103 protein-coding genes, 1 tRNA gene and 2 riboswitches (2 of these 106 only partly in view) are annotated in these 115,343 nt (G+C 62.6%); of the genes, 35 read left to right on the forward strand and 69 right to left on the reverse strand.

Annotated elements, in window-relative coordinates:
• Both HAV21_RS09635 and HAV21_RS09640 read right to left on the reverse strand, forming a co-directional pair.
• A protein-coding gene (locus HAV21_RS09635) for a transcriptional regulator (protein ID WP_166841532.1) crosses the window boundary here: on the reverse strand, positions 1-129 show its beginning. The gene continues 177 nt to the left of window position 1, outside the view; 129 of the gene's 306 nt are visible here — the first part of the coding sequence; its start codon is at positions 127-129; the stop codon falls past the left edge of the window.
• The gene (locus HAV21_RS09640) at positions 126-569 is read right to left on the reverse strand and encodes a hypothetical protein (protein WP_142939998.1); all 444 of its coding nucleotides are present in this window, start codon (positions 567-569) and stop codon (positions 126-128) included. The genes HAV21_RS09635 and HAV21_RS09640 overlap by 4 nt, the downstream gene beginning before the upstream one ends.
• Positions 570-750: 181 nt before the next feature.
• On the opposite strand from HAV21_RS09640, the gene HAV21_RS09645 reads away from it, so the two are divergent.
• A complete protein-coding gene (locus HAV21_RS09645; protein WP_142939999.1) occupies positions 751-1,938 on the forward strand; it encodes a TerC/Alx family metal homeostasis membrane protein in 1,188 nt (395 codons plus the stop codon).
• A gap of 31 nt (positions 1,939-1,969) precedes the next feature.
• On the opposite strand, the gene HAV21_RS09650 is transcribed toward HAV21_RS09645, so the two are convergent.
• From HAV21_RS09650 to HAV21_RS09660, 3 genes are read right to left on the reverse strand one after another with little or no spacing between them, the layout of a single operon-like run.
• Positions 1,970-2,572, reverse strand: a complete 603-nt coding sequence (locus HAV21_RS09650) for a TetR/AcrR family transcriptional regulator (protein WP_166841533.1) — start codon at positions 2,570-2,572, stop codon at positions 1,970-1,972.
• Positions 2,573-2,618: 46 nt separating this feature from the next.
• Positions 2,619-3,464, reverse strand: a complete 846-nt coding sequence (locus tag HAV21_RS09655) for an alpha/beta hydrolase (protein WP_166841534.1) — start codon at positions 3,462-3,464, stop codon at positions 2,619-2,621.
• Positions 3,465-3,491: 27 nt separating this feature from the next.
• Positions 3,492-4,487 carry an NADP-dependent oxidoreductase gene (locus tag HAV21_RS09660; protein WP_166841535.1) on the reverse strand — a complete coding sequence of 332 codons (996 nt, stop codon included), beginning with the start codon at positions 4,485-4,487 and terminating at the stop codon, positions 3,492-3,494.
• 90 nt (positions 4,488-4,577) lie between these two features.
• Here HAV21_RS09660 and HAV21_RS09665 point away from each other — a divergent pair, with 90 nt between their 5' ends.
• Positions 4,578-5,780 carry a hypothetical protein gene (locus HAV21_RS09665; RefSeq protein WP_166841536.1) on the forward strand — a complete coding sequence of 401 codons (1,203 nt, stop codon included), beginning with the start codon at positions 4,578-4,580 and terminating at the stop codon, positions 5,778-5,780.
• 38 nt (positions 5,781-5,818) lie between these two features.
• Here the strand turns inward: HAV21_RS09665 and HAV21_RS09670 are convergent, their stop codons facing one another.
• The 3 genes from HAV21_RS09670 to HAV21_RS09680 all read right to left on the reverse strand — a co-directional run bounded on the left by HAV21_RS09670 (position 5,819) and on the right by HAV21_RS09680 (position 8,414).
• Positions 5,819-7,183 (reverse strand): MFS transporter, encoded by a 1,365-nt coding sequence (locus tag HAV21_RS09670; RefSeq protein WP_166841537.1) that lies wholly within the window; start codon positions 7,181-7,183, stop codon positions 5,819-5,821.
• Between the two features lie 121 nt (positions 7,184-7,304).
• A complete protein-coding gene (locus HAV21_RS09675) occupies positions 7,305-7,565 on the reverse strand; it encodes an SHOCT domain-containing protein (protein ID WP_142940005.1) in 261 nt (86 codons plus the stop codon).
• Between the two features lie 114 nt (positions 7,566-7,679).
• Positions 7,680-8,414, reverse strand: coding sequence for a GAF and ANTAR domain-containing protein (locus HAV21_RS09680; protein ID WP_166841538.1), 735 nt, complete (start codon positions 8,412-8,414; stop codon positions 7,680-7,682).
• A 267-nt stretch (positions 8,415-8,681) separates the two neighbouring features.
• Here HAV21_RS09680 and HAV21_RS22240 point away from each other — a divergent pair, with 267 nt between their 5' ends.
• The gene (locus HAV21_RS22240) at positions 8,682-9,092 is read left to right on the forward strand and encodes a hypothetical protein (protein WP_243753202.1); all 411 of its coding nucleotides are present in this window, start codon (positions 8,682-8,684) and stop codon (positions 9,090-9,092) included.
• Between the two features lie 140 nt (positions 9,093-9,232).
• The gene (locus HAV21_RS09690; protein WP_166841539.1) at positions 9,233-9,733 is read left to right on the forward strand and encodes a GNAT family N-acetyltransferase; all 501 of its coding nucleotides are present in this window, start codon (positions 9,233-9,235) and stop codon (positions 9,731-9,733) included.
• A 144-nt stretch (positions 9,734-9,877) separates the two neighbouring features.
• Here the strand turns inward: HAV21_RS09690 and HAV21_RS22025 are convergent, their stop codons facing one another.
• Entirely contained in the window at positions 9,878-10,084 is a 207-nt protein-coding gene (locus HAV21_RS22025) for an SDR family oxidoreductase (RefSeq protein WP_208096528.1), read from the reverse strand.
• Positions 10,081-10,770 (reverse strand): hypothetical protein, encoded by a 690-nt coding sequence (locus HAV21_RS09700; RefSeq protein ID WP_166841540.1) that lies wholly within the window; start codon positions 10,768-10,770, stop codon positions 10,081-10,083. The genes HAV21_RS22025 and HAV21_RS09700 overlap by 4 nt, the downstream gene beginning before the upstream one ends.
• Positions 10,771-10,851: 81 nt before the next feature.
• Between HAV21_RS09700 and HAV21_RS09705 the strand changes: the two genes are divergently transcribed.
• Positions 10,852-11,283 carry a VOC family protein gene (locus HAV21_RS09705; RefSeq protein WP_166841541.1) on the forward strand — a complete coding sequence of 144 codons (432 nt, stop codon included), beginning with the start codon at positions 10,852-10,854 and terminating at the stop codon, positions 11,281-11,283.
• Positions 11,280-11,795, forward strand: coding sequence for a DinB family protein (locus HAV21_RS09710; protein WP_166841542.1), 516 nt, complete (start codon positions 11,280-11,282; stop codon positions 11,793-11,795). Before HAV21_RS09705 ends, HAV21_RS09710 begins: the two co-directional genes overlap by 4 nt.
• Positions 11,796-12,051: 256 nt before the next feature.
• Here HAV21_RS09710 and HAV21_RS09715 read toward each other — a convergent pair whose 3' ends face one another.
• The 3 genes from HAV21_RS09715 to HAV21_RS09725 all read right to left on the reverse strand — a co-directional run bounded on the left by HAV21_RS09715 (position 12,052) and on the right by HAV21_RS09725 (position 14,518).
• Entirely contained in the window at positions 12,052-12,336 is a 285-nt protein-coding gene (locus HAV21_RS09715; RefSeq protein ID WP_166841543.1) for an acylphosphatase, read from the reverse strand.
• Between the two features lie 93 nt (positions 12,337-12,429).
• Positions 12,430-13,341 carry a glycosidase gene (locus tag HAV21_RS09720; protein WP_166841544.1) on the reverse strand — a complete coding sequence of 304 codons (912 nt, stop codon included), beginning with the start codon at positions 13,339-13,341 and terminating at the stop codon, positions 12,430-12,432.
• A 145-nt stretch (positions 13,342-13,486) separates the two neighbouring features.
• Positions 13,487-14,518, reverse strand: coding sequence for an adenosine deaminase (locus tag HAV21_RS09725; RefSeq protein WP_166841545.1), 1,032 nt, complete (start codon positions 14,516-14,518; stop codon positions 13,487-13,489).
• A gap of 83 nt (positions 14,519-14,601) precedes the next feature.
• Between HAV21_RS09725 and HAV21_RS09730 the strand changes: the two genes are divergently transcribed.
• From HAV21_RS09730 to HAV21_RS09740, 3 genes are all read left to right on the forward strand, one after another.
• Positions 14,602-15,522 (forward strand): MSMEG_6728 family protein, encoded by a 921-nt coding sequence (locus HAV21_RS09730; RefSeq protein WP_142940014.1) that lies wholly within the window; start codon positions 14,602-14,604, stop codon positions 15,520-15,522.
• Positions 15,523-15,658: 136 nt separating this feature from the next.
• Positions 15,659-16,021 carry a DUF1622 domain-containing protein gene (locus HAV21_RS09735; RefSeq protein WP_142940015.1) on the forward strand — a complete coding sequence of 121 codons (363 nt, stop codon included), beginning with the start codon at positions 15,659-15,661 and terminating at the stop codon, positions 16,019-16,021.
• On the forward strand, positions 16,018-17,049 hold the full coding sequence (locus HAV21_RS09740) for an alpha/beta hydrolase (RefSeq protein ID WP_166841546.1): 1,032 nt from the start codon (positions 16,018-16,020) through the stop codon (positions 17,047-17,049). Before HAV21_RS09735 ends, HAV21_RS09740 begins: the two co-directional genes overlap by 4 nt.
• 3 nt (positions 17,050-17,052) lie before the next feature.
• Here HAV21_RS09740 and HAV21_RS09745 read toward each other — a convergent pair whose 3' ends face one another.
• The 3 genes from HAV21_RS09745 to HAV21_RS09755 form a co-directional block, all read right to left on the reverse strand.
• The gene (locus HAV21_RS09745) at positions 17,053-19,512 is read right to left on the reverse strand and encodes a Tex family protein (protein WP_166841547.1); all 2,460 of its coding nucleotides are present in this window, start codon (positions 19,510-19,512) and stop codon (positions 17,053-17,055) included.
• Between the two features lie 164 nt (positions 19,513-19,676).
• Positions 19,677-20,111, reverse strand: a complete 435-nt coding sequence (locus HAV21_RS09750; RefSeq protein WP_142940018.1) for a CBS domain-containing protein — start codon at positions 20,109-20,111, stop codon at positions 19,677-19,679.
• A gap of 130 nt (positions 20,112-20,241) precedes the next feature.
• A complete protein-coding gene (locus tag HAV21_RS09755; protein WP_166841548.1) occupies positions 20,242-20,694 on the reverse strand; it encodes a nucleoside deaminase in 453 nt (150 codons plus the stop codon).
• Between the two features lie 143 nt (positions 20,695-20,837).
• On the opposite strand from HAV21_RS09755, the gene HAV21_RS09760 reads away from it, so the two are divergent.
• Positions 20,838-24,434, forward strand: coding sequence for a bifunctional RecB family nuclease/DEAD/DEAH box helicase (locus HAV21_RS09760; protein WP_166841549.1), 3,597 nt, complete (start codon positions 20,838-20,840; stop codon positions 24,432-24,434).
• Here HAV21_RS09760 and HAV21_RS09765 read toward each other — a convergent pair.
• The 12 genes from HAV21_RS09765 to HAV21_RS09820 form a co-directional block, all read right to left on the reverse strand.
• Positions 24,431-25,228 (reverse strand): triose-phosphate isomerase family protein, encoded by a 798-nt coding sequence (locus tag HAV21_RS09765; protein ID WP_166841550.1) that lies wholly within the window; start codon positions 25,226-25,228, stop codon positions 24,431-24,433. The genes HAV21_RS09760 and HAV21_RS09765 overlap by 4 nt on opposite strands.
• Before the next feature lie 6 nt (positions 25,229-25,234).
• A complete protein-coding gene (locus HAV21_RS09770; protein WP_166841551.1) occupies positions 25,235-26,584 on the reverse strand; it encodes an MFS transporter in 1,350 nt (449 codons plus the stop codon).
• Between the two features lie 156 nt (positions 26,585-26,740).
• On the reverse strand, positions 26,741-27,505 hold the full coding sequence (locus tag HAV21_RS09775; RefSeq protein WP_017197721.1) for an SDR family oxidoreductase: 765 nt from the start codon (positions 27,503-27,505) through the stop codon (positions 26,741-26,743).
• A gap of 20 nt (positions 27,506-27,525) precedes the next feature.
• Positions 27,526-28,515 carry a 3-hydroxyacyl-CoA dehydrogenase family protein gene (locus HAV21_RS09780; RefSeq protein ID WP_166841552.1) on the reverse strand — a complete coding sequence of 330 codons (990 nt, stop codon included), beginning with the start codon at positions 28,513-28,515 and terminating at the stop codon, positions 27,526-27,528.
• Positions 28,516-28,517: 2 nt separating this feature from the next.
• The gene (locus HAV21_RS09785; protein WP_166841553.1) at positions 28,518-29,000 is read right to left on the reverse strand and encodes a ribose-5-phosphate isomerase; all 483 of its coding nucleotides are present in this window, start codon (positions 28,998-29,000) and stop codon (positions 28,518-28,520) included.
• Positions 28,997-30,751, reverse strand: coding sequence for a dihydroxyacetone kinase subunit DhaL (gene dhaL, locus HAV21_RS09790; RefSeq protein WP_166841554.1), 1,755 nt, complete (start codon positions 30,749-30,751; stop codon positions 28,997-28,999). Before dhaL ends, HAV21_RS09785 begins: the two co-directional genes overlap by 4 nt.
• A gap of 3 nt (positions 30,752-30,754) precedes the next feature.
• Positions 30,755-31,756, reverse strand: a complete 1,002-nt coding sequence (locus tag HAV21_RS09795; protein WP_166841555.1) for a sugar phosphate isomerase/epimerase family protein — start codon at positions 31,754-31,756, stop codon at positions 30,755-30,757.
• A gap of 333 nt (positions 31,757-32,089) precedes the next feature.
• Entirely contained in the window at positions 32,090-32,788 is a 699-nt protein-coding gene (locus tag HAV21_RS09800; protein ID WP_142940027.1) for a GntR family transcriptional regulator, read from the reverse strand.
• Positions 32,789-32,941: 153 nt separating this feature from the next.
• Positions 32,942-34,012, reverse strand: a complete 1,071-nt coding sequence (locus HAV21_RS09805; protein ID WP_166841556.1) for an alkene reductase — start codon at positions 34,010-34,012, stop codon at positions 32,942-32,944.
• Between the two features lie 108 nt (positions 34,013-34,120).
• Positions 34,121-34,741 (reverse strand): SIS domain-containing protein, encoded by a 621-nt coding sequence (locus HAV21_RS09810; RefSeq protein ID WP_187697265.1) that lies wholly within the window; start codon positions 34,739-34,741, stop codon positions 34,121-34,123.
• Positions 34,742-34,764: 23 nt separating this feature from the next.
• The gene (locus HAV21_RS09815; RefSeq protein WP_166841557.1) at positions 34,765-35,280 is read right to left on the reverse strand and encodes a hypothetical protein; all 516 of its coding nucleotides are present in this window, start codon (positions 35,278-35,280) and stop codon (positions 34,765-34,767) included.
• Between the two features lie 137 nt (positions 35,281-35,417).
• Entirely contained in the window at positions 35,418-35,666 is a 249-nt protein-coding gene (locus HAV21_RS09820) for a hypothetical protein (protein ID WP_208096646.1), read from the reverse strand.
• A 245-nt stretch (positions 35,667-35,911) separates the two neighbouring features.
• Here HAV21_RS09820 and HAV21_RS09825 point away from each other — a divergent pair, with 245 nt between their 5' ends.
• Both HAV21_RS09825 and HAV21_RS09830 read left to right on the forward strand, forming a co-directional pair.
• The gene (locus HAV21_RS09825) at positions 35,912-37,087 is read left to right on the forward strand and encodes a zinc-dependent alcohol dehydrogenase (RefSeq protein ID WP_142940031.1); all 1,176 of its coding nucleotides are present in this window, start codon (positions 35,912-35,914) and stop codon (positions 37,085-37,087) included.
• Positions 37,088-37,200: 113 nt separating this feature from the next.
• Positions 37,201-37,386 carry a CsbD family protein gene (locus tag HAV21_RS09830; protein WP_142940032.1) on the forward strand — a complete coding sequence of 62 codons (186 nt, stop codon included), beginning with the start codon at positions 37,201-37,203 and terminating at the stop codon, positions 37,384-37,386.
• 160 nt (positions 37,387-37,546) lie between these two features.
• Here the strand turns inward: HAV21_RS09830 and HAV21_RS09835 are convergent, their stop codons facing one another.
• Positions 37,547-39,274 carry a hypothetical protein gene (locus HAV21_RS09835; RefSeq protein ID WP_166841558.1) on the reverse strand — a complete coding sequence of 576 codons (1,728 nt, stop codon included), beginning with the start codon at positions 39,272-39,274 and terminating at the stop codon, positions 37,547-37,549.
• A 195-nt stretch (positions 39,275-39,469) separates the two neighbouring features.
• Here HAV21_RS09835 and bioB point away from each other — a divergent pair, with 195 nt between their 5' ends.
• Together bioB and HAV21_RS09845 are read left to right on the forward strand one after the other, a co-directional pair.
• Entirely contained in the window at positions 39,470-40,495 is a 1,026-nt protein-coding gene (bioB, locus tag HAV21_RS09840; RefSeq protein ID WP_166841559.1) for a biotin synthase BioB, read from the forward strand.
• A 289-nt stretch (positions 40,496-40,784) separates the two neighbouring features.
• Positions 40,785-41,225 (forward strand): very short patch repair endonuclease, encoded by a 441-nt coding sequence (locus HAV21_RS09845; protein ID WP_166841560.1) that lies wholly within the window; start codon positions 40,785-40,787, stop codon positions 41,223-41,225.
• A gap of 69 nt (positions 41,226-41,294) precedes the next feature.
• Here the strand turns inward: HAV21_RS09845 and HAV21_RS09850 are convergent, their stop codons facing one another.
• A complete protein-coding gene (locus tag HAV21_RS09850) occupies positions 41,295-41,471 on the reverse strand; it encodes a hypothetical protein (protein ID WP_165450215.1) in 177 nt (58 codons plus the stop codon).
• Positions 41,472-41,659: 188 nt separating this feature from the next.
• On the opposite strand from HAV21_RS09850, the gene HAV21_RS09855 reads away from it, so the two are divergent.
• Entirely contained in the window at positions 41,660-42,046 is a 387-nt protein-coding gene (locus tag HAV21_RS09855; protein ID WP_166841561.1) for an Hpt domain-containing protein, read from the forward strand.
• A 67-nt stretch (positions 42,047-42,113) separates the two neighbouring features.
• Here the strand turns inward: HAV21_RS09855 and HAV21_RS09860 are convergent, their stop codons facing one another.
• Entirely contained in the window at positions 42,114-42,857 is a 744-nt protein-coding gene (locus HAV21_RS09860) for a response regulator transcription factor (RefSeq protein WP_142940038.1), read from the reverse strand.
• 99 nt (positions 42,858-42,956) lie between these two features.
• Between HAV21_RS09860 and HAV21_RS09865 the strand changes: the two genes are divergently transcribed.
• A complete protein-coding gene (locus HAV21_RS09865; RefSeq protein WP_166841562.1) occupies positions 42,957-44,627 on the forward strand; it encodes an ATP-binding protein in 1,671 nt (556 codons plus the stop codon).
• A gap of 3 nt (positions 44,628-44,630) precedes the next feature.
• Here HAV21_RS09865 and HAV21_RS09870 read toward each other — a convergent pair whose 3' ends face one another.
• From HAV21_RS09870 to speB, 14 genes are all read right to left on the reverse strand, one after another.
• Positions 44,631-44,882, reverse strand: coding sequence for a PLD nuclease N-terminal domain-containing protein (locus HAV21_RS09870; protein WP_166841563.1), 252 nt, complete (start codon positions 44,880-44,882; stop codon positions 44,631-44,633).
• A 33-nt stretch (positions 44,883-44,915) separates the two neighbouring features.
• On the reverse strand, positions 44,916-46,124 hold the full coding sequence (locus HAV21_RS09875; protein ID WP_166841564.1) for a restriction endonuclease: 1,209 nt from the start codon (positions 46,122-46,124) through the stop codon (positions 44,916-44,918).
• Between the two features lie 115 nt (positions 46,125-46,239).
• Positions 46,240-48,474 (reverse strand): AAA family ATPase, encoded by a 2,235-nt coding sequence (locus tag HAV21_RS09880; RefSeq protein ID WP_166841565.1) that lies wholly within the window; start codon positions 48,472-48,474, stop codon positions 46,240-46,242.
• A gap of 96 nt (positions 48,475-48,570) precedes the next feature.
• Positions 48,571-49,173 (reverse strand): DUF1349 domain-containing protein, encoded by a 603-nt coding sequence (locus HAV21_RS09885; protein ID WP_166841566.1) that lies wholly within the window; start codon positions 49,171-49,173, stop codon positions 48,571-48,573.
• Between the two features lie 87 nt (positions 49,174-49,260).
• Positions 49,261-51,198 carry a DUF5107 domain-containing protein gene (locus tag HAV21_RS09890; RefSeq protein WP_347877635.1) on the reverse strand — a complete coding sequence of 646 codons (1,938 nt, stop codon included), beginning with the start codon at positions 51,196-51,198 and terminating at the stop codon, positions 49,261-49,263.
• Position 51,199: 1 nt separating this feature from the next.
• Positions 51,200-54,247, reverse strand: coding sequence for a glycoside hydrolase domain-containing protein (locus tag HAV21_RS09895; RefSeq protein WP_347877636.1), 3,048 nt, complete (start codon positions 54,245-54,247; stop codon positions 51,200-51,202).
• A 251-nt stretch (positions 54,248-54,498) separates the two neighbouring features.
• Positions 54,499-55,263: a copper homeostasis protein CutC gene (locus HAV21_RS09900; RefSeq protein ID WP_142940045.1), complete on the reverse strand. Its 765-nt coding sequence runs from the start codon at positions 55,261-55,263 to the stop codon at positions 54,499-54,501.
• A gap of 80 nt (positions 55,264-55,343) precedes the next feature.
• A complete protein-coding gene (locus HAV21_RS09905; RefSeq protein WP_166841664.1) occupies positions 55,344-55,760 on the reverse strand; it encodes a thioesterase family protein in 417 nt (138 codons plus the stop codon).
• Positions 55,761-55,816: 56 nt separating this feature from the next.
• Positions 55,817-57,895, reverse strand: coding sequence for an ABC transporter ATP-binding protein (locus tag HAV21_RS09910; protein ID WP_166841568.1), 2,079 nt, complete (start codon positions 57,893-57,895; stop codon positions 55,817-55,819).
• On the reverse strand, positions 57,892-59,625 hold the full coding sequence (locus HAV21_RS09915) for an ABC transporter ATP-binding protein (RefSeq protein WP_142940047.1): 1,734 nt from the start codon (positions 59,623-59,625) through the stop codon (positions 57,892-57,894). The genes HAV21_RS09910 and HAV21_RS09915 overlap by 4 nt, the downstream gene beginning before the upstream one ends.
• A 311-nt stretch (positions 59,626-59,936) precedes the next feature.
• On the reverse strand, positions 59,937-62,036 hold the full coding sequence (locus HAV21_RS09920; protein WP_142940048.1) for an MDR family MFS transporter: 2,100 nt from the start codon (positions 62,034-62,036) through the stop codon (positions 59,937-59,939).
• 8 nt (positions 62,037-62,044) lie between these two features.
• The gene (locus HAV21_RS09925) at positions 62,045-62,527 is read right to left on the reverse strand and encodes a MarR family transcriptional regulator (protein WP_142940049.1); all 483 of its coding nucleotides are present in this window, start codon (positions 62,525-62,527) and stop codon (positions 62,045-62,047) included.
• 202 nt (positions 62,528-62,729) lie between these two features.
• A complete protein-coding gene (locus HAV21_RS09930; protein WP_166841569.1) occupies positions 62,730-64,433 on the reverse strand; it encodes a thiamine pyrophosphate-binding protein in 1,704 nt (567 codons plus the stop codon).
• Positions 64,430-65,500, reverse strand: a complete 1,071-nt coding sequence (gene speB, locus HAV21_RS09935; RefSeq protein WP_166841570.1) for an agmatinase — start codon at positions 65,498-65,500, stop codon at positions 64,430-64,432. Before speB ends, HAV21_RS09930 begins: the two co-directional genes overlap by 4 nt.
• A gap of 217 nt (positions 65,501-65,717) precedes the next feature.
• On the opposite strand from speB, the gene HAV21_RS09940 reads away from it, so the two are divergent.
• Entirely contained in the window at positions 65,718-67,691 is a 1,974-nt protein-coding gene (locus tag HAV21_RS09940; RefSeq protein WP_142940052.1) for an APC family permease, read from the forward strand.
• 174 nt (positions 67,692-67,865) lie between these two features.
• Positions 67,866-68,681, forward strand: a complete 816-nt coding sequence (locus tag HAV21_RS09945) for a DUF559 domain-containing protein (RefSeq protein WP_347877637.1) — start codon at positions 67,866-67,868, stop codon at positions 68,679-68,681.
• 83 nt (positions 68,682-68,764) lie between these two features.
• Here HAV21_RS09945 and HAV21_RS09950 read toward each other — a convergent pair whose 3' ends face one another.
• Positions 68,765-69,340 (reverse strand): cupin domain-containing protein, encoded by a 576-nt coding sequence (locus tag HAV21_RS09950; RefSeq protein ID WP_024819844.1) that lies wholly within the window; start codon positions 69,338-69,340, stop codon positions 68,765-68,767.
• A gap of 266 nt (positions 69,341-69,606) precedes the next feature.
• On the opposite strand from HAV21_RS09950, the gene HAV21_RS09955 reads away from it, so the two are divergent.
• Positions 69,607-71,124, forward strand: coding sequence for a sodium:solute symporter (locus tag HAV21_RS09955; RefSeq protein WP_208096533.1), 1,518 nt, complete (start codon positions 69,607-69,609; stop codon positions 71,122-71,124).
• Positions 71,125-71,541: 417 nt separating this feature from the next.
• Here the strand turns inward: HAV21_RS09955 and HAV21_RS09960 are convergent, their stop codons facing one another.
• Positions 71,542-71,733 (reverse strand): hypothetical protein, encoded by a 192-nt coding sequence (locus HAV21_RS09960; RefSeq protein WP_142940054.1) that lies wholly within the window; start codon positions 71,731-71,733, stop codon positions 71,542-71,544.
• Positions 71,734-71,959: 226 nt separating this feature from the next.
• Here HAV21_RS09960 and HAV21_RS09965 point away from each other — a divergent pair, with 226 nt between their 5' ends.
• From HAV21_RS09965 to HAV21_RS09975, 3 genes are all read left to right on the forward strand, one after another.
• A complete protein-coding gene (locus HAV21_RS09965) occupies positions 71,960-73,117 on the forward strand; it encodes a VIT1/CCC1 transporter family protein (RefSeq protein WP_142940069.1) in 1,158 nt (385 codons plus the stop codon).
• Between the two features lie 143 nt (positions 73,118-73,260).
• Positions 73,261-74,097 carry a matrixin family metalloprotease gene (locus HAV21_RS09970; RefSeq protein ID WP_166841666.1) on the forward strand — a complete coding sequence of 279 codons (837 nt, stop codon included), beginning with the start codon at positions 73,261-73,263 and terminating at the stop codon, positions 74,095-74,097.
• Positions 74,098-74,163: 66 nt separating this feature from the next.
• The gene (locus HAV21_RS09975; RefSeq protein WP_166841572.1) at positions 74,164-75,165 is read left to right on the forward strand and encodes a matrixin family metalloprotease; all 1,002 of its coding nucleotides are present in this window, start codon (positions 74,164-74,166) and stop codon (positions 75,163-75,165) included.
• A 4-nt stretch (positions 75,166-75,169) separates the two neighbouring features.
• Here the strand turns inward: HAV21_RS09975 and HAV21_RS09980 are convergent, their stop codons facing one another.
• Positions 75,170-76,303 (reverse strand): LOG family protein, encoded by a 1,134-nt coding sequence (locus HAV21_RS09980; protein ID WP_166841573.1) that lies wholly within the window; start codon positions 76,301-76,303, stop codon positions 75,170-75,172.
• 191 nt (positions 76,304-76,494) lie between these two features.
• Here HAV21_RS09980 and HAV21_RS09985 point away from each other — a divergent pair, with 191 nt between their 5' ends.
• A complete protein-coding gene (locus tag HAV21_RS09985) occupies positions 76,495-79,413 on the forward strand; it encodes a chitobiase/beta-hexosaminidase C-terminal domain-containing protein (protein ID WP_166841574.1) in 2,919 nt (972 codons plus the stop codon).
• A 138-nt stretch (positions 79,414-79,551) separates the two neighbouring features.
• Here HAV21_RS09985 and sucD read toward each other — a convergent pair whose 3' ends face one another.
• The 5 genes from sucD to HAV21_RS10010 all read right to left on the reverse strand — a co-directional run bounded on the left by sucD (position 79,552) and on the right by HAV21_RS10010 (position 86,084).
• Positions 79,552-80,454: a succinate--CoA ligase subunit alpha gene (gene sucD, locus HAV21_RS09990; RefSeq protein ID WP_062070672.1), complete on the reverse strand. Its 903-nt coding sequence runs from the start codon at positions 80,452-80,454 to the stop codon at positions 79,552-79,554.
• Positions 80,455-80,466: 12 nt separating this feature from the next.
• Positions 80,467-81,636, reverse strand: coding sequence for an ADP-forming succinate--CoA ligase subunit beta (gene sucC, locus HAV21_RS09995; RefSeq protein WP_011773779.1), 1,170 nt, complete (start codon positions 81,634-81,636; stop codon positions 80,467-80,469).
• A 264-nt stretch (positions 81,637-81,900) separates the two neighbouring features.
• Entirely contained in the window at positions 81,901-82,599 is a 699-nt protein-coding gene (locus HAV21_RS10000; RefSeq protein ID WP_166841575.1) for a hypothetical protein, read from the reverse strand.
• A 14-nt stretch (positions 82,600-82,613) separates the two neighbouring features.
• Positions 82,614-85,160: a DNA helicase PcrA gene (pcrA, locus tag HAV21_RS10005; protein WP_166841576.1), complete on the reverse strand. Its 2,547-nt coding sequence runs from the start codon at positions 85,158-85,160 to the stop codon at positions 82,614-82,616.
• A 78-nt stretch (positions 85,161-85,238) separates the two neighbouring features.
• Positions 85,239-86,084 (reverse strand): inositol monophosphatase family protein, encoded by an 846-nt coding sequence (locus HAV21_RS10010; RefSeq protein ID WP_166841577.1) that lies wholly within the window; start codon positions 86,082-86,084, stop codon positions 85,239-85,241.
• 33 nt (positions 86,085-86,117) lie between these two features.
• Between HAV21_RS10010 and HAV21_RS10015 the strand changes: the two genes are divergently transcribed.
• Entirely contained in the window at positions 86,118-86,744 is a 627-nt protein-coding gene (locus HAV21_RS10015) for a hypothetical protein (protein WP_166841578.1), read from the forward strand.
• A 73-nt stretch (positions 86,745-86,817) separates the two neighbouring features.
• Here the strand turns inward: HAV21_RS10015 and HAV21_RS10020 are convergent, their stop codons facing one another.
• A complete protein-coding gene (locus HAV21_RS10020; RefSeq protein ID WP_208096535.1) occupies positions 86,818-87,555 on the reverse strand; it encodes a hypothetical protein in 738 nt (245 codons plus the stop codon).
• Positions 87,556-87,723: 168 nt separating this feature from the next.
• Between HAV21_RS10020 and HAV21_RS10025 the strand changes: the two genes are divergently transcribed.
• The 3 genes from HAV21_RS10025 (at position 87,724) to HAV21_RS10035 (ending at position 88,666) form a co-directional block, all read left to right on the forward strand.
• A tRNA-Arg gene (locus HAV21_RS10025) sits at positions 87,724-87,796 on the forward strand.
• 1 nt (position 87,797) lies between these two features.
• On the forward strand, positions 87,798-88,256 hold the full coding sequence (locus HAV21_RS10030; protein ID WP_166841580.1) for a DUF6314 family protein: 459 nt from the start codon (positions 87,798-87,800) through the stop codon (positions 88,254-88,256).
• Positions 88,253-88,666, forward strand: a complete 414-nt coding sequence (locus HAV21_RS10035; RefSeq protein ID WP_166841581.1) for an NUDIX domain-containing protein — start codon at positions 88,253-88,255, stop codon at positions 88,664-88,666. The genes HAV21_RS10030 and HAV21_RS10035 overlap by 4 nt, the downstream gene beginning before the upstream one ends.
• A 9-nt stretch (positions 88,667-88,675) precedes the next feature.
• On the opposite strand, the gene HAV21_RS10040 is transcribed toward HAV21_RS10035, so the two are convergent.
• Positions 88,676-90,589, reverse strand: a complete 1,914-nt coding sequence (locus HAV21_RS10040) for an ABC transporter ATP-binding protein (RefSeq protein WP_166841582.1) — start codon at positions 90,587-90,589, stop codon at positions 88,676-88,678.
• Between the two features lie 3 nt (positions 90,590-90,592).
• Positions 90,593-92,254 (reverse strand): ABC-F family ATP-binding cassette domain-containing protein, encoded by a 1,662-nt coding sequence (locus tag HAV21_RS10045; RefSeq protein ID WP_166841583.1) that lies wholly within the window; start codon positions 92,252-92,254, stop codon positions 90,593-90,595.
• Positions 92,255-92,463: 209 nt separating this feature from the next.
• Here HAV21_RS10045 and HAV21_RS10050 point away from each other — a divergent pair, with 209 nt between their 5' ends.
• The 7 genes from HAV21_RS10050 (at position 92,464) to HAV21_RS10080 (ending at position 98,360) form a co-directional block, all read left to right on the forward strand.
• Complete coding sequence (locus HAV21_RS10050) at positions 92,464-93,186, forward strand: hypothetical protein (protein ID WP_166841584.1); 723 nt, start codon at positions 92,464-92,466, stop codon at positions 93,184-93,186.
• Entirely contained in the window at positions 93,183-93,890 is a 708-nt protein-coding gene (locus tag HAV21_RS10055; protein ID WP_166841585.1) for a hypothetical protein, read from the forward strand. Before HAV21_RS10050 ends, HAV21_RS10055 begins: the two co-directional genes overlap by 4 nt.
• A gap of 228 nt (positions 93,891-94,118) precedes the next feature.
• The gene (locus HAV21_RS10060) at positions 94,119-94,934 is read left to right on the forward strand and encodes an amino acid ABC transporter substrate-binding protein (protein WP_166841586.1); all 816 of its coding nucleotides are present in this window, start codon (positions 94,119-94,121) and stop codon (positions 94,932-94,934) included.
• Entirely contained in the window at positions 94,935-95,594 is a 660-nt protein-coding gene (locus tag HAV21_RS10065) for an amino acid ABC transporter permease (protein ID WP_166841587.1), read from the forward strand.
• Positions 95,581-96,387 carry an amino acid ABC transporter ATP-binding protein gene (locus tag HAV21_RS10070; protein WP_142940075.1) on the forward strand — a complete coding sequence of 269 codons (807 nt, stop codon included), beginning with the start codon at positions 95,581-95,583 and terminating at the stop codon, positions 96,385-96,387. Before HAV21_RS10065 ends, HAV21_RS10070 begins: the two co-directional genes overlap by 14 nt.
• Positions 96,388-96,438: 51 nt before the next feature.
• Positions 96,439-97,350 (forward strand): hypothetical protein, encoded by a 912-nt coding sequence (locus tag HAV21_RS10075; RefSeq protein ID WP_166841588.1) that lies wholly within the window; start codon positions 96,439-96,441, stop codon positions 97,348-97,350.
• A 2-nt stretch (positions 97,351-97,352) separates the two neighbouring features.
• Positions 97,353-98,360, forward strand: coding sequence for a hypothetical protein (locus HAV21_RS10080; RefSeq protein WP_166841589.1), 1,008 nt, complete (start codon positions 97,353-97,355; stop codon positions 98,358-98,360).
• 31 nt (positions 98,361-98,391) lie between these two features.
• On the opposite strand, the gene HAV21_RS10085 is transcribed toward HAV21_RS10080, so the two are convergent.
• The 10 genes from HAV21_RS10085 to HAV21_RS10130 form a co-directional block, all read right to left on the reverse strand.
• Positions 98,392-101,421: a glycoside hydrolase family 38 C-terminal domain-containing protein gene (locus HAV21_RS10085; RefSeq protein WP_166841590.1), complete on the reverse strand. Its 3,030-nt coding sequence runs from the start codon at positions 101,419-101,421 to the stop codon at positions 98,392-98,394.
• 127 nt (positions 101,422-101,548) lie between these two features.
• A complete protein-coding gene (fdhD, locus tag HAV21_RS10090; protein WP_166841591.1) occupies positions 101,549-102,460 on the reverse strand; it encodes a formate dehydrogenase accessory sulfurtransferase FdhD in 912 nt (303 codons plus the stop codon).
• A 1-nt stretch (position 102,461) separates the two neighbouring features.
• Positions 102,462-104,768 (reverse strand): FdhF/YdeP family oxidoreductase, encoded by a 2,307-nt coding sequence (locus tag HAV21_RS10095; RefSeq protein WP_208096537.1) that lies wholly within the window; start codon positions 104,766-104,768, stop codon positions 102,462-102,464.
• Between the two features lie 51 nt (positions 104,769-104,819).
• Positions 104,820-106,178 carry a molybdopterin molybdotransferase MoeA gene (locus HAV21_RS10100; RefSeq protein WP_166841592.1) on the reverse strand — a complete coding sequence of 453 codons (1,359 nt, stop codon included), beginning with the start codon at positions 106,176-106,178 and terminating at the stop codon, positions 104,820-104,822.
• The gene (locus HAV21_RS10105; protein ID WP_166841593.1) at positions 106,175-107,098 is read right to left on the reverse strand and encodes a DUF6457 domain-containing protein; all 924 of its coding nucleotides are present in this window, start codon (positions 107,096-107,098) and stop codon (positions 106,175-106,177) included. The genes HAV21_RS10100 and HAV21_RS10105 overlap by 4 nt, the downstream gene beginning before the upstream one ends.
• A gap of 42 nt (positions 107,099-107,140) precedes the next feature.
• Positions 107,141-107,641 (reverse strand): HNH endonuclease, encoded by a 501-nt coding sequence (locus tag HAV21_RS10110; RefSeq protein ID WP_166841594.1) that lies wholly within the window; start codon positions 107,639-107,641, stop codon positions 107,141-107,143.
• A gap of 216 nt (positions 107,642-107,857) precedes the next feature.
• Positions 107,858-108,655: an NlpC/P60 family protein gene (locus HAV21_RS10115; RefSeq protein WP_166841595.1), complete on the reverse strand. Its 798-nt coding sequence runs from the start codon at positions 108,653-108,655 to the stop codon at positions 107,858-107,860.
• A 98-nt stretch (positions 108,656-108,753) separates the two neighbouring features.
• On the reverse strand, positions 108,754-109,497 hold the full coding sequence (locus HAV21_RS10120) for a C40 family peptidase (RefSeq protein WP_238703480.1): 744 nt from the start codon (positions 109,495-109,497) through the stop codon (positions 108,754-108,756).
• Between the two features lie 4 nt (positions 109,498-109,501).
• Positions 109,502-109,670: riboswitch (cyclic di-AMP (ydaO/yuaA leader) on the reverse strand.
• A 138-nt stretch (positions 109,671-109,808) separates the two neighbouring features.
• Positions 109,809-110,645, reverse strand: a complete 837-nt coding sequence (locus HAV21_RS10125) for a M23 family metallopeptidase (protein ID WP_166841596.1) — start codon at positions 110,643-110,645, stop codon at positions 109,809-109,811.
• 4 nt (positions 110,646-110,649) lie between these two features.
• Positions 110,650-110,891, reverse strand: a riboswitch (cyclic di-AMP (ydaO/yuaA leader).
• 181 nt (positions 110,892-111,072) lie between these two features.
• Entirely contained in the window at positions 111,073-111,768 is a 696-nt protein-coding gene (locus HAV21_RS10130) for a metal-dependent transcriptional regulator (RefSeq protein ID WP_142940086.1), read from the reverse strand.
• Positions 111,769-112,061: 293 nt separating this feature from the next.
• On the opposite strand from HAV21_RS10130, the gene serC reads away from it, so the two are divergent.
• Positions 112,062-113,192 carry a phosphoserine transaminase gene (gene serC / locus HAV21_RS10135; protein ID WP_166841597.1) on the forward strand — a complete coding sequence of 377 codons (1,131 nt, stop codon included), beginning with the start codon at positions 112,062-112,064 and terminating at the stop codon, positions 113,190-113,192.
• An 81-nt stretch (positions 113,193-113,273) separates the two neighbouring features.
• On the opposite strand, the gene HAV21_RS10140 is transcribed toward serC, so the two are convergent.
• The 3 genes in view from HAV21_RS10140 to HAV21_RS10150 are tightly spaced (at most 43 nt apart) and all read right to left on the reverse strand, a layout consistent with a single transcriptional unit that may run on beyond the window.
• The gene (locus HAV21_RS10140) at positions 113,274-114,581 is read right to left on the reverse strand and encodes an MFS transporter (RefSeq protein ID WP_166841598.1); all 1,308 of its coding nucleotides are present in this window, start codon (positions 114,579-114,581) and stop codon (positions 113,274-113,276) included.
• A gap of 43 nt (positions 114,582-114,624) precedes the next feature.
• Entirely contained in the window at positions 114,625-115,185 is a 561-nt protein-coding gene (locus HAV21_RS10145) for a DUF3027 domain-containing protein (protein WP_142940089.1), read from the reverse strand.
• Between the two features lie 7 nt (positions 115,186-115,192).
• On the reverse strand, positions 115,193-115,343 hold the end of the coding sequence (locus HAV21_RS10150) for a cold shock domain-containing protein (protein WP_026543217.1). 233 nt of this gene lie beyond the right edge of the window; 151 of the gene's 384 nt are visible here — the last part of the coding sequence; the start codon falls outside the window, past its right edge; its stop codon occupies positions 115,193-115,195.

Raw genomic sequence — 115,343 nt, forward strand, 5'->3', positions numbered from 1 at the left:
AATGGCGTCCCTCAGGTCCTTGAAGTCCAACGACTCAGCCTTCGCGAGCGCAGCCATGATGGAGAACCGGACCGGTGAGTGGACGAGCTCGTTGAGCTTGTGACGCGGGTGTTCCGCCGGGGCGCTCATGCGCGCAGCTCACGGAAGGCAGCAGCAAGGCCAATGGCTGCCAGGGCAATGGCCGCGGGGATGTAGAACCAGAGGTTGCCGTCCCGGAAGAAGTAGGCGCCAACCACGAGCGCCACGACGTACAGCGCGAAGTACCCCAGAAGAGACGTCAGGAACCGTTTGGTGAAGCCGACCTTGGTGGACCGTTGGAACATTGGCCAGATGCTCGCGGTAATTGCGCCCCAGGCTCCCACAGAACAGGCCAACAATGCCGCGCCGTAGCCGCCGACCAGAACGATGTGCATCCCGATCATCAGCAGCGAACCCATAATCGCGAGGCTGGTGAACATTACAGCCACCGGCCAAGCTGCCGCGTTGATGGAGGAGGCGCCCAGTGAATCGGCCCGTGCAAGGAGTTCCCGTGCTTCGGCTGCTGACATATTGCCGGTGGTCTCGTTCATGGTGTCCCCCAAGTTTGTGCGGATCGATACCCCCACCCTAAGAAAGTGCTTTCCAAGTTGTCAACTACTTTCCCATGGCAGTCGAGTTACCAACAACCCCGCCAACCCCGGTAAATTTAAACCCAAGAGTTTGACCCTCGGTGAGCAACACCACTCGCGCGCCTCACGAAAGCAGGATCATATGACCGTCTCTCCCCTCATCTGGGGTATCACCATCGTCGTCATTTTGGCGCTCTTGGCCTTTGACTACTTCTTCCACATCCGCAAGGCCCACGTCCCATCGCTCAAGGAAGCGGCCGTCTGGTCCTCCATTTACGTTGGACTCGCAATAGTTTTCGGCGTCCTGGTCCTGATTTTCGGCGGCGCCCAAATGGGGTCCGAGTACTTCGCCGGCTACATTACGGAGAAGGCCCTCTCGGTAGATAACCTGTTCGTGTTCCTCATCATCATGGCGAGCTTCAGGGTGCCACGTGAGGATCAGCAGAAGGTCCTCCTGTTCGGCATCGTGTTCTCCTTGATCGCCCGTACAGGTTTTATCTTCCTTGGCGCAGCACTCATCAACTCGTTCGCGTGGGTGTTCTACATCTTCGGACTGATCCTGCTCCTCACGGCTGGCAACCTGCTCAAGCCGGGCGACCACGGTGACGGCCAGGCAAACAACTTCATCATCCGGCTCGCCAAAAAGCTCTTCCACACCACGGACAAGTACGACGGAGACAAGCTCTTCACTGTGGTGAACGGCAAGCGCGCCCTGACTCCCATGCTCCTTGTAATGGTGGCCATTGGCGGCACGGATATCCTCTTTGCGCTGGACTCCATTCCGGCAATTTTCGGCCTGACCCAAAATGTCTTCATCGTCTTTACAGCCACCGCGTTCTCACTAATGGGCTTGCGCCAGCTGTACTTCCTGATCGACGGACTGCTGGACCGCCTCATTTACCTCTCCTACGGTTTGGCGGCCATTCTCGCTTTCATCGGCGTCAAGCTGATCCTGCACGCCCTGCATGAGAACAACCTTCCATTCATCAACGACGGCGAGCACGTCAACGTCATTGAAATCACCACGGGCCTCTCGCTCAGCGTCATCATCGGCGTCCTGATCATCACCGTGGTGCTCTCCCTGATCAGCCCTGCGGGCAAGGCCCAGACGGCCATCAACAACGCCCGCCGTCACGCCGTCGATTATCTGGACCTCGACTACACCGCCGACGCCAACGAGCGCGAGCGTATCTACCGTGCCCTCACGGCTGAGGAAGCGCAGATTGTGCAGATGCCACTGAAGTACCGGAACAAGGCCAAGGACGTGGAGACCATCCGCGAGCAAGTGGCCGAGGCACACCGTCAGCACGAGGAATTCCTCAAACGGTAAGTCTCACCAAACGCTAAGGCTCACTACCAAGTCAGGCGCCCAGGAGCACGCTGATCTGATCCCGGATCTCGTCGCCAACCTGGGCGTCTGTCATGTCAATAGTCGCTGAGGACGCCATGCTGACGAACATGATGGCGGAGACGATCCGAGCCAGTTTCGCCGGGTCGCGGGCCAACAACTGACCGTCGCGGCCCAGCACTCCGGCAATGGCCTCTTCCGTACGCATCGTGAGGGACAACGCCTCTGCATGGTGAGGTTCGACAGGGTCACCGAAGACGATCTCCCGCAGGTAGGTTCGGCCGTTTTCGATCTGAACACGGTTGCACTCAATGATGGGCCGGATGATGGCCATCACCGCGTCCAGCACCGTGATTTCAGCGGCGGCCGCTTCGACTCCCGCGTCCAGCGCTTGGGCGTACTTGGCGTTGTGCACCAACAAAAGCAGCTCCGCCTTCGTCTTGGCATACAGGAACAAGGTTCCCGATCCGACGTCGGCCTTTTCCGCCACCTGCTGGGTGGTGACCTCATCCACTCCATACTGGGTGAAAAGTTCGCGTGCGGCCGCGGTGATGCGGTCAAGCTTCTCCTGCTTATTCCGCTCACGTCGGCCAAGTGTCTGGGGCGCAGGCTGCATTTAGCTACCGTATCAGCGGGCCGGCCGCATCAGCGGGCCGTCCGTATCAACGGCCCAGGAACTCGAGCGCTACCGGGACGAACCTGTCATGGAACTGGAAGATGCCACCGTGCCCGGAGTCCGGGTAGATGACCAGCTCGCTGCCCGGAATCCGGCGGTGCATGTCGCTGGAAAGCACCGAGGGCACCATGCGGTCGTTATCGCCGTTGGCGATGAGCGTCGGTTGGTTGATAACACCCAGATCGGCCGACGGCGACACTCCCCACCGCCTGATGGCTTTCAGTTGCGTCTGGAACGCCTTGAGCGAGATGGGTGCCTCGCGGTTGGTGGTCCGTTGGTTGAGCCGATTCATGAATGCCCTCGCAGCGGGTTTTCCGGCGGCGTTCCGGTTGAAGAACAGGAACTCCTTGGGGTCCTGCCGGGTGAGGGCGCCCCGAACTACGTCAAAGTACGTGGTTCCGATGATCTTCTGGATGCCCTCACCACCGGCAGGTCCCGTGCCAGCCAGGACGAGCTTGCGGACAAGGCCGGGGTGTTTGACCACCAGCGACTGGGCGATCATGCCGCCGAGCGAGAATCCAAAGAGATCCACTGCCGGATAGCCGAGGGCCTGAATAAAGGCGGCAGCATCATCCGCCATGGCTTCGATGCTGTCCGGAACGGACCCCGTGGTTGCACCGACTCCGCGGTTGCTGAAGGTGATCACGTGGTGTTTCTCAGCAATGGGGTCGATGATGTTCGGATCCCAGTTGTCCATGGTCCCGGCGAGGTGAATCAGGAAAACTACCGGAACCCCATCTTTAGGCCCCATTTCGCGGTATGCGTAGCTGACGCCGTTGGCTGTCAACGTCTTCGCGGGTGCCTGTAAATACGACTGCTGTTCACTGCTCATGATGTTCGTCCTGTCGGTATGGAGTGGTTAGAGATGGCTGACAACGGTCTTACCGCGGACGCCGCCGTTGTCGAGGGCCGCAAGTACATCGGCCGTCTGGTCAAAAGGCACCACACGTCCCAATACTGGCTTGATGTCACCGGCGTCGATGAGTGCTGCGATTTCCCTCAACTGGCCACCATTAGCGCGCATGAAGAGGAACTCGTACGTGACTCCCAGGCGGCGGGCTTTGCGCCGGATCCCCGAGCTGAGCAGGGTCATCAACCCCAGCAGAACCGGGTTTCCGCCCAGCTGTCGGGCGAAACCGGCATCCGGCGGGCCGGCGATGCCAATGGCCCGGCCACCCTTCTTCAGAACCTGCAGAGACCGCTCCAGGTTTTTGCCACCGAGGCTATCCAGGACGAGGTCATAGTCATGGAGAATCTCTGCGAAGTCCTCGGTCCGGTAGTCGATCACCACGTCCGCGCCAAGGTCCCGGACAAAGTCCTTGTTTCCGGCGCTGACAGTAGTGGCCACCGTCGCCTCGAGATACTTGGCCAGCTGGATGGCAATGGATCCCACTCCCCCGGCTCCAGCATGGATGAGTACCTTCTGCCCGGGGCCAACATTGCCCCGCTGCACCAGCGCTTGCCAGGCAGTCAATGCCACCAATGGAAGCGAGCCGGCCTCTTCCATGCTGATGGTGGCCGGTTTGATGGCAAGGTCTTCCTCGGCAACGGCCACCCGCTCCGCAAACGTGCCAATGCTGTCATTTCCGGGGCGTGCAAACACCTCGTCGCCGGGCTCGAAGGACTTAACCTTTGCCCCGACCTTCAGGACCACACCGGCAACGTCATGGCCCAGTATCTGCGGCAGTTTGTACGGGAGGATCTGCTTGAACTCCCCCAACCGAATTTTCTCGTCCAGCTGGTTGAGGCCTGCCGCGTGGACCTCCACCAGCACATCGTGGTCTCCGAGCACGGGCTCGGGGACGTCCTGCTGCTGAAGGGGTTCCTTGTACTGGCTGAGGACGAAGGCTTTCATGGGGGTTCTCCTGGACTGTATAACTGACTTAACTCAATTATGAGTGCACTCAGTAAATTAAGCAAGAGTTCTTCGCTGGATAATGGTCGGATGGGACAGCGGAGCGATGACGGCGTGAACGAACCATGGCGGACCAGCACACGGCTGCCACTCATCCTGGACGCCCTCCTGGGATCCGAAGAAGAGCCAGCCGTGCGCCAGTTGATCGATGCCTTCGGCGGGCCCGCGGCAAGAGCCAAGGATCAACTGGTGGGCGAACCCGCGTACCGATCGCGACGGCTGCAGTTCGCCTCGGGCGGCCAAATGATCATGCACGACGACGCCACGGTGGCGGTCGTGCTGCACGCAGCACCTACTGGTTTTGCACCTGGCGGGTTTCACCTGCCCTCATGGATCCCCGGCCTGGATAAGGACGCTACCCTCAGCGACCTCAAGGGAGCCCTCGATGCTCCCCGCGCTCCCGGAGGTATGGGCTTCGTACTGGACGGTGCCTACGTGGAACCCCGCTTCAAGAACAACCGCGGCTGGAACGAGCCCGGCAATCTTCTCAGCCTTAGTTTCAGGGCGGAGGCTCCGCAGCATGCCTGCCGCCCCGAGGATGACGATTGTCCAACATGCAGCGATCTCTTGGTTCGCGGAGCCCGCACCGGCGGGATGGACGTGGAACAAACCATCGCTGCACTCTCCTCAGCCGCAGCGGCGGGCCTGATCACTGAAAGCCCCAGCTGGGTCCCGCTCGCAGACCTCCAACAACTCCATGCGTCACAACTGATGGAACGGGTGGAGAGCCAGCTTAGCTGTTCGGCGTGCCTGCGAATCATCTGCCTGACGCTGCACCGCGAATCATCCCCGACGTTTGAATACACGGTGCTCAACGAAGCCCGGCAACGGCCACTCGAAGCGATTCCGCCGGTTGAGCAGTGGGGAGACCACCTGAGGATAGCCAAGGATCGCGATGCCATGCATTACGTAGACCACCAGCAGGGCTCATGGTTCCTGGTTGAACAGCAAGGATCTCTTTTTCTCGAAGCGAGGTACTGCATCAATACGATGGTGGACTCAACGGCCCTGCTTCGCCTGGACCAGGCCGAAACCGATGCCTATAGGACCGGTGGCCACGACTATCTCTCCGACCTCGCCAAGCGAATCGATAAGAGCGGCCCCCACACTGAGGAATCACCCTATTTTCGGAGAGACCTCTACCGTGGGCCTGACCGCGCCATGTTGTCCAAGAGCTTCGGGGCTGCCATTGTGAACCACACCTGGGCTGCGGAGCAGCGGCGCCGGAGCTGACGATACCGGGCCTTGTGGCGACCAGGGCCACGCCTCCCCTAGGCCGCGGGCTTCCGCCACATCACAGCCAGCACCAGCACCACAGCACTGAGCCCCAGCATCACCAGGACCATGATCCCCCAGTTGGCCTGATTCACGCCGGGGCCATAGAGCACGCCGATCAGGACAGTGGCGGTGATGGCCCCGAGGTAGCGGCATGTCTGGAAAATACCGGCAGCCACTCCCCTCTCTTCGGGCCGGGCCGAAACGTACAGGCCTTGGTTTGAGGCCGTACTCACCACGCCGTACGGAACACCCATCAAAGCGGTGAGCACGAACACCAGTGGCGCCCACAAGCTCAGGGTCAGGAACCCGAGCGTGCCTGCCGCAATGGTCAGGATCAACACCCCGGTGATCAGAACGGGTCGCACGCCGAACCGCTCAATGAACCGCACGGTCAGTGGCGTCACCACAACCGACAACGCCGCAAGGGGCAGCATCAGCAGGCCCACCACACCGGCGTCGTAATTCCCTGCCTCCTGCAGCAACTGCGGAAGGCCGAAGAACGCAAAGTAGTAGACGCCGCTGAACACCACAAACAGCAAGTACACCAACAGCAGCGGCCGGTTCCGGCCCAGCAGGCGGAGGTCCAGGAACGGAGGCTGGAATCGCAGCTCACGCCAGGCGAACAGCGCTCCGATCACCGTGGCCGCACCCAGTAGATACCAGCGGTAGCCGGGCAGCACGTTGAGCAGCGCCATCATGGCGAGCATGAGGGATACCACGAAGGCGAGGATGCCGGGGATGTCGGAATCGCGGATCAGCTGGCCGAGTTTGCCGGTCTCGCGCCCGGCATCTGCGGGCGCGGTCTGGCGGACAACAATCAACGCCAACAAAGCAATGGGAACGTTGATCGCGAACAGCGCCTGCCACCCGACTAGACTCACCAGCAACCCGCCCACGACGGGTCCGACGGCAGCGGCCGAAGTGTTGGCCATCTGGATCCGGCCGAGCGGCCGCGTGGACGGCAAGTTGGCCAGCCGGCTCAGTTCGGTGACCATCACGACGGCGGACGGGTACGCCGTCGCGGTCCCTACAGCCATGAGCGCGCGGGCCACACAGACCAGCGCGAAGTTGGGCAGGAACGGCGCGATCGCACACGTCACCGCCACCAACGCCATTCCGAACATAAACAGGCGCCGCGGGCCGAAGCGGTCAGCGAGCCGGCCCATCAGCGGTTGGCCGACCGCGGACGCGAGATAGAACGAGGTGATCACCCAGGTGACGGTGGCGACGTCGAGCTCGAAATGCTCCCGCAAGACCACCAACGCTACGGCGATCATGGACGAGTTCAACGGGTTCAGCGCCGTCCCGAGGCTCAGCGCAGCAATCGCAAGGCCGGGGCGTGGTTTGTTGGCGGTCACCCGTCCAAGTCTGCTCCATGGTTGCCTCGGGTCACGAACCCGGGTGACCACACCGGGTCACAGAGCGGACGCCTCCGCCCAAACTCTGGCCAACCATCCATGCCGGGTAGGGGCCAGGGGCTTAACCGAAGTTGCTCCGCCGCAGAGCATTCAGGCGGGCGTTGTACTCAGTATCGTCGATCTCACCGCGGGCAAACCTTTCCGCGAGAAGCTCCTCCGCTCCGCCCGTACGGTGCGGCCCGCCAGCGTACCTCCGGCTGCCGGCACCCATGGACCGGGCAAGAAAGACGATCGCTGTGATGATCGCTCCCCAAAACAGTATGAAACTCACAGCCATGAGTGCGTATCCCCAGACGCCCATGTTTCCGTCCCAATACATCATGGCTACTCCTTCAGACCAGCGGGCACGTCCGTGCTCCCGGCCTCCACTATCCCCCCGCAAGGAGCGGCGCGTCAGAGTCTTAAGTCCCCCGACGGCGGCAAACGTCGGAGGCGGCTACTCCTCGAAGTGCGTGGTGATCTTCCCGGACGAGACGGCAGAAATGATGGACTTGGCCAGGTGGCGCAGCTTGATGTTGCGGTTGCTGGACGCCGTGCGGAGGATGGTGAAGGCCTCCTCCTGGCTGCAGTGGTTCTGCGCCATGATGGCCCCCACAGCAAGGTCGATCACAGTGCGGGTCTGCATTGCTGCGGCAAGATCATTCCGGGCGTCGCTGAGCTGCGCGATCTTCAGGGCCAGGCGCAACGACTTGGAGGCGTGGGAGGCGAACTCCTCGGCACTCTCTACGTCGTCATCGCTGAACGCGTCCGGCTGCTCGGAGTAGAGGTTCAACGCTGCACGTGTATCGCCTTCAACCAGAAGGGGGACACTCAGGACGGATCGCAGGCCTTGGTGCGAAGCAGCCTGCACGTACTCGGGCCAACGATGTTCCTGGAGAAGATCCGGCACCATCACGGGGGTGAGCTTATCCATGGCAGTGAGGCAGGGACCATCAAAATCGTTTTGGAGTTCGTCCATTGCTCTGGCGCGATCATCACTGCTGGCAGTGGTGGCCGACTTCTTACGACGCAATACGGTGATGCCACAGAAGACGGGTTCCGGGCGCGAGAGGCTTTCGGCGGAGAAAGCCGCGAGCTCGCCGAGAAAAGCCTCGACGTCTTCGCTGCCAAGGACGAGATCCAAGAAAAAACCGTTCTTGAGAGCTTCCTGCTCGGGGCGGGGGTTGACCATGCACGTTCCTACTGACTGAAATGCGTCCCCAGCAGACAGCAAAGGAGCGAAAATTGCCGCCCTCTGCAAAACGGTCTGGCAATACCTTATCGCCCAACGATCACCGGTACAAAGTGCTGCACGGAACGGCTTGACCTGCGGATACGCGACTCCGGATATGGCATTTGTCAACTAAGGCAAGGGTTTCACGCGTCCCCAAAAGTAAGTAGGCTTACTAAAAGGATCTGAGATCCGTCATAAGGACTATTCGTACAAAGGAGTCATCAGATGGGCGTTGAAGACAGCATCCGTAAGGCCACCGAAAACGCTATGGAAGACCTGGCCGGGACCTCCAAGCCGGTGAATGATCAGCAGGTTCCAGCGCCCGGCGAGAAGGACGACGATATCCAGGTCCACTCCTCCATAAGCGAAGGCTCAAACGCCATCGACGAAGATCACTCCCCCAACACCAGGGCAAAGGGCCGCCACCGTGCGGATGGAGAACCCGACGGCGGAACCACCTCACCGAGGCCGGGAACCGACGGCGACACTCAGGGCCGCAAACCGAACGATGACACTCCTGTCGGCTCAAGTGACGCAGCGGGACCGGCCGGCCTGCCCAGTGGAGACCCCGATGACCTGCGCGCAGATCCCTCGGAAAGCGGGGGCGACCCCTCAACGAGCATGGGCCGCGGCTAGGAAGGCTCACCAGCTTGTACCGTCACGACCCACTTTAAACCTAAAAAGGCCATAATTCAGCCGAAAACGGTTGTTTTGCGGGTTCTCCGGGTTCAAAGAAGGTGAGGACGGTACAGCTCAAGGGCAGATAGGCTTCGGGAATGCTCCCCAACTCGACCGCCCGGCTGCGCTTCCGGGAGATGACCCTTGCCGATCTCGATCTGATGAGTTCCATGCTGGGTGATCCCGAGGTCATGACGTACTACCCGGCGCCTAAGTCGCGGGATGAATCAGCAGCCTGGATCAAGTGGAACCAGGACAACTACGCTCGCCACGGATACGGGTTGTGGATCGTAGAAACGCACGACGGCGAGTTCGTCGGCGACTGCGGGCTGACGTGGCAACACGTCAACGGGCGGGCTGAACTTGAGGTGGGCTACCACGTTCGTCGGGACGTGCAGGGGCGCGGATATGCTTCGGAGGCAGCATTGGCGTGCCGGGACTTCGCACGCGATGTCCTGGGGGTCCCCCTCCTTGTTGCGATCATTCACCCGGGCAACGTGGCTTCACGGAGGGTTGCTGAGCGGATGGGAATGCAGCAGCTCGAGGACGACATGGGTGGATCCTTGGTGCGGACCGTGATGGGCATCGAACTGAGGTAGCCGGGGGCTAGTCAGGTGTGCCGCTACCACTGACCTTGGCTGCTGGGAGGCCTAGGATCAGCCAAAACTGGTTGTTTTGCGGGCTTTCCGGGTTCAAAGAAGGTGGTGAAGCGCCAGCCACGGGCTGTGAAGCGCACTGGAGAGCTACCAGCTGAGGTCGGCGGCTCCGAGCGAGACGAAGCGTGGCGAGGTACGGTCCGGCGAATCAACCAGTTCCCTTAGTTCGCGAGCCGCCTGCCGTGGATCCTTCGAAACTACCGCCCAACCGGCCTCGGAAAATTCGTCTACTAACGACCTTCCGAGTCCACGGCCGGCACCCGTAATGACTGCCAGCCTTCCGTTGGGAATCATGCGAATCGGACGTCCGTATCCGGGTCCTTCCGGCTGTCCAGCATGTTGATGATCTTGCTCTCGAGTGCGGCAACGGTTGCCTCCGGCAGGACGATCAAGCCATCAAGTTCCTTCCGGGCCCGCTTATAGGCCGTTTGACGTTCGGCGGGAGTGGCGGCTGTGTCCTCTGCGATGCGCAGGAGCTTCCTCGCAGTCGCCAGTCGTTGGCGCTCCGGGCCGGTGAAGTTGCCGTCCTTGATGCGCCTTGCTTCCCGTTCGGCAACATCAAAAGCGAGTTCGTAGCTGTGGACAGCCGCCCGATACTCAGCCAGCCTGGCCGGCGTCGAAATTTCTTCAGGTGTGGCGGGACGTAAGCTGTCGGCTTCTTTCTTGGCCCGCAGGAACGCGACCGTGAGCGGTTCGCGGACGTCCGTCATGAGCGGGAAATCGATGAGGTTACCCACGTCCAGCTCGTACTCAAGCCACCTGTGGTTCACGGAATCGTGCGCAGCAATGAGCGAGACTACCTCTGCCTGGTTGGCTTCCTCGTGCACCGCCAGCTGGTTCTGCAGCTTCAACAACTCCACCTTGCGCCGGTGCCGCTCTTCGCTGGCTTTGGACCACGACCTCGCCCAGCCACCAGCCATCCCGCCGATAGGGAAAATGAGCCACCAGTAACTGCCAAGGAAGTCGAAGAGGGGTTCCACTGCTCCATCCTCCCACCGGCGCGGACCGGGTCTCAACAAGACTGGCCAAGTCGGGCAACCATATCCCGCTAGGCTTCCCTCATGGACCAGCGACTGCATTTCCTCACGTTCGCCACCAAGGATCTGGACGCCGCGCGCGCCTTCTATAAGGAAGGGCTTGGCTGGGATCCGGCCATGGACGTTCCCGGCGAGATCTTGTTCTTCCAGATTGCGCCGGGGCTGATGCTCGGCCTGTTCGACGCCGAAAAGTTCGATCAGGACCTCGGTGCCACTGCTCCTACACAGGGAGTCAGCGGTGTGACGCTCTCACACAACGTAGGCAGCCCGGCGGAGGTCGCCAGTACCATCGACGCCTTGATCGCGGCCGGGGCCACTGTGCTGAAACCCGCCCAGGCCGGCGCGTTTGGCGGAATTTTCCACGGACACGTCAAGGACCCCAACGGCATCGTCTGGGAGATCGCGCACAATCCCGGCTGGCGCATTAACGACGACGGCACGGTGGTTTTCGGATGAGCGCACTCCCGCCGACGGTCGCCGACGACGTCATCAACCACAGCGGCCGGGTACAGTTCGACACGTTTTTGGACGAGCACCGCAGAGCTCTGAGCGCCAGTTTGGATGGACTCACGGAAGAACAAGCACGACGCCGGCTGGTTCCGTCGCGGACCACGCTGCTGGGCTTGGTGAAGCACGCTACTTTCGTGGAGAAGGTGTGGTTCGACGAAGCCGTCACGCGAAGGTCCCGCGCAGAGATTGGTATCCCGGCGTCACCAGACGAATCGTTCGTCCTGGACAGCAACGACACCATCGCCAGCATTCAGACGGCTTATCTGGAAGCTTGCGCGGCCTCCCGGCGCGCGGTTGCGGAGCTGAGCCTTGATGATTTCCTGCTGGGAAACCGCCGTGGCCCTCTGCCCCTCCGTTGGGTGTACCTCCACATGCTGCGGGAACTGGCGCAGCACTGCGGGCACGCGGAGATCCTGCGTGAACAAATCCTTGACGCAGACCGGCCCTGGAAAAGGTGAGCACCGTGATCGCCCAGGGCGCGGGAAGGGTGCGTGATCGCCGGCGAGGGACGGCGAACTCGCAGCATTCCCGCGATTTCGCTGCGTGCGCGGCAGCACTTCCGGGACAGCTGAAAAGTGCGGATGCTATTCACCTAGCAACAGCCATTCGACTGCAAACCGACAGCTTGGTCGCCTACGATCACGAATTACTTCTGGCCGCCACCGAATCAGGGATAACCACCGCATCGCCCGGGGCTTAGCAGCGGCTCAAGCGCTAATCGATAATCCGGAAGTCGTCGAAAGCCCCGGTGGCCTCGGAAACCTGGAAGTCAACGTCCGCCACCTGGCCCGGGACGCGCGACGAGTGAAGCCAGTCCGTGAAGTCGCTGACGTTCCCGACTTCCCCTTCGGCCACAAGCTCCACGGAACCGTCCGTGCTGTTGCGCACCGTCCCCTTCAAATACAGCTCATCAGCTTTCCGGGCTGTCCAGTAGCGGAATCCCACCCCTTGGACCACGCCGGTGATACGGGCTGTCAGGCGAACGGTTTCGTCAGTCATGGAACCACCTTAAGCAGACCCGCCCTCGTCCGTCCCACTCCCCGTCGAACGGAGAGGAGAGCGAACAAGGGCGGGTTTCGTGCCTTGAACGAACTAGCCGATCACGATGTCCCGCGTGGCGTGGCTGTACGTGATGGTGACGGGTCCGCCGTGGTGGTTCAACTCGTGGTTCGCGCCGTCCCGGGCACCGAACGCACCATAATTCTCGTCCCACGAACGGTTCAGCGCGATCTTGTAGGTGTAGAAACCGGCAGGCAGTTCAGCCGTGAGCGTCCACAGCTGGACGATGGGGTTGAACTCCATCTGGGCTTCGTCGTACTGCGGTGCCCAATCCTCGGGTGCTCCAAGGATCTTGTTGAAGTCGCCCGCGATCGCCACGGCGTCCGGCTGCGGCAGGGTCTCGACGGCGGAGGCCGCCTTCGTCTTGGCCGTCACCTTACGGGGGGACTTCTTCGCGGCGGGTTCAGCCGCCGCGGAGGAAGCCTTGGCTGTTGCAGCTTTGGCCCTCGGCGCGGAGACCTTGGCCGCAGCGACCTTCGGTTCAGCAACATCGGCTGCTGCCACTTTAGGCGCAGTGAGCTTCTTCGCAGCAGCCCGCTTGGTTGCCGCCGCCTTCTTGGCCTGGGGCTTCACGGGCGGGGCCGTCGGTACGGCGACGTCGGCAGGAACCGGAGTTCCGGCGTCGAGCGCTGCACCAAATGCCTCGGCATCCGCGAAGGCGACCGTGGCACGCAGACCATCTTCCGGAATGGTCCAGCCGGAACGGCCCTTGACCAACCAACCGGCCTTCACCAGTTTGGCCGAAGCCGACGTCAAGGTCTTGTGTCCGCGGGGGATGCCGCCACTGAGAAGCTCAGCCTCGTGGTCATTGAAAGGTACCCGGACGATCGCCTCGGCCAGCACCTCGCCGGCGTTCAGCGTTGCACCGGACCACACGCTTTCAGCGAGGATGTCCAGTACGGCCTTCAGACGAAGGTTGGTGTTTTCGGCGGTATTCGCGCCCATGCTTCTCCTTCAACGGTGGATACTCCATAGAAGTTTGCCAATGAATTGTTAATTCCCGCGACTGCGGAAGGTAAACACCGTGTGTCGTGACTGAGTGTGACATGCCGGACGCCGCAAGTGATGTGCGGGTCTCGGCTGCTGTGCTTTAGGCCGCCGAGACGGACGCCTTGACCCACTCCGTGACCTCGTCCAGCAGCACCGCTTTCCGGGCGTCGCTGGCGAAGGAGGAGCGGATGGAGTTCGCTGCCAAGGTGGCTTGTTCGGGAACTGAGAACTCCAGTACCTTCACCAGTTGCTCGAAGTTCTCGTCCACGTAACCACCAAAGTAGGCGGGGTCGTCAGAATTCACGCAGACGTTCAGGCCGATCGCCAGCATTTCGGGCAAAGGATGGTCGGCCAGCTTATCCACTGCGCGGAGCCTGACGTTGGACAGGGGGCAGACCGTGAGGGGAACCTGTTCAGCGACGAGCCGCTGCACTACGTCGGTGTCTTCCATGCACCGGATGCCGTGATCGATCCGCTCGACGTGAAGGACATCCAAGGCCTCGGTGATGTAGGACGCCGGTCCTTCCTCGCCCGCGTGCGCGATCCGTCGCAAGCCCGCCTCGCCGGCGCGCTGGTACAGTCGCTCAAATTTCGACGGCGGATTGCCCACCTCTGCGGAGTCCAGGCCGATGCCTGCGATCGGTGCGTGCATCGCCTGGAGCTGGTCCAGAACTTCGAGCGCCGAATCCTCGGACATGTCGCGCAGAAACGCCGCGATGAGAAGGGTGGTGACGCCGAAATCTTCCTCGGAGGTAGCCAAGGCGTTGGCCACGCCGTTGACACAGGTTTCAAGCGCCACACCCCGGGAAGTGTGTGCCTGGGGATCCATCATGATTTCCGCGTGACGCACGCCCCCGGCGGCGGCCCGCTTCAGATAAGCACGAGTCATGTCGGTGAAATCCTGCTCGGTCTGCAGGACGGCCATATTGGCGTAGTAGAGGTCCAGGAAAGATTGCAGGTCAGTGAACTGGTACTTTTCCCGGAGTTCCTCAATGTCTTGGTACGGCAGGTCAATGCCGTTTCGTTCGGCTAGGGCAAAGATCAGCTCTGGCTGGAGAGTCCCTTCAATGTGCAGGTGCAGTTCGGCAACCGGGGGCGCCGTGGGTGTAGTTTTCTCGCCAAAAGTTTCCACCTGACAACTCTAGGCCCCAACACCTGCACGTGTCCCGGAGCACTCAACTTGGTTCTCAAGCCCGGCACCCTCAAACTGAAAGGATGCAGACTTTCCTCCCTTTCGCCGATTTCCGTGAGAGTGCCGCGGCGCTCGACACTTCAAGGCTCGGCAAACAGCGCGTCGAAGCACTCCAGGTTCTCCGCGCGTTGGTGATCCCGGAGTACGGTTGGCAGTCCCACCCCGCCGTGCGCATGTGGATGGGCCACGTCCCGGCGCTCACCATGTACGGCCTGGCCATGGCTGATGAGTGGATTGCGCGTGGGCACCCGGACAACACCCGCACCAACATCACGGAGTTCGCGCCTCAGGCTGCCCACCCGGATTACGCTTCCAGGATCATCATGCCGCCGTGGCTTGGACACGAGGACCTGCACCTCAGCCACCGTTCCAAGCTGATCACCAAGGATCCAAAGCACTACTCCCAGCTCTTTCCCGGCACTGAGGAAAAGCTTGAGTATGTGTGGCCGGAACCCAAGCATGAGTTCCACCCGGAAGACCCGGAAGAGGATCGCCTGTTGATTCTGCGCGCCAACGTTGATGACCTCCGCCCGGAGCAGCTCACCACCGTCGCCATGCCGCCGCATGGCAAAGCACGTGCCGCGGCCCCGGCAGACCCCGACGAGTACCAGTTTGTGTACGCCGAGGAGAAGTCCCGCCGACAAGTGGGTGGACCCAAGAAGCGCCCGGTGGTGCAGAAGGAAAAGAAGCCCACGCGCAAGCGCCAGGCACAGGAGCAGGCCTTCAACACCCTGCCTGGCAAGACCGAACTCGCTGTGCCTTTTGACGATGGCCAAATCTTCGCTGTTGGTCTGATTCAGGGCCGCCCCATCACTGTTGATGGCCGCTTCGCACGCAACTTCGAGGTCACCAACGTGATCAAGCGCACCGACTTCGACTACCCCGCACTGCTTCAGGATCCCCGGGTCTTCTTCCCGGTCCCGGCGCCTGCGCCTGCGCAGTAGCGGTACTTTTCACCAGCATACGACGGCGGCAGCCGGGTTCTGTATCCACGGAACCTGGCTGCCGCCGTCGTTTGTTTGCTGCATGCGGCGCCCGCTCTGTGAGACGGTAAGGGCACGCACCTAACCGGGGAGGGCCATGGATTTCCAGCACGTCATCGAAGAAGTCGGCCGGTACATGGACGTCGCCGGGGTGGCGGTGATGGTGATAGGTGCCGTGGTGTCCATCCCCATGGCCCTCCGGGGATACCAGCCAAAGCGGGCCCGCGGCCTGGCACCCTTCTCCCCGTACCGCTCCTACCGGCAACTGTTGGGCAGGTCCATCCTGTTGGGGCTCGAGCTCCTGGTGGCCGCCGACATCATCAGAACCGTGGCCGTCACTCCTACTTTTGAGAGCGTCGGGGTGCTGGCCATCATCGTGCTGATCCGGACGTTCCTCAGTTTCTCGCTGGAGCTGGAAATTACGGGCCGCTGGCCGTGGCAGAAGGAAAAAGACGCGTGACCCAGCAGTGGACCCCGGACATTCTTGGCGAAGGCTTTGAGCAGCAAACGTTAGAACTCGACGGCGGTGCTGAAGCCACCCTGGTGAGGTACCTCGGCACCGGCCCCGAGTGGCCGGAGGACTTGGACGGCGTTCCGGACCCCGCAGGAATCGATGCCGACGTCCTGTACGTCCACGGCTGGTCCGACTACTTCTTCCAAAAGCACGTAGCCGAGTTCTGGCACCGAACCGGCGCGCGCTTCCACGCCCTGGACCTTCACAACTATGGGCGCAGCCTGCGTCCCGGGATGGTTCCGGGTTTCGTCACCAACCTGTCCGCTTATGACGCCGACATCGCCGCAGCGCTGACCGCCATGGGCCGCTCCGACGTCCCTGGCCATGACCGACCACTCATCCTGTTGGGCCATTCCACCGGTGGGCTCACCCTCAGTCTGTGGGCTGCCCGTCATCCTGGCGTGGCTTCTGCACTGATCCTCAACAGCCCGTGGCTGGAATTTCAAGCCACCGAGCTCGGTAGACGCGCGATCGCCCCGCTGGTGGGACTGCGCGCCCGGCTCCACCCCCTGACACCGTTGCCCCCAGTGGATCCGGGCATCTACACCCGGGCCGTATCAGCCACCCTTGACGGTGAGTGGGACTACAACCTCCAGTGGCGGCCCGACCGGGGCTTTCCCATCACTCCGGCATTCCTCGACGCCGTGTTCCGCGGCCAGGCCACTGTTGCGGCCGGTTTGGGGATTGACGTTCCGGTACTCGTGCTGCTCTCGGACAAGAGCTACCTCCAGCCAAAATGGTCTGCCGACGCTCTCACGGCTGACGTCGCACTCAACGTGGATGCCGTGGCTCACCGCTCGTTGTCCTTGGCCGACACCGTAACGGTGAGCCGGCTCCCCAACGCGCTCCACGACATCTTCCTCTCACCGGAACCAATCCGGCGAGAGGCCTTCGCGCGGATCGGGCGCTGGCTTCCCACAGCTCTCCAGCCCTCGGATGCAGACGTGTGGGAAGCCAGGACCGCCGGTTTGTAGGGGTTACTTGCCGAGCCCGGCCCTTCGCAGCGCTTCCGCCATGGCTGTGTTGGCAGGAGCCGCCTGCTGATTACTTTGCCGCGCGCCTCCTTGGCGCCGATCGCCCTGACCCTGCCCCTGTCGCGGCGAACCCTGGCCTGATTGACCTGAACGCTGACCCGGCTGACCCGGCTGGCCGCCGCCACGCTGACCAGCAGCACCCTGGTTGCCCGGAGCACGCCCGCCTGAAGCACGCCCACCCGAGGTGCGGCCGCCGGCTGTGCCGGGTTCGTCGTCGAGCCTCAACGTCAGGGAGATGCGCTTGCGTTCGGGGTCGGCTTCCAACACTTTGACCCGTACCACTTGGCCGGATTTCACGATCTCGCGCGGATCCGAGACGAACTTGTTGGATAGTGCCGACACGTGGACCAGCCCGTCCTGGTGCACTCCGACGTCAACGAACGCACCAAAAGCGGCAACGTTGGTAACTGTGCCTTCCAGGATCATGCCGGGCTTGAGGTCGGAGATCTTCTCGATGCCCTCGGAGAACGACGCCGCCTTGAACGCAGGACGGGGGTCACGGCCGGGCTTCTCCAGTTCGGACATGATGTCCTTGACCGTGGGCAGGCCGAACGTGCCGTCAACGAAAGCCTGCGGATCCAACGCCGTAGCCGGACCGCCACCGGCTGCGACCAGGATCTTCCGGGCCACCGAGTATGCTTCCGGATGCACGCTGGAGGCATCCAATGGCTCCGCTCCCCCGGTGATCCGGAGGAAGCCTGCGCACTGTTCAAACGCCTTGGCACCCAGGCGGGGAACCTTCTTGAGGTCGCTGCGCTTCGCAAACGGCCCATTCTCGTTCCTGTAAGCCACGATGTTCTCACTCAGCAGCGGCCCGACGCCGGCCACACGGGAAAGCAGCGCCGGCGATGCTGTGTTCACGTCCACGCCCACGGCGTTCACGCAGTCCTCCACTACGGCATCCAGTGAGCGGTCGAGCTTCGCGGCAGTGACGTCGTGCTGGTACTGACCTACGCCGATGGACTTGGGCTCGATCTTGACCAGCTCCGCCAAGGGGTCCTGCAGGCGACGCGCGATGGACACAGCGCCACGCAGCGATACATCCATTCCCGGAAGCTCAGAAGCGGCCAGTGCGGACGCGGAGTACACCGACGCTCCAGCCTCGGACACCACCAGCTTCTGGATGCCCTTGGAGCCGGCAGCTTCGAGGGACTTGATGAGTTCGGTGGCGAGCTTGTCCGTTTCGCGGGAGGCCGTTCCGTTTCCGATCGCCACCAGCTCCACGTTGTGCTGCTTGGCGAGGCGTCCGAGGGTGGCCAACGCTTCGTCCCACTTCTTCGCGGGTGCGTGCGGGTAGATGGTGTCCGTGGTGACAACTTTGCCGGTACCGTCCACCACAGCCACCTTCACGCCGGTGCGGAGTCCGGGGTCCAGGCCAAGCGTGGCGCGGTTGCCGGCAGGTGCGGCCAACAGGACATCACGCAGGTTGGCGGCGAAAACTCGAACGGCTTCGTCCTCGGCGTCGGCGAACATGCGTCCGCGAAGGTCCGTGGTCAGCCGATCCAGAATGCGGCCCCGCCAGGCCAGCTGTGCGGTCTGCGTCAGCCAGGCATCGGCGGGCCGTCCCTGGTTGGCGACCCCAAGGCACTTGGCCACAGCGTTTTCGTAGCGGCCGCGAGCGGCGGCCAGGGCGTCGTCGTCGGCCGGGTCTGCTTCGGCGAGATCTAGCTCAAGGACGCCGTCCTTCTCGCCGCGCAGCAAAGCGAGCACGCGGTGCGACGGCATGCCGGACGGCACCTGCGTGAACTCGAAGTAGTCCTTGAACTTCTGGCCCTCCGCCTCCATGCCCTTCTTGACCCGCGACACCATGCGTCCCTGCTTCCACAGGCGTTCGCGGAGATCCTCAGCCAGGTCCGGGTCCTGACCGACGCGCTCCACCAGGATGGCGCGGGCCCCTGCGAGCGCCGTGGCGGCGTCGTCAATGGAGTGCTCGGCGTTCATGTATTTGGCGGCTTCGGTTGCGGGGTCCAGGTGCGGGTTGGCCAGCAGGACGTCGGCCAGCGGCTCCAGCCCGGCTTCGCGGGCGATCTGGGCCTTGGTGCGGCGCTTGGATTTGAAGGGGAGGTAAATGTCCTCCAACCGGGCCTTGGTATCGGCCCCGACGACGGCGGCTTCCAGTTCCGGGGTCAGCTTGCCTTGGGCGGCAATCGCCTCCAGGACCGAGGTGCGTCGTTCTTCGAGCTCACGCAGGTATCTGAGGCGTTCTTCAAGGTCGCGGAGTTGGGTGTCATCGAGCGTCCCGGTGACTTCCTTACGATAGCGGGCGATGAAGGGAACGGTGGATCCGGCGTCGAGCAGTTCCACAGCGGCTTTGACCTGCCAGGTCTTGACGCCGAGTTCTTCGGCGATCTGGGCATGGATGGCAGAGGCAGCTGACTGGTGTTGGAGATTTGAAGTCACCATGACAGTTTGCCTCACGTGGCCGACAATTTCCGGTACACGCATCCTTGAGGACTATCCGGGCGGCTGTGTTAGTGCTGTAGTTGGACCAAGCAGGAACGGGCCGCGAGGCGTTCCTCTCTAGGGATGCCTCGCGGCGGCTGGGTTTGGATGATCGGTGCCATGGGTCAGTGGGACATGTGCTCCTTGGCGGAAATGTGCTCCACCATTTCACCGAGGCGCTGTTCTGCGTAGTGGTTCCGGGCAATATCGCCCTGACTGATGATGCCTACCAACTTGTGATCACTGATGACGGGCAGGCGGCGCACCTGGTGCTCTTCCATCATGCTCACGGCTTCGTCGACGTTGGCGTCAGCGTCCACCCAGTAAGGCTTGCCGGTGGCGAGTTCACCGGCCCGGACTTCCCTGGCGTCCTTGCCTTCAGCCAAACACTTGACCACGATGTCGCGGTCGGTGATGAAGCCGGTGAGCTTGCCGTCGTGGCCGCAGATGGGAAGTGAACCGCAGTCCATGTCCCTCATCAGCCTGGCGGCATCCTGAAGAGTTTTGTCCTCTTCGATGCACTGGGCGTTGGTTGTCATGAATTCACGTACGGCACTCATGGGTCCTCCTTCATCGATTGGGCTATCGACGCGGGGCCTCTCGGCACCGACGCCGATGATGCCAGCCTACGCTCGGAGGGTACCGGTGGCTAGGCGATTTCGCGCCCGATCACGGGCCTCTTTATGGTCCCTATTCTGCGATGTCCTCCGCCCACAATTCGGGGTGTTCCTCTTGGAAAGTGTGCATCATGTCCACGCACCGTTGATCGTTGAGGACCACCACTTCTACCCCGCGTGAGCGCAGGAGATCGAATTCACCGGGGAACGTTTCGGCTTCGCCAACCACTACCCGGGGAATTTTGAATTGGATGATGGTTCCCGTGCACATCGCGCAGGGCGCCAAGGTGGTGTAGAGCGTGGTGTCCCGGTATGTCCTCTGGCGGCCGGCAGCCCTGAGCGCTGACATCTCACCGTGGGCGATTGGGTCGCCGTGCTGTACGCGCTCGTTGTGGCCGCTGGCAATGACGTTCCCGCCACGGGCCAGTGCGGCTCCGATGGGGATGCCGCCCTCGCTGAGGCTTTTTTGCGCTGCTTGGTAGGCGGCCTCGAAAGCGGGGTCAAGGGCGGGGGCTGTTTCAGTCATGGGTGCAGTCTAGAGTGGCCGGAAGCTGTTTTGTCAGGAGTTATTTTGTCGAAGCTATTTTGTCGTGGCCCGCTGATAGCTTGACTGCACAGGTTTATTCACGGCACTGAGTTTATTCACGGCAGAGAGGTAGGTGGGTTGCGGTGTTCTTCCTCGAGCCCGAGCACGCGGGCGCACCGAAGGACCTGGTGTTCTCAGCCAGCGACCTCGTCATTGCTGCCACCTGTGAGTACCAGGCGCTCCGCAAACTCGACGAAAAACTGGGCCGCACGCCAAAGCCTGACTTTGCCACGGATGCCATGTTGGAGCGCACGGCCAAACTGGGAGACGATCACGAGCATCGGGTCCTTGAAGAGTTTGTGGCTGAGTTCGGGCTGTGGGATCCGGCTTCCGGGAAGGGCGTTTACGACGTCGTCCCCGCCACGGCGATGGACCGCGCCACCCTGTCGGCCAAGCATGCGGAATCCATCGACGCCTTGCGGTCCGGCGCGGATGTCGTCTTTCAGGCAGCGTTTTTCGATGGTCAATTTCATGGCCGTTCCGATTTCCTGGTGAAACGCCCCGGCGGCCAGTACGCGGTCTTCGATACCAAGCTCGCTCGGCACGCCAAGGTTACGGCTCTCCTGCAGTTGGCCGCCTATGGAGATCAACTCATCCAGGCAGGGATCACACCGGACCCCACCGTCACTTTGGTGCTGGGTAACCGGGTTCACAGCGACCACCCTCTTGCGCAGATCCTTCCCGTTTTCAAGGAGCGTCGGGAGCGCTTCCTTGATATGACCCGGGCACATGGTGAAGCAGCCGGGCCCATTGAGTGGGGCGACACCCGGTATTCCGCCTGTGGCCGCTGCGATTACTGTGCTGAGCAAGTCCAATTACACCGTGACCTCCTGATGGTGGCCGGCATGCGGATCAGCCGCCGCAAGAAGCTGATAGAGGCCGGCGTCACCACCATTGACGATCTTGCAGCCCTCCCCGAATCGGGCGACCCCACGTTGTTGAGGCTCCGGGAGCAGGCCCGGTTACAGACCGGGGCAGGCACGCCGGACGGCACGGTCAAGTACACGGACAAGTCCGGAGAAGCCAAAGCCATCAGTTACAACGTCTTGCCGGACAACACCTTGGGAAGGTTGCCCGCTCCTGATCCGGGCGACATCTTCTTCGACTTCGAAGGTGATCCTCTCTGGCAGGACCCTGCCACCGGGAAGTGGGGGCTGGAGTATCTGTTCGGGGTGGTCGAGAACCCTGTCCAACCCGGAGCTGACCCGGTGTTCAGGCCATTCTGGGCGCACTCACGGGCCGAGGAAGGACAGGCTTTTGTGGACTTCCTTGAGTACGTGGCCAAGCGCCGCGCCATGTATCCCGGTATGCACATCTACCACTACGCCGCGTACGAGAAAACGGCCCTGCGTAACCTGTCCCTGACACATGTGGTGGGCGAATCCGCCGTCGACGACCTCCTGCGCCAAGGCGTCCTGGTGGATCTCTACGACACCGTCCGGCACAGCATCCGGATCTCTGAGAATTCTTACAGCATCAAGAAACTCGAACCGCTTTACATGGGACAGCATCTCCGCTCCGGCGACGTAACGGACGCCGGGGCCTCCGTTGTTGCCTACGCGGACTATTGCACGGCCCGGGACAACGGGAACCCTGAGGACGCAGCCGTGATCCTCGAAGGCATCCGTGACTACAACGAGTACGACTGTTTGTCGACGCTGGAACTTCGCAACTGGCTCCTTGCCCGTGCAGCTGAACGCTCCATCCAGCCGGGTGGTGCAGGGGACGATGCGCCGCCACCTGATACCGAACCGGAGAAGTACGAGGCAGCACCGGAAGAAAGAGCGCTATTCGACTACATTGCCGGGCTGTCCGATGAAGAAAATGGCACCGCGGATACACGTGCGATAGGCATCGTGGCCGCTGGTGTGGGATATCACCGCCGCGAGGACAAACAACACTGGTGGGGTCACTTCGACCGCCTGGAAAAACCGACCTCCCAGTGGCCTGACGAGCGCGATCTGTTCATTGTTGATCACGCTGAACTGCTGGAGGACTGGGCCAAGCCCACACCCCGGAGCAACCCGGTGCGGACGGTGAAACTCTACGGCCGGTCCGGGGACGGCGCAGGGCTGGAACCCGGCAAGAAGTACTTCCGCATGTACGGCCCACCGCTGCCGGAATCGCTGCAAGGAAAAGAGTCCATCGCGCTGGGCCGTGCAGGCTGGAACGGAACCTTGGTCACCGAAGCGGGCGACTTCGAAGACTTCGAAACAGTCACCATCACGGAAGGCCTTCGCAAAGACTCCACGGCCTTCACCCACTTGCCCATGGCCCTGACACCGGATCCACCCATCGCCACCAAAGGCCAGCGCGCCGCCCTCGCTGCTTTGGCCACAAAGCTCAAGGGTACGCTTCCCGAGTGGCCGCAGGATCCCGCCCTGGACCTGGTGCGGAGGAGGCCGCCCAAGCTGCGCAGCCTTGACGCCCTCCCGCCCGTGAAGCCTGGCCCCGACGGGTACATCGACGCCATCACCGCAGCCCTCAATGACCTGGACCACTCCTATCTGGCTGTCCAAGGTCCGCCAGGGAGCGGCAAGACCCACGTGGGCGCCCACGTCCTGGCACGGCTCATCACAGCCGGGTGGAAGGTGGGCGTGGTGGCCCAGTCGCATGCCGTGGTGGAGAACATGCTCTGCGCTGCAGTGGATAAGGCCGGAGTGGATCCGCGACGGGTGGCCAAGGAAGTCAAACACGACGACCCCGTACCGTGGACCCGATGCGGCAAAGGTGACGTGGAAGAACTCTTGTCCAAACCGGGCGGCGCCTTGATTGGCGGCACAGCCTGGACCATGGTGGGTAGTTCGGTTCCGGCCGGATCCCTGGATCTTTTGGTCATCGATGAAGCAGGGCAGTTCTCGCTGGCCAACACCATGGCCGTGAGCCGCGCAGCCAAACGACTTCTGCTTCTGGGCGATCCGCAGCAACTGCCTCAGGTCACACAAGGCAAGCACCCTGAGCCGGTAGATGAATCAGCCTTGGGCTGGTTGTCAGACGGCTACAACACCTTGCCGCCCCATCTGGGCTACTTCCTGGCGTTATCGTGGCGCATGCATCCCGAACTCTGCAGCGCGGTTTCAGAACTTTCCTACGACAACCTGCTCGAGTCGGCATCCGCAGCAAAAGCACGCCATCTGGAGGGCGCCGCACCCGGTATCTCCTGCGTCTACGTTCCGCACACCGGCAACTCGACGAACTCACCCGAGGAAGCAGCGGAGGTGGTGCGGCAGGTCCGGGCCCACCTCGGCCTGGCTTGGCACAACCCGTCCACGTCGGCGGACCACACGTCAGCTCAACCCCAACCCATCGGAAGCCGGCCCCTGCGTGAGGCCGACATTCTGGTGGTTGCCGCTTACAACGCCCAGGTCCAACTGATCAAGCACCATCTCCGGGACGCCGGACTAAGCAAGGTCCGCGTTGGCACAGTGGATAAATTCCAAGGCCAGGAAGCCCCTGTCGTCATTGTTTCCATGGCCGCCTCGGCAGCCGGAGAAGTCCCCCGCGGGATGGAATTCCTGCTGTCCCGGAACCGGATCAATGTGGCGGTGTCGCGCGGTCAGTGGCGTGCCGTCGTCGTACGTTCGCCCGAGCTGACCAACTACCTGCCCACGCATCCCGAGGGCCTGGAGAACCTTGGTGGGTTCGTAGCACTCTGCCAGCGGAGTTTTTTGTACAGCTAATGCCCTTTAGAAGGCGCTTTAAGGGCATCTGCTGTACAAAAACTCAGGGCTTCGTCCAGGACCCTGCCGAAGTTGGCAGCGTCGTGGGCAAAGCGGCCGAGGAAAAGCCCGGACACCCCATTCAGCTGAGGCAACAGTCCAGGCTTCGCCGAGCCGCCATAAATGATCGGGATCTCTGCAAGGCCGTGCTGCCCCAACGATCCCCGCAGCGCAGCCACCACGCGGGAAACATACTCGGCCGCGGCAGGCTCAGGAGCCCCTATCGCCCATACAGGTTCATACGCAACCACCAGTTGGGAGGCAACGGACCAATCCCCCGATACGGCTGCCTTGATCTGCAGAAACACCGCAGCTGCAGCCGCTTCGGGTTCCAGGACTTCCGACTCCCCCACGCACAACAGCGGCGTCAGCCCGGCGTCGACGGCGGCGCTCACCTTGAGCGCAATCATCGCGTCATCTTCAGCGAAGTACCGCCGGCGTTCGGCGTGCCCGATTTCCACTAGGCCAACCCCAAGCTCAGCAAGCATCGACGGAGAAACTTCCCCCGTCCACGGGCCATCGGACCATCCACAGTTCTGGGCGCCCAAAATCAGGGGCGTACCCGCAATCAAGCGCGCCGCCTCGGGCAGCACCGGGAACAACGGGATCACAAACGGGACCACCCGCCCGGCCGCGAGGGCCGGACGGGCGTCCACTTCTGCCACCAACTGCTCCAACCACGCCAAACTCTGCGCGTAGCCCATGTACATCTTGGTGCTGACGCCAATGAACACGCTGTCAGGAGCAGACGGCATCACGGTTTACTTCCCCAACAGTTCGTCAGCCTTGTTGCTGAAACGCTTAGTGCCGAACATCAGTAGCGCAGCCACGAACGGCAGGACACCCAGCGCGTACACACCCATGGTGCCGGTGTCCGAGGCAGTGACCTGGTTGACCGTGGTTCGTAGGATCGGGGCGACGAACCCACCCAGGTTTCCCAAGGAGTTGATCAGCCCGATGCCCGCAGCCGCGGCAGTTCCGGTGAGGAACGCCGTCGGATATGACCAGCAGATGGGGCCTGTGGAGAGGAAGCTGCACACCGCGAGCGTGATGAAGATAATGCCGATGGCTGGCATCTGGTTGGCACCAGCCCAGGCGGAACCGAAGATACACAGGCCCGTGGAGATGAACAACGCGGTGCCCCAGCGACGGCGGCGGGCCACCGTGTTGGCTGCTTTGCCAATGAAGTAGCAGGCGAAGATGCCGAAGAACCACGGGATGGCTGCCAGGAGCCCGACGGCGATGCCCACCTTTTGGCCGGTCAGCTGCGCCACCTGCTGTGGCAGGTAGAACGTGACGCCGTAGACCGCTACTTGCAGGCAGAAGTAGATGACGGTGAAGTACCAGACCCGGCCGTTGCGCATGGACGCCAGGACACCTCGCGGCCCGGTTTCCTCCTTGACCGTGTCTTCAAGCGCCATGACATCAGAGAGGGCCCGTTTCTCTTCCTTGGTCAGGAATTTGGCCTCTTGGGGGCTGTTGATGAGGAAGAAGTAGGCCGCGATACCTGCGAGAACGGCGAGCATACCCTCAACGAAGAACATGACCTGCCAGCCTGCGACTCCCGGAACCTGGTCGCCGATGTTGATGAGCCAGCCGGACAACGGTGCGCCCATCATCTGGGAGAACGGCTGGGCCAGGTAGAAGATGGCGAACATCTTCACGCGGACCTTGTTGGGGAACCACGCCGCCAGGAACATGATGACACCGGGGAACAGGCCGGCTTCGGTAACGCCCAGCAGGAACCTCAGGATGATGAAGGACGTCTCACCCTGTACGAAAGCGAAACAGGCCGAGACGATGCCCCAGGTGATGGCGATACGGGCCAACCACACTTTGGCGCCGAACTTGGTCAGCAGCAAGTTGCTGGGGATTTCAAACAGTGCGTAGCCGATGAAGAAGATACCGGCACCCAGCGCATAAGCGCCGGCGGTGATGCCCCTGTCCACTTCCAGCGCAGCTTCGGCGAAGCCCACGTTGGTGCGGTCCAGGAAGGCCACCACGTACAAAATGACGAGCATTGGCATAAGCCGCCGCGACGCTTTGGAGATCGCCGATTTCAAGACCGGCGTATCCAGCAACTCCTTGGTGGAATTGGTGGCAACAGACATTGAAACTCCTCTTTGAGTGACAGGAAATGACTAGTGCAGCGCGATCAGCACGATCAGCGCGGGAAGAAGATGAGCACCATGCCCACTGCGCAGGCGAGAACGCCCACGGCAAGGTAGATCTTGCGTTCTCTCGTCCAGCTCTTCATGGCCAGGCGCCTAGTGCATGTACAGTCCGCCATCCACATTCAGCGTCTGCCCGGAAATGTAGCCGGAGTCCTCGCTGATGAGGAAGGCGATGGCGGCTGCAATGTCCCGGGTGGAGCCCACACGGTTCACTACAAGGTCCTTAGTGAGCTCATCTTTGCGTTCCTGGCTCAGCGTTCCGCCCATGATGTCGGTGTCGATGGGCCCCGGAGAGATGGCGTTGACGGTGATGTCGTACTCGCCAAGTTCGCGTGCCGTAGCGCGGGTCAATCCAATGACGCCTGCCTTTGCTACGGAGTACGGGGTTTTGGAGAACGTTCCGCCGCCGCGCTGGGCCGAAACGGAGGAGATATTCACGATCCGGCCGATGCGGTTCTTGACCATGGATTCGGCCACACGGCGGGTGGCGTAGTGGACTCCGTTGAGGTTGATGTTCAGGACGCGGTCCCACTCAGCGGGTTCGAGTTCCAGGTAGCCAACGGGTGAGCTGACGCCGGCAACGTTGGCCAGTGCGACGATCTGCGGCAGTTCAGCCTCCAGCTCGTCGATGGCTGCGCGGACTTCGGCTTCGCTGGCCACGTTGGCGCCAACACCGTGGGCCTGCACACCATATTCTGCGGCGATTTCCTTTGCTGCGATCTTGCAGGCGGCGTCATCAAGATCAATGATGCCGATGTTCCAGCCCTGTGCGGCCAGGTAGTTGACGGTGGCTCGGCCGATGCCACGTTCGGAAACGGCGCCGGTGACAATTGCGGTGCGTTCTGCGGGAAAAGTCATGTGTTTTTCTCCTAAAAGTCTTAGTTGATGGGGGCCGGGCCGAGCTCTTCAATGAGCTTCTGCATGGCGACGTAGGCCTTGTTGCGGTAGGCGATGAGTTCCGGAGTGCGTTCGGCGGGCACGTTGAGGAAGCCAGCGCCGGTCTTGGTGCCGAGCTTGCCCGCATCCACGAGGTCCGAGAGGATCTTCGGCGTCGCGAAGCGCTCCGGGAAGCCGGTCTGCAGCGACTTGTAGCAGAAGTTGTAAACGTCCAAACCGGCCATATCCGCGATGGCAAACGGACCAAAGAACGGCAAGCGGAAGCCGAACGTGGTACGCACCAGGGTGTCGACGTCGTCCGCTGTTGCGATTCCCTGCTCCACCAGCTGCGCTGCCTCGTGGAACAGCGCATACTGCAGGCGGTTCAGCACGAAACCGGTAACGTCCTTAACGACGGCGGTCTGCTTGCCGGCAGCGTGCACCAGCTCGCGCGACGCTGCCACCGTCGCGGCAGAAGTCTCAGCGTGAGGGATGATCTCGACGCCGGGAATGAACGGCGACGGGTTGGAGAAGTGCACGCCGAGGAAGCGCTCAGGATTGGTGACGGCCTCGGCGAGGGCGGCGATGGAGATGGTGGACGTGTTGGAACCGATCACGGCGTCCGGGCGGGCCGCAGCGCTGATGCGGGCCAGGGACTGGTGCTTGATGTCCAGTACCTCGGGAACGCATTCCTCAATGAAGTCCGCATCCGAGACAGCTTCCTCAATGTCCTTGGCGGCCCACAGGTTCTGCTTCAGGATCTCGGTGACACCTTCAGGGAAAAGCCCATCCGCGATGAACTGGTCCGACTCCACCAGCAGGCGGTCGTAGTTCTTCTGCGCCACCTCAGCGGACACGTCGGCCAGCGCAACGCGCGCTCCGCCGAGCGCCAGCACCTGGGCGATGCCACCGCCCATGTAGCCGGAGCCGACGACGGCGATCTTCCGGGCTGCGTTGGTGGCGTTGCCCTCGGTTGCTTCAGAAATGGTCATGTTCAGACTGCCTTCGTGTAGTCGGGCTCGTACGAGCAGATGGCGTCCACCTTGGCGGCGGAGGACGAGGTTTGGTCGAAGTGGTGGTCCAGCCACTCCCCTACGAGCTTTTTGGCCAGTTCCAAGCCAATCACCCGCTGGCCGAGCGTCAGTACCTGGGCGTTATTGCTGAGGACGGACCGTTCAACGGAGTAGCTGTCGTGGGCTGTGACGGCGCGGATTCCGGGAACCTTGTTGGCGGCAATGGCGACACCCAGTCCCGTACCGCAGATCAACAATGCCCGGTCAGCTTCGCCCTCAGCCACCTTGCGGGCGGCGTCCACGGCGACGTGCGGGTATGCCGTGGAGTCGTTGAAGCCGACGCCGACGTCCGTCACGGACGCAACGCGTGGGTCCCCTTCCAGCAGGGAAAGAAGTGCCTGCTTGTACTCCACACCGGCTTCGTCATTGCCGACGACGATGCGCCAACCTGGGTTGTTGCTCATGCTTTGGCTCCGTTTCCGGCCGCTGCCGCTGAAGACGCGGTGGCCAGTTGTGAATCAATAAATTGCGAAATCCTGGCCGCGATCAGGCCAAAGGACACAGCACCCGGGTCAGGGTGACCGAGGCTCTTCTCCGCCAGCGGACGCGCCCGGCCCTTGAGTGGCCGGAGTTCAGCCGTCTTGGTGGCCGCGGTTTCGGCTGCCGCAGCGGCAACCGCCAGGGCCCGGTCAACGGGAGTCCCGCCGTCGAGCTCTGTGAGGAAGGTGTCCCGGAACGGCAGGAGTGCGTCCACCATGGTTTTATCCCCGGGGTCGGCTTTGCCGAGTTCGGTGATGGCGCGGACGAAGGCGCTTACGGCGGCGGCCGCGTCCTCCGAGGTGTAGCTTTCGCGGTTTCCGAGCGACTGCCCGGCCGCGATGACTGCCGAACCCCACAGCGCTCCCGACGTTCCGCCGGCCCGCTCGCTCCAGGCTTCCCCGGCTGCTGTCAGGATGCTCGCCACCGAAGAACCGTTCGCAGCCTCGCCGGCGGCCGCGGCAGCATCGACGCCGCGACGCATGCCGATGCCGTGGTCACCGTCGCCGGCAATGGCGTCCAGCTTGCCGAGTTCCTCAACATGTTCGACCACGACGTCGCGCACCTGGGCGAGGATGGCCACGGCCTGCCGACCGAGTTCAGCCGCTGCCGGGGTGGGCTGTTCGACGTCGGCGGTTTCGGCGTCGTCGATTGCTGCCTCGGCGCGTAGTGCGCGGGGCGCCATGCTGCCCTTGCGGAACGCCGGGGTGTCAGCTGGCGCAGCCCAGTACTGCTCGAGTTCCTCGTCCAGCCACAGGAGCGTCAGCGAGAGCCCGGACATGTCCAGGCTGGTCACCAGCTCGCCGCACTCGGGTTCAACAACGGTGAGGCCTGCAGCCGTGAGGAGCTTCTCGATCTTGCCGAACAGCAGGAAAAGTTCGTCGTACTTCACCGTGCCAAGGCCGTTGACGATGGCGACGACGCGGTCCGCGGCATCCTCCGGCTTGTCGTTGAGCAACTTCGTGACCAGCAGATCCGCCAACTCGGACGCGGTGGGCATGGGGTGCTCGGAAATTCCTGGCTCGCCGTGGATCCCGAGACCGAGCGACATCTGCCCGTTCGGCACATGGAACAGTGGTTCCTTGGCGCCCGGGAGCGTGCAACCATCAAAGGCCACACCCAGCGAGCGCGTCCGGTAGTTGGTCTTGATGGCCAGACGCTCGACGTCGTCAAGGTTCAGTCCCGCTTCGGCCGCGGCACCGGCAATCTTGAAAACGGTGAGGTCCCCCGCAATGCCGCGGCGCTTCTCGAGTTGCTCGATCGGAGCGCTGGCGATGTCGTCCGTGACGGTGACAGTGCGCGTTTCGATGCCCTCAGCGTTGAGCCGGAGCTGCGCCTGGCCGAAGTGCAATACGTCGCCGGCGTAGTTGCCGTAACTGAGCAGCACTCCACCACCGGCGTTGGCCGCCTTGGCTACACGGTAAACCTGGCCGGCCGCCGGGGAGGCGAACATGTTGCCGCAGGCGGAGCCGGTTGCCAGGCCTGGGCCAACCAGTCCGGCAAAGGCTGGGTAGTGTCCCGAGCCACCGCCCACCACCAGGGCGACCTGGCCGGAGGGGACCTCGGTGGACCGGACCACGCCGCCGTCAACTCGGGCGACGTAGCCACGGTTGGCAGCTACGAAGCCGTCCAGTGCGTCATCGGCAAAATCGGCTGGGTTGTCGAAAATCTGTGTCATTTTCTAGACTCCTGCGAGCTGCGTTGCCGGTACTTGGCGCCCCTGGGCTACCTGGCTCTTGCCGAGCTCATAGCCCTCGGTCTTGGGCAGGACGTGCCTGCGGAGGTAGTCCTGGTTGCTTGCCGTAACGCTGAGTCCGTCGCCGCCGTAGTGCTCGGTGCAAAGGATGCCTTGGAAGCCCACGGAGAGTGCCACCTTGAACGCCTCGCGGTAGTTGATGAGACCGCTTTCCATCGGAGCCGGCATGGTGATGTAGCTGTCACGGGCCACGTCTTCGTCCCGGATGTAGTTCTTCATGTGCCAGTAGTTGGAGTACGGGAGGGTCTTTGCCACCATCTCGCGCCAGTCCTCGATGGGGCGGTGCAGGCGGATCAGGTTACCCAGGTCCGGGTTGAGGCCCACGTTGTCCAAGCCGATGTCCTGGACCAGCTGGACGGAGGAGTCCGCGGTGCCAAGGTAGGTGTCCTCGTACATTTCCAAGGAGATGAGGACACCTGCGTCTGCGGCGTGCTTTCCAAGCTCCCGGATGCGGGAGACGGCGTTCCCCCACGCCTCCTTGTCCCCCACGGGGTCCTTGTACCCCTCCACGGTCCAGAACCACAGCTGCTTCTGCTGCTCAGGAGTGATGGCTTGGTGAAGTCCGAAGGACACCACTTCGCAGTCCAGCTCCGCAGCAGCGTCGATGGTGCGGTGGCTGTAGGCGAGGTTGTCCGCCCAGTCCGTTTGGTGAATGACGCTGCGGCGGATGGCGGAGATCACCGGCACGCCAATGCCCACTTCGTTAGCCGTCTGCTTGAACTCGGCAAGGCGCTCTTTGCTGAGATCACCCGGACGGACCCAGCTGTCGGTGAGGTCAGCGTTGGCGAAACCTGCGTCCTTCACTTCCTGGAGGACATCCGCCCAAACGGAAGCATCGGCGTCGCTAATGTGTTGACCCGCAGCATCGGTGCCGGGGAACTGCAGGAGGGCCGCGGTGATGGGCCAATTCTCGGCGGTGTAGGCCATGATGATCACTCCTTCGTGGAATCCTGTTTCCTATAGGATTTATGAACGGAGCAAAGCTGTCAACCCTTTTCGCGAAACTTCCTGGCTGCGGCCGCGCGCACCGCTACCCGCCGATCGCCCCCATAACCTCTGGCGCATCCGGCGCAAAAGGGAGCGACACCAACCATCAACGGGTGCGCACGGCGGAAACGGGCGCGAGGCACGGACAGGTGGGAGCCACCAACAGGTGCGCACGGCGTAAACGGGCGCGAGGCACGGACAGGTGGGAGCCATCAACGGGTGCGCACGGCGGAAACGGGTGCGGCGTGCGCGACCCCGGCGGAAGGGTGGGCCTTAGTCCTCCGGCGCGTCCGCCATGGCGCGGCCGCGGACCTTCTCCACGTGATCCACCATCATCGCGGCTGCCTTCTCAGGGTCGCCGCTGGTCATGGCGTCCAGCACCGCTTGGTGCTCTGCGATCGCTTGCTCAGCGTCGGTGATGCCCACTCCCCCAAACAATCGGAAGCGTTGAATCTGGCCGCCTAGCGTGTTGTAGGCCGCCAGCAGAAATTGGTTGTTGGCCTGCGCAGCAATGAGTTGGTGGAATCGTTCGTCTGCTTCAAGGTAACTGCGATATTCGGCGAACGACCCACCCCTGGGAGCAGTTTTCAGGTCCTCCACGGCCTGTTTCAGCGCATCCAGACCGTCGGGCGTCATTCGCGAACAGGCCAATCGAGCGTTGACCGGCTCAATGGAAAGGCGGGCCTCCATGAGTTCAGCGAAGTCTTCCCTCGTGAAAACCGGAGCCACCCGGTACCCCTTTAGTGCCACGCGCCGCACCATGCCCGTATGTTCTAAACGGGCCAACGCTTCACGCACCGGGGTGGGCGATACGTCGAGTTCCCGGGCCATCCCGTCGATACTCACCGCTGCACCTGGCTCCAGCCGACCATCCATCAGCCACTCAAGGAGTGCCTCGTAGACGTGGTCCGCCAGCACTTGGCGACTGACGGGGAAGCCAGCGCGGGCAGCGGACGGTGAAGGATCAGCCATGCCACAAATCCTATAGGAACGCCGGCAGCTGGCCGGGCAGCGCCCCTGTCACAATCCGGGTGACCACACGTTAAACCACGACGTCGGCACCCGGGCGTGGGTGCCGACGTCGTGGTCTTGCTGAGGTACTTGCGCTAAAAGTGCGCGGGGTTCTTAGTTGGCGTAGAACGGGTAATCGGTGTAGCCCTCGGCACCGTCGGCGTAGAAGGTGGAAGCGTCCGGCTCATTGAGCGGCAGGCTTTCGCGCCAGCGACGGGCGAGATCGGGATTGGCTATGGCGGGGCGTCCCACCACCACGGCGTCGGCGAGTCCGTCTTCGATGATTGCATAGGCTTCATCGCGGGTGGTGATCTCGCTGAAGCCTGTGTTTACCAGGAACGTGCCGTTGAAGCGCTCGCGGAGGTCCTGCACCAAGGAGCTCTTAGGGTCATGGTGGAGGATGCTCAAGTACGCCAGGTTCAGCGGAGCGATGGTGTCAACCAGCACTTCGTATGTGGCCCGGACGTCGTCGGCGTCGATTTCGGCGATTCCCTGCACATTGTGCTCTGGGGAAATACGGATGCCCACCCGGTTGGCACCGAGGGCCTCGACCACGGCGTTGACGGTCTCGATCACGAAACGGGCCCGGTTCTCCGGGGAGCCGCCATAGCTGTCCGTGCGAACGTTCGAGTTCGGCGCAAGGAATTCGTGCAGCAGGTAACCGTTGGCGGAGTGGAGTTCAACGCCGTCGAATCCTGCCTCGATAGCGTTCTTGGACGCGGTAACAATTTCCTGAATAACCGCCGGAAGCTCGTCTGTGCGAAGTTCGCGCGGCACCGGGTAGGGCTGCTTGCCGTTGGGCGTGCGAACTTCGCCCTCGATGGCCACCGCACTGGGGCCCACGATCTCGTGGCCGTTGGTGATGTCGGCGTGTGAAACGCGGCCGCCATGCATGACCTGAGCAAAGATGCGGCCACCTTCGGCGTGGACTGCGTCGGTGACGTTCTTCCAGCCCGCAATTTGCTCCTCCGTGACAAGCCCTGGCTGCCCCGGGTACGACTGGCCTGCGAACGTCGGGTAGGTACCTTCGCTGACGATCAGCCCAAGGGAAGCCCGCTGCCGGTAATGCTCAGCGATCAATGAACCAGGCACACCGTTCTGACCTGCGCGTAGACGCGTCAAGGGTGCCATCACCAGACGGTTGGAAAGTTCAAGCTCGCCGAGGGCCAGGGGGGTAAACAGCATGCGCAGTTCCTTTCAGAGTGAATCAGGTTCACCTTGGGCAACTGCATGGCGTCTGCAACTATTCCGAAGGAGTCGGACATCACACCGACTGTGATGGAAAATCAGGACTCACTCCGGTTCGACGCTTTTCAAGGCATCTTCGAAGCACTCGCACAGGGCCAGTACCGCCACAAGGTGAGCTTCTTCTGCATGAGGAGGATCCGTGTCGATGCATATTGACTCGTTGACCGACTGGGCGAGGTCCTTGGACTCCTTGCCCGTGAGCGCCCAGACCCGTGCACCTCTTGATTTCGCCGCGGCTGCAGCTTCACGGAGCTCCTCGGTGATCCCCCTGGCAGCGAGAAGGACCACTATGTCACCCGCTCGCACCTGGGTGGATATCTGAGCTCCCATGCTTCCGCTGCCGTTAGAGCCGGCAGCGCTTTTGGTGATGGAGATGGCTTTGAAACCGGACCCCTCCACAGGATCGTGCGCGTTCAGCTCTGAGGTGAACCTCTGCGCCTCGTGCGAAGATCCGTCGCTGCCTGCGGCGAAGACGCACCCCCCGCGCAACCTGACACGCGCCAACTCCTCGCCCCATTCGGCGAGCCGCGAAGACTCGCGACGGAGGGCCGCCACAGCGGGGCCGATCTCACCCAGGTGTCCTAAGACCACGTCTACCGCATGCCGGTTCGGTTTCGACCCGGTAGAGCGTTCCGCCTGACCTGTTCGCCTCACCACAATGCTCACGCCCCTACCTCCGTCCCTTGAAGCTACAGGTTCCTGCCGCCCTCGCGCGTTGGACTGTCATTCGCCGAACCATCCCGGCCGCCGCGGTCCCGTGTAAGCCGCTCGCCCTCAGCTAGGTTGGACCGATCGTGGTCAGCCTCGCGGGAGTGGTCAGCGCCCTGCGTACGGTCAGTGTCACGGGAGCGGTCAGCGTCATGCGACCTCCCCGTGTTCGAAGCCGGATCCAGTTTGTCGGCGCGACGGAGATGTTCCTCGACGCGTTCGTGAGCTTCTCCGGCCTTGTGCGCTCGTTCTTCCGCTTCCTTCCGGAGCCGGTTGGCTTCGACTTCCGCCTGAAGCGCGGCGGCCTCTGCCTGCGCTGATTCGGCTTTTGCCTGGTGCGCACCGATGGCTTCCTCGGCCGCCTTCTCGCGCAGCTCCTCAGCACGGCGGCGATTGACCTCGGCCTTTTTGCGTCGCCCGATGACAACTGCGACGATCACAACGGCAATGACGACGACGGCCAGCACGATGATCAGTACCAGTGTTCCTGTATCCATGTGCGTTACCTCCCTGATGAGCGGCTTCTATGGGCGCCGCTCGTGGCCCGTGCTGGCTTAGTACGTGAAATGCTTGATGCCCGGGATGTGTACCTGGGGTGTACCCCAGGTACACATCTCGAAACGATTCCGGGTTCTCAGACGGGCAGCTCCATCCGGAAGCCGCACCTGCAATGGATGACACGGGTCGTGAAGTACACATCCAGCAGGCCATCGTCCACGTCTTCGGTGGTCATGGGCGCGTAGACGCTACGGGCAGAGGATTCGGCAAATGCCATGGGCTCACCGCAGTGGAAATAGTGACCACCGGATTGGAGCAGACCGGATACGTTTCCGCTGCGATTGGGGATTGCGGCAGCGTCTCCGGAAACTAGCGGGTTCTTCATGATGGACAACGCGATCACTCCTCGGTCGGCTCTGCCCGAAACTCTCTCCTTCGCACCATCTTAACACTAACAATCAGGATGCTTATTACTTTTGGGTTTCAGTGGCTTTCGATGTGTTCCCTGAGCGCTGATCTTCCGGCGATGTCGAGGCAAGGCGGCCTTGTGCGCTGATGCCATCTCTGCTTCGCTGGGAAGGTCTCCAGCAGCGAGGGACCTACCCAGCCTTAACGCAGGGAGCATTGATCGTGAAAGCAGTGACATGGCAAGGCCGGCGCTCAGTCAGCGTCGAAGACGTCCCCGATCCCTCCATCCAGGAGCCCACGGACGCGATTGTCCGGATCACATCCACAGCCATTTGCGGCTCCGACCTTCACCTTTACGAAGTTCTGGGCCCGTACATGCATAAGGGCGATGTAATTGGTCACGAGCCCATGGGAATCGTGGAAGAAGTGGGCTCCGAAGTCCACCGACTCAAAAAGGGTGACCGCGTGGTGGTGCCATTCAATATCTCCTGCGGTCATTGCTATATGTGCAACCAAGGCCTTCAGTCGCAATGTGAAACCACGCAGGTGACAGCCAAGGGGTCAGGGGCCGCACTTTTCGGCTACTCCGAACTTTATGGCTCAGTCCCCGGCGGACAGGCTCAATACCTGCGCGTTCCCTTCGCAGATTACGGCCCTGTCAAAATTGATTCCGATGCCCCGGATGAGCGCTATCTCTTCCTCTCAGACATCCTGCCCACAGCGTGGCAGGCAGTTGAGTATGCGAACGTGCCGGACGGTGGCACGCTGGCTGTACTCGGGCTCGGCCCCGTGGGCCAGTTCGCTGCAAGGATAGGCGTCCACAAAGGCTTCCGCGTGATTGGCGTCGATCCGGTCCCCGAACGCCGCGCGATGGCGGAGGCACATGGCGTAGAGACCATGGATTACAGCTCCCACGTGGCGGAGCAGATTCGTGAAGATACGCTCGGGCGAGGGCCCGACTCCGTGGTGGATGCGGTGGGTATGGAGGCTCATGGATCCCCCGTGGCATCCTTCCTCCACCGGGCCGTCTCGTTACTCCCGGACAAGCCCGCGCAGGTGGCCATGGAAACCATGAGCGTTGACCGGTTAGCCGCGCTCCATACAGCCGTGGATCTGGTCCGCCGTGGCGGAACCCTTTCGCTGAGCGGCGTCTATGGCGGTCAAGCAGATCCCATGCCCCTGATGACCATGTTCGACAAGCAAATCCAGCTCCGCATGGGGCAGTGCAATGTTCGCAGCTGGACTGACGCGCTGCTCCCCCTGGTAGAGGACGACGCCGATCCGCTGGGAGTCATGCATCTGGTCACCCACACCGGAGGGCTGGATGAGGCGCCCGCCCTCTATGAGAAGTTCCAGAAGAAGCAGGACGGCTGCATCAAGGTGGTGCTCAAGCCCTAGGCGGCGCTTCACAGTCGCGTGGTACCAATGCCATAGCGATGTGTTCAGGAAGTACCCAGAATTGCTCGTTAGCCTAGCGATTGTCAGCGTTGGATTACATCGAAGGAGGGCCCATGGGACTCGGAGACAAGATCAGCAACAAGGCACAGGAAGTCACCGGTAAGGCAAAGGAAGCCTTGGGTGACGCAACGAACAATGAGAAACTGCAGGCCGAGGGCGTCGCTGATCAAGCGGCTGCCAAGACCAAGCAGGCCGGCGAGAACGTCAAGGACACCGCGAAGGACGTCTTCGACAAGTAAGCCCCCACAGCAACAACCACAACTAAATAATTCACACAGCACAACGCCCCGGCGCTCGAAAGAAGGCCGGGGCGTTTGCGTGCACCCAAGTAAGTAGCATTCAAGCGCGTTTTGAGGGCTCTAAACGCGCTTAACTGCGACTCAGTTGGGTCGGCGGGGGTTACTTTTGGGCCGGGAGTACCAGCGCGCCCGTCTTGTCCGTGGACAACGCCAGGGACGAGATGTACTGGGGTTCGCCGTCGGGCCCGTCCTGAGCGGAGCGGAGCATGTCCGGACGTTCGAACTCGATGCCAGTCACGTGGCACATCAGCTTGGCATCGCTGGGGTTGCCGTCGGCGTCAAACATCGGCAGGTCGATGCCGTCGTCGATCCGGCGGAGGTAGTAGCGCCCCTTGGTGGCCAGAGCCAACAGGGGCGGCAGCACCAAGGCCAGGCCCACTGCGAAGATCGGCGAGAACGGCTGTACTGCGGAACCGAAGGCGCCAAAGAAGACGGCGATGGAAACCCCAGCGGAAACCAGCATGGACACGAAACCCACGGGATTGACGGCGTAGAGCATCCCGCGGCGGAACTCCGGAACCTTGGGCGAGATCTTCAGCAGATACTTGTTGATGGCTATGTCCGAGGCCACCGTGACCACCCAGGCCATGGCGCAGTTGGCGTAGAAGCCCAGGATCGTGTTGAGGAACTCGAACATGTTCGATTCCATAAGCACCAGCGCAATCACCAGGTTCACCACAACAAACACCATGCGGCCCGGGTAGGTCTTGGTGATGCGCGTAAAGGAGTTGGTCCAGGCCAGCGAGCCGGAGTAGGCGTTGGTGACGTTGATCTTGATCTGCGAGATGACCACCAGCACCACGGCCAAAGTCATGGCGAGCCAGGCCGGCATCATCTCTTCGTAGACGCCCAGAAACTGGTGAACGGGCTCATTTGCATGCACCGCAGCCGCAGGATCCAGCTTGGCGATCAGGTAGATCGCGATGAACAGGCCGATGATCTGCTTGATGGCACCGAAGATGACCCAGCCCGGTCCGGCCAGGATCACTGCACGCCACCAAGCACCCTTGTTCTCAGCAGTCTTGGCCGGCATAAAGCGCAGGTAGTCGATCTGCTCCGCGATCTGTGCCATGAGTGACAGGCACACACCGGCCGCCAACATCACCGATGCCAGGTTAGGTCCACCCTGCCCGGAAGCGCCGGTGAACGCGAAGAAGGCGTCGATGCTCTCGGGGTGGGACAGTAGCAGATAGCCCACGGGAACCACCATGAGCAGCAGCCACAGTGGCGTGGTCCACACCTGCAAAGTAGCGAGCGTCTTCATTCCGTAGATCACCAGCGGAATGATGATGATGGTGGACACCGCATAGCCGATCCACTGCGGAATACCGAGGCCCAGCTGCAGCCCTTGGGCCATGATGGAGCCCTCAAGCGCGAAGAAGATGAACGTGAACGTGGCGAAAATGATGTTGGTGACCACTGAGCCGTAGTAGCCGAACCCCGAGCCGCGGGTGATCAGGTCCAAATCGATGTTGTAGCGTGCTGCGTAATAGGCCAAGGGGAAGCCGGTGGCGAAGATGATCACCGCGGCCACGATGATGCCGAAGATCGCGTTCACTGTTCCATAGGCGATGCCGATGTTCGCGCCGATGGAGAAGTCGGCCAGGTAGGCGATGCCGCCCAACGCACTGGTGGCCACCACACCGGCGCTCCATTTCCGGTAGGACCGCGGAGCGAACCGGAGCGTGTAATCCTCCAGGCTCTCCTTCGCAGCACTCATCGCGTCGGCGTTGCCTTGCGCTATTGGAACAGAGCCGGCGGTTCCGACGGCGGTTCCAGCCGCCGTCGTCGGCTCCAATGTTGCGGTACTCGTCTTATCGTCACTCATTCGGGGTCGCTTTCGTCCGGGGAGGGTGCTTCGCCCACGACGCTAGTCACGCAGCGCGTCAATTCAGTCACGTCCATGTTTCACAGCTGTAACTTCTGCATCAGCCGCCCCGCGCGGCCAGCACCAAAATCCAGCTCCACGGTTTGTGCGCACCCCACAAAATCGCCCTCCGCCTGCACCGATACCGTCAAGGACATGAGCACCCAAGCACCCCTTGAGACCACCACCTACGCCATTCTGAACACCGCCCGCGAGCAGGCCCTTGAACGGGGCGAAGGCCTAAACGAATCCCAACTCATCCAGATCCTGGAGCTCCCCGACCACGCCATCCCCGAAGCCCTGCAACTCGCGCATGAGGTTCGCCTCAAGCACTGTGGTGAGGATGTTGAGGTGGAAGGCATCATCTCCATCAAGACCGGTGGCTGCCCGGAAGACTGCCATTTCTGCAGCCAGTCGGGCCTGTTCGACTCCCCCGTCCGTGGCGTTTGGCTGGACATCCCGGAGCTGGTTAAGGCAGCCAAGGAAACCGCAGCCACCGGTGCCACCGAGTTCTGCATCGTGGCGGCTGTTCGGGGCCCGGACATCAAGCTCATGAACCAGATCAAGTTTGCGATCGACCGCATCAATGAAGAAGTGGACATCAACATCGCCTGCTCGCTGGGCATGCTCACGCAACGCCAAGTGGACCAGCTGGCCGAGTGGGGCGTCCACCGCTACAACCACAACCTTGAGACAGCGCGCAGCTACTTCCCCGAGGTCGTTACTACTCACAGCTATGAGGAACGTCTCGAGACGTGCGCCATGGTGAAGGCCGCCGGAATGGAACTATGCTGCGGTGCGCTGATCGGCATGGGTGAATCATTGGCCCAGCGGGCCGAACTCGCTGCCCAGCTTGCCGCCCTTGAACCGCACGAAGTCCCACTGAACTTCCTTAATCCCCGCCCCGGCACACCTTTGGAAAACCAGGGAATCATGGACGGCAAGGATGCCCTCCGTGCCATCGCCGCGTTCCGGCTGGCGATGCCGCGGACCGTGCTCCGATACGCCGGCGGCCGTGAACTGACCCTTGGCGACCTCGGCACCCGCGACGGTCTCCTGGGTGGTATCAACGCCGTCATTGTGGGCAACTACCTCACCACCCTGGGCCGGCCGGCAAATGCGGACCTCAACCTCTTGGTGGAACTGAACATGCCCATCAAGGAATTCCAGAAGTCTCTATGAAGGCTGCAGAGTCACAGAAGTTCTGCGGCCACTGCGGCGGCGGCACTTTCAGCACCGATGGTGACGGCCCGACGTCGGACGCCCACCACAGCTGCCAACAGCGCTTGGCGATGGAGCCGCCGCGCTTTTGTCCGGAGTGCCGGCGCCGCATGAAAGTACAAGTCATGCCGTTGGGGTGGACCGCGGAGTGTTCACGCCACGGCCTGATGAGTTTTTGTACAGATACCGCCCCTAACAGCACCTCATAAGGGCGGTATCTGTACAAAAACTCCCTGGGTAGGCTGGATGCATGACCGGGAGCCGGGACCTTCTGACGCGGGAGCAACGCAGCCGCAACATGTCGAAAATCCGCGGGAAGAACACCAAACCAGAGCTGCTGGTTCGTAAACTCCTGCACGCGAAAGGCTACCGGTACCGGTTGCACGGGCAGTCCGGAGCAGTGAAGCTGCCGGGCCGCCCGGATTTGGTGTTTGCGGGCAGGCGCAAGGTCATTTTCGTCAATGGCTGTTTCTGGCATGTCCATGATTGCAAAACGGGACAGCATGCTCCGGCGGCAAATGCCGAGTTCTGGGAAGTCAAGAGAAGACGAACCCGCGAAAGGGACGCCCTGCAGCGGGAACAGTTGACAGCTGCCGGCTGGCAGGTGCTCACGGTCTGGGAGTGCCAACTTAAGAATATGTCCGTGCTCGAGGATCGGCTCACGGCATTCCTGGAGTCCGCTGAGGGTTAGGCCGGCTACGCACTACGCCCGCAAATTAACTCCGCACTATGCCAGCGATGAGGCTCCGCAAGTCAGCGGCTATCTAGGCGCGGTTGTGGTGGTTGGCGCGGAATTGACCGTGTTGTCCGTGACATTGGGCTGGGAACTCTGCTGCCAAAGCGAGAAGGCGGCCGAACCTCCAATGCCCAGCAGTACCGTCATGCAGACCACGATGATGAGCAGGAGGCCCGGTGACGGGCGAGCACCACTGTCCATGTTCTTCCCCGTTCCTGGTCCAGCCTGGAGACATCCAGATCTGCTTTCACTACTTTGTGGGGGCGAGATCAAGAGCGCCTCTGAGTCCGCTCAAGATTGGATCAATCTTTGGATATTTGGCGTTGCGCAACTTCCACGGGTCCTACTGTTGAATGGTGAATCTATTGTTTGGAGGCGGGAGGGGTTTGGTGTCTGAGTACGACGAGTGCACCGACGCCCTGGTGGATCGCACCGTTCTCACCGAACTCCAAGCAGAGTTGGGCGGCGACCACAGCATCATCAGCAGCTTCGTGCGCAACTATGTGGAGCTTCTGCCCTGGCGGGTGGGTCGGCTACACCGCGCACTGGAAAGGCAGGACATTGAGGACGCCATGGACGCGGTCCTCAGCCTCAAAACCTCCAGCCACATGGTGGGCGCCATCTGCATGAACCGCTTGGCGACCGAGCTGGAGATCAGCATCCGACTCCTGCCGAACGGAGACCACTTGGACCGCTTGGCCGCGCAGGTCCACGAAATCGAGAATTTTGTCTCCGGCACCATCCAGGAACTGGAAACGCCCCTGCAGCCTAACTAGCCGCTTCAGCCCAGCTAGGCGCTGCAGCCCAACTAGCCCCTGCAGCCCAGTTCATGGACGGCCGGGCTTAGTTGTTTGAGGCGGGCGCGAGCCTGTAGCCGACGCCGCGTACCGTCTCAAGCCAGCGGGGCGCCTGAATGCTGTCGCCGAGCTTCTTGCGCAGATTTCCCATGTGTACCTCAACGGCGCGCTCGTCCGCGTCGCTGACGTAACTGCCGACGTCGTAGGGTTCGTTGCGGAGGCGACGGGCGAGGTCTGCCTTGGTCCGCACAATCCGCCCGGTCTCCAACAGGGCGAGCAGGAGGTCGAACTCGGTGCGGGTCAGCTTGAGTTCGGTGCCGTTCAGGACCGCTGTGCGCGACCCGGCGGAAACGGCCAGACCGTTGTGGCTAACCTCGGGGTCCACCACTTCTTCCGGAGCGCTCTTGGATTCGGACGACGCCCGCGGACGCCGCATCATCGCTTCGACGCGCGCGCGCAGTTCCCGGGGACGGAAGGGCTTGGTGAGGTAGTCGTCGCCGCCGGCTTCCAGACCCATGAGGGTGTCCAGCTCTTCGGCGCGGGCGGTCAACATGATGATGTAGGCGTCCGAGGATTTCCGGATCTGGCGGGCAACCTCAAAACCGTCGATATCGGGAAGGCCCAAGTCCAGCGTAATGACATCCGGATTCAGCTCGCGGGCCGACGTCACACCTGCGGATCCGGTGGACGCGACGTGCACATCAAACCCCGCCTGGGATAGAACTACGCGTACCAATTCGCGGATATCCTGATCATCTTCAATGACCAGCCCCACACGTGCTTCACTCATCGCTGCCCCTCAGCCCCTTCGATAACCTCAGAAGTATATCCATTATGGTTAGGCTGATCTCATGAACCGACTTTCTTCCGCATTTTTGGTGGATGTGCCATGACCCCGCCGTCAACGTGGGACATTGGTGAAAAGAAGCAATTGTTGGTTTTTCGGCGCTCTTTCCACGAACATACCCTGCGTATGCGAGTAGTGCTCAGCCAATTGCCGTTATCGGTGTGTGTCTCTATTTCGGCCATCCTGGTTTGGCTGTATTTTCCTGCCACGCTCGAAAATCCGCTGTTCCTCATTTTCCTGCTGAGTCAGGCGCTCCTCCTGGCACTGTGCATCATTGTGCCCTGGCACCGGCTCCCGTTCGCCACCTTCCTCAGCATCCCCATCCTGGACATGGTCTCCATCGGCTTCGCCCGTGAAGGTGCGGTGGAGTCCATCACCGGCCTCAGCGTCCTGGTGGTGTTGCCCGTCATCTGGCTGTGTGCTTCAGGGTTGTACCCGAAACTGGCCATTGTCCTGTCCTTCCTGGGACCGTTAGGGATCGTCTGGGTTCCCTTGTTCGTGAGAGGGACCCTCAGCGAACAGGACCTCACCAAGCCACTGCTGTTCCCCATCCTCATGTTGGGCATCGGTGTTTCCGTGAGTGTTCTGACCCTGAGCATGGTGCGTCAGCAGCGTGCGTTGGAGCAGAAGGACGAGGCCCTTAAGGAAGCACTGAGCGTCAGCACCAAACAGGAACGGCTCCTGAACACCGTCATGGAAGCCCTTCCCCTGGGCGTGGTGGCCGTCGACGGCGATGGCCATGATATCCTCATGAACCGTCGCCAGCGCCAAACACACGCACTGGCAACTCCCCCGGACAATGACGATCCCAACGAATCACAGTTGCTCATCTTCGACACGGACCGGACCACGCCCCTGGATGCCGACCGCAGGCCGGTGCGCCGTGCAGTCCTGGGCGAAAGGTTCACCGACCAGTTGGTGTGGTTGGGTTCTGGGAGCGATCAACGTGCCTTCACCGCGAGCGCACGCCCCATGGTGGACGACTCCGGCAAGTTCGCCGGGTCCGTAGTGGTGTTCAGCGACGTCACGGACTTGGTGAACGCCCTCGCCGCCAAAGACGACTTTGTTGCCAACGTATCCCACGAGTTCCGTACGCCTCTAACGTCCATCCTTGGGTACGTTGAGCTGATCCTGGATGAGCCGGACACCCTCGACGCCAAGGCACGCAAACAGCTGGACATCGTCAGGCGGAACGCGGAGAGGCTCCTGACCCTCGTCTCGGACTTGCTGGCCATACGTTCGGGCCAGATCGTCATTCAACCTCACACAGTGGACGTTGCCGAGTTGGTGCGCGGGAGCGTCAACTCCGCAGAGCCCCGTGCCGCCAAGGCCGGCATCAGGCTCTCCGTGGATCTCCCCGACGCCTTGGAAGCCCGCATCGACTCCTCAAGGATCGCGCAGGTACTGGACAACTTGGTATCGAATGCCATCAAGTACTCCCCCGACGGCGGGGACGTTGAAGTGGCCGCTTGGGAGGATCAGGACTTCATCTTCTGCCGGGTCACCGATACCGGGATGGGGATGAACGAAGAGGAACAGGCCGAGGCTTTCACCAAGTTCTTCCGGGCCGGCGGCGTACGCAAAAGCGCCATTCCCGGCGTCGGGCTTGGACTGCCCATCAGCAAAGCCATTGTTGAGGCGCACGGCGGAACCATCACGTTGGAAAGCGAACCAGGCCGGGGCACCACGTTCACGGTGAAGATGCCCTCGTGAGCATCAGCGCTGAGGGGCGCCTGCACCCATCTCAGCGTCCCGACGGCGGCCGAACAGGAAGTAGCTGACCGGGCCGAAGAAGTTGATGAAGGAGACAGCGCGCCAGACCGCCTTCTTGCCTCTGATCTGATCGTCAGGAGTCTTGCCGATGCTCCGCTGCGCCGCGCCCAGCAAGGCCATGTTGATGGCGCCGCTGACCAACAGCATGGTCCGTTGGCCTTTGGTCATATCGCGCCATGATTTCTTGCGGCCCATAGTGCCTCCTCCAGTGAAGATTTACTTATCAGGCTAGTCCGACGCCGGGCGGCCCGCCACAGCCTGGCGGACTACCTCGCCCCAGGATTGTTCCGCCAGGTCAGCCACTGCGGACAGGATTTCCGACGGCGGCAAGGACAGGTCCAGCGGGTACTCCACAATGTCGATGTCCGTGTTGAGGATCCTACGCAGCTTCATTTCCCCCGAACCCGCGTAGACGAGCCATGCGGTGGGTACCCTGAGGGCTGTGCAGTATGCCAGCAACTGGTAGTGGTCCGCGCTTAGGGACGCGCCGGCGTCGGAGGCTGCCTGGTATTTGGAGTCGTAGACCACCACGGGACGCCCACCCAGGAAATGCACGGCGTCCGGACGAACGGTAATGCGATCGGAGTCCCGGACTGCCTCATTGAGGAGCGCGCCGTACTGGAGGCGCATCTCTCCCGGGTGGGCACTCATGGCGCTGCGCAACGCGGTCCCCACGAATTCCTCGAACACCTGGCCCATGTCCACCACGAAGGACGCAGTTTGCTGCTTACCCTCACCGGCCTCGGCGGAAGCGTTGCGGAGGATCACCTCGGCCAGGCGCAGCACGGGGTGGTACCTGAGGTTCATCCGGCTGGCCCGCCACGGCGGCAGGGGCGCTCCGGACTGGAGCCGTGTGACGGCGTCGAGCTTTCCCTTGAGCTGCCGCAAACGGCTCAGGACAGTGGGCCGGACGCCGGGAACCTGACCCATGCGCTCCAAGGCAGCACGGAGGATACGGTTCTCCGCGATGTCCTCTGTGAATTCGTCGTAGGAGACTTCCAATGGCACCATCATCCCGGGACGTCGTGAAATCTGGTCCGAGATCCGGATGCGCCCTTTGACGGTGCGCAAGGACTCCTCCACGGTGAGGTAGCCCTGCAGGACGCCACGGCTCAGGGCTTTGTCCGCCAACTGAGCTAGTGATTCGGCCAGTGCGCTCCACAGGTCCGGGTGCTCCACGGCCTCCACTGAGTGATCACGGAAGCCCTGCTCTCCGGCGTAGCTGAGCAGGAAGAGGAGCCTGCTCAGGCCAAGCCGGTCCTTGGGACGGACTTCGAGCTGCACCGTGGTGGTCCGTACTGAGCCCACCTTGCCAACGGGTTCAATCCGGTAGAGGCCCATGCCCATGGGAGAGGCCTTGGCCAGCCCGCTGGTGTTGATGAACGCCGCCGATTGGGGATCGAGTTTTTCCACCACCCCGCGGGAGAGCTCGTCCATGACGATATGCCGGGGGCCGGAGTTGACCCGCCCCGCGCTGGCGGGCGCACTCCCCGCGCTGGCGGGCGCACCCCCCGCGCTGGCGGGCGCACGGCCGGGCCTTGGCGGGATGCCTTTAGCGGGCTGCAAGACGTCCCAGCAGCTGGTCCAGGCCGAAGCGTTCCTCCAGCTGCGCCCGGTTCAGCTGCCCGTGATAGTGCTCCTCCAGCAACGGCATGAGCTCGTACTTCCAGATGCGGCGGAGTCCAGTGGGGTTCTGGGCCGCGTTCTTCATGAAGTAGGACGGCCCGATCATCAGGTCCCGGTCCCAGTCGTCGATCGCGTCATTGAGCGCATCCAGCAGGTCCGCGTTGAGGGTGTCCAGACCGCGGGCTTCCAGGAAGCGACGCAGCGTGCCACGGATCGGATCCTCTTTGGGGTGGAGCTCGATGAACGCAAACCGCCGGCGAATGGCGGCGTCCATCATGGCGATGGAACGGTCCGCGGTGTTCATGGTTCCGATGATGTAAAGGTTGTCCGGCAAGCTGAAGGGCTCATTGGGGCTGTACTGGAGGTAGATGCGGTCGTCCCGGTATTCCAGGAGGAAGTAGAGCTCGCCGAAGACCTTGGCCAGGTTGGCGCGGTTCATTTCATCGATGATCAGGAAGTACGGCTTGTGCGCATTCTCGGGTTTCGCGGCCTCCTCGGCGAGACGCCGCAGTGGACCGGCCACAAGTTTGAAGGACACTTGGCCATCATCAGTTTTGTCCGGCCGGTAGCCCTCGAAGAAATCCTCATAAGCGTACGAGGGATGGAACTGGACCAGCTTCACCCGTTCGTCGGTGTGGTCACCGGCCAACTCGGCGGCAAGATGCTTTGCGAGGTACGTTTTGCCGGTTCCCGGCGGACCATAAAGAACCAGTTGGCGGTTTTCCTCGAGAAGTTCAGCGATCTCCTTGAGTGGTTCAACGTCCATGTGCAGGGACGCTGCAAACTCTTCGGTCAGCGGCCGGAACCCTTGCTGGACAACCTCGACGACGGTGGTGGGCGGGGCTTCGTCCTCGCCGTCGGTTTCGGCTTCCACGGGGAGCAGCTCCTGCAGGGCCTGAATCACCCTGGTGACGTCCACGATGATGCCCGGGGTGGAAAGTTGACGCTGGGCGTGACGGGGAAGCTCGGGGATAGCGTAACTGTCATCGAACCAGCGGACCTTGCGGCGGATCCGCCGATTGTCTTCATGGTGTTCGGGTTCTCCGAGGACCACACCAACCCTTACCCGGCCGGCGTGCTGGTACAGCGTGAGGTCACCTGGCTTCATGACTGTCAGGAAAGCGAAAACAGCTGTTTTGGTGTCTTCGCGCTCCACGTAGCCCAGGTGCTTGTAATCCTCATCCACGGCATGCTGGACCACGCCTGCCGTGACCCCTGCGTTGAGGGCGCGCAGATGTTCCACATCCAAGGTGGCCTTCTCTTCGGCAACCCAGGCGGCCAGCAGGTCCGCATTGTCGTGATGGGTACGCAGGAGCCAGGAACGGCGCCCCGGATCTCCCACCTTGCGCCATTGGCTTACCAGTTGGCGTCCGTACCAGTCGATGCGCTGCCCGGCTTGCTCGTCCAGGTGCAGGCGGATGCGGTGGATGTCGGCGGTAATGTCCTCGTCTGTATCGCCCCCGGCCCCGCCGACGAGAGAAGCAAAGGCGTCCCGGATTTCCTGGCGTTCAACGTCTGCCACTACGGGCTCAAAGTAGCTCGGCCACACCAAGTACTCGATGCTGCGGCGCAGGGCAGGCTGATCCTCGGGCGTTGCGGCGGCCAGTTCATGGAACTTCAGCGGGTCCGCGAGTGCCTCGTTGATGGTGGCTGTGCTTTGGCTGTCCACGTGGGCCACGAAGCGGCACAGCCATTTCAGGTGGTCCCAGATGGTCCAGTTGAACTCGGCGGTGCGGTCACGGATGACGCCGTGGTCCGTCATGCCCTCATATAGCTCTTCCGGCAGCTCGATGGGCGGCTCGACCCATGATGCGGCCTCGGTGACGCGGGCACGTTTGACCCGGAGGGACTTGACCTCGTGTGCGAGCGGCAGTGATTGCAGGAACAGCAGTTCCACGGCCAGCAGCTTGGCTTCCCGGGACGCGCCATGGAGGTTCTGCCGCAGGTTGGTCATCATGGGGGCTTTGGAGTCCTCCACCCCGCGTTCGAGCCTTTCCAGGAGCTCACCGGCAGCATCTGCGGTCCACGTCAACGTCCTGCCGTCCAGCGCCGAGGGTCTCCCGTGGAGCGCCGGACCCAGCACATACCAAGCTGCGTCCTCGATCTCCTTGGAGACTCCGGGGGCGCGGTCAATGGCAGTTTTTACGGAGGGAATCACCATGCCAACTTACCTTGTTTGGTTTATCCAAGCATCTGGATATCCACAGGCTTGCTGCCCATCCCGGCTAAGCTGCGTTCAACCCCCGATTGACCAGCGCTAACTTCCGTCGCGGAGGTCAGCCGGAGGTTCGTCCTTCACTTCGATGGCGTCGAAACGTGCCTCACAGCTCTCGCCCATGGGCGCTTGCGACATGAACCCGACGTGCACTGCCTTCTCCGTATCCAGCCTGAACAGCCGTACGAAGGACCATTCCCGGCCGTCCGATGACCAGTGGAAAGCCCACGCTGGCCCTAGCCGGCTCACGCGCAGGTAAACCCACGGGGCGTCCACTACGGGGCCGTTGGAATCGTCGGAGTAGTTGTTGGTCACCACGCTGACCACCATGGCTTCCCCTTGCGGAGAATACTCGAAGCAGAGCTTGGCCCAGTGCTCGCTGTCCGCCCACAAAGTCAGCACACCGGCGTCGAACGTTGTCCGTGGTGAGGCCACCAACACCCGGGCTGAGAGTGAGAACGCGGCAGGTGCCCTGAAGCCCAACGCTGTGGCGCGGTGCTGCGGCTCGCCGCCCAGGGAATCGTTGGTCCAGTCGACGCCGGGGGCTGCCGTGAGCGTCAGCGTCCCCTCCGCCTGGTCGTAGCTGGCATGGCCGTCTGACGAGGACCATTCCAAAGCTGGCAGTCCCGGTATCTCGGGGGGCATTACGTGCTCCGTTCGTTGCGTCTGCATGTTCCAGAACACGCTTTCAGAGATTACTCCCGATGTGCGGGAAGCCACACCGCGCGCCCGTCAGTGCATCCCGAACTGATAGGCCGCAGGGACGGGTTCGTCCGGGCACACTTCTTCCCACAAGGCCGCAATGGCGTCCTCGCCCTCGCGGAGGTCCGGAATCTCGACACCCTCACGCAGGATCGCGGCTGCTTCGGCGGCTTTCCCGGTTCGCGCGAGCGCCAGCGCCTTGAGGAACCGCAAACGTCCGACGCCGGCGCCATCCTTGGGTGCCGACTCCACCAGTCCCAGTGCCATGGCGGGGTCCCCGTGCCGGATGCTGAGCGTGACGGCTTCCGTGAGCAAGGCTGTGGTGGAGGGGTCAGCGTCAACACCCCTCCGGAGCTCGGTAAGTCCATCAGCCTCCTGACCTGCGGCGAGCAGGGCCAAGCCCAAGCCGCGGTGCGCGAGCGCCCTGATGCCGGGAGCGGCCTCTCCATCGGAAAGCACCCCGCGGTACCCCGCCTTCGCACCGTCCAGGTCCTGACGGGCGTGCTTCATGGTGGCCAAGTGAAACCTCGATTCGGGGCTGGCCTGCCCACCAAGCAACTCTTCCCAGTCCGCCCCGGCGACGAAACCGGGCCCGCCGTCGAACGTTTTTCCCTCCAACAGACCGAGCCACGGTTCCTGCTCGGCCGTGACGCTCTCCACCCCGAAAGGTGTACCGCTCTCATCCACCCAGCCCTTCCCGGATTTCCGGCGCCGGGCGCGTTCAAGAACGCCCCAACCACTGCCGCGCAGCAGCATGGTGGACGGCGGGATGTCGGCGTCGTTGAGGGCTGCGGGAAGCATGGCCTCGAGTTCGTCATGGGGCAGGAGTTGTTCCAATCGCTGGCTGGCGTTGGCCACCGCAGCGTCCCAGTCGGCACCGTGCGAGGTTTCCGGATCGAGATGACCGTTGCCGTAGGCCTCTACCCATGCCCATGCAGCCCCGGCGGGCATGTTGAGGTGTTCAAACTGCGTCTGCGCCAAACCCGCCTGGATTTCGGCATACGGTCCAGCTCCGGGGCTCAGCCATTCCTGCCACCGCTTGCCGCCCTGCCCCTGGCCCCATACGAAGAGCTTCTTGCCGCGGAGGAGTCCCGTGGAGAGCATCGCCAGCCCGTCGCCGTCGTCGTCGGCTGCAACAACCCAACGCCGTTCGGAAGGGTCGATGTCGAAGAAGAAATCCGCCGCGTGGGGGCTGTTGACCGGCCACGTGCCGTCATATCCTTCGTGGGCGGTGGGCCGGACGCGGGTGATGTCCGTGGTGTAGTCGCTGCCGAAAGCCTCATCCGCCGGGGCGATCACGCGGGTCCGCTCGGTCTCAGGGATGGCTGCGTTGCTCCACCAGTACATCGGGACCTCGTGGTCGTTTGGGTTGCGGATCCGCACCGCCGCGAAGACCACAGGCGAGTCGCCGGGCAGCCAGATGTCCACTTGAAAAACCACTTCCCGCAGCCGCTCGTATTCCCACATCCGCAGGATGTGCTTGCCGTCCGGGGTGCGGACAATCGCGGTGTGCAAAGGATCGCAGCTGGTGGGCGAATGACCTCGGGTGCCGATGTTCCATTCCAGCCCACCGGCAAACCACGCTTTCCGCAGCGCAACGTTGGCAAGCTGCGGAGCATTGTGGGTGTGCAGGAGTTGCTTGCCGGTCTGTTTGTCGAAAATCTCCCAGATGCGGCCGCCCAGCGACGGGAGGACAGTCACCTTGAGCTTGCTGTTTTCAAGCACGACGGCGGGAAACTGCTTGGGTGCCGCGTCCCGGCTGTAGCCGTCCTGCATGAGGTACGGGTACATGTTGGGCACCACACCGAACCGCGCCGAGGCCTGGAGATCCTCCGGCACCCCCTCTCCCACGGTGTAGGGCTGGTCCAGCTCAGCCGCCACCACGGGCAAGGGGTTGAGCGGACCGAGCTCGGCCATGGTCAGGGAAACGGTGGTGACTGTGAGGGTGGAGGTTGCTGTGTCTGCCACGTCAGTATCCGATCGTGAGAAGGAGACCGCGCTGCGGCTCGATGGCTATGGCTTGGCCGGGCACGTAGCTCGCGGCAGATTGGAAGCCGGCGATGGTGGGGGCCTTGATGATTCTGGTGGCGGCAGCATCGTCGTCGAAAATCAGCGTCACTTGTTCAGTGTCCGCGGCCCAGGAGGCCAGCGCTACAACCATTCCGTGCTCCGTGAGCCACGTGGTGGCCAGAACGTGGGGGTGACTTGTCTTTATGGGGGCCTGCGGGTCCCAAAACCCTTGCATATGCCCGTGCTCCAACCCGGTTTGGGCCCAGAACTCCCAGAGCGGGCGGTTGTCCACGGCAGGTGCCCGGCCTGTCATCCCGAACACCATGCCACGCCATGGGTTGCCACCGCCTTCCAGCATCTCGCCCATGAGGCCGAAGGGAATGCCGGAGAGCTCCACCAGCCAATAGTCGGGATCGGTGGTGTTGTAGTCGAAGTACTCCCCCAGCCATAGCCTGTCCACATAAGGCAAATGCTCCATGTACAGATTGGCGGAGGATGCGTAACCGTCGTGCGCAGTGAACTGGTTTGCTGAATGGAGGTCAATCTCAGGGCCGTCTACACCACGGGTTATGCAGGCCCGCTCCAGGACCTTGCGGACCCGCTGCATGGCGTGGCGGTCATAGGCGATGTCATCCAGGTAGATGCCGTCAATCCCATCCTCCCCGCCGGCCAGTTCCTGAAGGCTCCGCACGTAGAAGTTCTCCCACCGTGATTCGCCGGTTGTCACCACGGCGATGTCCTCCACATTGGGTGCAAACCACGCTGAAACGTAGCCGCTGCCGGCATGTTCCTGCAGCCAGATGTGGCCTGCCCCTGGACCGTCGCTGAAGACTTCGTGGTCCAGGTGCAGCAACGGCAGCAGCTCCGGGCTATGGAACGTGAGCTCGCGGACCGTGTTGTAAACCTTGGCTTTGAGCCCGTGCTGATGGCACTGGGCCACGTACTTCCGCAGCGAGTCCTGGGTCAGCAAGGGATCATTGATATAGAGCGCCGGCGCCGTGGCGTGATGGACGTTGACCACGGTGGCACCAGCGGCCTTGATGTCCGCAGGGTTTTCAGGAGCGTGGAAGTACCGTTTTCCAAGGTGTTTACCGGGATCGATCGGCTTGAACGGTGTCAGCAGCAGGCGGAAATCGAAGTCCAATGGCTCATCCGCCCTTAGGGTCCGGGCACCACTGAAGGCACGCAGCGTGGCTGTGTCCTCCGATGTCCGCAACGCGACACCGCCCCGGACTCCGCTTTCACCGCCGGCCTGCTGCCGGTTGGCCCACGATCCCGGTTCCACCAACGGCTTCTCCCGGTAGAAGTTGGTGTTGAGCGGCCGTTCATAGCTGCCATCACGTAAGGAAAGCTGGACGCCTACATTCACACTCCCCAGCCACAACGCATCCTGGTTCTTCGCCGCCACGTCCCAAGTCCAGTCGATGGTGTCCGGCCGTCTTCCACCCGGGATGCCCAACCCCATGGCCAGCGGAACCGAAGCCTCATGGAGCGCCAGCTGCAGGCCGACGTCGTTCACCTCCAAGGTCCCCACCGGGCTGAGCCGCAGCGAGTACGAAACTGCCCCATCGGCGTCGAGAACGCCGTTCAGCTCCAGCGTCAGCGCCGCCTTGCCGTCCTTGCGACCTGTCCAGGCGCAGCGCCACGACATCCGCGCCGGGCCGTCCTCAGTGAAAACTAGCTGACCGTGCGTCCAATCAATTCCCTCAACGTCCAGCCGCATGGGAGCACTGAAAAGCTCGACGACGGGACCATCCGTTGCGGTCACCGCGGTGGTAAACGTTGACGTCACCTGCGCCGGAAGTCCGGACTCCGTCAGCTGCAAGGACCTGCCCAGAATCCCCAACGTCCTGCTCGTTTCGTCCAAAGTGATGGCCGTATATGGCCTAACGAGCTCCGCGTCCTGAGCCACTCGCGAATCCAGCCAGGCCAGGCGCCGAAGGGAACGTGCATCTCCGAAACCGCCCGCAAGGAGTGCCGGATCTGTTTCCGCGGCCACATCAAGCCTGACCACGATCTCCCGTGGTGGCTCCCCCGCTGCATGGATAGTCACCATGGCGGAGTGCGTGGTTCCCGCAGCTGCCTCAGGGATGGGAAGGACCACCAGCAAAGCCCGTACAGTGCCGGCAGGAATGTTGAGGGCTCTGTGCCATGGCTTGCCCAGCCTGTCCACGCCATCGGTGTTGATGCAGCGCCCGCTGGTACCTTCTCCTCCCGTTGAGTCTCCTCCCGTTGGCTCTTCCCCGGCTGATGGGGTGACCTGAACTGTCACGCCGTTGAGATCCTTCTGCGCATACAGTCCCAACTGGACCACATAGTCCTCGCCAGCCTGTGCAGTGCCGTGGAAAGCCTCCGAGGGCCCGTTGATCACCCAGTGCGCCGGTAGGTCATGCCGCATGGAGATGGGATTCAGGCGGTCCTCGGGAAACACCAGTAGGGCTTCTCCCGCGTGGAGTGCCCGGAACCGCTCCAGTTCGTCTGCGCGGGCGGTGAAGTTCATGGGTGCGAACGAGTCCCGTCCGCTTGCCGCCTCATATCGGAGGACTTTGGCGGTGGGCAGCGCAGCTTGCGCCCCGCTTGCCCAGGCGGAACGTCCGACGGCGGCGGCCCAGGCCGGATCTGCGGCAGGACGACGCGGGAGGTACTGCGCCTGGGGATAGTGGGCTTTCCCCAGCATGGCGTACGGCAGGTAGAAGACGAAGTAGATGCCAGGGCCCTCTGTGGCTTCGAAGACAACCGTTCCGGACTCGCGGGTGGCCTCTTCCACCATCACGTTCCGGACCCTGATGCCGGTCTTCTCCGAGACGACCATGACATCAACCGTTGCGGGGTCCTTGTCCTGCCGCCGCCACGGGATGACAGCCCTGTGGGCCGCACCAACCCCGCCGCCCCTTCCGCTGAGCCCCGCTTCAGCCACATCCAGGACTTCCACAACGAATCGGTGATTGCCGTAGAGCAGTTTGTCCCACGCGCCGATGCCACAATCCACCTCCGGGTGGGCTGTCACTGAACCGATTCTGCTGGGATTTGGCGGGGTGATGAGGGCCGGTGAAACCGGCGCGGGCAGCGGCATCGCTGAGACTCCTGAAGGTAGCTTCCGGGGTTTTTCACCTGTTTGGTGAATCCTTACATCATCCCGGCGTTCCGTGGAGTCGTAAAGGGTTATTGCGATGCGCGATCACTGCAATTCCCGCCCCCGAATACTGGCCATGACGCTGCCAGGGCATTATGACGGTGCTAGTTGGAGGCGGCCAGGTGCTACTTGGAGGCAGCCAGGTTCAGTGCGTTGACTTTCGCCCTCGCCGCCCGGACGACGTCGCGGTTGGTAACTGTGTAAGCCGTGGGATCGCTGCCGTCCTGCGCACCGAGGGAGACCGCCCCATCGGCGAGGGTGGAGACCGTCTTCTTGGCCGAAAGGTGGACCGCAGCAAGGCCTGCCCTGTGCATCGCAGGGATGTCGTCAAGGGTTAGTCCTCCCCCGGCCATGATCTGCAGTGCACTCCCGGCACGTTCTGCCATGGTGGTCAACGTGGACAGCCCGGCCCCCGCGGTGGCCTCGTGGCCCGAGGTCAGGATCCGCGTGAAGCCAAGTTCCATCAGCTGTTCAAGAGCGGCCACGGGGTCTCGTGACTGGTCTATGGCCCTGTGAAAGGTCAACTCTGCTTCCGGGTTGGCTTCCTTGGCGGAATCCACGAGGCGCTGGATCGCGTGAACGTCTACGTCTCCGGACGCGGTGAGCGCCCCGACCACCACCCCGTGGGCACCCTGAGCCAGCAGATGGCGGATCTCGTGGACCATGGTGTCTACGTCGGACGCAGAGTACCGGAAGTCGCCGGGCCTGGAGCGGATCAGTGGATGGATCGCCAGACGGCCGTCAACGTGCTCCATGCTGGCTTCCATGAGTCCTTGGCTTGGCGTGACGCCACCAAGTTCCAGGCTGCTGCACAGTTCGATGCGGTCGGCTCCCTCGGCGGCTGCCGTGCCTGCACCCGCGGCACTCACCACGGCAATTTCAAGTTTCATGGTGAAACTCTACGTGGAATTTTTGTACAGCTGATGCCCCTAAGACGGCCATTTGAGGGCATCAGCTGTACAAAAACTCGTCAGCCCTGGTACTTCTGCAGCTTTTCCTTTTGCTCCGGCGTGAGCCTTAGGACCCGTCCTGTGGCCTCGGCGACGAAAGCCAGGTGAGTAGTTGCTTTCACGCAGTCTTCCCGCGTGACAGGATCTTTGATGACGTAATGGAGATCGAAGCTGGCGCCTTTGATGGCCCCCACCCAGATCTCCACCACAGCCGGGATGTTGCGGTAATCCAAAGTCCGGACGTACCGGACTTTGTGCTCCACAACCAGGGTCATGGTGCCTTCCTCGACGTCATTGAACAGGGCCGCCGGGGGCTCTACGCCCGGAAGGCCCGCTCCGCGAGGGGGCCCGAAGGCTGCGATACGGGCTTCCTCCAGCATCCGCACAATCTGGACGTTGTTGATGTGGCCGTAGGCGTCCATGTCACCCCAGCGCATGGGTACGAGGACCTCTATGCGGCGGGGTGCCATGGACTCCTTCAGTGTTTCCGTGCTCAGCTGTGCACCGCCGTCGAGTCGTCCACAGCGGTCTCTTCCTCACCAGCGAACTGGGACATGTACAACCGGTAGTAGGCCCCCTGCAGTGTGAGCAGGTGGGCATGGTTGCCCTGCTCCACGATCTTGCCGTTCTCCATCACCAAAATGGTGTCGGCGTCGCGGATAGTGGACAGGCGGTGGGCGATCACGAAGCTCGTCCGGTCCGTCCGAAGGGCAGCCATGGCCTTTTGCAGCAACAGCTCCGTACGGGTGTCCACGGAGCTTGTAGCTTCGTCCAGGATCAGCAGCGACGGATCTGAAACGAAGGCACGGGCGATGGTGATGAGCTGCTTTTCACCGGCGCTGACGTTGTTGCCTTCTTCGTCGATGATCGTCTGGTAACCGTCCGGGAGGGCACGCACAAAGCGGTCCACGTAGGTTGCCTTGGCCGCTTCCATGATCTGGTCCTCGGTGGCGTCCAGCTTGCCGTACTTGATGTTGTCGTAGATGGTCCCGCCAAACAGCCAGGCATCCTGCAACACCATGCCCACCTTGGACCGCAGTTCTGCGCGGCTAAGGTCCTTGATGTCCACGCCATCCAAGGTGATCCGGCCTGCGTTGAGCTCGTAGAAACGCATCACCAGGTTCACCAGCGTGGTCTTCCCGGCCCCGGTGGGGCCCACAATCGCCACGGTATGGCCAGGTTCGGCAGCAAAGGACAGGTCCTCAATGAGCGGTTTGTCTTCTACATAGCTGAACGAGACGTGCTCGAACTCAACATGGCCGTCGGTCTTGGCGGGCAGATTGCGGGTCCCGGTCTCTTCAACTTCTTCCTCGGCATCAAGGAACTCGAAGACGCGCTCTGCCGAGGCAACACCGGACTGCAGCATGTTGGCCATGCCGGCAATCTGGCCCAGCGGCTGGGTGAATTCACGTGAGTACTGAATGAAGGCGGTGGCATCGCCCAGGCTCATGGAGCCCGAGGCAACGCGCAAGCCACCCACCACGGCAATGCCGACGTAGGACAGGTAGGACACGAAGTTCATGGCCGGGAAGATCACGCCGGACACGAACTGCGCACCAAAGGAGGCCTTGTAGAGTTCCTCGTTCTTCTCGTCGAAACGCTTCAGCATGTCGGCATCGCGACCGAAGACCTTCACGAGGTCGTGTCCGGAGAAGGACTCCTCGATCTGGCCGTTCAGTGCGCCGGTGTTCTTCCACTGTGCTGCGAAGAGCTTCTGGCTGCGCGCACCAATGACGCCCGCCACAATGCCGGACAACGGCAGGGCGATCAGGGCAATGAGCGCCAATTCCCAGGAGACGATGAACATCATCACCGTGATGCCCACGACTGTGAGCACTGAGCTGACCAGTTGGGAGAACGCCTGCTGGAGGCCCTGCTGGACGTTGTCGACGTCGTTGGTCACGCGGGACAGGATGTCGCCGCGCTGGCGGGTGTCGAAGTAGTTCAGCGGGAGCCGGTTGAGCTTTGCCTGAACGTCGTTGCGCAGCTTCTTAATGACCCGCATGACGATCCTGTTGAGCAACCAACCCTGGGCCCACAGGAAGATGTTGGCCACAAAGTACATCAGGAGCACGATCGAAATCAGGAACGTCAGCTTGGGGAAGTCAATCCCGTTGGTGAGCTCCATCTTGGAGACCATGTCCGCAAAGTTGCCTTGGCCTTGCTGGCGCATGAGCTCAACGAACTGCTCCTGCGAGACCCCCTCCGGGATCTGCCGGCCCACAACGCCACCGAAGATGACGTCCATGGCACTACCCAGGACCTTCGGAGCAATCACATTGAGGACTACCGAGACAATGACGAGCCCGATCACGATGTACACGCCAACGGCCTCGGGCTTCAGCAGGCCCATGAGTCGCTTGGCGGACGGCCAGAACTCTTTGGCCTTCTTTGCCGGGACGTCGCCGAACATACCGCCATCAGCTTCGGAGGGGACGTATTCTTCTTCAACAAAGTCGTCGTCATCGAGCACTTCGGTGGCTACCTCAGCTTCAGCTGTTGCCTTGGCATCCTTGGCGGCTTGAGCCTTGGCAGCCCAGCCACGCTTCTTCTGCTGGTCCTGCTCGGTCATGCCACTTCCTCCACGCTCAGCTGGGATTCAACGATTTCCTGGTAGGTGGGTGAGGTCTCCAGCAGTTCGTCGTGCGTTCCGCGGTCAACAATCCTTCCGTTATCCAGCACAAGGATCTCGTCCGCGTCCGCGATGGTAGAGACGCGCTGGGCCACGATAATGACTGTGGAATCCCGGGTCTTGGCCTTCAAGGCTTTGCGCAGACGGGCGTCGGTAGCAACATCGAGCGCGGAGAACGAATCATCAAACAGGTACACATTCGGTTTGGTAACCAACGCCCTGGCAATGGAAAGCCTCTGGCGCTGGCCACCGGAGACGTTGGTACCGCCTTGGGCGATGCGCCGGTTCAAACCGGATGACTTTTCTTCCACGAAGCCCTTGGCCTGTGCCGTTTCCAACGCTTCCCACAGCTCTTCGTCCGTGGCGTCAGGCTTGCCGAAACGAAGGTTGTGCTCGATTGTTCCTGAGAACAAGTACGGCTTCTGCGGCACCGCAGATACGCGGCTAGTGATCTCCGATGCGTCCATCTTCGTGACGGGCACACCGTCCAGCAGGACGTCACCGGATGCGACGTCGTAAAGCCGCGGCAGCAGCGAGACCAAGGTGGTTTTGCCGGCACCCGTGGAGCCGATGATGGCCAGGGTCTTGCCCGGCTCAGCAGTGAAGGAAATGTTGCTCAGCACCGGAGCCTCGGCACCGGGGTACTTGAAGGTGACGTCCCGGAACTCCACACGTCCCTTCTTCTCAGCAGGCACTACCGGCGAGCTGGGGTTGTGGATGGAAGGCTCGACGTCCAGTACCTCACCTATGCGGTCTGCACAGACGGATGCGCGGGGAATCATCATGGCCATGAACGTGCCCATCATGACAGCCATCAGGATCTGCAGCAGGTACTGGAGGAAGGCCGTGAGCGCACCCACCTGCATCTCCCCGGAATCCACCCGCTGGCCGCCAAACCACAGCACGGCGGCCGTGGACAGGTGCAGGATCATGCCGATGGCCGGGAACATCAGGACGAACAGGTTGCCGATCTTTACCGACACTGCAGTGAGGTCATCATTGGCGTCCCCGAAGCGCCTGGCCTCGTGGGGCTCGCGAACAAAGGCCCGGACCACGCGAATACCGATGATCTGTTCGCGCAGCACGCCATTGATGGCGTCGATCTTGGTCTGCATGGAACGGAACAGCGGCATGAGACGGACTACAAGGTAGCCCACCACGGCCACCAGGACAGGAACGGAGACCCAGACCAACCAGGAAAGGCTAAGGTCCTCACGGAGCGCCATGATGATGCCGCCCACACACATGATGGGGGTTGAGACCATGAAGTTCAGGCCCATGAGCACCAGCATCTGTACCTGCTGGACATCGTTGGTACCGCGGGTAATCAGCGTGGGAGCACCGAAAGTGTTGACGTCCTGGGCTGAGAAGCTACTGACCTGCCGGAAGACGCTGCGGCGCAGGTCCCTGCCAATGGCCATTGCAACGCGGGACCCGAAGTACACAGCGATGATGGCAGTGACCACTTGTCCAAGGGCGACAGCGAGCATGAGGGCACCGGTCTGCCAGATGAAGTCGGTGTCTCCGCGGGAAACTCCCTCATCAATAATTCTGGCGTTGAGGCTGGGGAGGTACAGCGTAGCGATGGTGGATGCGAGCTGAAAAATCAGCACGGCCACGATCTGCGGCAAATACGGCTTGGAGTAGCGCCGTATAAGGGTGACAAGCATGCCCACGGGTCCTTAGAAAGAGTGCGTGAAAGAGGTAAGAGAAGTGTGGCAGCCGGGGCTGACAGTATTAGCCTCCCTACTCTACGAAATCCGTTGCCCCGGCGAAACATCTTTCGGGAAAGATCATCCCAGCGGAGTATCTGCCGGGTGACGGATGCTCCCGCTGCCGCAAGACCGGCTGTCGGGGCAAACAAGAAAGCGCCGGCTGGTTTCCCAGCCGGCGCTCCCAATCCCGCCCTCGTTGGCCGTTTCCCCGCACTCCATCAGGAGCCCCGGCCTGGATCCCCGGACAGGGCCGGGACCCCAGTGAGTTAGCCTGCGTGCTTGCCGTGGTCCGAACGGGCTTCGACGCCTTGGAGGAGCAGCAACGCCATGCGCTCCTGCTGCCTGCGCTCACGCTTGAGTTCTTTGCGGATCGCTGCAAGCTCTTCCGCGGTGTGGGCTTGCTGCTCGGCAATGGTCTGCTGCTCCCGCAACCGGGCCTGCAGCTCCACGTTGGCACGGCTCAGCTGAAGCTGTTGTTCCGCCAGGACGTACTGGGTACGGGACAACTGCTCCTGGACTTCCTTCACATCAGCGGTGCCGTGAGGCCGTTCCTGCGTGAGGATCCGAGCGAACTCGAGGTCAAGATCGGTTCCGGACTCCGGGTTCGGAACCTGACGGTCCCCTACCGGAACCTGACGGTCCGCCCCTACCTGACGTCCGCCCACCGAAACCGCAGGATGGGCACTTGGGCGGCGGGCGCCGTCGTCGGACGCTTTCACTGCGTCCATGGACGCCGTGTCCAGTGACATTCCGGCGTCCCCTGAAGCCGTGGCAACCAGTTCTTTCTCAGGAGCTGCATCCACGGTGCGTCGCAGTGGACGCTCCTTGATGAACAGCACGGCGAGGAGGGCAACGACGCTGATGATCGCGGAGATCAGGAAGATCTGAGCAGTCGCGTCACCGTAGGCAGCGCGCATGATGTCCGCGATGGGGGCAGGCATGTCAGCCAGGTCCATGCTCGCTCCGGACGCGCCACCCTGGGCAGGGATCCCTGCGGCAGTCATGCCCTCAACAGCGAGTTCCTTCACGTGGTTGGACATGATGGCACCGAGAACGGATACGCCGATTGCGCCACCAACCGAGCGGAAGAACGCCACGGAGGCACTCGCGGTTCCGATGTCCTTGGCCTGGACGGTGTTCTGAACAGCGAGGACCAGGTTCTGCATCAGCATGCCCAGGCCGAGCCCGAACACACCGGTGTAGATCGCCACTATCCACAGTTCAGTGGTGTGGTCCATGGTTCCGGCGAATGCGAGACCGCCAATGAGGAGGACGGAGCCTGCAATCAGGAACCTCTTCCACTTACCGAAGCGGCTGATCAGGATGCCCGAAGCGACCGAACCAATAAGGTTTCCGGCGATCATGGGCAGCGTCAGCAGCCCTGCCTCGGTGGGTGTGGCGCCGCGGGCAACCTGGAAGTACTGACCCAGGAAGGTTGAGGAACCGAACATGGCGATGCCAACCGCAACGGAGGCAACAATGGCCAGGGCCGTGGTGCGCTCGGAGATGATCTTGAGGGGGATGATGGGCTGGGCCACCTTGGTTTCCACGAACACGAGCACAGCCAGAAGAGCTACGCCGCCACCCACCATGAGGGCGGACTGCCAGGAGAACCAGTCGTAGTAGTCGGGGTTGCCGGCGAAGGAAACCCAGATCAGCAACAGGCTGACGCCGGAGGTCAGCAGGATGGAACCGAGCCAGTCGATCTTGGCGGGACGCTTGATGTGCTCGATTTTCAGCGTCACCTGCAGCAGTATGAGCGCGACGACGGCCAGCGGCACGCAGACGAAGAACGTCCAGCGCCAGCCCAACGGGCTGTCAACGATGAAGCCACCCAACAGCGGTCCGCCAGCAGTGCCAACGGCCATGACGGCACCCATGTAACCGGAGTATTTACCGCGGTCGCGCGGCGGAATCATGGAGCCGATGATTGCCTGGGCCAAGGCTGTGAGGCCACCCATGGCCACGCCTTGGATGACGCGGGCGGTGAGCAGCAGCGGAATGGTTTCGGAGAGTCCAGCCATTACTGAGCCGGCCACAAAGATGATGATGCTCAGCTGGACCAGGAGCTTCTTGTCGAAAAGGTCCGCGAGCTTGCCCCAGATGGGTGTGGTTGCAGCATTGGCCAGCAACGCTGCCGTGATGACCCAGGCGAAGTCGGTTTGGGTGCCCTTGAGCTCGGACATGATGGTGGGCAATGCGTTGGCAACAATAGTGCTGCTGAGGATTGCGGTGAAGAAGGCGGCGAGGAGGCCGGTGAGGGCTTCCATGATCTGCCGGTGCGTCATGGGCGCTGCGGCTTTGCTGGCCGCGGGGCTGGCTGAGGCGTCCACCGCCTTGGTGTTCTGAACTGCTGGTGTGGCCATGGTGGCTCCTAAGCTGTCTGGTTGGTTGTGATGGAGCCGGCCGCCGTTGCCCGGATTGAGTCCTTGAGTGACTCGGTGAGTTTGTTGATGACCTGGGAGGCCTCGAGGGCGTCAGCCTCGCTCCAATCCGCCAGGTAATCGCGCAGTCTCACGCTGCGTTGTTCTTCGAATTCGCGCAGTTTCGCGGAGCCTTCCTCCGTCAGGGCAAGCAGTTGGGCCCTGCCGTCCGCGGGATCGGGCCGCCTGACCACGAAGCCCAGTTCCTCGAGTTCGGTGACGTGCCGGCTCAGGACCGGTGCACTGACACCGAGCCGCGTGGCCAGATGCGTAGCGCGGGTCTCCCCCTCGCCAATGAATCGCATCACCCCTTGAACAGCCATTCCGACGTCGGGAACACGCGCCATGTGGGCGGTCACCACACAGCGCAGTGTGCGCTGGAGGTCGAAGATTTGATGCACAAGATCGGTTGCTGTGGCGGAACCGACGGACATGGAAAACACCCCTCTTTTGCTTGCCTAAAGCAACTATAACTCAGATTGATTGCTTTGGGAAACTAAAGATGCGTTTCGGTTCTGTTGCGGGGCCCGCTCTGCACCTTATTTCGTGGGAATTGGGTGCAGAGTGGGCCTCGCAACGCAGAAAACCCCCGCACGAGGTTCCGTGCGGGGGCTTTCTGCGTTTACTTGGGTCTACTTAGTCGTCCAAATGCGTGGGGCCGAACATCTTCAGCAGGGTCTCAACCACGACGACGTTGGGTCCGTCCGCTGCGAAGGACGCCTTGAGCGCGTCCCCCACTTCCTCCGGAGCAACCCGGCGCGCCGGGACGCCGAAGGACTCGGCAAGCTTCACGAAGTCCGGGCGGGCGAGCTCGGTGGCGGTGGCTTGGCCAAAGGCGCCCACCATGTACTCACGCAGGATGCCGTAGCCGCCGTCGTCCACAATCAGCCAGGTGACCGGGACGTTGTGCTGCTTGGCGGTGGCGAGCTCGGAGATGGAGTACATGGAGGATCCGTCACCGGAAACGGCCAGCACCCTGCTCGGCTTCCCGGTGGTGTCCAGCCCGACGGCACCACCAATGGCAGCCGGGAAACCGTAGCCCAAGCCGCCGGCGCCTTGGGCGGAGTGGAACTGGCCCTGCCGGGCGTCCCAGCAGCTCCAGCCCCAGTACGCAGAGATGGTCATGTCCCAGAACGTCTGCATGTCAGCCGGAACAGCCTCGCGGATGTCGGCCATGAACTTCAGTTCCTTGGCCAGGTCCTGTGATTCCAGGCGAGCCTTGACCTTGGCCAGGGATTCCTTGACCACGTCCTCCGGGCTGGTGCCGTGCCAGTCACGCTTCACGGAGTCCGCGGCACCGGCAGCTGCGAGGGCTTCGTCCAGGGCCGCTAGGGCCTGGCCGGCGTCGGCACGGATGCCCAAACCGGGCCGGTTGGATTCCAGGACGCGGGGTTCGGCGTCGATCTGGATGATCCGGCCGCGTGGTTCGAACGTGAAGTAGTTCGAGGTCACTTCACCCAGGGAGGAGCCGATCACGATCAGCACATCGGCGTCTTCCAGGACGTCGGTCATATACCGGTCCTCGATCCACGACTGTAAGGACAGCTCGTGGGTCCACGGGAACGCGCCGTTGCCGCCCGGGGTGCAAATGACCGGAGCCCGTAATTGCTCGGCGATCGAGAGCAACGACTTCTCGGCCCGGCCACGACGGGTACCGCCGCCGGCGATGATGGCCGGACGTTCCGCCGTCGAAAGCCACTTCACGGCCTCGCGGATCAGCTCGACGCGCGGCGGGTTGTCGAATGCTTCGGCGAGGGCGTCCTCCACCGGGGGAACCATGATCGGGTCCAGCAGGACGTTTTGCGGGATTTCGATCCACACAGGACCCTGCGGTGAGGAGATCGCTTCGGTCCACGCGTCCTGGATGGCCGAGGGGATGCCCGAGGCGTGCTGGATCAGTCGCTGGCTCTTGGTGACGTTCGCGGCCGAGGCCTTCTGGTCATCGAGCTGGTGCAACATGCCCTTGCGGCGGGCACCCAGGCCATCGAGCGGAATCTGGCTGGCCACAACCACCATGGGAACACCTGTGGCATAGGCCTCCTGCAAACCGGCCAGGGACGTCAGCGCACCGGGCCCGGTGGACAGGAACAGCACACCCACCTCGCCGGTGGCACGTGAATACCCGTCCGCCGCGAACGCCGAGTTGTTCTCCACACGGGAGGAAACGAAGTGCAGGTTGCCGCGGCCCATCGCGTCAAAAAGACCCAGAGCATGCTGGCCCGGGATACCGAAGACGGTCTTCGCGCCCAGCGCTTCAAGGGTCTCGACGACGAGGTCCCCACCGTTGCGCTGGTTGGTTCCCTTGGTGGGGGCTGCTGTGCCCGGATCGAAATCGATCATCGCTGGTCTCCGGTTGCTCCGGTTGCCTGCGCGAGTTCCGCGATGCGGGCGCCGAGGGCCTGCTGCGCGTAGCCGTTGGGGGCACCTTGGCGGTCACCTTCCACTGCGTTGTCCGCCATGAGGGTCACGAGCTCGTAGGCTACGTGGCTGCCTGCAACACCGGTAATTTCTGCGTGGTCGTAGGCCGGAGCAACTTCAACGATGTCCGCACCAACGAGGTTCATGCCCCGGAAACCCCGGATGATTTCCAGGAGCTCGCGGCTGGTGATGCCGCCGGCTTCAGGAGTGCCGGTGCCGGGCGCGTGCGCCGGATCCAGGACATCGATGTCCACGGAGATGTACAGCGGACGGTTGCCGATGCGGGCGCGGATCTTAGCCACGGTCTCAAGGACGCCCTGGTAGTAGACGTCTGCGGAGGTGACGATTCCGAAGCCGAAGCGGTGGTCGTCGTCGAGGTCCTTCTTGCCATACAGCGGACCGCGGGTACCGACGTGGCTGATGGCCTCGGTGTCAAGGATGCCCTCTTCCACGGCCCGACGGAACGGGGTGCCGTGCGTGTACTCGGCGCCAAAGTAGGTATCCCAGGTGTCCAGGTGTGCGTCGAAGTGGAGCATCGCGATGGGCTCACCGGCACGCTCAGCGGCAGCCCTCAACAGAGGCAGGGCGATGGTGTGGTCGCCACCGAGAGTGACCAGTTTGCTGCCGTTGGCCGAGAGATCCAAGGCGTTCTGCTGGATGGTCTCGATGGCCTCGTTGATGTTGAACGGGTTCACGGCCATGTCGCCGGCGTCGGCAACCTGGATGTTCTCGAACGGGCTGACGTCCCATGCCGGGTTGTAGGGACGGAGCAGGCGGCTGGCTTCACGCACATGGTTGGCACCGAAGCGCGCGCCAGGGCGGTAGGAAACGCCGGAGTCGAAGGGGACGCCAACAACGGTGACGTCAGCCTTGGAGACCTGGTCCAGGCGGGGCAGGCGGGCATAGGTGGCGGCACCGGCGTAGCGCGGGATGCGGGATGAATCGATGGGGCCGAGGTTCCCGTTGGCCTCAATGCGGAGCTCTTCCAAAATGCCTCTCCTTCGAGATAAGTCAGCGTCTGTGACACCCATCATACACTCAAAGTTGTCTAATAAGCATCACATGTTTACAAATTGGCTTATCGGGCGTGCGTCATGAGATGCCCGTCACAGCGGGCGTTAAGATTCCATAAAAACCGGGGTCCCGGCGTCGAACGCGGCCATACGCTCCTAGCGGAAGCAGCACACTGCTGCACGAAAGGACACCGTGACCACCCTGTCGAGGCCTCCGGCCGATCCGGCCAACCGGCCAAAGAACTCCTTCAAGCTCAAGCCATGGCTACTGGAAGGAATGCCGGATACCTCAGGGAAGCGACAGGGACCCCACGGTCGCCCCTCGGACTCGCACAAGCCCCAAGCCTGGTGGAAAGTCATGTGCCTCACGGGCCTGGACTACTTCTCCACCCTCGGCTACCAGCCAGCCATCGCCGCCCTGGCCGCCGGCCTGCTGTCCCCGCTGGCCACCCTGCTCCTGGTGCTCGCAACCCTGGCCGGCGCCCTCCCCGTATACCGGCGCGTTGCGAAGGAAAGCCCCCGCGGCGAAGGATCCATCGCCATGCTGGAGCGCCTGCTACCGCGATGGGGAGGCAAGCTGTTCGTCCTGGCCCTCCTTGGTTTTGCTGCGACCGACTTCATGATCACCATCACGCTGTCCGCCGCCGACGCCACAGCCCACCTCATCGAGAACCCCTTCGCGCCGCATTTCCTCGAAGGCCAGCAAGTAGTCATCACCTTGGCTTTGATCGCCGGCCTGGGCATCGTCTTCCTCCGCGGATTCAAAGAAGCCATCAACGTGGCCGTGGTGCTGGTGGCAGCATTCCTCGCGCTGAACCTTGTGGTGATCGTGGTGTCCATGACTCATCTCTTTACCGAAGCCGGCGTCATCACCGACTGGTGGAGTGCGCTCACCACGTCCCATGGCGACCCCATCATGATGATCGCCCTGGCACTTCTGGTCTTCCCCCGCCTGGCACTTGGGCTCTCCGGATTCGAAACCGGAGTTGCCGTCATGCCTCAAATCAAGGGCCACGCAACAGACACCGATGCCAAGCCCACTGGCCGGATCAAGGGTGCGCACAAGCTCCTCACCACCGCGGCCATCATCATGAGCTCATTCCTCATCACCTCCAGCTTCACCACCGTCATGCTGATCCCCGCCGCCGAATTCCAGGACGGCGGCAAAGCCGAAGGCCGCGCCCTCGCTTACCTGGCGCACAAATTCCTAGGAGACGGCTTCGGAACCGTCTATGACGTCAGCACCATCGCCATCCTCTGGTTCGCAGGCGCGTCAGCAATGGCCGGGCTCTTGAACCTCGTCCCCCGTTACCTGCCCCGCTATGGCATGGCGCCGGCATGGGCACGCGCCCTCCGCCCGCTGGTTCTGGTGTTCACCGTCATCGCCTTCTTTGTCACCATCATCTTCAAGGCGGACGTCAACGCCCAAGGTGGCGCCTACGCCACTGGTGTGCTGGTCCTGATAACCTCGGCCTCCATTGCCGTCACACTGTCTGCACGGCGGAAGAAGCAGCGGGCACAGGTCATCGGCTTTGGTCTGATCTCCCTCGTCTTCGTCTACACCACCGTAGTCAACTCGATCGAGCGCCCCGACGGCCTGAAGATCGCCGCCCTCTTCATTCTGGGCATCATGGTAGTTAGCTTCATATCCCGCATGCGGCGCGCGTTCGAACTTCGGGCCACTCACATCAAGATGGACGAGAAAGCCCTCGAATTCACGGCCAACGCCGCCGAAGGTCCCGTCCGCATCATCGCCCACGAACCCAAACACCTCAGCGCAAGCCGATACAGGGAGAAGCTCCAGCACGCCCAGCAGGCAAGTCACCTGCCCGTTGACTGCGACGCCGTCTTCATTGAGGTCATTGTGGACGACAGCTCCGACTTTGAGCAGGAGCTCCAAGTGGTGGGCAAGGTCCGGCACGGGTTCAAGATCCTGGAGGTGCACAGCAACAACGTGCCCAACACCGTGGCCGCAGTACTCCTCCACATCCGCGACGTCACAGGATTCATGCCCCATATCTACTTCCGCTGGACCGAGGGCAATCCGATCTCCAACCTCAGCAAGTTCCTGTTCTTCGGCGAAGGAGAGATCGCCCCGGTAACCCGCGAGGTACTTCGGGAGGCCGAGCCTGACATCACCCGACGCCCGTGGGTGCACGTGGGCTAGCCCCGGTTCCGCGCGTTCCTCCCCGGTTGGTCCCCTCGCAGGCCGCGCTCCTCCCCGGTTGGTCCCCTCGCAGGCTGCGTTCCTCCCCGGTTGGTCCCCTCGCAGGCCGCGCTCCTCCCCGGTTGGTCCCCTCGCAGGCTGCGCTCCTCCCCGGTTGCTCCCCTCGCAGGCGGCGTGGCTCGGACCGGCCAACTCCTGGCAGCCGGCTATTCCCGCAAGGACATCGCGCGCCTCCCCAGCCAGGGAGCGAAACAACCACGGCGTGGCATCTTCATGCTTGCGGAGCACAGACCCGAGTTGGCAACTGCCCTCCGCTACAACTCCTATGTCTCCTGCGCCAGCGCTGCACAACACTACGGATTGTGGATACGCAAAGCACCTGACCTCCACCATCTGGCATGCAATCACGGTCACGGCACCGGGTTCGTCAGGCACAGAACCATGAGATTCGAACCCCATCCCAGCCTCCCGATTGCCGCAGTGGAGGATGTGGTCCTTCACGCCATGGCTTGCCTGGAGCCGCCCGCTTCAACGGCAATGGCCGTCTCGGCAATTCGTTTGCACGGTGTACCGCTGGACCTGCTGAAGGAACAACTTCGTGGGGACAGGTCGCGGCCCGTCCTCAACGCGCTCAAGGATCTCAACCTGCGCGCAGAATCCATTGTTGAGGTCGATGCCCAGCACTTGCTCCGCACACACGGAATTGCCTTCGACGCCCAGGTGGCAATACCTGGCGTCGGGCGCGTCGACCTCCTTATCGAAGAATTCCTCATCATTGAAGTGGACGGCTTCGCGTTTCACTCCGACAGAAAGGCCCTCCGCAACGATCTGGCACGGAACAACGCCTCCACCATCAACGGGTATTTGGTCCTGAGGTACCCGCCGGAAGTCATCTGGTTCGAGCCGGAGCGGGTTATTGCGGAGATCCGGGCGGTTCTCACGCTGCGTCGGGATGCTCCTGCCCAGTTGGTAGGCAGCCTCCTACTCTGAGCGCCGGGATTACGGGGTTCAGCCCACTCCCCCGGCGCCAAAACTGGAGCTAACCGGGAGGGAGCGCAGCGCAGGGAGTGAAGCTAGCGGCTCGCCGCCGGCACCAGGACCCACAGCACCTCAACGGTCTCGTCCGTGGGGTTGATCCAAGTGTGGGGTTCCCGGCCCGGGAAGGAGAGAGTGTCCCCTTCTTCGAGGTCGTACTCCTCGTTGGTGAGGATGAGCTTGATCCGTCCCTTGACCACGTGCAGGACATCGACGTCGCAGTCCACGGCGTAGAGCTCGTTTTCGCCGCGGCCACGTGGCTCGATGGTTGCCTGCAGGATCTGTAAGCGACGCTCGGAGCGGGCGGTCAATAGACGCTCCACGATGCCCTGGCCGCCCAGGGAAATGCGGGGGCCGTCGTCGCGCTTGGTCAGGTGTGTCTCCGGAGCTGCGAAGAGGTCGCCCACGGAGACGGACAGCACTTGGCACAGAGTGACCAGCGAGGCAACCGACGGCGATGTCAGGTCCCGCTCCACCCGGCTGAGGAAGCCCTTGGTCAGACCGGTAGCGTCCGCCACTTGCTCGATGGTGAGGCGCTGCGCTTGCCGGGCTGCGCGGATTCTGGAACCGATGGCAACGGGAACATTGCTCGGTTCAACGGGTAGAGCCTTCATTCACGAACCTTTCAGGCCTGTCATGTGGCCCTGTCATTGGAGCAATAGTAGCCGGGAGACAGGCCAAGAACGCCAGAATACGCGGAAGCATGACCAAAGGATCTTGACTGTTACTCCCATCACAACATATCCTCAGAGGCAACAAGTGTTGCCTGTGAGGCACACAACACCTCCCCAATCTCCAATCATCAGCACAGAGACTTCGACTCTTCGCAGGAGTATCGTCGAAAACCCCAACCTCAGTGCATCAGCTCCAAGGACCGTTCATGGAATCATCGGCTATAAACATCGCAATCGTGGTGGTGTACCTGCTCGCCATGCTGGCATTCGGCTGGTGGGGCAAGTCCCGCACCAAGAACAACAGCGACTTCCTGGTGGCAGGCCGCCGCCTGGGCCCCTTCCTTTACACCGGCACCATGGCCGCAGTGGTCCTCGGTGGCGCATCCACCGTGGGCGGCGTCGGCCTGGGCTACAAGTTCGGCATCTCCGGCATGTGGCTTGTTGTGGCCATCGGCTCGGGTGTGCTGCTGCTCAGCCTCCTGTTCGCCGGGACCATCCAGAAACTCAAGATCTACACGGTCTCCCAGATGCTGACCCTCCGTTACGGCAGCACCGCAACCCAGACCTCGGGCATCGTCATGCTGGCCTACACACTGATGCTGTGTGCCACGTCCACCGGCGCCTACGCCACCATTTTCGTGGTCCTCTTCGGCTGGGAGCGTTGGCTGGCCATCGCCATCGGCGGCGCAATTGTCCTGGTCTACTCCACCATCGGCGGCATGTGGTCCATCACTTTGGCAGACCAGGTCCAGTTCGTCATCAAGACGGTGGGCATCTTCTTCCTGATGCTCCCCTTCGCCCTGAACGCTGCTGGCGGCCTGGACGGCATCCGCGCCCGCGTCGATGAGAGCTTCTTCGATATCGGCGGCATCGGCCTCCAAACGATCATCACCTACTTCGTCGTTTACACACTGGGCCTGCTGATCGGCCAGGACATCTGGCAGCGCGTCTTTACGGCCAAGACCCCCACGGTTGCCCGCTGGGGTGGGGCCACCGCCGGCATCTACTGCATCCTTTACGGCTTTGCCGGTGCCCTGATCGGCATGGCTGCCAGCGTTGCCCTCTCCGGTGTGGAGATCGCCGCCAAGGATGACGTCTACGCTGAAGTTGCCACCCGCCTGCTGCCCATCGGCATTGGTGGCTTGGTGCTCGCTGCAGCTGTCGCAGCCATGATGTCCACGGCTTCCGGCGCGCTGATCGCTGCCGCCACCGTTGCCCGCGCAGACGTCATGCCTTTTGTTGCCAGCTGGTTCGGCAAGAAGGTGGACACCTCCGATTCCGACAACCCTGAGCACGACGTCAAGGCCAACCGCTACTGGGTCCTCGGACTGGGAATCGTGGCCATCATCATCGCCATCTCCACCAAGGACGTAGTGGCCGCTCTGACCATCGCCTACGACATCCTTGTGGGCGGCCTGCTGGTAGCCATCATCGGTGGCCTGGTGTGGAAGCGCGGAACGGGCATCGCTGCAGCATGGTCCATGGCGGCCGGTTCAGTGGTAACCCTGGGCACCATGATCATCCTCGAGATCAACGCCGAAGTTCCCCTGGACGGCATCTACGCCAACGAGCCCATCTACTATGGCCTGATCGCCTCGGCACTGGTCTATGTGGTGGTTTCGCTCGCCAGCAAGCCCACCGATCCGGCAGTCATGAAGGCTTGGACCGACCGCATTGCGGGCACACGCGTGGCAGAGGAAGAGGTCACCACGCCCGCCTCGTAGGCAGGTACAAAGAAACAAGCAAAGTTCGACGGCGGCGCCTCCCCTTTCCGGGGCGGCGTCGCCGTTGCTGCGTCCCCGGAGGCGTTGCGTGGCCCGCTCTGCACGATAAGGCGCGAACAAAGGGCGCAGAACGGGCCCCGCAACGAACACACCAGAAACCCCGGCGAAAACGGCCACACCCACGGTCCCGGTGATTCCCGCCGTCGACCTCTTCACAGGCATGGTGACCATCACGACAAAGGACCGGACCGGGCGCTTCAGGCATCCCCAGCCGCAGTTGATCGCGCAGGCGTTGGCCCAAGCCATCCGCCCACCGCGCTGGTGTGAGGCGTCAAGGACGGTGACGGTGACTGTTGCCGCCGTCGGGAAGCGGGCAGGCCTCCAATGTCACTTCACGCTGAGCTGCGACCACCCGGCCTAGAGTTCCTCGTCCTCCTCGCGGAATTCTTCGGTTTCGTCGATGGGGACCACGCGTTCGTCGTCCTCGGGGGCGTCTACTTCCTCAACCCAGGGCTGGTCCACTTCCTGGTCTTCGGCGTAGTCGTAGGCCGGGTCGGACTCGATGGTTGCCCGTTCCGGGTGGTTGGCGTGTGATTCGGTGGTGTTCATGGTGCAACCTCCGTCTCGTGGGCCGGTTGGCCGGTGTCCTTCCATCTGAGCACCGGCGCAAACAAGGGTCAAGGAGCGGAAGGAAATTACGGTGCACCGAACACTCCAGTTGAGGAATACCGGCCAAAAATCCGCGCGGATAAGCGGTAGTGTGGGGCGTGCAATGGGGCGCAACTACCCCACCCAGCACAGGAGACAAGTGCCCAGCACAGGAGACGTAGTGCAGATGCACCAGGAATCCCACAGTTCGTCGAGCCCCGCTCCGGACCCCACCCCCGACTCAGCAGCCCCCGCATCAGCAGCCGCGCTTCCGTCGAACGCGGACATCCGCCGGTGGCGCCAGTACCTGGCCGATGAGCGTGCCGAAGCCGCCGTGTACCGCGAACTTGCCCAGCGGCGTGACGGCGAGGAGCGCCAAATCCTGCTCGCCTTGGCCGAAGCTGAAGGCCGCCACGAAGCCCACTGGCTCAAGCTCCTTGGCGAGCACGCCGGAATGCCCAAGGCAGCGTCCGCCCGGAGCCAGTTCCTGGGATTCCTTGCCCGCAATTTCGGCTCGGTCTTTGTGCTGGCGTTGGCCCAACGCGCCGAGGGTCGTTCCCCCTACGGCACCGAGCCTGCAGCAACGCCTGCCATGGTTGCCGATGAACAAATCCACGAGGAAGTTGTCCGGGGCCTGGCCACGCGCGGACGCAACAGGCTCTCCGGAACCTTCCGCGCCGCAGTCTTTGGCGCCAATGACGGACTGGTCAGCAACCTCTCGTTGGTGATGGGCATGGCAGCAACCGGTGTACCCAGCCCTGTAGTCCTGATGAGTGGCGTGGCAGGCTTGTTGGCCGGTGCGCTGTCCATGGGCGCGGGCGAATACGTCTCGGTCCGCTCGCAGCGCGAACTCCTTAACGCCACGCTTCCCACGCAGGCAACGCTGACTGCCGCGCCTTCGTTGGATATTGAGCACAACGAACTGGTCCTGGTGTACCTTGCCAGGGGCATGACCCGTGAAGCTGCGGAGCACCGAGCGGCCGAACGTATGGGTTTGTTCAGCTGCGACTGCGATCCGAGCCTGTCCTTGCAACCGGAAAAACCGCCGGCGGACGAGCACGAGTCCGTAGGCTCCGCATGGGGCGCGGCATTGTCCAGCTTCTGCTTCTTCGCCTCAGGTGCAATAGTGCCCATCCTGCCCTTCATCTTCGGCATGACGGGCCTTGCAGCCTTGATGGTGGCCGGGGTCCTGGTGGGCATCGCGCTCCTGGCCACGGGCGCCGTCGTCGGCTTGCTGTCCGGAACCTCGCCGCTGAGCCGCGGACTGCGTCAGCTGGCCATCGGCCTGGGAGCCGCAGCTGCAACCTATGGGCTGGGCCTGGTGTTCGGGGCAACCATCATCTAAGTTTGGACGGCTCGGCCCGCAGAACGTAATGTTGGTTCGTCCTCCGCGCTGCCCCGCGTGATCCAGGGCATCATGAACGGAGAACCGTGGACCCGGAGCGGGAAGCAACACGTGCGCCAAAACACCGACGCAGTTCAACAGCTGTGCGGGTTCTCCGCGGTGTCCTCATGGCCGGAATCGCCGCAATCGTCGCTGTTCTGGTGAGTGGATATCTGCAGGGTGATCCCCGCATCACCGCACTGTTCCCGGGTGTCAGCGTTCCGGGTGCCCCGCAAAAGGGACCGGGCGTTGCAGAACCGGGGCGTGCCCCTGACGCGCCACCCCCGGGGCTTGAGGAGGCGGATGCCCCGCTGGCCTCCCCGTCAGCCCCCGGCACCACCAACGACTCATACAAGTTCCTGGCCACCAACGACGACGGCACACCCGTAGGTTATTCGCCGTGCCGCCCGCTTCATTACGTTGTGAACAACGCCACCGCACCTGTTGGCTCCGATGCCCTGCTGGCCACCGCCCTGGCCAATATTTCTGCGGCGTCGGGCATTCAGTTCATTGACGACGGCACCACGGACGAGTTGCCCGTGGACCGGCGCGAGCCCTACCAGCCGTCCAAATACGGTGACCGGTGGGCTCCCTTGCTGATCTCGTGGACCACCCCGGTGGAGGCCCCGGCGCTGGCGGATAACGTCATCGGGACCGGAGGCAGCACCATGTACTCCCTCAATAAGGGCCCCAAAAGTTACATCACGGGGAGCTTGGAGCTGGATACCCCGCAGGTCACGGAACTGCTTGCCAGCCCCGGCGGGGCCGACTACGTCCTGGCAGTCATGCAGCACGAACTGGGCCACGTGATGGGCCTGGATCACGTGGATGATCCCATCCAACTCATGTATCCGGAGATCGGGGCTCCCGACGGACTCGCGGCGGGAGACCTGAACGGCCTGCATCTTCTTGCCTCGGCGCCTTGCCGCAAGGACATCTGAGCGGCTTCGCGCCTCAAGCATTCGCGGCGTTGACTCCCGCCATGGACTCCCGGCGGAGTGGGACTTATGCTGGCCACTACGGTCGACGGCGGCGCCCCACCTCCCGTCGCGGCCTCCACGTCAGGGGGTTCCATGGAACCTTACGGGTCGCCCCAGTGGCCGGACCCCGATCCCCCTCGCCCGAAATACCTCCCGCATTCCCAGCGCCCGCCGGACCCTCCGCAGATCAGGCCGCCCATCAAGCACAGCAGCATCGCGGCCATCATGTTCCTCATCAGCGTCCTGGCGCTGGTGTGCGCGGGAGCCTACTTCAGCGGCGAACTCCGTCAGTTCCTGTATGGCCCGTCCGCAACACAAAGCCAGGCTCCCCGGCCCGGATTGGTTCCTTTCGGCCAACGCCAGGACCCCGTCCCGGGACTCGAAGAAGCGGACGCGCCGCTGGGGACACCAGCCCCGCTCAACCGCACCAGTTCCTCATATAAGTTCCTGGCCGTCAAAGAAGACGGAACCCCGCTGGCCTATTCGCCGTGCAGGCCTATCCACTACGTGGTCAACTCGGACCTCGCGCCGGCCTCGTGGCAGCCTTTGGTGGTGGAGGCAGTGGAGCAGGCCAGTTCAGCTACGGGACTGAGGTTCGTCTATGACGGCCCCAGTTCCGAAGTTCCCTCCCCCACCAGGTCCGGATACCAGCCTGAAAGGTACGGGGACCGCTGGGCACCGGTCCTCATTGCGTGGACCACCCCGGAGCAGGTGCCACGCCTGATCGGGCAGACTGTGGGGCTTGGCGGGAGTTCTTCCATTGGTCTCAGCGACGGCTACAAAGCGTATGTCACCGGGACGGTGTCCTTGGATGCTCCCCAGTTCGCTGAGATCGTGAACGCTCCCAACGGGGAGGAGATCGGCGTAGCTGTGATCATGCACGAGCTCGGTCATCTCCTGGGCCTGGACCATGTGGACGATCCCCGGCAGCTCATGTTCGATCAAGCTTCCTGGGTGCGCGGGTACGCTGCCGGCGACCTCACCGGCTTGGCCCAGCTGGGCAGGGGACCTTGCAGCAAGGATTTCTGAGGTCCTACGGGGCAAGCACCGCCAAGGCCTCCTCCACCGTGTCCACCAGGAAGATCTTCTCCGCCATCGGTTTCCCGGCCGCGAGGCTCTGCACCATGGGCCAGGCGGGAAATGTCCGTTCCCAGTGTTCGCGTCCCACCAGCACCATGGGCGTGATGGTCTCAGGGGCTCCGTAGTAGTTCTCGCACGCGTCCTGGAAGATCTCCTGTACCGTTCCGGCCGCGCCCGGCAGGAACACAATGCCGCCGTCGCAGAGCTCCAGCAGGATGGCTTCACGGATAGCGTTGGCGAAGTACTTGGCGATGTGGGTGGCGAAAAGATTGGGCGGCTCGTGGCCGTAAAACCATGTGGGAATACCGAGCGTTGGGGTACCGTCCGGATAGCGTTCGACGACGGCGGCTGCTTGCCGCGCCCAAGCCGTCACCGAGGGCCTGAATCCCGGTACCGCAGCGAGGGCCTCAAGCGCAGCGGTGAAGTCGGCGTCGGAGACTCTGCTCAAGTAAGCCCCAAGGTTGGCCGCTTCCATGGCGCCGGGGCCACCGCCCGTAGCTACGGTAAAGCCGGCTTGGGCCAGCAACCGTCCCAGGTGCGCGCCGTCGGCGAATTCCTTGGTCCCCCGCTGTGCCGCGTGACCGCCCATGACGCCCACCACCCTGGTGCCGGAGAGCGCGCCGTGCTCCAGCAACTCGTCCAAGGCATCGCCGATTGCGTGATCGTGCAGGGCTGCGGCGAGGGTGGCGTCCAGGCTGCCTCGTCGCCCGGGCAGGATGCTCCATTGGTAAATGCGGGCGTCCAGGGTGGACTCGTATTCCGTGGAGGAAATGTCCGCGTACAGTTCCCCGGCTGTGTAGACCCCGCTTCGGTAAGGGTTGAACGGCACATTGTGAAGCTTGGGAAAGATGAGCGCTCCCCGCCGTCGGAGGCTTTCCTCCACCCCATCATCAAAGGTGCAGCCCAGGAAGATCGCACCTTCAGGGTCCAAGGCTTTGAGGTCCCGTGCGTGGCCTCGCAGGTCCAGCGACTGAGCGTGCCAGCCGTGCATGGACCCGGCTCCTGCACTGACCAGGTGGCTGAAGTGGGCCACACTTTCGACGTCCAGTGTGCGGGGACTCGGGTTCAAGGATCCGGAGCGATTCATGGTTTCAGCGTAGTGCTGGCATGGAAGTTTGCCGGAACCCTACCCACGGCCCATCAGCGGGAGTACAGTAGCGCTCACTGCATCGTTTTCACGCGGGGAACCCGTGGGGCGGTGAATAACTCAATCCGACATGGCGTCCTGGGGGCGTCGTAAGTTTGCCGGCTGGGGGGCCCAACATCTGCTCAAGGAGCATGGTTGTGGACCGTCCAAAATACGTTCGTCGTCATACTCGACTACCACTCGTCAGCACCCGTACCTTTGCCCGGCGAATCCTTGGATTCCTGCTGGGCCTTTCTGTTGCCCTTTCATCCCTTGTCTTCGGCCTGGCCATGCCCGCCTCGGCGGCCGCACCTCCTTGTCCCGGCACCGGCGGTGCGCAGATGATCGTCGCTCACACCGATGATGATCTGATCTTCATCAGCCCGGACTTCATGCGGGACATCCAAGCCAAACGCTGCGTCCAGACCGTCTACATCACAGCGGGGGAAGCCGGTGAAGGGCAGTCCTATTGGGGTGGCCTGGAGGACGGCATCCGGTCGAGTTATGCCCTGATGGCCGGGGTAGCCAACGCCTGGACGGCTTCTGACGCCGGCGTTCCTGAGCGGCCACTGACCGTTCACACGCTCAATGCCGCCCCGAATATTTCAGTGGTTTTCCTGCGGCTTCCGGATGGCTTCCCCAATGGCAATGGCAGCAGCCGTTACAACGGCCAGAGCATCCTCAAACTGTGGGACGGCCGCATCTCCACCATCCGCCCCGTTGATGGATCTGCCACGTACACAAAAGCCCAACTCCAGAGCGTGTTGAACCGGCTCGTGGCCAACTACAAGCCCACCACGTTTCGGACCCAGGACTGGACCGGCAACTTCACCACCCCGTATGACCACAGCGACCATTGGGCTGCGGCCAAGTTCGGTCAGCTGGCCACCCGCGCCTACACGGGACCACATACTTCCTCCGCCTACGACGCGTACGTGATTGACGAGTACGCACAGAACGTCACAGGGGCCGAATTGACCAGCAAGGTCAACACTTTCAGGCGCTTCGCTGAGTTTGATGAGTACCTCTGCGGTGCCGTTTGCCCGGACACCCCTTACAGCGACTGGCTCAAGCGGCAGTACATCACGTCGATCGAGTGGACCGGAAACGCAGCAAAATCGGCGGGAACCACGGTGTCAGCGTCCTCCCAAAAGGCCTCCGCACAAAGTCCGGAGAAGGCGCGGGATGGATATGCCTGGGGCACTCCCATGGATGCCAACCGCGAGTGGGTCACCAACGGGGGCAAGGCTGGTAGCTGGATCCAGTACAACTTCTCCCCTGCCCGGACCATCAACGCAGTGACACTCTTTGACCGTCCCTTGCCCAGCGACCACGTCACCGGCGGCAATCTCACATTTTCTGACGGCACCACCGTCCCGGTTGCGGCCCTGCCCAACAACGGCTCAGGATTGACTACCAACTTTCCTGCCAGGACTGTCAGCTCCGTACGCTTTAACATCAGCTCCGTCAGCGGTACCACCACCAACGTGGGCCTGGCCGAATTCGAAGCGCATATCACCGCCGATGTTGTTGCCCCCGTGGTCACAGCCACACCGGCAGGCGGCACGTACGACGTCGGACAGAAGGTCACGCTTGCCGTGAACGAGCCGGCCACCATCTACTACACCGTGGACGGGTCCACACCCACCACGGCCAGCAGCAAATACGCCACCCCCCTCACGGTGAACGGGCCGCTGACCCTGAAGTACTTCGCTGTAGACACCGCGAACAACCCATCCGCAGTGGTCACCCAGGTCTATTCCACAGGCCCTGACGTCACCAAGCCCGTGGTCACAGCCAACCCTGCCGGCGGCGCGTACGCTCCCGGCACCACCATCACCCTCACGGTCAATGAAGCGAATTCGGTCATCAAATACACCAAAGATGGTACCGACCCCTTGGCCGCCGGCGTGGTGTACTCGGCACCGATCACCTTCGACGGCCCGGGCCCGATGACACTGAAGTACTCCGCCACGGATCCTGCCGGAAACGTCTCCGACGTCGTCACCCAGACGTACACGGTGCCGCCGGACACCACAGCCCCCGTGGTCACAGCCAACCCCACCAGCCGGGCACTGGCCAGCGGGGCAACCATCACCCTGACCGCAAATGAGCCGGGGGCTGCCATCTACTACACCACCGATGGCAGCACACCCACTGCGGTGGAATCGGCAACGAACATCAAATACTCGGCCCCGATTCTCATGGGCACCTCAACCCTGAACCTGAAGTACATCGGGGTGGACACTGCCGGTAACGCCTCAGCCGTGGGCAACCAGACGTACACCGTGCCCGCAGCCGGACCGCCGTCGGCCCATGACTTCAACGGTGACGGCAAAGCCGATGTCCTAGCCTCCGATACCGCTGGAAATCTGTACTTGTACCCCGGTGACGGTGCGGGCGGGCTATCGGAACGCCAGGTGGCCCTGGCGGCACCGGCGTGGTCCACCGTCAACGAAACCATCACCCCCGGCGACTTCAACAGGGACGGCAAGAATGACCTCCTGGCCCGCGCCGGAGACGTCGTGTGGTTCTACCCGGGCAACGGTGCCGGCAGTTTCGGAGCCCGGGTACAGGTCAGCACCGGCTGGAGCACCATGAGCCAGCTGTTCTCTCCCGGCGACTTCAGCGGCGACGGTATTCCGGACTTCATTGGCCGGCTGAGCTCCGGGGAGCTGCGGCTCTACGAAGGCAACGGAACCGGCGGCCAGCGGACTCCCACCACCATTGGATCCGGGTGGAATGTGATGAATGCAATTCTGAGCACGGGGGACTTTAATGGAGATGGAAAGGCAGATGTGCTGGCGCGCCGTTCGGACACGGGTGCACTCTGGCTCTACCCCGGAAACGGAACCCGCGGATGGCTCCAGTGGAAGCAAATCTCAACGGGTTGGGACAACCGAACATCGATAGCCGGGCCCCGCGACCTCAACGGCGATGGCAGCAATGACGTCGTAGGCCGCATCGGCGACACCCTGTGGCTGTACCCGGGCACAGGCAGTGGAGCGTTCAGCACTGTGCCGCCCATCAGCCTCGGCACCGGTTGGCAGGCCATGAAGATCATCGCCTAGCCAGCCCCCACGGACCTGGCGCGGGTCGGAGTTTTCCCCCAGACTCTTCGGCTCGCGTCAGCTACTTAGAGCACGACGACGGCCCGTCACCTTCCGTAGGGAAGGCGCCGGGCCGTCGTCGTGAGTTAGCTGTAGAACCTAGAGCGTTGCGTAAACTTCGCGCAGCAGCGTGGCGGTTTCGGACGGCGTCTTGCCGACCTTCACGCCTGCAGCTTCGAGAGCTTCCTTCTTGGCCTGTGCCGTTCCTGCAGAGCCGGAGACGATGGCGCCTGCGTGGCCCATGGTCTTGCCCTCCGGAGCGGTGAAGCCTGCAACGTAGCCAACAACCGGCTTGGTGACGTTGGCCTTGATGAAGTCGGCTGCGCGCTCTTCAGCGTCGCCACCGATTTCGCCGATCATGACGATTGCCTTGGTCTCCGGATCAGCCTCGAACGCAGCCAGGGCGTCGATGTGCGTGGTGCCGATGATGGGGTCGCCACCGATGCCGATCGCGGTGGAGAAGCCGAGGTCGCGGAGTTCGTACATCATCTGGTAGGTCAAGGTACCGGACTTGGACACCAGGCCGATGGGGCCCTTGCCCGTGATGTTCGCCGGGGTGATACCAACCAGTGCTTCGCCGGGGGTGATGATGCCGGGGCAGTTCGGTCCGATGATGCGGGTGATCTGCTTGCCGTCAGCGTCAACCTTGGACTGGGCGAGAGCCCAGAATTCGGCGGAGTCCTGAACAGGAACGCCTTCGGTGATGACAACTACCAGGCCGATGCCGGCTTCGATGGCTTCAACTACGGCGTCCTTGGTGAATGCCGGGGGTACGAAGACGATGGAGACGTCAGCGCCGGTTTCAGCGATGGCTTCCTTGACGGTGCCGAAGACGTTGATTTCCTTATCGCCGTGCAGGACCGTGGTGCCGGCCTTGCGGGCGTTGACGCCACCAACAATGTTGGTGCCGGCCTTGAGCATGAGGGCGGTGTGCTTGGTGCCCTCGCCGCCGGTGATGCCCTGAACGATGACTTTGGAGTCCTTGTTGAGGTAGATAGACATTGTCGCGTCCCTTTACTTAGCTGCGTTGGCGAGCTCGGCGGCCTTGTCGGCGCCCTCGTCCATGGTGGCGGCCAGGGTAACCAGCGGGTGGTTGGCCTCGGTCAGGATGCGGCGGCCTTCCTCAACGTTGTTGCCGTCGAGGCGAACTACCAGCGGCTTGTTCGCGGAGGAACCCAGCTCAGCCAGTGCGCCGACGATGCCCTTGGCAACGGCGTCACAGGCGGTGATGCCACCGAAGACGTTCACGAACACGCTCTTGACCTGGGAGTCGCCCAAGATGACGTCGAGGCCGTTGGCCATGACCTCGGCGGAAGCTCCACCGCCGATGTCCAGGAAGTTGGCGGGCTTGACGTTGCCGTGGTTCTCGCCGGCGTATGCAACGACGTCGAGGGTGGACATCACAAGACCGGCGCCGTTGCCGATGATGCCTACTTCGCCGTCCAGCTTGACGTAGTTGAGGTCCTGGGCCTTGGCCTTGGCCTCCAGCGGGTCAGCTGCATCCTTGTCTTCCAGGTGCGCGTGGTGCACGTGGCGGAAGTCAGCGTTCTCATCCAGGGAGACCTTGCCGTCGAGGGCAACGATCTCGCCGGCGCCGGTGCGGACCAGCGGGTTGACCTCAACCAGGGTTGCGTCTTCCTTCTTGAAGACGTCCCAGAGCTTCAGAATGACGTCGGCCACTTTGCCGCGCAGTTCTTCAGCGAAACCTGCAGCTGCGACGATCTCGTCAGCCTTGGCCTGGTCGATGCCCACTGCGGGGTCGATGGCGATCTTGGCCAGGGCCTCGGGACGCTCCACGGCAAGCTGTTCGATCTCCATGCCGCCCTCAACCGAGCACATGGCCAGGTAGTTGCGGTTGGCGCGGTCCAGGAGGACCGAGAAGTAGAACTCTTCGGCAATGTCAGCACCTTGGGCGATCATCACCTTGTTGACGGTGTGGCCCTTGATGTCCATGCCCAGGATGTTGGTGGAGTGCTCAAGTGCCTCTTCGGCAGTCTTGGCAACCTTGACGCCGCCAGCCTTGCCGCGGCCACCAACCTTAACCTGTGCCTTGACGACAGTTACGCCGCCGATCTTCTCGGCAGCTGCCTTTGCTTCTTCAGGAGTGTGCGCCACGATGCCGGCGAGCACGGGTACACCGTGCGCTTCGAACATATCGCGCGCCTGATATTCAAACAGGTCCACGGTTTAGTGTCCTTCTACGTCGAAGTAGTTTTCTGTTCAGCCGGGAACCGCGATGACCGCGATAGCCAGCTGCGGAAAGTACGCGGTAACAACCAGGATTGAAGCCGGTCACATTGCGTAAGGTCCTCTCGGAACTTTAGCCCTTTGAGGAGTCCCGCCAGCTACACACTACCTGTTAAGTGAGTAACCTTACACTTCTATCGACTGTAGAAAACCCGCAGAATGACGCGGTTTTTGGGCCGCCCGCCCACTATCCAAGAGCAGTCACGACGCAAGTTTCAGGTTTCCCGAGACCTTTTTCCCGCCGTCGGAAATCAACTGGTAGCCCTCGCGATTGACGAAGAACGCCACGCCCCCGGAGATATTTCCGCAAGCAACGCCGCCGTTGTATGCCGAACACCGCAGACCGTTGCGCTCAATGTTCTGCCCCTCCCCCAGCTCCCGGAGCTTGGAGATGGGACCTTCCCGGCTGCCCTTCGGACCGAACTCCGACTCCATTTGTGTTACGCCGGAACGACATGAGCCGTACACCGCCTTCTCCGGAGTCAGGAGCACCGTCCCGCCCAGGTATCCGAGGCCGATTCCCGCACAATCGTCAGCGACGTCATCGGGCTCCGGTGCGGCATACTTGGCCAGTTCACAGTGGACCACGGGAACAACGGCGAACTTGTTGTTGGCAGCATCCGAGTAAGAGTTGGCCTCATACGGGAGATTGAGGTGCCCACCCCGTGAGGACGTCATGGCGCAGACAATGTTCTTGTCAGCCGTGACAAAAGCAGTGACATCCTCGCCCGCGGACAAGGTGGTCTGCTCAGTGACGGGAACCTGCTGGAGCTGTTCAAGCGGCGGCAACGGGGCCGGCGGCACATAGTCAGGATCTTTGGTGGCGAAAGAGCATCCCGCCGCCAGCACCATGATCAAGGCGGCCAGGATCGGCCAAACAGTCCGTCGCATGCCCCTCATTATGCCGTGCGATTTCACGCATCCAACTTGGTCAGGGGCGCATACCGCAAGAGAAGTCGCTTTTCGCCGACGTCGAACTTCACCTTCGCCACCGTCTTGTCCCCCGAACCCTCGATGCCCAAGACCACTCCGTTGCCGAAGCTTGTGTGGTTGACCTTGTCCCCCGCCACCACGGAAATAACTTCCTTTTGCGGCTGGACCCTGTTGCGTACGACGGCGGCCGGGACGTCGGCGTCGAACCCTGCGGTTGGGCTGGCGGCAGCACCGCGGGATGTGCCCGCACCCCAGAACGAACCACCGTAGCGGTTGGACCCGATGGGGGCGCTCCCCCAGCCACCTGCGGCCTGGCGACTCATTCCTTCGCGCTTCCACTCCACAAGTTCGGAGGGAATCTCTTCCAGGAACTGGCTGGCGGGGTTGTACTGGCTCTGGCCCCACATGCTGCGAACCTCAGAGCGCGTGACATAAAGGCGCTTGCGGGCACGGGTCAGGCCCACGTAGGCCAGGCGGCGTTCTTCCGCGAGTTCTTTGGGGTCCGTTGCCGAGCGTTGGTGCGGGAAGATTCCGTGCTCCATGCCGGTGAGGAAGACCACCGGGAACTCCAGGCCCTTGGCTGTGTGCAGGGTCATGAGCGTGACAACGCCCATCCTCTTGGCCTCAGCCACCGCGGCATCAATGTCCGCACCAGGGGCATCGGGAATCTGGTCGGCGTCTGCCACCAGGGAGACCTGCTCCAGGAACTCGCCGAGGGACCCGTCCGGATTATCGCGCTCGTACTCCCGGACCACGGCCACCAGTTCCGCGAGATTCTCCACGCGGGATTCGTCCTGGGGGTCGTTGCTGGCGCGCAGGCCCGCCAGGTAACCGGTCTGTTCAAGGACGGCTTCGAGGGCAGCAGCGGCACCGGAGCCGGACGCCACCTCGGCGAGGTCATCCAGCAGCTTCACAAAGCCCAGGACGGCGTTGACCGAGCGGGTTGCCATTCCGGGAGCTTGGTCGGCGCGGCGTGCAGCGGCCATGAATGACGTGCGTTCCCGCTCCGCCAAAGCCGCAACTGCACCCTCGGCGCGATCACCGATCCCGCGCTTGGGTTCGTTCAATACGCGGCGGAGGTTGACGTCGTCGTCCGGGTTCACCAGGACGCGCAAGTACGCCAGGGCATCCTTGATTTCCTTGCGCTCATAGAACCGAGTACCGCCCACCACTTTGTAGGGCAAGCCCACACGGACCAGCACATCCTCAATGGAGCGTGACTGCGCGTTGGTGCGGTAAAAGATAGCGACGTCGCCGGGACGCAAGCCGTCCTCGTCCTGCAGGCGGTCGATTTCCTTGGCAATGAACTGGGCTTCGTCGTGCTCGTTCTCCCCCACGTAGCCAACGATTTTCTCGCCGTCTCCCTCCGCTGTCCACAAACGCTTTTCCTGGCGGTTCGGGTTACGGGAAATCACCGAGTTGGCGGCGCTGAGGATGTTCTGTGTGGAGCGGTAGTTCTGCTCAAGTTTGATGGTGCGGGCGTTCGGATAGTCGGCCTCGAACTCCACGATGTTGCGGATGTCCGCGCCGCGGAAGGCATAAATGGACTGATCGGAATCGCCCACCACAGTCAGTTCGCTGGGCGCAACGTCCGTATCCGTTCCCAAACCCACGATTTCCCTGACCAGTGCGTACTGGGCGTGGTTGGTGTCCTGGTACTCGTCAACCAACACGTGCCGGAAACGGCGCCGGTAGGATTCCGCGAGCGCCGGAAAGGCCCTGAACATGTACACGGTTTCGGCGATGAGGTCATCGAAGTCCATGGCGTTGGCTTGCCGGAGACGCTGCGTGTAGCCCTTGAAGACCTCTGCAACGGCGCTTTCAAAGGGGTCGTTATGGTTTGCCGAGGACACGTAGGAGTCGGCATCGATGAGCTCGTTCTTGAGCGCGGAAATCTTGTGTTGGATGGCCTTTGGCGCAAACTTCTTGGGATCGAGGTCCAGGTTCTTGGCCACCAGGGTGATCAGGCGCAATGAATCAGCGGAGTCGTAAATGGAGAAGTTGGAATTCAGGCCCACGTTGGCCGCTTCCCGGCGCAGGATACGTACGCAGGACGAGTGGAAGGTGGAGATCCACATGCCCTTGGCCCGGGGTCCCACCAGGGCTTCGATGCGTTCCCGCATTTCGGCCGCCGCTTTGTTAGTGAAGGTGATGGCCAGGATTTCGCCGTGATGGGCACGCTTGGTGGCAATGAGGTAGGCGATCCTGTTACTGAGCACACGGGTCTTGCCGGAGCCCGCGCCTGCAACGATCAGCAGGGGGCTTCCGGCGTGTTTCACAGCTTCTTCCTGCTGTGGATTCAGTCCCTGGAGCAGGGCATCGGCAGTGGGTAAGCCGTGGGTTCCGCGGTGGTCCCACCCTCCCGGTGCACCCTGGCCCGGAAGGTCTTTTGACTCGCCGGCGCCTTCCTGAAGGCGGGGCCCGGAGGAGCCACCGCCGGAGGGGGAAAGCTCCGGGGCAGCCTTGAGTGCGGCTTTGGTGCCTGCTTTGAAGGGTCCGTCTGCGTAGGGGTCAAACAACATATCCATGGTGCCTACCAGTCTAGGCGGTGCCTCTGACACTCTACGTCGCGCCGGATCCGGTGTGCTGGTGCCCTCCGAAACGCCCTACGCAAATTGGGGAACAGAGGTGAGGGCAGCGCTCAACTCACGGACCGCCGTCGGGCCTCCTGCCACGAACCAGTTCAGTCCGTTGACCTGCACGACGGCGGTGTCCCCGCCGGCCGCGCGGACGATCGCTTTGCCGGGAAGCCAGTCCCATTCCGGGCAACTGTGCTGGAACCAGCAACCGAGCTCCCCGTCAGCAACCCTGCCGAGGTCGCAGGAACCTGAGCCGAACATGCGCAGTGATGCCGCGGAAACTGCAGCCGCGTGCCACGGCATTGCTGCGCGGGGGTCCGCCAGCCAGGTGGGATGGATGTAGGTGGCGGCGGAGATTTGGCTCACGGGGAGGTCACCGAAACCGGAAATCGGCTCGTCGTTCAGCGTGGAAGGGCGATCCGGGCCGCCAAGCCAGAGCTTGTCCAGTTCGGGCTGATAGATGGCCCCCAGCAGCACCTCGGGATCGGCAACCGGGTGACCGCCGTGGTCTGCATCATCGCGCTTAAGGGCGATGGCCGAGCACCAGTACGTGGAGCCGTGCAGGAAATTGTAGGTGCCGTCCACGGGGTCGATCACCCAGGTCCGGCCGCTCGTGCCGGCAACGGAGGCCCCCTCCTCGCCCAGAATGCCATCCTGGGGACGGCAGCGCCGCAACTGTTCCAGGACGTAAGCCTCAGCTGCGTGATCGGCCGCAGTTACGACGTCGGACACTGAGGTCTTGCGTTCACCCTGTAGCCCGCCCATCCGCATGAGCAGCGCCAGCTGGCCTGCTTCGCGAACCAGGGCGCTGGCCAGTTGGTAGTCATCCAGTGATGGATCGAGTTCAGTTGCTGTGTGCCTGCCAGTGGTCATGGATCCAGCTTATGTGGCGGGATAATGAATGACATGGCCAAGACACCCGCCCAGCGCATCAAGAAGCACGGAGCAAAGGCAGTGGTCCCCGACCACTCGCTGCCTCCCGTGATCAACAACACCACGCAGCGCACCCCGCAAAAGGCGCAGAGCAACTCCAAGCTCATTGTGATCGCGGGCGTGGTGGCCAGCCTGTTCCTGTTCTGGTACCTGCACCTGCTCACCTTGAACCAGATGACGCAGCTCTCCGGCGGCCTGGCCATGCCTGATTCGCTGATCGGTGGATTCTCGCAGGACTACATCGTCCAGCTCCGGGAGGCCATGGACGAGTCAGCCCGAGGCCAGCTCAACTACGTCCACAAGACCGCCGGCACTCTGTTTCCGCTGATCTTCGGCTTCAGCTGGCTCCTGTTGATTGGCACCAATGTGGCGCGAAAGTCATGGCGTTGGGCCCTGTGGGCTGCTCCCCTGCTGTTCGCGGTGGCTCACCTGTGGTCCAACGTCGCCATCGACTCGGTGCTCGCTGCCGAAGCGCCCGACGCCGGTTCGGTGGCGTTGGCGTCAGCAGTCACGGTTGCGTCCTGGGTACTGTTCCTTCTCAGCCTGGTGTGCGGCGTGGTAGCCGTGTTCCTTGGACGAAAGAGTGCGAAGCCCGCCTGACCACTCGTCCGCGGCGGCGCACCCGTTTCCGCTCAGCGCACCCGGCCCCGGCCCCGGCCCCGGCCAACAAGACTCAGCGCGCACCCGCCCCTGCCCGCGCCAGTTTCCGTTCCGTGTGCGTACGCTGGGCAATTACCAGGCCCGCAGCTGCCAGGCCAATGGTCACCGGGTAGCCCATGAACCTCTCCAGCAATCCCGGCTGCGGCACGTCCATTCCCGTGATTGCGCCGATCACGAGTGCCCCAATGCACGTCAGCCCGCACGCAGCGAGGAACCAACTGATCGGGGTTTGCCGGAACCACAGGACTCCCAACAGCAGGAGGGCAAAGCCGCCGGCGATGAAGTACATCAAAGCGCCGGCGAAATGCCAGGGAGAGCCCAAGTCCTCCGGAACCAGACCCACAATTACCGTTCCTACCCCCGCAACAGCGGTGAGAATCCGGATAGCAACGGCCAAGATCCAGGGCACGGTCAGGACGCGTGCAGGAAGGGAACCCTCCGAAACAGCCCGGAATCGCCGGGCTTGCACGCCGGGCCGCGCAGCCACGCTCAAGAGCCCGGCTGTCAGGAACAGCGAGCCAAGGACCAACGCCAAGCCCTGAACCACGAACGAGGCATTCATCAGCAGATGCAGCGGCGAGCACACGGCCCTGTCCTCATAAATGCCGCAAGAGACTGCCCCGAGGTCGCTGATGAATCCCGTGGCCCTGCTGTACGGCTCCGGGCCTGCCCAGGCATCGATCACAGCGGCTTCAGCCACGAAGTACTGGACCACACTCAGTTGCGCCCACCCTCCGATGTTCGCCCTCATGCTGCGGGTATTCGGACGGAAGGATCCAGCTGTTGCCGGTGCAGTGACGTGCCCTTTCATGAACGTCAGCCTAGCGGTGTTCGGGCAGCGCCCCGGCAGCTTGTATGCTTGTAGTCGTGTCCGGGCCCTTGAGCTCCAGCAGTGGGATTCAGAGTCATGGACGCACAGGCCCTCGTAGCTCAGTGGATAGAGCACGGCTCTCCTAAAGCCGGTGTCGTTGGTTCGATTCCAATCGAGGGCACTTGAACCACCAGCAGCCCACCCAGGACTTGCAGGCCTACCTGGCCGGCAGCTGGCGCGTGGAGCGGACCCTCCTGGACCGGACGTCCGGCACCAACGGAACCTTTTCCGGCGTCGTGCGCTACGTGAAGAACCCCGACGGCGGCCTGGACTACCGCGAAGACGGAACCATGCACTGGCCTACTCATTCAGGCCCGGCATTCCGTGAGTATCTCCTGAAACCCGGAGCCAGCCTGGATTCGATGGACGTGTTCTTCCCCGACGGCCGCCCGTTCCATGTGATGAGTTTCGCCGAAGAAGGCAACCAGGACAAGCACTGGTGCGACCCCGACGATTACCGTGTTAATTACTTCCGTGAGGGCCCGGACTCGTTCAGTTTCACGTGGGATGTCCGCGGGCCAGCCAAGGATCTGTTGCTTGAATCGCACTTGGTCCGGATCGACGCCGGGAGGCAACCATGAGTGGAACCGGCACGGACCTGATCATTGTGAGCGCGGTGTGCGTTTACAACCAGGAAGGTCATTTGTTGACCGTCCGCAAGCGTGGCACGGACAAGTTCATGCATCCCGGCGGCAAACCCGAGCCAGGGGAAACCGCTGCTGAGGCTGCCTCCCGGGAGCTCTTGGAGGAAGTCGGCATCGAGGTTCCGCCGGGCGTCCTCGAGCCGCTCGGGGTGTGGTTGGCGGAGGCAGCCAACGAGGCCGCGACCAATATCGAGGCAACGGTCTTCACGGCCCCCGGAACGTGGGACGCGCATCCTTCAGCGGAAATCGCGGAGATCCGCTGGCTGGACCTGGACGCGCCGCTGCCCACCGACCTGGCACCGCTGCTGACGGACCACGTCATCCCGCTGCTGACCCCGCCCACGTAGGGGCAGCGTTTACAGCTCCGGGACCGCTTCCTGCGCCACAGCGGTGGCCTCAGCGAACTGGGTTTGGTAGAGCTCCGCGTAGCGTCCATCCGCAGCAAGCAGCTCAGTGTGCGTGCCACGCTCCACGATCCTGCCGTCCTCAACCACCAGGATGGCGTCCGCGGCACGGATGGTGGACAAGCGGTGCGCAATCACGACGGCGGTGCGCCCCTCGAGTGCCTCGCCCAAGGCCGCCTGGACGGCGGCTTCATTGGTGGAGTCCAAGGCTGCCGTGGCTTCGTCGAGGATCACAACACGGGGCTGCTTGATGAGCAACCGTGCAATGGTGAGCCGTTGGCGTTCACCACCGGAGAGACGGTAGCCGCGCTCCCCCACCACTGTTTCCAAGCCATCGGGCAGGGACCGGATCATGGGCTCCAGGCGTGCCCGCCGGAGCACATCCCACATGTCGTCCTCGGTGGCATCCGGCCGGGCGAGGCGCAGGTTGGAGGCGATGGTTTCGTGGAAGAGGTGGCCGTCCTGGGTGACCATGCCCATGGTGTCGCGCAGGGAGTCGAAACTGAGGTCGCGAATGTCCACGCCTGTTCCAGGTGCCTGCCCCCCGAGGCGCACGGCGCCGGAATCGACGTCGTACAGGCGCGAGAGCAGCTGCGCCACCGTGGACTTGCCGGCACCTGAGGAACCCACCAAGGCAACAGTCTGGCCAGGTTCAACCCTGAAACTGACCCCGTGCAAGACTTCCTCCCCGCCCCGGGTATCCAAGGTGGCCACGTCCTCAAGGGAAGCCAGCGACACCTTTTCGGCCGAGGGGTAGGAGAAACGGACGTCATCGAATTCCACGGCAACGGGGCCTGCGGGCACGGAAACAGCGTCCGGTTTCTGGGTGATCAGCGGCTTTAGGTCCAGAATTTCGAACACCCGCTCGAAGCTGACCAAAGCACTCATGATTTCCACGCGGGCGTTGGAGAGCGCCGTCAGCGGAGCGTAGAGCCTTGTCAGAAGAAGCGCTAGCACTACAACATCGCCGGGTGCGAGCTGCCCGCCGATTGCCAGCCAACCGCCCAAACCGTAGACCAAGGCGAGCGCCAGGGCAGAGACCAGCGTCAGGGCCGTCACGAAGGTGAACTGCAGCATGGCAGTCCGGACGCCAATATCCCGGACCCTGCCGGCACGCTCGGCGAACTCCCGGGATTCTTCATCCGGGCGGCCGAACAACTTCACCAGGGTGGCTCCCGGGGCGGAGAACCGCTCCGTCATCTGGGTTCCCATGGCGGCGTTGTGCGCGGCAGCTTCGCGGCGGAGGTCCGCCAGTTTGGAACCCATTCGCCTTGCTGGGATCAGGAAGATCGGCAGCAGCACCATGGCCAGCACAGTCACCAGCCAGGAGGTGTTCAGCATGACCACCAGCGTGAGGACCAGGGCCACCACATTGCTGACCACACCTGACAAGGTGCCGGCGAAGGCGGACTGCGCCCCGATGACGTCGTTGTTCAAGCGGCTGACCAAGGCGCCGGTTCGGGTTCGGGTGAAGAACGCGATGGGCATGCGCTGCACGTGATCGAACACGCGCGTGCGGAGGTCCACAATGACGCCCTCGCCGATGATCGATGACAACCACCGGGTCACCAGGCCCACACCGGCCTCGCCCACCGCAACGATCGCAATGAGGACGGCCAACCAGATCACCGTTCCAACGCCTGCGTTGGCAATGATGGAATCAACCACCTGACCGGCCAGCACAGGAGTGGCCACAGCGAGGAAAGCACCCGCGATCGAAGCGATCACAAAGGCAATGAGCTTGCCTTTATGCGGCGCAGCAAAAGCCATGACCCGTTTCAGGGTTTCCTTGGAGAACGGCTTGGAACCGCTCTTGGCAGTGGTGATGTTGTACAGCGAGCTCCAGGCCACGCGGTCCATGCTCATGGGTTACTTCTCCTGGCTTGGGGTGTGATGAAGCTCTTGCACTTGGCCGTTTTCCAGGTGCCAGCGCGAATCGAGCCGAACGTTTTCCAATAAACGGCGATCATGGGTGACCAACAGGAGTGCGCCCTCGTAGCTTTCCAGGGCCTCCTCCAATTGCTCAATGGCCGGAAGATCCAAATGGTTGGTGGGCTCGTCCAGCACCAGCAGGTTCACGCCGCGGGCCTGCAGCAACGCAAGCGCAGCACGGGTTCGCTCCCCCGGGGACAATGAATCCACGGTCCGGGACGTGTGGTCGGCTTTGAGGCCGAATTTGGCCAACAGGGTGCGGACATCTGCACTGTTCCAGTCCACCAGCACAGCTTCAACGGCGTCGCCAAGGTGCCGCCCGCCGTCGAGCAGTCCGCGCGCCTGGTCGATTTCGCCAATGGCCACGGAGGCACCCATGGAGGCCTCGCCGTCGTCCGGTTCCTGGGTCCCCAGCAGCAGGCGCAACAGCGTTGACTTGCCGGCACCGTTCGGTCCGGTGATGCCGATCCGCTCGCCGCCGTTGAGTTGCAGGTTCACCGGACCCAGCGTGAAGTCGCCTTGGCGCGCTACGACGTTGCGCAAGGTGGCGACGACGGCACTTGAGCGGGGTGCCTGGCCGATGCTGAACTGCAGCTGCCACTCTTTGCGAGGTTCTTCCACCTCGGTGAGCCGGGCGATGCGGGACTCCATCTGGCGGACTTTCTGTGCCTGTTTCTCGGACGATTCACTGCTCGCTGCGCGCCGGATCTTGTCATTGTCCGGGTTCTTCTTCATCGCGTTCCGGACGCCTTGGGAGCTCCACTCGCGCTGGGTGCGTGCCCGGGAGACGAGGTCGGCCTTGGTGTTGGCGAACTCTTCGTACCGTTCCCGGGCGTGGCGCTTGGCCACGGCGCGTTCTTCGAGGAACGCTTCATAACCGCCGTCGTAGACGGCTACGGAGTTCTGGGCGAGGTCCAGCTCCACCACGGTGGTGACGCAGCGGGCCAGAAATTCGCGGTCGTGCGACACCAGGATGACACCACCCCGAAGGCCTTGGACGAAGGCCTCCAGCCGGGCGAGTCCGTCAAGGTCAAGATCGTTGGTGGGTTCGTCCAAAAGGACGACGTCGAAGCGGCTAAGCAGCAGAGCGGCCAAAGCCACGCGTGCAGCCTGCCCGCCGGAAAGCCCCGTCATCAGGGCATCGGCGCCGAGGTCCAGGCCGAGGTCCGCCAGCACGGCCGGGATCCGGTCCTCCAAGTCGGCAGCACCGGAAGCCATCCACCGATCGAAGGCCAACGAGTACGCGTCGTCAGCTCCGGGAGCTCCCGAGCCAAGGGCTTCGGCTGTGGATTCCATCTCGGTTGTCGCCTGGGCACAGCCGGTTCGCCTGGCAATGTAGGCGGCGATTGTTTCGCCGCCGGTGCGCTCATGTTCCTGCGGCAACCAGCCCACAAAAGCATCCGAGGGCGCAAGGCTGACGGTCCCAGCCTGCGGCTGGTCCACTCCTGCCAGGATGCGAAGCAGCGTGGATTTACCAGCACCATTAGCTCCCACCACGCCCACAACATCGCCCGGCGCAACGGTCAGGGAGAGGTCCGCGAAAAGTGTGCGGTGGCCATGACCACCGGCAAGATCCTTGGCCACCAAAGTTGCAGTCATTGTCTATCCTCCAGCAAGGGAACGCAGAAATTCAGGCCGCGATTCCCGCGGGCATGGAAAAACCCGCTGGTCCGGACTTGGGGGGTGTACGGACCAGCGGGTTCAATCATCAAGCATAATTCAATGTGGCGTCGGCGTAAAATCGTTTCGTACTCCCACTTAGGTCTCATCGTGTCTTTGCCTTCGCGGCCCATCCAGGAAAGTTCTCCATGCCCTTACAGTCCAAGGCGTTCCAGCGCTGGCTTCATGGTGTTGCACCCGATGCCAGCACCGCTGACGTCTGCAGGATCGCGGGCATCAAGCGGACAACGTTGGCCCAACAGCTGGTCCGCGGCAAGGTTGCCGAATCCACCTTGGTGAGTATCAGCCGCGGCTTCAACATCAATCCGGTACAGGCCCTGTCCACTTTTGACCTTTACGCCGATCTTCGGGGCGATCCCATTCCCCCCACGCCCTGCGAGCTCGTCAGCCAGGTGGCCACTATCGACCTGCTGCGAGCAGTAGTTGACCGCAGCGAACCCGGCTCCGCCCCCGCCCCGCGCCTCTCGGAACCACCCCACCCCACCTCCGTGCGGAACTGGGTGGACGCGATCGACGACGGCGAGTTGCGGCACCGGGTCAGCGACACCACTGGGATTGCGCCGCAGAACTTCTCCGCCCACCTGACCGCCAACAGGCTCCCGCCCGAATTGGCGATCGCCACCTCACGCGCCGCCGGGGTGGGACCTGCGGGCGGGCTGGTGGCTGGTGGGCTGATTACGGAGGCCGAAGCAGGATGGCCGCCCAATTCCCGGCAGGAAGCGCTGGATAAGTTGTCACAGGGCAGACTGGTGACGTTGGCCGGCGAACGTCTTTTGGCGCTCGGCAAAACACTGCGCCGGCAGGAACAAGACCAGGAACGAACTGAACGAATTTGGGAGAACCTCGGATGACGGCTGTCCTGCCCTGGGTCACGCTGGTGGTGTGCCTGGCGATAACCCTGGCCCGGGTTCCCAGCGCGTTACGGGGTGAAAACCGCGAGGTTTTCTACATTTTTGCACTGATCTCTTTGAGCATCTTCATCAGCATCGAGGCCCCCTACCTGGTCGTTGACGGGTGGTTGGGCGGGATGAACATCTGCAATCTTGTCCTCCGTTTCCTGCTGTACGGAACCTTCTACTTCATGGGCATCAAGATCGCCACGGCTTTCGGCTCACCCGCTGCCGTGAAAGCGATCCGAGGACCCCTCGGCATCACCGCCGCCATCCTTATAGGTGTTTTGACCATCTACTTCTTCCTCATCACGGATACAGCGGGATCATCGGCCGGTATGAGCGCCCTGCGCTGGGGGCCCTCATTGGAGGCTTACGCCTTCATGGGACGTCTCTACCCCGGCTTTGTTGCCGCCTGCCTGGTCCCCGCCATCTGGCGCACCGTAGTCAGCACGGCCCCAGTCCTGCTGCGGATCGCCTCGGCGGTGCTGCTGCTCGGCCTGTCGCTTCTCCTGCTGTCCCAGCTGTTCCCGCTGATACCGTTCTCCGAGGCGTGGTTGCGGGTTCTTATCAACTACTCAGCGGCCACTTTCACGGCCATTGGGCTTGCCGGTATTTGGGTCTCCAAGGCATTCGCCCGCCGGAAGACGCGACTTTCGGCGTAAGACTTTCACAAAACCATTAGATCGTGGCACAATCATGAATGTGTGAACGCGGCTTGCAGCCTGACACCGGAATCAGAGAACGGGTTTCCGGTGGATGTGGCGCCCACGTGATCACAATTGGGGGGATGAGTGGTGGCGGGCTGTTGGGGACCGCCCCCACTCAGCCTTTTTAACGCGCTTTTGCACGCCGCCGCCACCCCCGCCCCGGGCGGTGACTAAGATGGCTCCATGAACAGCCTTCGTACCCGCCGCTCTGTCCTCGCAGCAACCGTGGCCGCGGCCGCCCTTGCACTTTCCGCGTGCGGCGGAGGGTCCGCGCCCGCCCAGTCCGGTGGCGATACCTCCCTTTCCGACGTCAAATCCAAGGGCGAACTCGTCATCGCCACCGAAGGTACGTACCGTCCCTTCAGCTTCCACGCTGACGGCGCAGGCGAGCTCACAGGTTTTGATGTGGAGATCGCCCAGGCGGTGGCCGGGAAACTCGGGGTGAAGGCCACCTTCCAGGAGACCCAGTTTGACGGCATCTTTGCAGGTTTGGAGTCAAAGCGCTTTGACACCATCGCCAACCAGATCTCCATCAATGACGAACGCAAGGCCAAGTACGATTTCTCCACCCCGTACACCATCTCCACCGGTGTTGTGGTCACGAAGTCGGACAACAACAGCATCAGCAGCTTTGCGGACCTCAAGGGCAAGACCACCGCGCAGTCACTGACCAGCAACTTCTACAAAATGGCCGTTGAAGCCGGTGCCAACGTCCAGGCAGTGGAAGGCTGGGCACAGTCCGCCACGCTGGTGCAGCAGGGACGCGTGGATGCCACTGTGAACGACAAGCTCACCTACTTGGACTACGCCAAGAACACGCCCGACTCCGGCCTGAAGGTGGCGGCAGAGGCCCCGGAGAAGACCGAGAGCGCCATGGTGTTCCGCAAGGGCTCCACGGAGCTCACTGCAGCTGTGGACAAGGCACTGGCCGATCTCCAGGCTGATGGCACGCTGGCTAAGATCTCGGAGAAGTACTTCGGCGCGGACGTCACCAAATAGATGAACTGGGACCTCATCTGGAGTTCCTTCGGTCCGCTGATTACCGGCGCGGTCACGGGGACCATTCCCCTCACGTTGGCCTCCTTCGCCATCGGCCTCGTCCTCGCGCTGGTGGTTGCCCTGCTTCGGTTGAGCCCCAACATTGTCCTGTCGGGCATCGGCCGTTTCTACGTCTCGGTCATCCGCGGCACCCCGTTGCTGGTGCAACTCTTTGTGATCTTCTACGGGCTCCCCAGCATCGGAGTGAAGCTTGACCCCTGGCCCAGCGCCATCATCGCCTTCTCACTGAATGTGGGCGGGTACGCCGCGGAGATCATCCGTGCGGCCATCCTGTCCGTGCCTAAGGGCCAATGGGAAGCCGGCCACACCATCGGCATGTCCCGGCCGCAGGCACTGGTGCGGATCATCCTTCCCCAAGCGGCACGGGTGTCCGTTCCACCGTTGTCCAACACCTTCATTTCACTGGTGAAGGACACCTCCCTCGCCTCACTCATCCTGGTCACCGAACTGTTCCGCAACGCCCAGCAAATCGCTGCGTTCAGCCAGGAGTTCATGGCCCTTTACCTCCAGGCTGCCCTGGTTTACTGGGTCATTTGCCTGGTCCTTTCCACGGCCCAATCCGCGGTGGAAAAGAGATTGGACCGCTATGTCGCCCACTAACGAATCCCTACAGCAGCCGCCCGTCGCCTCAGTCCTGAAGGCGCGGAGCCTGGCCAAGGCCTTCGGAAGCAACGTCGTTTTGCGAGACATCGACATCGACATCCGGCGCGGTCAGGTGGTGGCATTGATCGGGCCATCGGGCTCGGGCAAGACCACGGTCCTGCGTTCCCTCAACGGCTTGGAAATTCCCGACGCCGGAACGGTCACCTTTGGAAGCGGCGATGCCTCAGCAGAGCTCGCCATAGACTTCGGCGCCAAGGTCGGGAAGAAAGAGGTGGCTGCCCTCCGGGACCGCAGTGCCATGGTCTTCCAGCATTACAACCTGTTCCCTCACATGACCGTGCTGAAGAACATCATTGAAGGCCCCGTCCAGGTACAAAAACGGCCGCGCGCTGAGGCCATTGCCGACGCCGAACGCCTTCTGGAGCGCGTTGGCCTGGCCGATAAACGCGACGCCTACCCCTTTGAACTCTCCGGCGGCCAGCAGCAGCGCGTGGGGATCGTCCGGGCGTTGGCCCTCAAGCCCCAGCTGCTCCTCTTCGATGAGCCCACCTCGGCGCTGGACCCCGAGCTCGTGGGGGACGTGCTGGGCGTCATCAAAGAACTCGCCGAAGAGGGCTGGACCATGGTGATCGTTACCCATGAGTTGGCCTTTGCCCAGCATGTGGCGGATGAGGTAATTTTCATGGACGGCGGCGTCGTGGTGGAACGCGGGCCGGCAGCTGAGGTGTTGCGGGAACCGCGGCAGGAGCGGACCAAGCTCTTCGTGAAGCGGCTCCAGCACGACGTCTAGGTTGTTAGCCAGGATTTGTCAGGTTTCGCAGGATCCAAGCAGTTCGCAAATATGGGGGATAAATCCTTGGAAGAGACAGCCAGCGCGCCCGGCAGGGGTAGCTCCAAACGCACGGCAATCATTGCTGTTCTCCTCGTCGCGGCGTTGGTGGCCGTCGGGATTGGCACGTGGTTTGCCCTTTCCCGTCCGGCCGGAACAGACCGCGCAGACGTGCTCCGTTTGGACAAGCACCGCGTCATTGTGGACAACTCCATGAATCTGTACGATCCCCTCGTCCAACAGTTCTCCGGACGGTACTCGAACGCCATCTCCGAAAAAGCAGGACAGCCTGAAGAGGAGAAAGTCCTTAGCCTGGACCGTGAACGAATAGTACGCGAGTCCGCGGCAAACCGTGACCGGCTGGAGCAAATGTCAGAATCGCCAGCCCTGAAGGATCAAAAAGTCGCCGAATCCTTCAACCGCTTCAAGGATCAGTACACTGCGGTGATCGCGTACAACGATCAATTGCTGATCAACACCGCCAACATTTACCGGTCTGTAGGCGGTCCCTGCGCGGCCCTGCATTCATCGCTGAACGTGGCCAGCGAGTCCTACTCCGAGGACTACGTCAAGAGTGCAGATGAGTGCCTGGCAGCCCTTGGCACAGCCAAGGACGGCGCCGACGCCGAGACTACTACCCTGCTCACGGAGGTGGAGTCCGTCATCCGTGGACAGCGGGACAAGCAACAGGAAGTGCTCAACAGCAAGGACCCCTTGGAGCGCCTCGCCAAGAGCACCGTTGCCGCCGTTGCACTATTGGATATCAATGAGGCATTCGGCAAGGCGCAGGCAACTTATGAAACTGCCAGCAAAGACAAATACACAAAAATCATTGAAAATGCCAACAGCTCAAACACCGAATTGGAAGGCGTCCTTAAGAAGAGCCTTGAGCAATTCGATGCCGCGTCCGGTGAGGGGAAATAGCCATGACCATTGAGCCTGTTCGCAAGAAGCGCCACCCGGTCCTGATTGCCCTCACCCTCGCCGTCGTGCTGGCCTTGATTGCCTCGGCTGTGGTGATTTCCGTGAGCACCATGACCGCTCAGCAGCGCAGGGAAAGCCTGGTCCTCCTCAAGGATGAGCGCCTGACGGCACTCGATGAGGCCAGAGGCAAGATCCAGCCCGCCGTGAACACCTACCTGGCCGCGTACAAGAAGGCCCGCAATGCCCCCGCGTCACGTGAGGAAGCTGAGAAAGGCTCCGCCAAGGAACGGGACGACTTCCAGCAGGCCATCAACTCCGCCCGCACGGCCTTGAACGAAGTGCAGACCAGCGACACCGCCGGCGCAGAAGACAAAACGGTCTCCGGCGCAGTAGCTATGCTGGGCGATTCCTACCAGGCCTACCTCGACTCCATGGAAGGACTGGTGGAGTCCTACCCTCTGTTCGAAGGCCTCTTCAGGCAGGACGCCGGGTGCAGCGGACTCTTTGTGGGCTCCAAAGCAGCCAACCTCCGGGAACGCCAAACACTCCTGGCACAGGCAGCAGTCCAGTGCCGCGAAGCCGTAAACCAACTCAAACAATCGAAGAACGTGTCCTACGTAGAGTTTGCCCGCACACTGGACAACCAGATTGCCCAGTTGGAAACACATGCTGAAACAACGGCAAAGTCCGAGGAAAACTACAACGAATTTGTCCGGCTCAAGGACGAGTACGTCAAGAAGATCGATGACGCCACCGCCCGGAATGCCCCCGACGCGGAATACGCTACGATTGCCGACGAACTCAAAGCCCTCAACACCCGGATAAAAAACAACAGGTCGGAGTTCGACTTTGCAGCCAAGCGCTACGTCAACGGCGTGAGGGACATGCCCACCTTGGTTGAAAATGTGTTCACAAAAGACGTCGCAGACCAGATCAAACACCACGACGCCGTGATCCCCATCCGGGTGCAAGTGCTCAACGATGCCCTCGACGCGGAGCTGGCGGAGTAACCCAACAAACGCGGTAACTCCGCCAGCCACCTCAGCGAACGAGCCTGATCGTAACCAGCTGGAAGGGCCGGAGTACCAGTTTGACCACGGGGCCCTCCTCCACGGTCACGCCGGAGGTTTCGGTGGTGCGCTCCAGCAGGTCTGTGGCCATCGCATCCGAGCTCTCAAAGTTGGCCCTCAAGGTTCCCGTTGAACGCTCCCCCAACGATTCATAGAGCCGGACAATAACGTCACCCGAGCCATCCTCGGCCAGCTTCACCGCTTCCACCACAATGGCAGGGTTGGACACTGAAAGCAGGGGTTCCACCGATTGTCCGCCTGTGACGAACCTCGGCTTCAGGTTGGTGCGGTAGCCCTCTTCCACGGCATCAGCGATCGCAGCACCGGGCCTGATGGACAACTCGAGCGTGTGTTCGCCCCGATCTGCTTCCGGGTCCGGGAAACGCGCCGAACGCAACAGCGAGGTGCGGACCGTCGTCGTGGTTCCGCCATCGGGACGGACCGCCCGGGTGACGTCGTGCCCGTAGCTGGAGGAGTTGCTCACTGCAACGCCGTAGCCGGGCTCGGCGACGTGGATCCAGCGGTGGGCGCAGATCTCGAACTTGGCAGCTTCCCAGGAAGTGTTGGTGTGCGTCGGGCGGAAGACATGGCCGAATTGGGTCTCCGACGCTGAACGGTCCGCCCTGACGTCCAGCGGGAACGCGATTTTGAGCATCTTTTCGCGTTCCTGCCAGTCCACCGTGGTGCTGATACCCAGCGACGCCGCACCGGCGTCGAGAGTCAGGCGTTGCGTGATGGTGGAGGCACCCACCGTGCGTTTGACCACCACGACGACGGGCTCCGCCGAACGCTCAACGTCGATCGCATCCGCGTGGGTCAACGGGGTGACGTTTCGGCGGTAGAACTCCTCGATGTCCCAGGCATCCCACTCGTTCGGGGTATCGCGGAACAGCTCCAGCAGGTTACCGGTGTGCCCGGGGGCGATGGCGTCCCTCCCGCTCGCGTGGTCCACCAGCGATGTCAGGAGTCCGTCACGGTTCAGGACGGCCCGGATGATGCCGTTGTCCAGGACGTAGGCGTCGTCGAGCTCCTCCACCTGGACGCCGGACTCCGGTGCCGTGGCCTCGGCCGCCCCCAGTGCCGGGACGCCGTTGCGCTGATGCGGAGCGGCGTTCAGCAGGAACTGCTGATCACCCTCCCCCACCAAGGCCTGGGCGGCGTGGCTGATGATGCCCTCAAGGTCCCGGGCTATGGCTTCATAGTTCCGTTCAGCGTCCTGGTGGACCCAGGCGATGGAGCTGCCGGGCAGGATGTCGTGAAATTGCTGGAGGAGGACCAGCCGCCAGAGTCGCTTGAGTTCGTCGGCGGGATAGGCGTAGGCCCCGCCCAGGCGGACGGCGGCCGTGGCGCACCAGAGCTCCGCTTCGCGAAGGAGATGTTCGCTCCGACGGTTGCCAAGCTTGGTCTTTGCCTGGCTGGTGTACGTTCCACGGTGCATCTCCAGGTACATTTCACCCACCCAAACCGGCAGATTGGTGTACTCGGCCTCAGCTCGGATGAAGAAGTCCCGGGCTGCGCCCATCCGGACCTTCGGGGAGCCTTCCAAATCCGCCGTACGATGCGCAGCGGCGACCATCTCGCGCGTAGGTCCACCACCGCCGTCGCCATAGCCGAACGGCACCAGTGACATGGTTCCGCGGCCGTGATCACGGTAATTGCGCTCCGCGTGGGCCAGTTCGCGTCCGTGCAGCTCAGCGTTGTACGTATCCACCGGCGGGAAGTGGGTAAACAGCCGGGTGCCGTCGATGCCTTCCCAGGCAAAGGTGTGGTGAGGCATCCTGTTGACTTTGTTCCAGGAAATCTTCTGGGTGAGGAACCACCGCGAGCCGGCTTCCTTGACGATCTGCGGGATGGCGCCGGAGTAACCGAAGGAATCGGGCAGCCAGGCTTCCTGGCACTCGACGTCGAACTCGTTGAGGAAGAAGCTCTTCCCTTCCACGAACTGGCGGGCCATGGCCTCGCCGCCTGGCATGTTGGTATCCGATTCCACCCACATGCCACCGACTGGAACGAACTGGCCGCCTTTTACCTTTTCCCTGATGCGCACAAAGAGCTCTGGGAAGAACTCCTTCATCCACGCCATTTGCTGGGCCGAAGAACAAGAGAACACGAAGTCGGGGTCCTCATCCATCAACGCCACCACGTTGGAGAAAGTGCGGGCACACTTACGGATGGTTTCGCGGACGGGCCACAGCCAGGCGGAGTCGATGTGCGCGTGGCCGGTAGCCAACAGTTCATGGGCCGAGGCATATGCGGGACGGCTAAGGACCTCGGCCAGCTCAGCACGGCCTGCGGCGGCGGTTCCGGCGACGTCGTCCGGGTCCATGACGTCCATCATGCGTTCAAGGGCGCGCAGGATCTCATGGCGACGCGGCATTTCCATGGGAAGTTCGTGCATCAGACCGCTGAGCGTCCAGACGTCCTGGTTGAGTTCCCACACGGTTTCGTTCAGTTCAGCGATGGCGATGCGGCCAAACCGGTACCGGGGCTCATCACCGGAGGTGGCTTTATCCCCCAGCAGGGTGGGGGCGAACGACCAACCCTGGGCGACGTCTGGATTGGCTGCGGCCTCCACGTAGAAATCCACGGATTGACCTCCACCCAGGAGCTTGAGCGGCACATGGTAATTCCGTGGCGAAATTGCTTTGATGATGCTTCCATCAGCGCGCCACGCCGTGCCTTCACACTGGAACCCGGGGACATCGCTGTTGAATCCAAGATCAACAATGATCTCCACCGTTGTGGACTCAGCCATGCCCCAGTCCTGCGGTACCTCACCCTGCAGGCGCAGCCATTTGGTGCTCCACGCCTTACCCCATGCAACGCCAGGTTCCTGCGGTGCATAGACCTGGCGCAGCGCCTCGGCGGCCGGCACTGGCTCGCCAGGCGCATCCCAGCTGCTCAGCTGAAGCGGGATCGCCCTGCCATAAATGGCCGGAAGAATGCGTTCCCGAACAAATCGATCGAGACGCTGTTCAGTGATCCGGCGGTCGTCGTGCAATGAGTTCCCCTTTGGGCGTTCGCTGGGTAGTTAGCTTGGTTACCGCGACCCGGTAGTGCTGGGTGCGGACGGCGAATGTGGCATCGCCACGCTTCCAATCGATGGATAAAATCTACTTTGTTCCAGCTTAATAGCCAAGTGACTGTGGGCTATCACCAACGGACAACGGGTCCGCATCCGGGGCTTCGGCAACCACTCTGTCCCGTCCGGCGTACACATTGAGGCTGAGCCCACGGCTGAAGCCGGCCAGCGTGATTCCCGTTTCCTCCGCCAGTTCCGCCGCGAGGCTGGACGGTGCGCTCACGGCGGCCAGCACAGGGATACCGGCCATGGCAGCTTTTTGGACGAGTTCGAACGAAGCCCTGCCGGACACCTGAAGCACCGTCCCTTTCAGCGGGAGCATACCGGCGCGCAAAGCCCAGCCCACCACCTTGTCCACGGCGTTGTGCCTGCCTACGTCCTCGCGGAGGCACAGCAACTCGGTGGTGCCGTCGTCGTGGATCCTGAAAAGTCCCGCGGCGTGAACGCCACCGGTCTTATCAAAAACAGCCTGTGCCTCGCGGAGGCGGTCCGGGAGGGCAGCCAAGGCCCGGACCGGGACCGTCACATTATCCTCGCGCGGGCTGTGGTGCGAAGACTTGCGGACGGCCTCGATGGAATCCGTACCGCAGATTCCGCACGAGCTGGAGGTGTACACATTGCGGCCGGTGTCGGGCCGTTCCACGTCCGGTCTGAGCTGGGCATCCACCACGTTGAAGGTCTGCACACCGTTTTCGTCCTCCCCGGAGCAGAAGCGCTCCGAGATCAACTGTCCGGGCTCCCAGATGATCCCTTCGGACACCAGGAACCCCGCGACGAGATCGAAGTCGTCTCCGGGGGTTCGCATGGTCACGGAAAAGGACATCTCGCCCAAGCGGATCTCCAGCGGCTCCTCAACGGCCAGGACGTCTTCCTTGAACCGGACGGGATGCTCCAATGCCTGGGGCGAGCCGTCCAGGACAAATTTGTGCACCTTGCGGCGCTGGGTTACACGTCCCATATCAGGATCCGTTCTCCTCATGCTGGATAAAGCGCACGGTCATGGCTTTGTACCCGGGGGTGTTGGATTCCCGTGCCACCAGTTCGCGATGCACCAGGGCGTTGGCCTCCGGGAAATACGCTGCGGCACAGCCCTTGGCCGTGGGGTACCCGATCAGCCGGAACTTGTTGGCACGCCGTTCAGTTCCCGCGAAGGTGGAGATGACGTCCACCAGGTCCCTGTCCTCGAAGCCAAGTTCCAACAGGTCATCCGGGTGGACCAGGATTACACGACGCCCCTCCGAGACGCCCCGGTAGCGGTCATCCAAACCGTAGAAGGTGGTGTTGTATTGATCGTGGCTGCGAACCGTCTGGAGAATCAGGTGGCCCGCCGGCGCTTCAAGGTACTCCAGGGGCCGCACGGAGAAACGTCCTTTGCCGATGTCCGTGGCGAAGGTGCGGGTATCGCGCGGCGGGTTGGGTAGGACGAAGCCATTCTTGGTTCGAACCCGGGCGTTGAAGTCCTCAAAGCCGGGGATGACGCGTGAGATGTGGTCCCGGATGACGTCGTAGTCCTCGGCCATGGCACGCCAGTCCACACTATGGTTGTCCCCCAGCGTTGCTTGCGCCATGCGTGCCACGATCACCGGTTCGCTCAGCAGGTGCTCGGACACGGGCTCCAGCCGCCCCTGTGTTTTGTGGATGACGGACATGGAGTCCTCCACGGAGAGGAATTGTTTGCCCTTGGGGTGCTTGTCGTCTGTATCCGTCCGGCCCAGCGTGGGCAGGATCAGGGACGTTTTGCCGTGCACCACGTGGGCGCGGTTGGGCTTGGTGGAAATGTGGACCGTCAGTCCGGCTTTCTTCAAGCCTTGCTCCAAGGCAGCCGTGTCCGAACCCGCGGCTGCGAAGTTTCCGCCCATGGAGACGAAAACGTCCACCTCGCCCTTTTCCAGGGCGTGCTGGGTTTCCACGGAGTCATAGCCATGATCCCGGGGCATGTGGAAGCCGAATTCGGCATCCAGCGCGGCAAGGAAGGATTCCTTGGGTTTCTCCCAGATGCCCATGGTGCGGTCGCCTTGGACGTTCGAGTGGCCCCGCACGGGGCAGGCACCGGCTCCACGTTTGCCGAAGTTGCCCTGGAGCAGAAGGAGGTTAATGATCTCCCGGAGTGTATCCACCGAGTGCGGCTGCTGGGTCAAACCAAGGGCCCAGCAGATGATGGTTGCCTTCGAGGCCGCCAACATCGAAGCCGCCTTGGTAATCTCCTCCCGGCTCAGCCCTGTTGCCCGCTCCGTTTCGTCCCAGTCCAGAACCGAACGGGCTTCCTGGTAGGCGGCGAAACCTTCGGTCTGCCCGGCTATGAAGGAATGGTCGACGACGGTCCCCGGGTTCCGTTTCTCTTCCTCCAGGAGCAGGTGGCCGAGCGCCTGGAAGAGGGCGAGGTCGCCGCCGACCTTGATCTGCAGGAACTCATCGGCAATGGTGGTCCCACCGCCAATCATTCCGTTGAGGGACTGGGGGTCCTTGAAGTTCAGGAGGCCGGCTTCGGGAAGCGGGTTGACCGCAATGATTTTGCCGCCGTTGTTCTTGCAGTCGCGGAGGGCGGAGAGCATGCGCGGATGGTTGGTTCCGGGGTTTTGGCCCACTACCAGGACCAGCTCCGCGTGGTGGATGTCCTCCAACGACACAGTGCCTTTTCCGATCCCGATGGTGGGGTTGAGGGCACTACCGGATGACTCATGGCACATGTTGGAGCAGTCGGGGAGGTTGTTGGTTCCGAGGCTTCGGGCAAACAGCTGGTACATGAACGCGGTCTCGTTGGCCGTCCTGCCGGAGGTGTAGAACACGCACTTATCCGGGGTTGTGGCGTTGATGTGTTCGCCGATCAAGGCAAAGGCGTCGGCCCATGTGATGGCCGAATAGTGGGTGTCACCCGGTTTGATGACCACAGGCTCGGACAATCTTCCCTGGCTCCCCAGCCAGTACTCTGTTTTGTCTTCAAGTTCTGCCAGGGAATGCCTGGCCCAGAATTCGGCACCGACTGTCCTGGTGGTGCTCTCTTCGGCGATCGCCTTGGCACCGTTTTCGCAAAACTCTGCGGGACTGCGTTTGCCCGTGATTGATTCCGGCCACGCACAGCCCGGACAATCGAACCCGTCATGCTGGTTGACCCTGAGCATGGAACGGACCGTGCGGCCCACGCCGGCCTGGGCATAACCTCGTTCGAGGGCAACTGTGACAGCTTTGAGGCCTGCCGCGGCTTGTTTGGGCGGGTGGATCTGCAGGTCATCTTCATTGATGTCCTGTTCGGGAGCATGCCTGTTCATGTGTCCATCATTGCACTTTGTCAGCAGAGCCAAACCCCTTCATGACGCGCCTCAGGTGTCCAACGCACTCCAGTCCACGGGGCCGGAAGGAGCCTTCCTTTGTTGCCGAGGCACGGCTTTGCGGCTCTTCTCTTCCGGCGCCTTCGGCACGGGAAGCGCTTTTCCCCAGGGTACGGCGAAGGCGGGCACCGCTTCGCCCAGCTGGACACCATGCGGCGGCACCACCATGACCCCGTCGGCGCCGGCCAGGCCACGCATCATTCCAGGGCCTGCATGATTGGCTGGCGACGCCAACCCATACACCAGCTTGAACGGCATCAGGCGGGTGCGGCCGGGCTCGGCATCAAGGGTGGTGCCACAGGGAACCTCGCCCACCTCCTCCAAACGGCCATGGCCCAAGGCCGCCAGCAGCGGTCCACCCACGGTGAACAAAGCCATCATGGCCGCCAGCGGATTTCCAGGCAGGCCCACCACAAACCGACCATCGGGCAACTCTGCCAACACCGCCGGATGTCCGGGACGCATGGCGATCCCATCAATCAGCAAATTCCCGCCAAGTTCAGCTACGGCTTTGCGTAGGTGGTCCGTTCCAGAGCGTCCCGTGCCGCCCGTGGTAATAACGACGTCGGCAGGAGGTTCCGCTTCACCGAAGTGGTCCCCGGGTCCCGGCTCGTCCAGCGTTGGCTCGGTGTCCTGGAGTGCGTCGATCCACTCCTCATAGCTGTCACCCACCCTGAGCTGCTCCCCGGCAATGCCGCCCAAAAGCTCCACCACGGCGCCCAGCTGCGGACCGAAGGTGTCCCTGACCTGGCCGGGCAAGGGAACACCGTGAGCCACTACTTCCGAGCCCGTCAGGAGGAAACGGACCAAGGGTTTTCCGAGCACCACAAGATGGTCCAGGCCCGCAAGCGCTGCCAAGGCAATGTGGGCCGGATTCAGCACCGTACCGGCTTTGAGCAGAACGTCACCCTCAGCGGCCTCTTCCGCAGCCTTTCGGATATGTTGGCCGTTGCGGGGCTCCCCCGGTTTGGCGCTGCCTCCCAGCGCAAGAACCGGCAGGCCATCCTCGTCAGTAGTTATCACGCCGCTTTCACTGCGCAGTACTGCCTTGGCACCGGGCGGAATAAGCCCGCCCGTAACTATGGGACTGGCCTGGTGCGGCGCAAGCCTCTGCCCCGGTTCGCTGAGGATCCACGGACCGCTGCCGTTAACGGCCCATCCATCCATGGCGGAAGACGCATAATGGGGCATGTCCTGCACAGCCAGGGCATCCGAAGCCAGGGTGCGCCCGAGCGCTGAGCTGAGCGGCACGGGGCCCGACGGAATGGGTGTGGCGACGTCGAACGCACGCTGCCGGGCCTCATGCCATGTGTGCGCCGCGTGATGGCCCTCGTTGGGGGCCTCCGTCATTCCGGGCCGGTCCCGGACTCCGAGTACTCACGGGCAATTTTGCGGGCCAGTTCCAAGGCAGCGTTCATGGACGCGTCATCGCTGGCTTGGCCGATTCCGCGGGCCATTCCGGCCGCGTAACCTGCAATAAACGTGGTCAGGGGTGCGGCGGGGCGCACCACGGAATGTGCTGCTACTCCAGCCACCGCGAGGACCTCGTTGATGTCCACTTCCACGCCCTCAAGCTCGAATGCCTGAAGCAGTGTCCGGCACCATTCCTCGAGCGTCTCTTCCTGGCTCTTCACGTCCGCCTCCAACTCGTAGTCAATGCCCAAGGCCGCAGCGTCCTCCCATGTATCCACGTCATCGGTGGACCCAGCGGGGACTTCTACGTCCAGCACGTTCAGCCTAGCAAGCAGGCGGAACACTGATGAGTTCGTTAACCCGGAACCTCCCGAAGCTACGGCCACTTCCCTTTCCAGGGCCTCTGTACTGTAGGCCCCCAGAAGTGGCTGCTTCCGGCCGTCGGCAGAGACGGCCATGGCTCCTTCCATTCCGGGACTGGACTCAAGAGCTGCCCAAAGGAGCTCAACACCGCGGGATGCATGCGGCATATCGCAGGCAAGCACCAGCGTCCATGGAGTGCTCCTACCGCCATTCTTCAGCGCGCTCAAGCCGGCCGCGATGGCAGCTGCCGGCCCTGCGAATACAGGTTCTTCGCGTGTCCGCAGAACAGCGTCCGGTAGATGCCCGGCGGTTCCTGGCTCGCCGCCGCCTGAGCCGGGCTCATCCGGCCCCACCACAACAACCGCCGAAGCACCCCGGGCAGCCTGAAGTGCGAGCGAAAGGAGGGCGTCGCCGTCGTACTTCAACCATGGCTTGGGCACGCCGCCGAGGCGGGTGGCCCTGCCACCCGCCAAAATCACGGCGTTGAACTCCATCCGCCCAGACTACCCGGGCGGCCGGAGGTCAGCAGAAATCGATCAGGCAGCGGATTCCGGCAAAAGGAACGGGTCCCAGTCCGGCGCAGGTTTCTCGAGTTCTTTGATCTGCCACATGGTTCCATGGGGCACCCCGGGTTTGAAACGGAGCTTCCAACCCATTTCAGCCAGTGTGTGGTCGCTTTTGGCGTTGTTGCATTTCAAGCACGCCGCAACCAGGTTTTCCCAGGAATCCGCGCCGCCCCTGGATTTGGGGTGGACGTGGTCTATGGTGTGGGCTGTTTTGCCGCAATAGGCGCACCGGTGACCGTCGCGGCGAAGCACCCCGCGGCGGCTCACGGCGGTGACCTTGTTGTACTTGGGACGGATGTAGCGGTTAAGGAGAATCACGGACGGGCGTCCAAGAATTTCCTGTGGCCCGACGACAGGCTCGTCGCCTTCGGCCACTACGCTAGCTTTCCCAGTGAGCACAAGGACCAGCGCCCGGCGGAATGTTATTACCGCCAGCGGTTCATATCCAGCATTCAGAACGAGTGTGCGCATGCACGTACCTCTTCACGGCCGCACCCGTCAGGGGCACGAGGGCCGGCTGCCCTCTGCATGTACGGGCTGTGGATCGACAACATAAGGGTAAGCACTTATATGCCGTATCAACGAATTTTTCTGTCGTTTCGCTCACAGTGTCGGCAAGAGTTCATGCGCGGTTAAAGCAGAACACCCCGCCGGCCGGAGCCTGCGGGGTGTTCTGAAGAAAGTGAATCAGCCGTTGACGCGGATGAAAACCGGGCCGGAACCGACGTTGACGCTGAACAGTGCCGTGGTGGATCCGTTCCATCCACCGTGAACTGCCTGACCGTTGCCCACGTATACAGCGATGTGCGCCTGTCCGGCCAAACCACCGTTTGCATAGTAGGCGAGGTCGCCCGGCTGGGCTTCTGCTGCACTGACCGTGCGGCCCAAGGAGAGGTAACCTGCAGGCCAGTCGTGGAAGTTGATTCCCACGGCCGCAAGGGAGTTGGTCACCAGCATGGTGCAGTCCTGGGTGACGCCGAGCTGGGCGTAAGCAGCTGCAGCGATGGCTGCGCCGAGTCCGCTGGAAGCCGCCGGAGCTGCTGGAGCGGGGGTTGAGTTGCTGACGGCCACGGTGGCGTTGGCTGCAGGAGCGGCCTTGGCGGCAACCGCAGGTGCTTCCGTGGCTTCAACCTTTGCTTCAACCTTGGCCGGCGCTTCTTCCACCACAACGGGAGCCGGAGCTTCCACGGTGGTGACCACGGGACGCTCGTAAGAGATAGCCACAGTGGAGTCGGCCGCGATGGTGGCCTGCACTACGGACTGGACGTCCAATGTGGACGTGGAGGTCGACTCACGATCAACGTTGGTCTCGGCTGCGTTGGCCGCGATGCCGCTGGTCAGGACCAGGCCTGAAGCTGCGGCGATCACTGCTGCCTGGCGGCCAACGCCACCGGCGTTGGAGCTGACAGCCTTGGCAATGACGGCAAGCGAGCTGGTCTTGGGGGCCTCAGCGCGGTGCCGTGCAAGCTTGTTTGCACTGGTCATGATTTTCTCTTTTCGTATCCGAGCGCCGTTGGGTGCACACGGGTAGCGGGTAGGACCGGCATTGCGGGCATGCCGGCCCACCCCGAGCCGGATTGTTTCTAGCGGAGGGTGTAGAACGAGGAGGTGCCGGTGGACGCTACGGAGTGCAGCAGCGTTCCCTGGCCGGGGTTCAAAGCGCTGATCATCATGCCATTGCCGACGTAGATGCCCACATGGGCTCCGCCGTTCTGCATGACGAGGTCGCCGGGAGAAGGAGTGCTGGTGGGCGTCATAGCCGTCCAGGCGTTCACGCGGGGGATGCTGATGCCTGCCTGGGCGTAGACCCACTGGGTGAAGCCGGAGCAGTCCCAGCCGTTAGGTGTTGTTCCGCCCCAAACGTACGGGGAGCCGATGCCGGTGTAGGCAATAGCAGCAAGGCCGGAAGCAGCTGCGCTGGCAGCCGGGTCCTTGGCCTCGGAGGACTTAGCCGTCACGGCTTCAGGGGCTTCGTCCGTGGTGGCCGTTGCTCGTTCGGTAACCTGCGCTGCGCGCTGGACTACCTTGGGGGCTTCCTTGGTGGCCACGGTGGGGCTCTCGAAGGAAACGGTGGCTGTTGGCTCTGCGGTAACCACTGCCGTTACAACCAGCTGCTGGGTGCTGGAGGCTTCAGTCTTGGAAACATCGGCGTCGGCTGCCTGTGCGGGCAATCCGACGGTGAGGACGAGGCCTGAGGCTGCGGCCAGAACGATGGCCTGACGGCTCATGGTTCCGGCGTTGGTGGATACAGCCTTGGAAAGCGTGTTCAACGGGTTCGTGCGAACCGTTTGGGCGCGATGGCGCGCAGGGGTAGTGCGTGATGACACGTAGGTAGCCTCTCCCAATGCCTGCGAGGTGAGCTGTCGGATTCGGATGGGAGTCATCCGGCCGCGCCGCTTCCAAGGAAGTTTTGCGACTTAACCCCAAGGCCTTCTCACGAAGACCAGAAGTGGTTCCCCCGCCCCTGCCAGACGATTTATGCGAACGGACCTTGAGAGGTGGCAGAGCTAGGCAATCCACTCAAGTGCACCGGCCCCCTAAAAAGCCGATGCGCTCTGTACGCTACAACAGTTGAACGCAAATGTCACATTCAGGTCACGGGATGTCCCGCACATGCGAGAGGCGACCATCAGATTGGTTAGAGCCAGCCCATGGGGTCTACTACTTCACCGTTGACCTGAACCTCGAAGTGGAGGTGGCAGCCGGTTGAAGCGCCCGTGGTGCCGCTCAGCGCGACGGTATCGCCACGGTTGACGGTTTGTCCCACCTGGACGGTGAAGGACGACAGGTGGTTGTACGTGGTCTCGAGGCCGTTGCCGTGGTCGATAACCACACGGTTGCCTCCGCCATATTCGTGCCATCCGGCGAAAGTGACCTTGCCGGTTGCTGCTGCGTGGACAGCGGTGCCGCACTGGGCAACGAAGTCCTGGCCCCGGTGGAAGTCGCCGGCGCCGCCCGTGAGGGGGCTGACACGGTAGCCGAAGGGCGATGCCGTGGTAAGTGTGTCAAGGGGGCTGGCCATGGTGCCAACGGATGACGCGCGCTGGATGCTTCCGGCCGACTGGGCGCTGAGCAGTTGCTTCAACTTCCCATCGGGGTCAGCGGCAGTGGCGACTGCGGCTCGGCTGAAGTCGATCTTTGCCGACGCTGCCGCGGAAACCTCGGGCTGGCTGCCCGCGGGGGCTGCGACGGCGAGGGCGGACTCGGTCTGGCCCGATTCCGAGGTGGCCATGACCGGGCTGGTGGCCGGCAGGCCGACAGTCAGGGCAAGCCCGGTGGCGGCAAGCGCAACACCGGCCTTCTGCCCGACGCCGCTGGCAGCGGCGAAGTCGGCAACCTGGCGCAGGGGGCTCTTACGGCGGCGCACTTGACGCTCGGTGGCGCGGGGCCGGATCTCCGTGACGACGGTGGCTGGCCGCAGCTCAGCAGCGGGGCCGGACGCGCGGCGGCGACCCCTGACGTTCTGCGATGTCAAACTCTGTTCCTCTCTCAAAAGCCTGCGAAGTTAGCTGTCGGATTCGGGTCAGAGAGTACAAAGACCCGGTCCGCGCGAGGCGCTCACGGCACACAGGTATCCCAAGAGGGACTTGTATACGTGGGCACTTCTGCTGCGGACTTCACCCCAAGGCTGCTTCTTTAGACAGCCGCTTGTGGTTCCCCCGCCTCTGCCAGTGGTGGGTGACACACCTGGTCCGCTGGCAGAGCTCGGCTCCGGATCAGGTAACGCTTTGGTATCAGCGCTAGTAAATAACTATAGGGGATTAAGGCCTTCGGTAATAAATTCGTTATCAACAGGAACGCACTCAGCGCGGAAGGCCTTTATCATCTTTTTCGGAAAACCGCAGGTCACGCGCGCTAAAAAGTGACAGAAGTGAGGTTTGACACGGCGCTGCCGGCGACACTCAGTTGAGGGATACGAAGACGTGCGCAGCCACCTCGGGCGGCAGCTCCAAAGCGCCTTCGATGCCCGGAACACGGACGGAGATGTACTCGCCGACGCGCTCCAGCGAGACACTTGCGCCGGGACGGATTCCGCCTTCGTCCAATTGGGTCAGGAGCTCCGGCTCAACCTGGATGGGCTCCGCGAGGCGGCTGACCACCACGCGGGTAGCGGCGGCATATCCGTCCATTGCCTGGAGCAGGTTGACATCCAGCCGAGGGAAGGGCTGGCTGGCAAGGCCGCCAAGCGCTTCAAGTCCGGGGATGGGGTTGCCGTAGGGAGACTCCGTGGGGTGTTCCAAGAGCTCGTAGAGCCGACGCTCCACACGCTCGCTCATGACGTGCTCCCAGCGGCACGCTTCATCATGGACGTAGGCCCAATCGAGCCCAATGACGTCGGCCAGCAGGCGCTCCGCGAGGCGGTGCTTGCGCATGACTTCGGTGGCGCGCTTCCGGCCCGCTTCCGTCAGTTCCAGGTGGCGGTCGTTGGACACAATCACCAGGCCATCGCGCTCCATGCGTCCGATGGTCTGGGAAACAGTGGGGCCGGAGTGCCGCAGGCGCTCGGCGATGCGGGCCCGCAGGGCCACAATGTTTTCTTCTTCAAGCTCCAAAATGGTCCGAAGATACATCTCAGTGGTATCGATCAGATCCGTCATCCAGCTCAGCTCTCCTCGAACGCAGTTCCTTGCGTAATCTCCACCGTACCGCGTCCCTGGCAAGGGCGGACGGTGTGCACCGCCGCCCCCTGAACGCCAACCCCCAGCCTAGCTTATTTGGAATTACTCTGGATAATTCCGGTCGCATTCGGTGGGACCGCATTCCACGTGGCGGACTATGACGGTGGCAGGTTCCTGAGGCCGGGCCGTGTCAGGCAGAATTGGGGTGTCGAAGGGGCAGTTGATGCCCCATGCCACCTCCCATCTCTAGCCGACACCCATTGGAGCGCCACGTGAGCGACAACAGCATCACCATTCCCGCCGACCTTCTGCCCAAGGACGGACGCTTCGGCGCTGGACCGTCCAAGGTTCGCCCGGAACAGATCGAGGCGTTGTCTGCAGCATCGTCCACCATCCTGGGTACCTCCCACCGCCAGGCTCCGGTCAAGAACCTGGTGGGTTCGGTCCGTGAAGGACTCAGCCAGTTCTTCCGCGCTCCGGAAGGTTACGAGGTTGTCCTCGGCGTAGGCGGCTCAACGGCGTTCTGGGATGTGGCGGCGTTTGGCCTGGTGGAGAAGAAGGCACAGCACTTGTCCTTCGGTGAGTTCGGTTCCAAGTTCGCTGCCGCCACCAACAAGGCACCCTTCCTTGATGCTTCTTCCATCATCAAGGCCGAACCCGGAACCCGCCCGGTGGCACAGGCCGAAGCCGGCGTTGACGTCTACGCTTGGCCCCAGAATGAAACGTCAACGGGCGTGGCTGCGCCCGTCAAACGCGTCCAGGGTGCTGATGAAGGCTCCCTCGTCCTGGTGGATGCCACCTCGGCGGCCGGCGGGCTGGACGTTGACGTTGCCGAATCGGACGTCTACTACTTCGCCCCGCAAAAGAACTTCGCCTCCGACGGCGGCCTCTGGCTGGGCCTCTTCTCCCCCGCAGCCCTGGAGCGTGCTGCACGCATCAAGGCCAGCGACCGCTGGATCCCGGACTTCCTGGACCTGCAGACGGCCATTGATAACTCCAAGCTGAACCAGACCTACAACACCCCGTCGCTCTCCACCCTGGTGACCCTGGACGCACAGGTGCAGTGGCTCAACAGCAACGGCGGCCTGGACTTCGCCAGCAAGCGCACGGCAGATTCTGCCAACCGCATCTACTCCTGGGCTGAGGCCTCCGAGTACGCCACGCCTTTCGTCGCAAACGCCGAGGACCGCTCCAACGTCATCGCCACCATCGACTTTGACGACTCCATTGACGCCGCGGCCATCGCCAAGGTCCTGCGCGCCAACGGCGTGGTGGACACCGAACCGTACCGTAAGCTCGGCCGCAACCAGCTCCGCATCGCCACCTTCGTCGCCATCGAGCCGGACGACGTTTCCGCGCTGCTCGCCAGCATCGACTACGTGGTGGGAGAACTGAAGAAGTAGCACCACGGGCTTTGGCCGGCGTCGTGCGGGTAGCTCCCGTACGGCGCCGCTGCCATTTAAGCCGCCGCCACTTAAGGTGCGCTACCCGCCCTGCCTGCTTGCGCCGTCGTCGTCCGTATCCGGAGGGGCAAGCTGCGACTCCACCCGGAAGTGCCGCAGTCCGCGGGCCCGGCGGTCAAAACGGAGCCGCAGTTGTTTCGCACGGATGATCCACAGCAAACCCACGACGGCGGTGCTGACGCCGGCAACCGCGGCGACGCCCACGGCCCACCGTGGGCCACCGACGTTGGCCACCAACCCCACCAGCGGTGCCCCGATGGGGGTGCCGCCCATGAAAATGGCCATGTAGAGGGACATGACCCGCCCGCGCATCACGGCCTCCGTGGTGGATTGAACGTAGCCGTTGGCGCTGGTGATAAGGGTCAGGGCGAAGAGTCCGCACGGAATCAGGGCGAGCCCGAACAGCACGGCGTTGGGTGCCAATGCGGCCAGGGCGCTGGCAAGTCCGAACCCGCCGGCGGCCCCGAAGATCAACCTGAGGCGCGGCCTGCCTCGCCGGGCGGCCAACAGCGCACCGGTCACCGAGCCAATGGCCATGACCGAGTTCAAGGCCCCAAAGGCACCCGCATCCATGCCGAATTGGGTGCCCACCATGGCTGCGATGAACAGGGGGAAATTGAGCCCGAACGTGCCCACGATGAAGATCGCCACCAGGACCACCTGGATGTCGGGCCTGTTCCTGACATACTGCAATCCCTCCCTGATCCGCCCCTTGCCCGCGGCTGCCCGGGGTTGACTGCGGAGTGAGGACGCAGGAATAAGTTTCAGTGCCCACAGCATGGCAACGAAAGACACCGTGTTGATGAGGAACACCCAGCCGGGGCCCACCACCACCGTCAGAACACCGGAAACAGCGGGGCCGATCATCCGCGCCACGTTGAAGGAGGCGCTGTTGAGCGCAACCGCGTTGGGCAGGTAATCGTCGGTGACGAGTTCGGAGACGAAAGTCTGGCGGACGGGGGCGTCCACGGCAGTGACTATTCCAAGCATGAGGGCAAAGAGGTAGACGTGCCAGAGTTCAGCGACGCCCAGCAGTACCAACACGCCCAGGCCCGTACTGAGGAGGGCCATGGCCACCAAGGTGATGAGCAGGAGCTTCCGCCGGCTGTAACGATCGGCCAGCAGCCCCGCCCACGGAGCAAGGAAAAGCTGGGGACCGAGTTGGAGTGCCAGGGTAATGCCCATGGCCCCGGCGTCGTGCGCGGTCAAGTGGTCAAAGACCAACCAGTCCTGCGCCGTCCGCTGCATCCAGGTGCCGATGTTGGAGATCAGCGCACCGAAGAACCAGATGCGGTAGTTGAGGATTCCGAGTGACCTAAAGGTGGACATCAGCGTCCGCCTTCACTGTGGTCACCCCGGGTTTCCGCAATGCCTATTCAGCCCCGGTTTCGTCGTCGTCTTCAGCGTCGTCGGAATCCTCGGCTGCCTCGGTAGCCTCGTCTTCTGCGGCCTGCACGGACTCCTCCGTGACGTCCTCAACAGTCTCTTCCACCAACGGCGTCTCATCCTCGGGACGGACGCGCTTGGCCCACGGCACCCACTCCGGGGCCAGGATGGAATCCTCTGAGGGCAGCAAACCGAGCTCGCTCACCGTTACCACCTTGGAGCGGGAGTTCCGGGTGAGCACGGCGTACCACTGCCAGCCGCCGTAGCCGGCGAGGCGGGACTCGAACAGGTGGGTCACCACACGGTCGCCCTCCGACTTGGCGCCAAGGTGCGCCCCCACTTCACCCGGGCTGGCGATGCCTTCAACTGCAACACGAGCAGCATCGACGGCGGCAGCCAGGAACGCGTCAGGCTTGCCGGTGCGCCACACGGGTAACCCGGTGCGCGGTTTGGCCGCGACAGGCTTCCGCGCGGGGGCTTCCCCGTTTCCAGGAGCCTGGGCAGCTTCAGGGCCGGCCTTGGTGTCCTGTGCGGATTCCGAAGTCATGGCGTTCCTAAGCTTCCAGCTCGTCGGCAACCTTGCGCAGGGCCAGGCTGATGGCCTTTGCCTTGTTGCCGTCGGGGTACTTGCCTGAAGACAAGGAGCCGGAGAGGTTATCCAGTACCGTCACCAGGTCCTGCACCATGGGTGCAAGGTCCTTGGCG

Origin of the sequence: Paenarthrobacter sp. MSM-2-10-13, assembly GCF_011605365.1 — a bacterium.
In the GTDB taxonomy this organism is placed as follows: domain Bacteria; phylum Actinomycetota; class Actinomycetes; order Actinomycetales; family Micrococcaceae; genus Arthrobacter.

Bases quoted from the DNA above. Each gene is read 5' to 3' on its own strand.
- HAV21_RS09640 (WP_142939998.1), bottom strand. From the start codon at position 569: ATGAACGAGACCACCGGCAATATGTCAGCAGCCGAAGCACGGGAACTC.
- HAV21_RS09645 (WP_142939999.1), top strand. From the start codon at position 751: ATGACCGTCTCTCCCCTCATCTGGGGTATCACCATCGTCGTCATTTTG.
- HAV21_RS09650 (WP_166841533.1), bottom strand. From the start codon at position 2,572: ATGCAGCCTGCGCCCCAGACACTTGGCCGACGTGAGCGGAATAAGCAG.
- HAV21_RS09655 (WP_166841534.1), bottom strand. From the start codon at position 3,464: ATGAGCAGTGAACAGCAGTCGTATTTACAGGCACCCGCGAAGACGTTG.
- HAV21_RS09660 (WP_166841535.1), bottom strand. From the start codon at position 4,487: ATGAAAGCCTTCGTCCTCAGCCAGTACAAGGAACCCCTTCAGCAGCAG.
- HAV21_RS09665 (WP_166841536.1), top strand. From the start codon at position 4,578: ATGGGACAGCGGAGCGATGACGGCGTGAACGAACCATGGCGGACCAGC.
- HAV21_RS09675 (WP_142940005.1), bottom strand. From the start codon at position 7,565: ATGATGTATTGGGACGGAAACATGGGCGTCTGGGGATACGCACTCATG.
- HAV21_RS09680 (WP_166841538.1), bottom strand. From the start codon at position 8,414: ATGGTCAACCCCCGCCCCGAGCAGGAAGCTCTCAAGAACGGTTTTTTC.
- HAV21_RS22240 (WP_243753202.1), top strand. From the start codon at position 8,682: ATGGGCGTTGAAGACAGCATCCGTAAGGCCACCGAAAACGCTATGGAA.
- HAV21_RS09690 (WP_166841539.1), top strand. From the start codon at position 9,233: ATGCTCCCCAACTCGACCGCCCGGCTGCGCTTCCGGGAGATGACCCTT.
- HAV21_RS22025 (WP_208096528.1), bottom strand. From the start codon at position 10,084: ATGATTCCCAACGGAAGGCTGGCAGTCATTACGGGTGCCGGCCGTGGA.
- HAV21_RS09705 (WP_166841541.1), top strand. From the start codon at position 10,852: ATGGACCAGCGACTGCATTTCCTCACGTTCGCCACCAAGGATCTGGAC.
- HAV21_RS09710 (WP_166841542.1), top strand. From the start codon at position 11,280: ATGAGCGCACTCCCGCCGACGGTCGCCGACGACGTCATCAACCACAGC.
- HAV21_RS09715 (WP_166841543.1), bottom strand. From the start codon at position 12,336: ATGACTGACGAAACCGTTCGCCTGACAGCCCGTATCACCGGCGTGGTC.
- HAV21_RS09720 (WP_166841544.1), bottom strand. From the start codon at position 13,341: ATGGGCGCGAATACCGCCGAAAACACCAACCTTCGTCTGAAGGCCGTA.
- HAV21_RS09730 (WP_142940014.1), top strand. From the start codon at position 14,602: ATGCAGACTTTCCTCCCTTTCGCCGATTTCCGTGAGAGTGCCGCGGCG.
- HAV21_RS09735 (WP_142940015.1), top strand. From the start codon at position 15,659: ATGGATTTCCAGCACGTCATCGAAGAAGTCGGCCGGTACATGGACGTC.
- HAV21_RS09745 (WP_166841547.1), bottom strand. From the start codon at position 19,512: ATGGTGACTTCAAATCTCCAACACCAGTCAGCTGCCTCTGCCATCCAT.
- HAV21_RS09750 (WP_142940018.1), bottom strand. From the start codon at position 20,111: ATGAGTGCCGTACGTGAATTCATGACAACCAACGCCCAGTGCATCGAA.
- HAV21_RS09755 (WP_166841548.1), bottom strand. From the start codon at position 20,694: ATGACTGAAACAGCCCCCGCCCTTGACCCCGCTTTCGAGGCCGCCTAC.
- HAV21_RS09765 (WP_166841550.1), bottom strand. From the start codon at position 25,228: ATGCCGTCTGCTCCTGACAGCGTGTTCATTGGCGTCAGCACCAAGATG.
- HAV21_RS09770 (WP_166841551.1), bottom strand. From the start codon at position 26,584: ATGTCTGTTGCCACCAATTCCACCAAGGAGTTGCTGGATACGCCGGTC.
- HAV21_RS09775 (WP_017197721.1), bottom strand. From the start codon at position 27,505: ATGACTTTTCCCGCAGAACGCACCGCAATTGTCACCGGCGCCGTTTCC.
- HAV21_RS09780 (WP_166841552.1), bottom strand. From the start codon at position 28,515: ATGACCATTTCTGAAGCAACCGAGGGCAACGCCACCAACGCAGCCCGG.
- HAV21_RS09785 (WP_166841553.1), bottom strand. From the start codon at position 29,000: ATGAGCAACAACCCAGGTTGGCGCATCGTCGTCGGCAATGACGAAGCC.
- dhaL (WP_166841554.1), bottom strand. From the start codon at position 30,751: ATGACACAGATTTTCGACAACCCAGCCGATTTTGCCGATGACGCACTG.
- HAV21_RS09795 (WP_166841555.1), bottom strand. From the start codon at position 31,756: ATGGCCTACACCGCCGAGAATTGGCCCATCACCGCGGCCCTCCTGCAG.
- HAV21_RS09800 (WP_142940027.1), bottom strand. From the start codon at position 32,788: ATGGCTGATCCTTCACCGTCCGCTGCCCGCGCTGGCTTCCCCGTCAGT.
- HAV21_RS09805 (WP_166841556.1), bottom strand. From the start codon at position 34,012: ATGCTGTTTACCCCCCTGGCCCTCGGCGAGCTTGAACTTTCCAACCGT.
- HAV21_RS09815 (WP_166841557.1), bottom strand. From the start codon at position 35,280: ATGGATACAGGAACACTGGTACTGATCATCGTGCTGGCCGTCGTCGTC.
- HAV21_RS09820 (WP_208096646.1), bottom strand. From the start codon at position 35,666: ATGAAGAACCCGCTAGTTTCCGGAGACGCTGCCGCAATCCCCAATCGC.
- HAV21_RS09830 (WP_142940032.1), top strand. From the start codon at position 37,201: ATGGGACTCGGAGACAAGATCAGCAACAAGGCACAGGAAGTCACCGGT.
- HAV21_RS09835 (WP_166841558.1), bottom strand. From the start codon at position 39,274: ATGAGTGACGATAAGACGAGTACCGCAACATTGGAGCCGACGACGGCG.
- bioB (WP_166841559.1), top strand. From the start codon at position 39,470: ATGAGCACCCAAGCACCCCTTGAGACCACCACCTACGCCATTCTGAAC.
- HAV21_RS09845 (WP_166841560.1), top strand. From the start codon at position 40,785: ATGACCGGGAGCCGGGACCTTCTGACGCGGGAGCAACGCAGCCGCAAC.
- HAV21_RS09850 (WP_165450215.1), bottom strand. From the start codon at position 41,471: ATGGACAGTGGTGCTCGCCCGTCACCGGGCCTCCTGCTCATCATCGTG.
- HAV21_RS09860 (WP_142940038.1), bottom strand. From the start codon at position 42,857: ATGAGTGAAGCACGTGTGGGGCTGGTCATTGAAGATGATCAGGATATC.
- HAV21_RS09865 (WP_166841562.1), top strand. From the start codon at position 42,957: ATGACCCCGCCGTCAACGTGGGACATTGGTGAAAAGAAGCAATTGTTG.
- HAV21_RS09870 (WP_166841563.1), bottom strand. From the start codon at position 44,882: ATGGGCCGCAAGAAATCATGGCGCGATATGACCAAAGGCCAACGGACC.
- HAV21_RS09875 (WP_166841564.1), bottom strand. From the start codon at position 46,124: ATGGACGAGCTCTCCCGCGGGGTGGTGGAAAAACTCGATCCCCAATCG.
- HAV21_RS09880 (WP_166841565.1), bottom strand. From the start codon at position 48,474: ATGGTGATTCCCTCCGTAAAAACTGCCATTGACCGCGCCCCCGGAGTC.
- HAV21_RS09885 (WP_166841566.1), bottom strand. From the start codon at position 49,173: ATGCCCCCCGAGATACCGGGACTGCCAGCTTTGGAATGGTCCTCGTCA.
- HAV21_RS09900 (WP_142940045.1), bottom strand. From the start codon at position 55,263: ATGAAACTTGAAATTGCCGTGGTGAGTGCCGCGGGTGCAGGCACGGCA.
- HAV21_RS09905 (WP_166841664.1), bottom strand. From the start codon at position 55,760: ATGCGCTGGGGTGACATGGACGCCTACGGCCACATCAACAACGTCCAG.
- HAV21_RS09910 (WP_166841568.1), bottom strand. From the start codon at position 57,895: ATGACCGAGCAGGACCAGCAGAAGAAGCGTGGCTGGGCTGCCAAGGCT.
- HAV21_RS09915 (WP_142940047.1), bottom strand. From the start codon at position 59,625: ATGCTTGTCACCCTTATACGGCGCTACTCCAAGCCGTATTTGCCGCAG.
- HAV21_RS09920 (WP_142940048.1), bottom strand. From the start codon at position 62,036: ATGGCCACACCAGCAGTTCAGAACACCAAGGCGGTGGACGCCTCAGCC.
- HAV21_RS09925 (WP_142940049.1), bottom strand. From the start codon at position 62,527: ATGTCCGTCGGTTCCGCCACAGCAACCGATCTTGTGCATCAAATCTTC.
- HAV21_RS09930 (WP_166841569.1), bottom strand. From the start codon at position 64,433: ATGATCGATTTCGATCCGGGCACAGCAGCCCCCACCAAGGGAACCAAC.
- HAV21_RS09950 (WP_024819844.1), bottom strand. From the start codon at position 69,340: ATGAAGGCTCTACCCGTTGAACCGAGCAATGTTCCCGTTGCCATCGGT.
- HAV21_RS09955 (WP_208096533.1), top strand. From the start codon at position 69,607: ATGGAATCATCGGCTATAAACATCGCAATCGTGGTGGTGTACCTGCTC.
- HAV21_RS09960 (WP_142940054.1), bottom strand. From the start codon at position 71,733: ATGAACACCACCGAATCACACGCCAACCACCCGGAACGGGCAACCATC.
- HAV21_RS09965 (WP_142940069.1), top strand. From the start codon at position 71,960: ATGCACCAGGAATCCCACAGTTCGTCGAGCCCCGCTCCGGACCCCACC.
- HAV21_RS09975 (WP_166841572.1), top strand. From the start codon at position 74,164: ATGCTGGCCACTACGGTCGACGGCGGCGCCCCACCTCCCGTCGCGGCC.
- HAV21_RS09980 (WP_166841573.1), bottom strand. From the start codon at position 76,303: ATGAATCGCTCCGGATCCTTGAACCCGAGTCCCCGCACACTGGACGTC.
- HAV21_RS09985 (WP_166841574.1), top strand. From the start codon at position 76,495: ATGGTTGTGGACCGTCCAAAATACGTTCGTCGTCATACTCGACTACCA.
- sucD (WP_062070672.1), bottom strand. From the start codon at position 80,454: ATGTCTATCTACCTCAACAAGGACTCCAAAGTCATCGTTCAGGGCATC.
- HAV21_RS10000 (WP_166841575.1), bottom strand. From the start codon at position 82,599: ATGAGGGGCATGCGACGGACTGTTTGGCCGATCCTGGCCGCCTTGATC.
- pcrA (WP_166841576.1), bottom strand. From the start codon at position 85,160: ATGGATATGTTGTTTGACCCCTACGCAGACGGACCCTTCAAAGCAGGC.
- HAV21_RS10010 (WP_166841577.1), bottom strand. From the start codon at position 86,084: ATGACCACTGGCAGGCACACAGCAACTGAACTCGATCCATCACTGGAT.
- HAV21_RS10015 (WP_166841578.1), top strand. From the start codon at position 86,118: ATGGCCAAGACACCCGCCCAGCGCATCAAGAAGCACGGAGCAAAGGCA.
- HAV21_RS10020 (WP_208096535.1), bottom strand. From the start codon at position 87,555: ATGAGGGCGAACATCGGAGGGTGGGCGCAACTGAGTGTGGTCCAGTAC.
- HAV21_RS10035 (WP_166841581.1), top strand. From the start codon at position 88,253: ATGAGTGGAACCGGCACGGACCTGATCATTGTGAGCGCGGTGTGCGTT.
- HAV21_RS10040 (WP_166841582.1), bottom strand. From the start codon at position 90,589: ATGAGCATGGACCGCGTGGCCTGGAGCTCGCTGTACAACATCACCACT.
- HAV21_RS10045 (WP_166841583.1), bottom strand. From the start codon at position 92,254: ATGACTGCAACTTTGGTGGCCAAGGATCTTGCCGGTGGTCATGGCCAC.
- HAV21_RS10050 (WP_166841584.1), top strand. From the start codon at position 92,464: ATGCCCTTACAGTCCAAGGCGTTCCAGCGCTGGCTTCATGGTGTTGCA.
- HAV21_RS10055 (WP_166841585.1), top strand. From the start codon at position 93,183: ATGACGGCTGTCCTGCCCTGGGTCACGCTGGTGGTGTGCCTGGCGATA.
- HAV21_RS10060 (WP_166841586.1), top strand. From the start codon at position 94,119: ATGAACAGCCTTCGTACCCGCCGCTCTGTCCTCGCAGCAACCGTGGCC.
- HAV21_RS10065 (WP_166841587.1), top strand. From the start codon at position 94,935: ATGAACTGGGACCTCATCTGGAGTTCCTTCGGTCCGCTGATTACCGGC.
- HAV21_RS10070 (WP_142940075.1), top strand. From the start codon at position 95,581: ATGTCGCCCACTAACGAATCCCTACAGCAGCCGCCCGTCGCCTCAGTC.
- HAV21_RS10075 (WP_166841588.1), top strand. From the start codon at position 96,439: ATGGGGGATAAATCCTTGGAAGAGACAGCCAGCGCGCCCGGCAGGGGT.
- HAV21_RS10080 (WP_166841589.1), top strand. From the start codon at position 97,353: ATGACCATTGAGCCTGTTCGCAAGAAGCGCCACCCGGTCCTGATTGCC.
- fdhD (WP_166841591.1), bottom strand. From the start codon at position 102,460: ATGGGACGTGTAACCCAGCGCCGCAAGGTGCACAAATTTGTCCTGGAC.
- HAV21_RS10095 (WP_208096537.1), bottom strand. From the start codon at position 104,768: ATGAACAGGCATGCTCCCGAACAGGACATCAATGAAGATGACCTGCAG.
- HAV21_RS10100 (WP_166841592.1), bottom strand. From the start codon at position 106,178: ATGACGGAGGCCCCCAACGAGGGCCATCACGCGGCGCACACATGGCAT.
- HAV21_RS10105 (WP_166841593.1), bottom strand. From the start codon at position 107,098: ATGGAGTTCAACGCCGTGATTTTGGCGGGTGGCAGGGCCACCCGCCTC.
- HAV21_RS10110 (WP_166841594.1), bottom strand. From the start codon at position 107,641: ATGCGCACACTCGTTCTGAATGCTGGATATGAACCGCTGGCGGTAATA.
- HAV21_RS10115 (WP_166841595.1), bottom strand. From the start codon at position 108,655: ATGACCAGTGCAAACAAGCTTGCACGGCACCGCGCTGAGGCCCCCAAG.
- HAV21_RS10130 (WP_142940086.1), bottom strand. From the start codon at position 111,768: ATGACGGATCTGATCGATACCACTGAGATGTATCTTCGGACCATTTTG.
- HAV21_RS10140 (WP_166841598.1), bottom strand. From the start codon at position 114,581: ATGTCCACCTTTAGGTCACTCGGAATCCTCAACTACCGCATCTGGTTC.
- HAV21_RS10145 (WP_142940089.1), bottom strand. From the start codon at position 115,185: ATGACTTCGGAATCCGCACAGGACACCAAGGCCGGCCCTGAAGCTGCC.